Genomic DNA, 114056 nt, shown 5'->3' on the forward strand with positions numbered 1-114056 from the left:
CCCGGTGCTGCTCCACGTGGAGCAGCACCGGGCGCCGACGTTTCCGGACCGGGCCCTCCTACACCGAGACCGAGCCCAGCGCGGCGAAGGCGCGGCGCACCAGCACCTCCGGGTCCGCGGGCTTTCCGGCGTCGACCAGCTCGGTGTAGGTGTGGGCGGCCGCGCCGGCGGCGGCACCGGCGGCCCCGATGAACACGCGGGCCTCGAGCTCCGGCAGGTCCGGGTCGCGCTCGGCGACGAGTGCCAGCAGCGGCTGCTCGAACTCCTCGCGCACGCGCACGCGCGCGTCCGCCGGCAGGGCGAAGTTGAGCACGTCGCTGACGCGCACGATCACGGACAGCGGCCCGGGCGCGCCCTCGCGGGCGGTCAGGCCGCACACGGTCGCTTCCTCCAGGGCCGCCAGCAGCGGCTGGTCCTTGGGCGCGGCGCGCAGCTCGTCGATGAGCAGGGTGACCTGGCCGACGACGTACTCGAGCAGCGCGTCCTCCCGGGAGGAGAAGTAGTTGTGGAAGGTGCGCGGTGAGACGCCCGCTTCCTCAGCGATCGCCGCGACGGTCAGTGCCTCGGTGCCGCGCTCGAACAGGATGCGCGCGGCCGAGTCGATGATCGCGGCGCGCGTCGCGGCCTTCTTGGTGTCCCACAGTCCGGCCATGCCGGTTCTCCTCCTCCGGTCCGCCACCGGGCCTTTTCGTGGCCCTCGATTCTACGCTGCCCGGAACTACATCAGTGCGACCCGGCACCCGCGGAGACCGCGGTGCTGCCGCCGCCGACCCCGCCGGCCCCGCCGGACTCCTCGGCGCCCTCGGACGCCGCGGCCGGGGCCTCGAGGTCCTTGAGTCCCTCGCCCTCGATGTCGACGTTGGGCAGGATGCGGTCGATCCACTTCGGCAGCCACCAGGCCTGGTCGCCGAGCAGGAACATCGTGGCCGGGATGATCATCATGCGCACCACGAAGGCGTCGAAGACGATGGCCGCCGCCAGGGCGAAGCCCATGGTCTTGATGAAGGGCATGTCCTGCAGGGCGAAGGCCGCGAAGACGCTGGTCATGATCAGCGCGGCCGCCGTGACCACGCGGGCGCCGTGCTTGAATCCGTTGGCGGTGGCGTTACCGGCGGTCTTGCCGTGGTGGTAGCCCTCGCGCATGCGGGTGACCAGGAAGACCTCGTAGTCCATGGCCAGGCCGAAGACCAGTCCGATGAGCATGATCGGCAGGAAGCTCAGCAGCGGCTGCGGGTCCTCGACGATGCCGCCCCAGCCCTCCTGGAAGAGGGCCACGGTCACGCCGAAGGTCGCGGCCACCGACAGCCCGAAGCCGAGCGCGGCGATCAGCGGCACCCAGATCGAGCGGAAGACGAGCATGAGCACCAGGAAGGCGAGCACCAGCACGATGGCGATGTACGGCAGGAGCACGTCGGCCAGACGCTCGGACATGTCGTCGAAGATCGGGGTGGCGCCGGTGACGCCGTAGCTGGCGCCGGTCTCCTCGTGGAAGTCCGTTTCGTGGGCGCGCAGGTCCACCAGCGTCTGCGAGGTCACCGCGTCGGTGGCCCCGCCGGTCGGGGTGATCAGCACCTGGGCGGCGTCGCCGGCCTCGGAGACGCCGACGATCTGGGCGTTCTCCACGCCGTCGATGGCGGAGAAGTCCTCGACGGCCTGGCCGTAGACGGCCATGTTCTTCTGGGCGGCCATCTGCGCGGCCTGCTGCGGGTCGGCGCCCGCGGCGGCCTCCGCAGCGTCGGCGTCCTCGGGAGCCTCGATCAGCGCGATCATCGGGGCGTTGCGCCCGTCGCCGAAGGCCTCGGCGGTCGTCTCGTAGGCGGTGCGCTGCGGCGAGCCCAGCGTCGCCGAGCCGTCGGTGGGCATCGCCAGGCGCATGTTGGCCGCCGGGATGGCCAGCAGGCCGAGCACGATCACGCCCGCACCGAGGACCAGCCACGGGTGGGCGCGGACCTTGCGCACCCACAGCAGGCCCATGGTCGGCTTCTCGTCCTCGGGGTCCGGGACCTTGGGCCCGGGCACGCGGCCGGCGAAGGCGCGGGTGCCCAGCAGCCCCAGCAGGGCGGGCAGGAAGGTCACGGCGACGAGCACGGCGATGGCCACCGTCACCGCGGCGGACAGGGCCATCCACGTCAGGAACGGGATGTTGATGATGGACAGCGCCCCCAGGGCGATGAGCACGGTGGTGCCGGCGAAGACCACGGAGGTGCCGGCGGTGCCCGTGGCCACGCCCATCGTGTGCGCGCGCTGCTCACGGCTGAGCCCGCGCAGCAGCTCGGCCACGCCCTTGGGGTCGGTGTCGTAGGCGCCGGCCGCCGCGATGAGCTCGTTGCGGAAGCGCGAGGTGATGAACAGCGCGTAGTCGATGCCGACGGCCAGGCCGATCATGGAGGCCAGCACCGGAGTCATCTGGTTGATGTCGTCGGAGAAGACGGTGCACAGGCGCACGCCCAGCACGCCGAGGGCCACGCCGACCACGGCGGTGATCAGCGGCATACCGGCGGCGACCATGGAGCCGAAGGTGACCAGGAGGACCACGGCGGCGACGGCCAGGCCGATCAGCTCGGAGGTCATGCCGATCTCGTCGGCGCCGTTGAAGGCGTTGCCGTTGTAGGAGACCTCGAGGCCGTCCTGCCCGTCATGCTCATCGAGCACCCCGGTCACGGCGTCGAGGTCACCCTCGGGAATGTCCATCGCGGTCTCGGCGTCGAAGGTGACCTGGATTGTGCCGGTGGTCTTGTCCCCGCTCAGCGGGCTGACCGCTGCGATGTCCTTCTCGATCTTGTCCTCCGGCACGCCCTGGGCGGCCAGCTGCTGCGTCATCTGCTGGCGCATGCCGGCGGCGGGCATGACCGGGCTGACCAGAGGCTGCTCCCCGGTCTCCTCGAGCGCACCGGTCCCGCGCAGGTCCTCGATCAGCGCGTCGACGGCTTGGGCGTTCCCGGGGTCGGCGAGCGTGCCGTCCTCGGCCTTGACCACGACCGAGCCGCTGGGCTCGCCGATCGCGTCGCCGGCCTCGGGGAAGTACTCCTGCATCTTCTCCTGGGTCTCGACGGCCTCGAGCCCCGGGATGTTGAAGTTCGTCGACGGTGCCTTGGCGAATGCTCCGGCCAGGCCGCCGACGGCGACCAGGAGTATCAGCCACACGGCCAGAAACGGCCATTTCATCCGGTAGGCCGTGCGGCCCACCTTGTAGAGGAATTTCGACATATGTGTCCTTCTCGGGAAAGTCGGTTACCCGGTTCCCCCTCCCGCGCGACTGCCCCGTGCAGCCGATGGGAGGGTTTGCACAATGAGCGCAAACCCTTCGCGGGAAGGGCCGCCTCACCTGTGCCGCCCCGCCCCGAAACCCCGGATGCTGTCCGCGGCCGGGTGCGGGGGTACTCTGGTTCACCGCGAATGAGTCGGCCCACGGGAGCCGCGGCGCAGCGAACCGGCCGGTTCAACCGGTCAGGCGCACACGTCGAGGAAAGTCCGGACTCCGCAGAGCACGGTGGTTGCTAACGGCAACCCGGGGCGACCCGAGGGCACAGTGCAACAGAGAGCAGACCGCCGCGCCGGTTCGCCGGCGCGGTAAGGGTGAAAGGGTGCGGTAAGAGCGCACCGGCGGGTCAGGTGACTGGCCCGGCCAGGTAAACCCCACCGGGAGCAAGGCACCGAGGTCCCACCTCCGGGCGGGCCGGGAGCGGACGTTCGAGGGCTGCTCGCCCGAGTCCGCAGGTAGCTGCTTGAGGCGGCCGGCGACGGTCGACCCAGATGGATGGTTCCCGCGGCCCCCGCCGAAAGGTGGGGGACGACAGAATCCGGCTTACCGGCCGGCTCATTCGCCCCACTTCTTTCTCAATTTCCGACGTCGCGCCGCACCCGGGGGGCGGGTGCGCGGGACGTCGCTGCCGCGCGGCGTCGTCAATTGCCGACGCCGCGCGCCACTCAGCGCGGCAGGCCGCCGGTGACGTTGACGGCGCGCACCGTCCCGGCGCCGTCGGTGAACTCGACCACGGAGACGCCTGCGAGGTCCAGGAAGACGTTGCCGAAGGTGTGCGCGTCACCGCCGAGCGCGTTGGCCAGCACGGACTTGATCGGGTTGACGTGCGAGACCGCGAGCACGGTCTTGCCGGCGTACTTCTCGAGCACGCCGTCGAGCCAGCGCGAGACGCGCTTGTGCAGGTCGGCGAGCGACTCGCCGTTGGGCGGGGCGATCGTGGGGTCGGCCAGCCAGTCGGTGTGGGCCTCGCCCGCGCGCTCGTGGGCCTGGGTGTAGGTGAGCCCCTCGAAGTCGCCGAAGTCGACCTCGATGAGGCCCTCGTCGACGTCCACCGCGAGCGAGAGGGCGTCGGCGCAGAACTGCGCGGTCTCCCGTGCCCGCTTCAGCGGCGAGCAGACGATGGCGTCGATGCCGCCGCGGGCGCGGATGAGCGCGGCGGCCGCGGCGGCCTGGTCACGGCCGGTCTCGGTCAGGGCCGGGTTGGCGTGCCCGGAGTAGTAGCCGGCCGCCGAGTAGGCGGTCTGGCCGTGGCGCAGCAGGATCAGCCGGGTGGTCGTCCCGCCCGGCGCGCGCCACCGCTCGGGCCCGCTCGCGGCGGGCGCGGACTTGGCGGGCTTCTCCCCCGCCTCGGACTCGGTGCCCGTGGAGCCGGCACCGGTGGACTCGGCGGCGATCTCGCCGACGGGGTGGCCGGCCTTGGCGGCGTCCATGGCCTTGTTGGCCAGCTCGTCGGCCTCGGCGTTCTCCTTGCGCGGCACCCAGGTGTAGCTGACCGAGTCGAAGCCGGCGGCGATGCGATTCGCCTCCATGGCCAGCTTCTTCATGCCGGGGTGCTTGATCTTCCAGCGCCCGGACATCTGCTCGACGACGAGCTTGGAGTCCATGCGCACTTCGACGGCACGCGCGCCCAGCTCGGCGGCGGCGGTCAGCCCGTTGATCAGGCCCTGGTACTCGGCGACGTTGTTGCTGGCCTTCGTGCCCACCACCCAGGCGATGCGGCGCAGCACCTCGCCGGTGGCGGGGTCGGAGACGATCGAGCCGCAGCCGGCCACCCCGGGGTTGCCCCGGGAGCCGCCGTCGGCCTGGACCCGCAGCAGGTCCGCCGCCATCAGGCGACGCCCCGCACGAGGTAGGTGCCGCAGTTGGGGCACTCGGGAAGCTCATCGGCCGGGGCCGCGGCGATGCGCGAGCGGTCGGCGGCCGGCAGCACCATGTAGCAGCCGGAGCAGGAGCGGCCGTTGAAGCGGGCCACCCCGACGTTGTTCTCGGCGCGCCGCGAGTCGTAGGCGGCCAGCACCTCGGCGTCGAGGTCCGCGCGCAGCTCGTCGACGCGGGCCGCGGGGTCCTCCGGGACAGGCGCCGCACCGGCGGCGACCTCGGCCTCGGCGACCTTCTTGTCCAGTTCTTCGAGGTCCTGGACCTGGCGGTCGTAGTTGCCGCGCAGGGCGTGGACCTCGTTGTGGCACTCCATGAGCTCGCTCATCAGGTCCGCGATGCGCGACTTGGCCGCGTACCGGTCGTGCTCGAGGTCGCGGCGCTTCTCCTTGTCGGTCTCGGCGGTCAGCTGACGCTTGTCGTCACGCTCCCGGGCGCGCAGGCGACGCTCGTCCTCCTGGATGCGCAGGATCTCCGCCTCCATGTCGGTGACGGCCAGCTTGGCCGAGGCGACGGAGCGCTGGGCGCGCTTGCGGCGCTCGGTGAGCTTGGCCAGCTCCTTGTCCTCCTCGGTCTGCTGCGGGGCGTCGCCGCCGGCGGCGATGCGGCGCTCGAGATCGGCCAGCTGGAGCAGACGCTGCTGGGCGGCGGGGTCGAGTTTCACGGTCAGTGTGGTCCTTTTCTGCGGGTTGTGGGTTTCTCGGTTACTCGGGATTACTCCGGTCACTTGCCGGCCGGGTGCGCCGACAGGGTCCAGGGGTCGGTGCGCAGACCGATGATCTCGGTGTCCACCCCGGTGCGCCCGGCGATCAGCTCCGCGGCCTGGCCCGTCCAGGGGAACTCGCTGGCCCAGTGGGCGGTGTCCACCACGGCCGGTCCCGCGGCGCGCAGGTACTCGTCGACGGGGTGGTGGCGCAGGTCGGAGGTGACGTAGACGTCCACGTCGAGCCCGCGCACGGCGTCGAGGAAGCTGTCGCCGGCGCCGGAAGAGACGGCCACCCGGCGCACGATCCGCTCGGGGTCGCCGGCGGCGCGCACGCCCCCGACGGTCTCGGGCAGGCGGTCGGCCACGCGCTGGACGAACTCCTTCAGCGGCATCGGCCGGTCGAGCTCGCCGACGCGCCCCAGGCCGGGCAGGGTCTCCGGGTCGCCGGTGGGGGCCATCTCCACGATGTCGAAGGCCGGCTCCTCGTAGGGGTGCGCGGCGCGCAGCGCGGTGATCAGCTGGCGCCGGCGCGCCCGCGGGGCGGTGAAGACCACGCGGGTCTCGGTGGCGGAGTAGAGCTCGCCGACTTCGCCCTCGGTGGGGTCGGCGCCCTCGTCCGGGCGGAACTGTCCGGTGCCCTCGTAAGCGAAGGCGCAGTGGGAGTAGTCTCCGATCTCGCCGGCGCCGGCGGCGAAGAGCGCGTCGGTGACCTTCTTCAGGTCGGCCGGCGGCACGTGCACGCCCCAGTGGTCCAGCAGCGCGGCGCCGCCGGCGTCCTCGGCCGCGACGATCGGCGCGCCCGGGTGGACCCCGAGCAGCTCGGCGAGGCGGTCGTTGACGCCGGGGCGGGCGGCGTCGGCGTTGGTGTGGGCCGCAAACAGCGCGACCCCGCCGCGGATCAGGGTGTGCAGCACCTTGCCCTTCGGGGTGTCGGCTGCGACGGTGCTCGTCCCGCGCAGCAGCAGCGGGTGGTGGACCACCAGCATGTCCGCGCCGATTTCCACCGCGCGCTCGGCGACCTGCTGGGTGCACTCGAGGGCGAAGGCGACCTTGTCCACCTTCGCCTCGGGGTCGCCGCAGATCAGGCCGACCCGGTCCCAGCTCTCGGCGAGCCGGGGCGGGTAGGCCGTGTCGAGGACCGAGCGGATCGTCTCGACGGTTGCCGTGGTCGCCATGGTCTGCGTCCTCCCTGTCTGTGTCCTCGGCCGCCCCGGTCTCACGGGGCGGCCCTCCGGATTCCGTGGCCAGTCTAGCGGTGCCCCGCGACCGCCCCGCACGACGCCGCCGCGGGGTTTCTGCCATGCTGGACTCCCGTGAGACGCGTGAGCCATCTGCTGCTGGACCTCGACGGCACCCTGGTCGACACCTTCCCCGGGGTGCGCGCCGGTCTGCTGCACGCCCTGGACACCCTGGGCCACCCGCACCCGGACGAGGCCTTCCTCGCCGGCATCGCCGGTCCCCCGATGGAGGAGACACTCACCGCCGCCGGGGTGCCCGCCGAGCAGGTGCCCGCGGGGCTGAAGGCCTACCTCGACTACGCCGCCGGCGGCGGGTGGCTTCAGGCCAGCCCCTTCCCCGGGGTGGCGGAGCTGCTGGCCGGCTGGCACGACGAGGGCCTGGTGCTGGCCACCGCGACCTCCAAGGGCGAACACTTCGCCCGCATCACCCTCGAGCACTTCGGTCTGCTCGACTACATCGACTTCCTCGGCGCCGCCCAGGAGGACGGCCCGCGGCGCACCAAGACCGCGGTGCTCGAGCACACGCTCACCAACCTGGGGCTGAAGGGCCCGAAACCGCCGGCGCTGATGATCGGCGACCGCATCCACGACTTCGACGGCGCGCGGGCCTTCGGCATCGACTCGGTGGCCGTGGCCTGGGGCTACGGCACCGACGCCGAGCGCGCCCACGCGATCGCCGTCGCCGCCGACCCCGCTGAACTGGAGAGGATCGTCCATGACCGCACCCGCTGACAAGCCCCTGCACATCTCCTTCGTGTGCACCGGCAACATCTGCCGCTCCCCCATGGCGGAGATCATCACCCGCGACGCGCTCGCCGAGGCCGGGCTGGCCGACCAGGTGCGCGTCGACTCCTGCGGCATCGGCGGCTGGCACGTCGGCCAGCACGCAGACGACCGCGCCCGCGCCGAGCTTGCCGCCCACGGCCACGACTCCGGGGACTTCCGCGCCCACCAGTTCGGCCCCGCGGACGCCGAGGCCGACCTCATCGTCGCCCTGGCCGCCAACCACCGCGCCGAGCTCAAGGCCCGCGGCGCGGAGCCCGACAAGATCCGCCTGCTGCGCTCCTTCGACCCCGCCGCCGAGGAGAACGCGTCCGTCGACGACCCCTACTACGGCGGGCCCGAGGGCTTTTCCGTCACCTACGAGGAGATCACCGCGGCCGTGCCCGGCATCCTCGACTGGGCCCGCGCCCGCCTCGGCAACTGAGCAGCCTCGGAGTCGGAGCGCGCGCCCGCCCCGGGTAGGCTCGGGGACCGTGAGCAGCACGACGAGTGACCGAACGACGCCGCGGGGACGCCGCCGCGGCTCCGCCCTCTCGGCCTTCCTCAAGCCCGGGTGGTTCCTGGCCGTCGTGCTCATCATCGCCTTCTCCTACTTCGCCTTCACCTTCCTGGCGCCCTGGCAGCTGGGCAAGAACGAGGCGATCGGTGAGCGCAACGAGCGCATCGAGACCGCCTTCCACACCGACCCGGTGTCCTACGACGAGATTTTCGACGCCCGCGGCGCCGTCGCCGAAGACGACGAATGGCGCCGTGTGACGGTGACCGGGCACTACGTGCCTGAGGCCGAGACCGTGCTGCGCATGCGCCCGGTCGAGGGCACCCCCTCCGTGCAGGTGCTCACCCCGTTGAAGATGGACGACGGCCGCCTCGTGCTGGTCAACCGCGGCTGGCAGCAGGCCCGCGGCGCGGAGGTCCCCGACTTCGACGCGGCCCCCGACGGCGAGGTGACCGTCACCGCGGTGGCCCGGCGCAACGAGTCCACCCCGGACCGCGAGCCGATGGAGGGGGAGGGCCACCTGCAGGTCTACGGCATCGACACCGGCCAGATCTCGCAGGCCACCGGCGTGGAGCTGGGGCAAGACTTCGTGCAGCTCTCCGACGAGGACCAGCCCGGCGTGCTCAACCCGATGCCGATCCCGAAGCTGGACCGCGGCTCGCACCTGTCCTACGGCCTGCAGTGGATCGCCTTCGGCATCATGGCCCCGGCCGGCCTCGGCTACTTCATCTGGGCCGAGCTCAAGGAGCGCCGCCGCGTCGACGACGAGGAGTCCGAAATGGCCGGCGCCGCAGGCGCAGGCCCCGACGCCGACGGTGCGGGGAGCGGCGACGACGAGGGGCGCGACGTCGGCAAGCGGACGCGGCGCGGGGCACGCGCGCGGTTCAACGACATGCTCTGGGACGACGACGATCTCTCGGAGCCGCCGGCCGACGCGAAGACGCACGAGCACTCGCGCAGCGTGGCGGACCGCTACGGCGGGGCGCGCCACGACGACTACGCGAAGTTCGCCCGCCGCGACGAGGAACGGTTCTAGGCGTTCACATGGTGCGCCCCGACGGACTCGAACCGCCGACCGCTCGGGTGTAAACCGAGTGCTCTCCCAACTGAGCTAGGGGCGCCTGAAAGGACCCGTCGAGATTAACACGGGCCTTTCCCGCTCTACTTGCGGGTCGAGCCGCGCTGGACGAGGCAGGAGCCCTGCCAGTCGCCGAGGCGCTCCGAGGCGGTCTGGACCAGGCCAGCCAGCTGCGCGGACTCGGCGATCACGCCGGTCTCGATCGCGCCGGGGCGCCCGGTGGCCGGGGTCATCAGCCAGACACGGCCGGACTCGTCGAGGGGCCGCACGGCGTCGACCAGGCCGTCGACCAGGTCGCCGTCCTCGTCGCGGAACCACATCAGGACCACGTCGCAGATCTCGTCGGTGTCGTCCTCGAGCAGGTTCTCCCCCAGCACGTGCTCGATCGACTCTGAGATGGAGCTGTCGCAGTCCTCGTCCCAGCCCACCTCCTGCACGACCTGCCCGCGGGTGATGTCGAGCTGGCGGGCGTACTCGTCGGCCACCGTTGAAGATCCTTCCTTTGTGGTTGAGCCCACACCGCGGACGTGCCGGGCGCGGGCGGAATGTCTTTTCTCGCAGGATACAGGCTGAACCCCGGCTCGGCAGAGTCCGCAACACCACACGCCCGGTGCGCCCCACCCGCGCCACCCCCGGAGCTCGCGCCCGCGCCCGCGCACGAGGAATCGCTAGGCTCGGGGCGAATAGGTTGTACCAACCCGAAAGAGGAAAACCCATGGCCGACAGCCCCCTCGGCGGCTCCCGCGCCGACGACACGAACTTCGCCATCATCCGCGACGGCGTCGCCTCCTACCTCAGCGACTCCGACCCGGAGGAGACCCGCGAGTGGATGGACTCGCTCGACGGCCTGCTCGAGCACGCCACCCCCGAACGCGCGCGCTTCCTGATGCTGCGCCTGCTCGAGCGGGCCTCGGCCAAGCGCGTGCCGCTGCCGCCGATGCTGTCGACCGACTTCGTCAACACCATCCCCACCTCCTCCGAGCCCGAGTTCCCCGGCGACGAGGAGGTGGAGAAGCGCTACCGCCGCTGGATCCGCTGGAACGCCGCGATCATGGTGCACCGCGCCCAGCGCCCCGAGATCGGGGTCGGCGGCCACATCTCCACCTACGCCGGCGCCGCGCCGCTCTACGAGGTCGGCTTCAACCACTTCTTCCGCGGCAAGGACCACCCGGGCGGCGGCGACCAGATCTTCTTCCAGGGCCACGCCTCGCCGGGCATGTACGCCCGCGCCTTCCTCGAGGGCCGCCTGACCGAGGACGACCTCGACGGCTTCCGCCAGGAGGTCTCCCGACCCCAGGGCGGGCTGCCCAGCTACCCGCACCCACACGGCATGCCGGGCTTCTGGGAGTTCCCCACCGTGTCCATGGGCCTGGGCCCGCTGGACGCCATCTACCAGGCGCGCTTCAACCGCTACCTGCACAACCGCGGCCTGAAGGACACCTCGCAGCAGCACGTGTGGGCCTTCCTCGGCGACGGCGAGATGGACGAGCCCGAGTCGCGCGGCGCGATCCACCAGGCCGCCCTGAACAACCTGGACAACCTGACCTTCGTGGTCAACTGCAACCTGCAGCGCCTCGACGGCCCGGTGCGCGGCAACACCCAGATCATCCAGGAGCTGGAGAGCTTCTTCCGCGGCGCCGGCTGGTCCGTGATCAAGGTGATCTGGGGCCGGGAGTGGGACGAGCTGCTGGACAAGGACAAGGACGGCGCCCTGGTGGAGATCATGAACTCCACCCCGGACGGCGACTACCAGACCTTCAAGGCCAACGATGGCGCCTACGTGCGCGAGCACTTCTTCGGCCGCGACCCGCGCACCCTCAAGCTGGTCGAGGACATGACCGACGAGGAGATCTGGGCGCTGCGCCGCGGCGGCCACGACTACCGCAAGATCTACGCCGCCTACAAGCGCGCCATGGAGACCAAGGACCGCCCGACGGTCATCCTCGCCCACACCATCAAGGGCTACGGCCTGGGCCACAACTTCGAGGGCCGCAACGCGACCCACCAGATGAAGAAGCTGACCCTCGACGACCTCAAGCTCTTCCGCGACAAGCAGGACATCCCGATCTCCGACGCGGACCTGGAGAAGGACCCGACCCTGCCGCCGTACTTCCACCCCGGCGAGGACGACGAGGTCATCCGCTACATGAAGGAGCGCCGCAAGGAGCTCGGCGGCTACCTGCCCGAGCGCCGCACCGACTACGAGCCGCTCGAGGTCCCGCCGCTGGACAAGCTCAAGAGCGCGCGCAAGGGCTCCGGCAAGCAGGAGGTGGCCACCACCATGGCCACCGTGCGCACCTTCAAGGACCTGATGCGCGACAAGAAGCTCAAGGAGCGCCTGGTGCCGATCATCCCGGACGAGGCGCGCACCTTCGGCATGGACTCCTGGTTCCCGACGCTGAAGATCTACAACCCGCACGGCCAGAACTACGTGCCGGTCGACCACGACCTGATGCTGTCCTACCGCGAGGCCACCGACGGCCAGATCCTGCACGAGGGCATCAGCGAGGCTGGCTCCGTGGCCAGCTTCATCGCCGCGGGCACCAGCTACGCCACCGAGGGGCTGGCGATGATCCCGATCTACGTCTTCTACTCGATGTTCGGGTTCCAGCGCACCGGTGACTCGATCTGGGCGGCCGGCGACCAGATGGCCCGCGGCTTCCTGCTGGGCGCGACCGCCGGGCGCACCACGCTGACCGGCGAGGGCCTGCAGCACATGGACGGCCACTCGCAGATCCTGGCCTCGACCAACCCGGCCGTGGTCTCCTACGACCCGGCCTTCGCCTTCGAGATCGCCCACCTGGTCCACCGCGGCATCGACCGCATGTACGGCCCGGACGGCGGCGAGAGCGTCATCTACTACCTGACGATCTACAACGAGCCGACCCACCAGCCGGCCGAGCCGGAGGACCTCGACGTCGAGGGCCTGCACCGCGGCATCTACCGCTACTCGGACGGCTCCGAGATCGAGGGCGCGGACGGCGCCGAGCACGAGGCCTCCATCCTGGCCTCCGGCATCGGCATGCAGGCCGCCCTGGAGGCGCAGAGGATCCTGGCCGCCGAGTACTCGGTGCGCGCCAACATCTTCTCGGTGACCTCCTGGGTCGAGCTGGCCCGCGAGGGCGCGCGCATCAACAAGCACGCCCTGCAGCACCCGGCGGAGAAGGCCCCGGAGCCCTTCGCCACCAGCCAGCTGAAGAAGGCCGCCGGCCCCTACGTGGCGGTCTCCGACTTCGCCACAGACCTGCAGGAGCAGATCCGCGCCTTCGTGCCCGGCGACTACACGGTGCTGGGCACCGACGGCTTCGGATTCTCCGACACCCGCCCGGCCGCGCGCCGCTTCTTCAACACCGACGCGCCCAGCGTGGTCGTCGCCGTGCTCGCCGGCCTGGCCCGTGCGGGCGAGATCGACGTGCACGTGGCCGCCGACGCCGCCGAGAAGTTCCACCTGGACGATCCGACCCAGGCCTAGGTTCCAGTGACCTTGGTCCTGGGCCCCAGGTCCCAGGTCCCGGGCCCGGAAAGGTAAGCCCCGCCGGTTCCCGGCGGGGCTTTCTGCTGCGTGGGGTCGGTGCAGGCGCGGCGCCGGACGGGCGCTAGCCGACGGCCCGGGCTACTCCCCCTGTTTCTCCGGCTGCGCCTGCTCCTCCGGCAGGGCGTCGATGAGCACGTCGAGCGCCTTGTTCACCACGGCCGGCGCCTCGAGGATGATCATGTGCCCGGAGCCGAAGGCGTCGATGCGCTTGGCTTCGGGCCAGACCTCCTGGATGCGGTCGGCCTGCTCGCCCGGGGTGACCACGTCGCCGGTGCCGGTGATCACGAATCCGGGAACGCCGGCCAGCGCCGGGCCGGCCTCGAGCTCGTCGTGGCTCTGCAGGGAGTCGAAGAAGCCGACGAAGGTCTCCAGCGGGGTCTCGTGGATCATCGCGGCGTGGAACTCGATGAGCTCGTAGTTCGTCGGCCGGCGGAAGACGCCCACGGCCAGGCCCGGGGCGATCATCTTGGTGACCTCCTCGCGCAGCCACTCGGCCTCCTTCGGGCTGGCCTCGACGGCCTCGTAGACCGCGTCGGCGGCCGGCGAGGCCAGGAGCTGCGGCACGCCCTGGTCCGAGAGCGCCTCGATGGAGGTGGCCACGACCACCACGCCGGCGACGCGGCGGCGGATCTCCTCGGGCGCGCGGCGCAGGAAGTTGAACACGGCCAGCCCGCCGAGCGAGTGGCCGACCAGGATCAGCGGGGCGTCGGTGTGGTCGGCGTCGGTGAGCGCCGCCAGGGCATCCTCGGCGAGCCCGTCGACGGTGCACAGGTCGGGGTCGGTGGGGCCGGTGCGGCCGTGACCGCGCATGTCCGGGCACACGCAGCGCACGTCCGGGTGGCTGTCGCGCAGGTGCTCGGCCTGCAGGTAGAAGGAGTCGCCGGCCAGGGTGAAGCCGTGCAGGAAGAGCACGGTGGCGCGCGCCGGCTCGTCGGCGGCGGGCCCGGTGGTCTCCCAGCGCACCATGATCCCGTCGGAGGAGGCGGCGAAGCCGGAGTCGGTGACTTCGGTGAGGCCCGGGCGGCGGTCTTTGGAGTGCAGCGCGCCCTGTTCGAGGGCGATGCGGCGCCGCCCGCCGGGGGTCAGGCGCAGCGCCCAGGAGCGGGTCAGCGCGATCGTCTTGTCTAGCAGTTGCATCACCGGAGATCCTACCTGCGCAGCCGCCGTGGCCCGCAGCCGGCAAAATGTGGACCAGGTTTCCGCCCGGCCGGATCTGCCCTGGGGAAACGCGGAGGCGCGGCGAACTTGGTCCACATTTTGTCGGCGCAGCTGACCGAACCCGCCCCAACCCGACCGGACCCGGCCCCAACCCGACCGGACCCGCCCGCGCCCCGCGCCTCCCACCCGCCCGCGCCCCGTACAGTGGGATGCGACGCGCGGGAGACCCCGCGCCCGGGCGGATCCCGCCCGGAACATCCCGGGACCTACCGGGAACTACCGGGACAACCCGACACAGACCGAGGAGGACGCACCGCGATGGGAGATCTGGCGGCGCAGCTGGCCGCGAAGTTCAACACGGAGGTGCCCCTCGACGCCGACGAGCACGCGGCGGCCGAGGCCGAGGGCGCGGCGGCCACCTCGACCGGCGGCACGGAGAAGTCGACGAAGGCGCAGGCCAAGGCCGACCCGCGCGCGGGCGCGGATCCCCTGCTGGCCGAGTTCGCCGCGCTGGTCGAGGACGTCGCCGGCGTCGAGGCCGGCGAGGTCACCCGACAGTCCCGCCTGCGCGAGGACCTGGGCGTGGACTCGCTGAGCCTGATCGAGCTTACCGTGCGTGCCGAGGAGACCTTCGGGGTGCGCCTGGAGGACACGACGGTCGCGGCCTTCGGCAACGTCGGCGAGGGCCTGGACTACCTGGCCGAGCACCGCTCCCCCGCCGAGTAGCCCGCCCGCGCCCGCCGCACCCGCGCGAACCGCCCCGAAACCCGACCCCCGTGGTACTACCCACCGGCCACACCCCGCGGTACGCCACGCACCCCTGCCGCGCGCCCTGCCCGCCCCCCCGAACCGGGCACGTGGCGCGCGAGCGGCCCCCGAGCCTGCGTGAGCGCGCTCACTTCCTCGTCCCCCTACGATTTTCGTTCACGACACCGGCATATACTCCCTGGTAAGACGCGGTTGTCTGACATCGAGCGCCGCGTCGGAGCGACAAGACGCGAACGCAAGGAGAACGCATGCGCATCGGAATCCCGCGGGAGCCCGATCCCGATCAGCCGCTGGTGTCCGCCACCCCGGACACCGTGCGAAAGCTGGTGAAGCTCGGATTCGAGGTCGACGTCGAACGCGGCGCCGGCTCCCGGGCCGCCTACACCGACGCCGCCTATGAGGCGGCGGGCGCCCGACTTACCGGCGAGGACGTCTGGTCCGCCGACATCGTCACGTGCCTGGACACCCCGCCGGCCGAGTACCGCTCCCGGATGCGTCCGGGCGCCACGCTCATCGCCCGGATGGCCCCGCGCCGCAACGCCGAGCTCATCGACCAGCTGGCCGCGGAGGACCTGACCGCCCTGGCCATGGACGCCGTGCCGCGCATCTCGCGCGCGCAGTCGATGGACGTGCTCTCCTCCATGGCGAACATCGCGGGCTACCGCGCCGTGATCGAGGCCGCCGCGAACTTCGGCCGCCTGTTCACCGGCCAGGTCACCGCCGCCGGCAAGGTCGACCCGGCCACCGTCTACGTCATCGGCGCCGGGGTCGCGGGCCTGGCCGCCATCGGCACGGCGAACTCGATGGGCGCAGTGGTCAAAGCCACCGACCTGCGCCCCGAGGTCGCCGAGCAGGTCGAGTCGATGGGCGCCGAGTTCGTCGCCATCCCCGCGGCTGCCGAGAAGTCCGAGGACGGCTACGCCAAGGAGATGACCGCCGACCAGGCGGCCGCCGCGGCGAAGCTCTACGCGGAGCAGTCGGCCGCCGCCGACATCGTGATCACCACCGCGAACATCCCGGGCCGCAAGTCCCCGGTGCTGCTCACGGCCGCGGACGTCGCGGCGATGAAGCCCGGCTCCGTGATCGTGGACATGGCCGCCGCCAACGGCGGCAACTGCGAGCTGACCGTGCCCGGCGAGGTGACCGTCACCGACGGTGGCGTGACCGTCATCGGCTACACGGATCTGGCCGGCCGGCTGCCGGGCCAGGCCTCGCAGCTCTACGGCCAGAACGTGGTCAACCTGTTCAAGCTGATCACCCCGCACAAGGACGGAAAGGCCACCCTGGACCTCGGCGACGAGATCGTCCGCCAGATCACCCTGACCGCCTCCTCCCGCGGCCCCGAGGTGACCTCGAGCAAGGAAGAGATTGACGACGCCGCGCAGGGCGCCGTCGCAGCGTACGCCGCGGCCGACGGCGACGGCGCCTCCGGCGCCGGCGCCCCGGTGGCCACCACGCTCTTCCCCGCGCCCCCGGTGAAGGTCTCCGCCGCCCCGAAGCCCGCCCCGGCCGCCGACGCCGCAGGTGCCGGCGACGGTGCGGCCGACGAAGCGTCGGGAAGCAAGCCGCACCGCTGGTGGGCCTGGCTCGGCGGCCTGCTGGGCGTGGCACTCATCCTGGCCAGCCCGGCGGAGGTCTCCGCGGACTACCTGGTGCTCATGCTGGCCGTCGTCGTCGGCTTCTACGTGATCACCGCCGTGACCCACTCCCTGCACACCCCGCTGATGAGCGAGACGAACGCCGTCTCCGGCATCATCCTCGTCGGCGCGGTGCTCCAGGTCGGCTCGGCCAATCTCGCGGTCTCGGTCCTCGCGTTCATCGCGATCGTGATCGCCAGCATCAACATCTTCGGCGGCTTCACGGTGACCCACCGCATGCTCGCCATGTTCCGGCAGGAGGCCTGAGATGACCCACGTCCTCTACGCACTCGGCGCCACGTCGTCCGAGACCACCACCGCGCTGTCCGACTGGACGGGGCGGATCACCACCCTGGCCTACCTGGTCGCCGCCGTGCTGTTCATCCTGGCGCTGGCGGGCCTGTCCAAGAACGAGACCGCCCAGCGCGGCAACACCCTCGGCGCGACCGGCATGACCGTCGCGCTGGTGGCCACCGTGGCCAAGGCCCTGGTGCAGTCGCACGAGAACCCGGGCGAGTACCGCTCGGCGATGACCACGCTGCTGCTCATCGCGGTGGCCATGCTCGTCGGCGCGCTGATCGGCGTGCCGATGGCCAAGAAGGTCGAGATGACCGGCATGCCGCAGCTGATCGCGCTGCTGCACTCCTTCGTGGGCCTGGCCGCCGTGCTCATCGGCTTCAACTCCTGGCTGCACCCGCAGGACGTCTCCGAGGAGATGGAGTCCTTCCACCTCGGCGAGGTCTACCTGGGTATCTTCATCGGTGCGGTGACCTTCACCGGCTCGATCATCGCCTACCTGAAGCTCTCCGGGAAGATCAAGGGCGCCCCGCTGACCCTGCCCGGGCGCAACCTGCTCAACCTGACCGTCATCGTGTTCAGCCTCGTCGGCATGGGCCTGTTCATCGCCGGTAAGGGCGAGTCGACGCTCGCGGTGGCCAGCCTCGCGGTGATGACCGTACTGGCCCTGCTGCTGGGCCTGCACCTGGTCGCAGCCATCGGCGGCGGCGACATGCCCGTGGTGGTCTCGATGCTCAACTCCTACTCGGGCTGGGCCGCCGCGGCCGCCGGCTTCATGCTGGCCAACCCGCTGCTGATCATCACCGGCGCGCTGGTGGGTTCCTCGGGCGCCTACCTGTCCTACATCATGTGCCAGGCGATGAACCGCTCCTTCGCCGCCGTGATCCTGGGCGGCTTCGGCACCGGCTCGGCCACGGCCGCCGAGCACGACTACGGCACGCACACGGAGACCACCGTGGCCGAGACCGCGCAGGCGCTGCTGGCGGCCAAGAAGGTCGTCATCACCCCGGGTTACGGCATGGCCGTCGCCCAGGCGCAGTACCCGGTCGCCCAGCTGACCGACACGCTGCGCAAGGCCGGCGTGGACGTCACCTTCGCGATCCACCCGGTCGCCGGCCGCCTGCCGGGCCACATGAACGTGCTGCTGGCCGAGGCCAAGGTGCCCTACCCGATCGTCCACGAGATGGACGAGGTCAACGACGACTTCGGCGAGGTCGACGTGGTGCTGGTCATCGGCGCCAACGACACGGTCAACCCGGTCGCCTACGAGCCCGGCTCCCCCATCGAGGGCATGCCGGTGCTCAAGGTCTGGGACGCGGAGAAGGTCATCGTGTTCAAGCGCTCGATGGGCTCCGGCTACGCCGGCGTGCAGAACCCGCTGTTCTTCCACGAGAACACGGACATGCTGCTCGGCGACGCGAAGGCCTCCGTCGACGCGATCAACTCCGAGCTGGCCAAGCTCGCCCCCGCCAAGTAACGCAGACCGGGCCGGGTCCGGTCCGTGATTTCCGACGCCGCGCGTGCCCCACGGGTGCGCGCGGCGTCGGCGTTCGGGGCACAATGGTCACATGACATCTCACATCTCGTATCTGAGCGACATGGACGGCGTGCTGATCAAGGAGGGGGAGATGATCCCCGGCGCCGACCGGTTCCTCAAGGCGCTGGTGGACAACGACGTCAACTTCATGGTGCTGACGAACAACTCCATCCAGACCCCGCGCGACCTCTCCGCGCGCCTGCTGGCCCAGGGCCTGGACGTGCCCCCGGAGCGCATCTGGACCTCGGCGACGGCGACCTCCGACTTCCTGCGCCGCCAGGCCGAGCGCGGCACCGCCTACGTCGTCGGCGAGGCGGGCCTGACCACCGGCGTGCACGAGGCCGGCTGGATCCTCACCGATGTAAACCCCGAGTTCGTGGTGCTCGGCGAGACGCGCACCTACTCCTTCGAGGCGATCACCACCGCGATCAACCTGATCCGTGCCGGCGCGCGCTTCATCTGCACCAACCCGGACGTCACCGGCCCGGCCCCGCAGGGCGTGCTGCCGGCCACCGGCGCCGTGGCCGCGCTGATCACCGCGGCGACGGGCCGCGAGCCGTACTACATCGGCAAGCCCAACCCGATCATGATGCGCTCGGCGCTCAACACCATCGGCGCGCACTCGGAGCGCACGGTGATGATCGGCGACCGCATGGACACCGACGTCAAGTCCGGCCTGGAGGCCGGCATGCGCACGATCCTGGTGCGCTCGGGCATCTCCGACGACGCCGAGGTCGGCCGCTACCCCTACCGGCCGACCGCCATGATCGACTCGATCGCCGAGCTCGCCGAGCGCTGGGACGACCCGTTCGGCGACGGCTCCTTCCACGAGCCGTTCCCGACGGACGATTAAATTCAGCTGGCCGCCGGCCACGGCGGCCCGTCAGCGGGCGCGGGTCAGCGTCGCATCGAAGGACGCGGTCTCGGCCAGCTCGCGCAGGGCGCGGCCGAAGGCGCGCAGCTCAGCGGCGGGCGCGGTGAGCACCTGACGGCAGCCGGTGCACCCGGCGCCCTCGCGGCGCCAGTCGGTGCACCAGTCGGCCTCGAGCGGGTCGGTGCCGGGTGCCACCCACGATCCTTCGGTGGGCAGGTGCTTGACCATGAGCGCCTCGACGTCGCGGCGCAGGCGTACGGGCATGCCCGCGATGTGTAGCACGGCGTGGACGAGCGACACCGGGGCGTCGGCCGGGCGGTGCCGGCACGTCGACGGTGCGGTCATCATCATTGTCACGGGGATGTCCCCTCACATGTCCGGTGGAACGCCGCGTGTGCGGCGCAAGACGAGGTTCGTCTTCCCCAACGATCTCGTGTACCGGTTGTGTGCCCCGATTGTCCGGGGCGTCCCCGTGGTGCGGCAACAGTCAAGTGGCACTTGATCCCCCGTTTACTCAAGTGCACCTTGAGACTCGCATGAACGCTGGTGTACTCCTGTGGGCTCCGGTGCGCGACTCACACGCGGGGCCCCGGTGGCTCAACGCCGGCGCTGCAGCTCCTGCCAGATAAATTCGTTGGTGCGCTCCCACAGTGGTTTGACCCAGTCCTGGAAGCGGCGGTCGGTCAGCGCGACCATCGCTGTGCCGGCGCAAGGCAGGTCCGCAAAGCGCCCGACGGCGGGCACGGCCCACAGGTAGGTGCCGGACATGCCGAAGTGCCCGACGGTCTCGCGGGGCATGTCCGGGCCGGTCCAGTGCGGCGACTTGTGGTCGGCAATCTCGAAGCCGAGCCCCCACAGGCACGGCTTGTGGAAGCCGTAGCCGGGCACCATGCCGTTGAGTTCGGGGAACTGGGGACTGAACGCCTCCTCGAGGGTCTCGGGCGCGAGCAGCCTCGGATGGGCGAGCTCCTCAGCGAAGGCGACGAGGTCGGCGACGGTGGAGACCGCGCCGTGGCCGGCCGAGCCGCGCAGCTCGGTGGCGGACATGCCCAGCGGCTCGAAGACTCCCTCGGCCAGGTAGTCGGGGAAGTCAATGCCCGTCTCCTCGCCGACGCGGTCGGCGAGGATCTCGAAGCCGGCCGAGGAGTAGAGGCGCCGCTCCCCCACCGCCCGCTCGGGCTCGGGGTCGCGGAAGCCGACGCCGGAGGCGTGGGCCAGCAGGTGGCGCACGGTCGAGCCCTCCGGCCCGCAGGGGGTGTCAAGCTCAAAGACGCCCTCCTCGACGGCCATGAGCACCCCGTAGGCGGACAGCAGCTTGGTCACGCTGGCCAGCTCGAAGACGCGGTCGGTGTCGCCCGTCTCGGCGAGCACCGTCTCGCCGTCGGTGACGGCGGCGGCGAGGTTGTCCACGGGCCAGTTCTCCAACGGGTGCAGCAGGCTCATGGTCACCATCGTAGCGGCGCGTGTCCCCGCTCACGGGCGAGCGGCGGCGTCGAAACTGTACCGAACGTTTGTTACAGTTACTCGCCGTCAACACATCAACTCGACTCAGAAGGTGAAGTCTCAGGAGAAGGAAATGACGACCATGAACACCGCGCCGGACGCGAAGAACGCGACTGCCCCGATGACGACCACGAAGCGCACCACGCCCGCCCAGACGACGGCCCCGGCCCAGCGCTGGGGCTTCCTCGCCGTGATCAGCCTGGGGCTCTTCCTCGTCGGCGCCGACAACTCGATCCTCTACACCGCCCTGCCCGTCCTCCGCGACGAGCTGCACACCACGGAGCTGCAGGGCCTGTGGATCATCAACGCCTACCCGCTGGTGCTCTCCGGGCTGTTGCTCGGCACCGGCACGCTGGGCGACAAGATCGGCCACCGGCTGATCTTCCTCATCGGCATCTCGCTGTTCACGGTCGGCTCGCTGGCCGCGGCGTTCTCCCCCTCGGCGTGGTTCCTCATCGCCGCCCGCGCGGTGCTGGGCCTGGGCGCGGCCGCGATGCTGCCGGCCACCCTGGCGCTGGTGCGCGTGACCTTCCCGGACCCCCGCGAGCGCAACACCGCCATCGGCATCTGGGGCGCGGTCTCCGTCGTCGGCGCCGCCGCTGGCCCCGTCCTCGGCGGGCTGCTGCTCGAGATGTTCTGGTGGGGCTCGGTCTTCCTGATCAACGTGCCCGTGGCGATCGTGATCATCGTGGCGACGATGCTCATCGGCCCGCCGAACATGCCGCGCCCGGAGAAGCGCTGGGACGCCGTCTCCTCGGCCTTCGCCCTGGTGGCCATGGTCGGCCTGGTCATGACGATCAAGGAGTCCGCCAACCCGGCGCGCTCCGGCTGGCTGATCGCCGCCGCGGTGGTCTGCGCCCTCGTCGGCGGCGTCGCCTTCGCCGTGCGTCAGCGTGCGCTGCGTGCGGCCGGCCGTGAGCCGCTGCTGGAGGTCTCGATCTTCCGCAACCGCATGTTCTCCGGCGGCGCGGTGGCCGCGGTGGGCGCGATGTTCGCGCTCTCCGGCGCGGAGCTGCTGACCACCCAGCGCTTCCAGATCTCGGCGGACTTCTCCCCGCTGGACGCGGGCCTGCTGGTGGCCACCGCCGCGGTCGCGGCGATCCCGGCGTCCGTCATCGGCGGCTCGGTGCTGCACCGCGTGGGCTTCCGCACGCTGATCACCGGCGGCTTCCTGCTGATGGTCGCGGGTGTCACCGGCTCCGTGCTCTCGATGGGCAACGCGCCGCTGTGGGTCTTCGCCTGCTGCCTGGCGATGACCGGCTTCGGTTCCGGCAGTGTCATGAGCGTGTCCTCGACGGCCATCGTCGGCTCCGCGCCGTTCTCCCGGGCGGGCATGGCCTCCTCGGTCGAGGCGGTCTCCTACGAGTTCGGCAGCCTGCTGTCGGTGTCGATCCTCGGCTCGCTGATGCCGGCGGTCTACGCGCTGCGCGCGCCGGCCGAGGTCGCCCACGACGTCAACCACGGCGTGGACCACCCCGTCTTCGCCGAGGCCGCCACCGCCGCCTACGATTCCTCGTACCTGACCGTCCTGAGCCTGTCCGCGGTGATCGCGCTCGTCGCGGCCGCCGTGACGGCCTGGTGCTTCGCCGGAAACCCGAAGGAGGTCGAGGCCCGTGAGGCCGAGTAAGCGCGAGCAGATCCTGGAGACCGCCGTCGAGATGATCGACGCCGACGGCCTCGAGGCGGTCACCTGCGACTCGCTCTCCCAGGCCACCGGGGTGAGCAAGTCGGGGTTGATCTACCACTTCCCGTCGCGCCACGAGCTGATGCTCGGCGTGCACCACCACCTCGCCGACGAGTGGGAGAGAGAGCTTGTCGACGCCGCGGGCGCCCCCGCGGCGGACCTCTCCCCCACCGCGCGGCTGCGCGCGCTGGTGCTCTCCCTGTCGGGCTCGGCGACGCGGGCGGATCTGCTGGTGCAGCTCGACGCAGCGAGCCACCCCGACTTCGAGAACGTCTGGCGCGAGGTGGACCGGCGCTGGTCGCCGGCGCCCGAGGAGGTCGGCTCCTCCCCGGAGGTCGACGCGGCGTATCTGGTGCTGCTGGCCGCCGAGGGGCTGTGGCTGCACGACCACGCGCACCTCTACTCCCTCACCCCGGAGCAGCGGGAGTCGCTGACGGACGCGATCATCGCGATGATTCCGGTGGAGGATTCCTGACCCGAGGGCCCTCCCCTCCCGCGCGCGGAACCGCCGCACACAAACTCGCGCATGCAAAACCGCCCGCAGACTCGGGGAGCCTGCGGGCGGCGAGAACCGGCGATCCCGGTCGGTGACTAGCGGACGTAGTCCGCGGTGATCTGAGCGATCGCCTCGTTGCCGTTGGCGGAGGGGTGGAACATCATCTGGTGGATCTGGTTGTCGATCAGACCGTGCACCCAGCGGTTGCCGGAGGGCTCGCAGGTGCCGGTGCCGGGGCGACGGGTCTCCACGTACTCGTAGCCCAGCTCGCCGGCGGCGTCGCGGGCGATGTTGTCCAGCTTGTTGACGAAGCCGGTGGCGTTGGTCGGCACAGGCGCGGCGATGTTCGGGGTGCCCAGCTCCGGCGGGACGTCCGCGTTCATCAGGCAGACCTCGCCGCGGTCGTTGCCCACGGCCGGGTAACCGACGAAGAGGATGCGCGCGTTCGGCGCGTGGTGGCGGATCGTGTTCAGCGGCCCGCGCATGCGGTTGACGAACTCCTGGTAGTTCAGGAAGTCGCCGCCGTTGATGACGCCGAAGTCGCGGCGGTCGGGCATCGCCAAGTTCCAGCCCTCGGCGCCGCCGACGGTGATGGTGACCAGCCGGGTGTTGTCGCCGAGCTGGCCGCGGGCGGCGGCACGGTCGGCGGTGAAGCCCAGGCCGGGGCCAGCCATGCCGTTGATGGTCACGCCGTTGCAGGACGCGTTGGCGTAGCTCATGCCGAGTTTCTTGCCGAGGCGCACCGGGTAGGCGTCCGCACCCTGGCCGCAGCGGTCGGGCTGCGTGAAGCCGGCGAGCTGCTCGGCGACGGTCGGGTTCGCCGAGTAGGAGTCGCCGAAGGCGACGTAGCCCACCCCGCTCGGAGCCGCGGAGGCGGTCGGCGCGGCCGCCAGGGCCCCGGCGGCCGCCATCAGGCCCGCCGCGGTCGCGGCGAGCACGCGGCGCATGCCGCCACGGCGCTTCTTCTGGTCAACGGTCTTTCGCATCTGCCACCTCGTCGTCTCGTGCTGGTGACCGCTCCCCCGCGCCCACCTGGGCGCCGGCTGGAGCGGACATGGGTCACGCCTCTACTTCGGCTGAGACGATCCCAACGTTAACACGCGCCACGCGAAGATCACAGAGGAAAACAATTTCCCCGTTATGGGCGGAAGCGCAATTGGTGGGGCCAGCGGGGCTCGAACCCGCGACCGACAGATTATGAGTCTGATGCTCTGACCGACTGAGCTATAGCCCCGCGGGCAGTATATCGGCGCCGCCCCACGGCCTTAAAAACGACCGGCACCTGAAACTCCGGTGAATCCTCGCCCAACTTCCGCCGCCCCGGTTGCGGCCCCTGAAGGCCGGGGCGACGGTGTGCAGACGTGAGCCACGCACCGCGCCCGCTGCCCCGCCGCCGCTTCCTGCAGTCGGCGGCGATCGCGGGCACCGGTGTCGCCTGTGCGCTGGGCGCCGGGAAGATGGCCGTCGAGGCCGACGCCGTACGTGGCGGTGCGAGCCCCCGCCCGCTCGAGGTCGACATCCCCGCCGACCTCCCCTTCGCCCACGGCGTCGCCTCGGGCGACCCGCTGGCGGACTCGGTCATCCTCTGGACGAGGGTCACCCCGTCCGTCGAGGCCCTGCCCGGCTCCGGGGTCGGTGCCCCGGTCGCCGTCAGCTGGCAGGTCTCCGAGGACGAGGACTTCACCCGCGTCGTCGCCTCCGGGACCGCGCACACCTCGGCCGCCGTCGACCACACCGTCCACGTCGACGCGCGCGGCCTGGCCCCGGCGCGCGTGTACTACTACCGCTTCGTCATTGACGACGGCACGTTCGCCGGCGCGGTCAGCCCCACGGGACGTACGTGGACCGCACCGTCCCCCGGCACCCCGCTCAACTCGTTGCGGCTGGGCGTTGCATCGTGCGCGAACTGGGAGTCCGGCTTCTTCAGCGCCTACCGAGACATGGCCGAGCGGGCGCGTGAGGGCGAGATCGACGTGGTGGTCTTCCTCGGCGACTACATCTACGAATTCGCCCGCGGCGCCTACCCGGGCAAGACGGGCGTGACCCGGCACCACGAGCCGGCCGAGGAGCTCACTAACCTGACCGCCTACCGCATCCGGCACGGTCACTACCGCACGGACCCGGACCTGCGCGCCGCGCACGCGGCCTGCCCGTGGGTGGTGGTCTGGGACGACCACGAGCTAGCCAACGACGCCTGGCGCGAGGGCGCCGACGCGCACCACGAGGGCGCCCACGGACCGTGGCCCGAGCGGCGCGACGCCGCCATGCAGGCGTACTTCGAGTGGCTGCCGATCCGGGCGACCAGCCCCTCGCAGGAGGGTCACCTCTACCGCAGCCTGACCTTCGGCGACCTGGTCGAGCTGACGATGATGGACCTGCGCACCTACCGAGACCAGGCGCCCGGGTACCGGGGGCTCGCGGCCGCCCGCGAGGAGGCCACGATGCTCGGCGCCGAGCAGTTCGACTGGGTGCGCGGGGTGCTGGAGCGCTCGCACACCCGCTGGAACGTCATGGGCAACTCGGTGATGATCGCCCCGCTCGAATTGGCCGAGGTGCGCCGCGACGACGCGACCGCCGTGGTCGCCGAGTTCCTCGGGGCCCGCTCGGCGGCCGGCGTGCCGATGAACCTGGACCAGTGGGACGGCTACGCCGCCGAGCGGGACCGGCTGCTGCGCGAGCTGGCCGAGGACCACACGCCGGTGCTCTTCCTGACCGGGGACATCCACTCCGAGTGGGCGAACTCGATCACCTGCGAGGGCCGTGAGATCGGCGCCGAGCTGGTCTGCTCGTCGATCTCCGCGCCCAACGTGGACGACAAGCTACGCATGCCGGCGCACTCGCCGTTCTCCCGCGCGGCCGAGGCCCGGCTGCGCGCGGCGAACCCGGACGTGCGCCACGTCGACCTCGACTCCCACGGTTACGCGCTCGCTGAGATCACGCCGACCGCCGTGGAGATGACCTGGCTGCGCGTCGACAACGTGGAGGCCCCGGGCTCACCGGTCAACCCGGGGATGTCGCTGACGTGGCGGCCGGACCTCGGTTTCCTGCCCGGAATGACACTGCCGTGAAATCCCGGTGAATTTTCTCTGCACCTATTCCGCCCCGGTTGAGGGGTGTACCCGGTGGGCTCACGATGAGCTCCATGTCGCAGTATTCCCGTCGCAAATTCCTGTCCGCCTCCGCCGTCGCCGCAGGTGTCGGCGTCGTCGGCCAGGCCACCTCCGCCCACGCCCAAAGCTCCGGCAGCTCCGTCGACGAGTTCTTCGGTTCATCCCAGAAGCTCGAGCCCACGAGCAACCCCGGCGTCGAGATCCCGTTCGGTCACGGTGTCGCCTCCGGCGACCCGACCGACTCCGCCGTCATCCTCTGGACGCGCGTCACCCCGACCCCGGAGGCCCTGCCCGGCTCCGGCGTGGGCGACCCCGTCACCGTCGAGTGGACCGTCGCCCGCGACGAGGCGCTCGCCGACGTCGTTGCCAGCGGCACCGCGGAGACCTCGGCGGCCATCGACCACACCGTCCACGTCGACGCCACCGGCCTGGAGCCGAACACGGTCTACTTCTACGGCTTCCGCGTCGCCGACGGCGAGCACGCCGGCAAGACCAGCCCCGTCGGACGCACCTGGACCGCCCCGGCCGCCGGTGCGAAGACCGAGCATCTCAACGCCGTGGTCGCCTCCTGCGCGAACTGGGAGTCCGGTTTCTTCAGCGCCTACCGCGACATCTCCGCCCGTGCGCGCGCCGGCGAGATCGACCTGGTCATCTTCCTGGGCGACTACATCTACGAGTACGGGCGCGGCGAGTACGTGGGCAAGCGCGGTGCGGTGCGCAACCATGAGCCGGCCCACGAGATCCTCGACCTGACCGACTACCGCGTCCGCTACGGCACGTACCGCACCGACGCCCACCTCCAGGCCGCGCACGGCGCGTGCCCGTGGGTCGTCGTCTGGGACGACCACGAGGTGGCCAACAACGCCTGGCGCGACGGTGCGGAGAACCACACCGAGGGCGCCGAGGGCCGCTGGGTCGCGCGCCGGCAGGCGGCGATGCAGGCCTACTACGAGTGGCTGCCGATCCGCGCGACGAGCCCCTCGGTCGGCGGCAAGCTCTACCGCAAGCTCGCCTTCGGCGACCTGGTGGACCTGACGATGATGGATCTGCGCACCTACCGCGACGAGGAGCAGAGCTTCGGCGACTGGGTCTCCGGCAACCTCAACGAGACGATGATGGGCTCCGAGCAGTTCGGCTGGGTCGCCGAGCAGGCCCGCAACTCGAAGGCGCGCTGGCTGGTGCTGGGCAACTCCATCATGTTCAGCCCGATGACGCTGCTGGGACTGCGCCAGAACCCGGACACCTCCTCGGTGGCGGACTTCCTGTCGGGCCGCACCGGCGACGGCCTGCCGCTCAACGGCGACCAGTGGGACGGCTACTCCGCCGAGCGTGACCGGCTGCTCGACGTGCTCGACGGCATCGACCCCAACATTCTCTTCGTCACCGGCGACATCCACTCCGAGTGGGCCCACTCGGTGCGCCACGACGGCCACGAGATCGGCGCGGAGCTGATCTGCTCGTCGATCTCGGCGCCCAACGTCGACGAGATCCTCAAGCTGCCCGTGGACAACGCTCTCTCGCAGGCGGCCGAGTCCGTGCTGCGCCACGAGAACCCACACATCCAGCACGTCGATCTTGACGCGCACGGCTACGCGCTGGCGGAGATCACCCCGGACCACGTCGACATGTCCTGGATGCGCGTGGCCGACCTCAACTCCCCCGACTCCGCCGTCAACGAGGCGCTGCGCATGCGCTTCACCCCCGGCCACGGCTGGTCCTGACGGCCCCCAAATAAGGTCTCTGCCTGCCGATTTGCCCGCCTTCCGAGCCAACGTCTATAGTGACTCTCCGTTGCCGAGAGCAACGCGATCCCCTATAGCTCAGCTGGCAGAGCGTTCGACTGTTAATCGAAAGGTCACTGGTTCGAGCCCAGTTGGGGGAGCTTCGATAACACCCCCGCCCACCTGCATTGATGCAGGTGGGCGGGGGTGTTACGTTAGCGATCACCGGGGGCCGACGCGGGCGTGCCGCCTCTGCAAGCGCCTCCTCAAGGCTGGCCAGATCCACCGTCGGCTCAGATGGCTGATGGCCTGCCTCGATCCATGTGCGCAGCGCTCGCAGCATCGTCACCGCGGCCTCCAAGGCACGAGCCAGACGCGTCGACCGGCGACGCTCTTCACTGAGATCCTTGTTGACCCGGTTGAGGCGTTCCTCCAGCGAATCTGTGCGCACCTTCAGCGTCGAAATCCTGCTTCCCTGCGCCGTCAACAGCGCCTGGGTCTGCTCTACGGCGATCTCCTCCTTCTTTCCGAGGTAGATGAACAGGGCGGCCCCAGCCAGTGCATCCGCAGCACGCTCGGCCAGCACCTCGATCATTGACCGCGTCGTCTCATCCGCGCCTGAGCCGCCTCAACACACGCCGCCAGCGTCGCCGAGGCCACCCTCAGGCACCACCAGGGGCACCACCTCGCTTGGCGCGCCGCCATACGTCAGCACCTGCGCGGCAGGTCCCGGAAGGCTATCGAAGACGATTCGACCTCCATCAACCGCGACCGTATGGTTTTCTACCGTCACCAGACCATCAGAATGCGGGCGCGCCGACCGTGCACGCACCCACACCGAGACCACCAACGACGGCGACGCCGTCACGTCAACCACATCACCAGAGACCGATGTCATAGCATTCTCCTCTTGTCCTGAAAATTTCCGACCACTCCATCACTGCTCGACTCAGCCAACGCGCATCGCAGCGGACTTGAACGACTGCGACCACGACGCGCACTGCGTCGCGGCCACTGACGCAGTCAGCACATCCCCCGCCACCATGTGCTGGGAGTGTGCCGGGACGGTGCCTGCCAGGACTTGTTTGACCAGTGCGTCGGTGGTCGCCGCGACCGTCGGGGTGGCAGGTTCACCCCAGCGGGTGCCGACGGGGTCAACACTGTCGGCCTTCTGCCGGTTTGTCCGGCGCGGACCAGCCGGCCGACCTGCGACCAGGAACGCCCGAAGGTCTTCTGGCGGCGCTCGGCCCGTTTGCCTAGGCGAGCTTCCATGGCGCGGATTGCGTCGAGTGGTGGCGGGGGCGGGAGAGGCCGGGGCGGGCGGCGGATTTGTCGCCGCGTGAGCCGGGTCCGGGTGATGACGGCTTCCACGATGGACCGTGAATCGTTTGCCCTGTTCACAGGCCCGACCATGTAACAGTGCGTGTGATATTATCGCATTTGTGTGAAAATATCACACGCACTGTTACACTCGAGAGGTGCCCGATGGCCAGAAAACGAGACGAGAACGCTCTCCTGATGCGACGCGTTCTGCGCAACCTCGAGAAGGACTACGACAAGCTGCGCGAAGCAATCGGGCTCGCGCAGACCTATCGCGAGAAACTCCCCTACAAGCACTACCTGGAGAAGTGCCCGAGCCTGGATCGCGATTCCATGGTCGTCGCCATCCATGAACTGTTCTCAGAGACCGGCCTCGGCGGACTTCACCTCTCCGCGAGCGCTTCGTTTCCGATGTGCCTCTGGTTCGAAGACGACGACATCGTCCTGATGTGGAGGCGAAGCAGCGGTTTCCGCGCCAGCCAACCCGTCTCCCGTGGCCAGGCCCCACTCATCGAGGCCAAAGCGCGCATCGTGTTGTTCTGGGAATTCCCCCAGCCCGGCGCGGATGCGCTCAGTGCCCTGTCGCTGCAGATGTTCGACAACGAAGACGCCCTCGAACACGCCCGGGCACTCTCGCAGCGGGTACCGTTAAGCACCAACGCAGACGAGATCACCGCAGAGAAGTTCTCCCCCACCGAGGCCGACCAAGAAGGGTTCAACTTCGGCAGCTAGAAAGCACGGCGCCACATGTCCACCACAGCCACCAACCTCAAGCACGTCAGGATCCTGCTCGGCTACACACAAAAAGCGTTTGCCGCCCGACTCGGTGTCGCCCAGTCCACACTCAGCGGCGTCGAACGCCAGAACCGCGCGCTTTCCGACAAGCTGCTGACCACCACCCAGTTCGTCACCGGCATGACGCGCGACTTCTTCGACGAGGACATCGACTACTATGGGCAGAACGACCTTCTGTTTCGGACTGCACGGCTCGGTCGGCCCGACGCCGAGAAGATCGCGACGGCGTTCTCCATCACCGAGCACTACCTGAATCACCGCTACCCGGACCTCGTCAGCGACGTGCCTGCCCTTGACGTGCCCGACGGGCCACTCGACGCGCCCGTCCTGGAGGCGGCAGCCGCGCGCGCCCGAGAGCACTTCGAGCTAGAGCCGGATACGGCAATCGGGAACATCACCGCGGTCCTCCACCTCCACAACATTCTCGTGACAGAACTGCCCGAGAGCGTCATCAGCGGCACCAACTTCGACGGCGTATCCACCCCAAGCGCAGCACCCCTGCGCGTCATCGCACTAAATAGGCAGCGCAGCGGTGACCGATACCGTTTCAGCCTCGCCCACGAACTCGCCCACCTCATCCTGCACGCCTCCACGAGCCGATCAGACCTTACCGCGATGGAAACCGAAGCGAACATGTTCGCCGCAAGCTTCCTCATGCCCCGCCGCCTCATGACGCCTGCCATCACCCCCGAGAGCACGCTGGCTGACTACGCGGCACTCAAGTCACAGTGGGGCTACTCCATCCAGGCGATCGTACGTCGAGCACACGAGCTCGAGCTCATCGACTACCAGCGCTACCGCAGCCTACGCATGCAGATCTCCGGACGCGGCTGGAGAGTCCACGAACCAGTCGACGTTCTGCTCGAAAACAGCTACATCGATCCTGTCACCGTGACGCGCCCTGACCGCCAGGACACCGACACTGCCAACGACGAACTCGCCAGTGTGACGCCACTTGCAACACCGAGACATGAATAGCCCACCGCCCCAACGATGTCCCAACAGCGTGGACCACAAGAGGACGACCCCATGACCACACCAGACCAGATCGCGATTTATACCACCGAGGACGGCAAAGCCCACGTTCGCCTTCAGCTCCAAGAAGGAAGCGCATGGCTTAGCACGCGCCAAATGGGAGACCTCTTCGCGATCGGACAACATGCGGTCAACCATCACATCAGAGAGATTCTCCGTGGCGGAGAGCTGGACGAGACCAACTGTAAAAAGCTTTTACAACAGCCAGGCCACGACCGGTCCGTCAACCACTACAACCTCGATATGATTCTTGCCGTCGGCTACCGGGTGCGTGGGCCACGCGGCGCGCAGTTCCGCAAGTGGGCTACCGAAGTACTCAGCGAGTACCTCGTCAAAGGCTTCGCCATGGACGACCAACGCCTCAAGAACGACGGCGTGGACACCCACTTCGACGAGTTGCTGGAGCGCATCCGGGACATCCGCGCGAGCGAGCGCCAGTTCTTCCGCAAGATCTGTGATGTCATCGCCGCGACAAGTGCCGACTACGAAGAACGCAAGTCCTTCCAGGAGGTACGCAACTTCTTCGCCAGTATCCAGAACAGGCTTCACTTCGCCACCCACGGCATGACTGCGGCAGAGCTCATCTGGGAGCGCGCGGACCGAACCAAGCCGAACGCCGGGTTGACAAACTGGTCAGGGGAACAACCACGGCGCTCAGACCTAGCGGTAGCAAAGAACTACCTCGACCGCGATGAGCTCACGCGCATGAATCGCCTCACCTCGATGTTCCTCGATTACGCAGAAGACCAAGCGTCCTTGGGCAATACCATTCTTCTCGACGAGTGGATGCAGAAGGCTGACAAGTGGCTTGTCTTCAACGACCGCGACGTGCTGTCAGGATTTGGCAAGCGGCAGAGGAAGCAAGCCGCGGTGAAGGCACACGCTGAGTGGGACGCCCACCTTGCCACACAGGATGCCCGTGTCAATGAGAAGGACATGGCCGAGCTCGCCGAAGAGGTCAAGGCCCTGAAATCAGGACACAGTGGCGCATAGCTACTACGACCTGCTCGACATGGCCACCGAGCAGGACGCGTTCGTGGACTACGACGACATGGGGTGGCTCGAAGGCGCCAAGGGCGGCTGGTTCCCGGAATACTACCTGATCCTGCTCCGAGACGACCTGACCCACGTCAAGCAGGTGTGCACGCTCGCACACGAACTCGGCCACGCCGTTCTCGGACACCGGGCCGACGTCGCCGGCTGGTGGTCGGCCCGCCAAGAGCGCCAGGCGGACCGGTGGGCAGCAGAGCTTCTGATCTCGCCGGAGGACTACGCGACCGCCGAGGCCCTTTACGGGCCGCACGCCGGGGCCCTAGCCGCGGAGTTCGGCGTCACGGTGCACATGATCCAAACCTGGCGATCGCACCGGAATTAGATCATTACACGAGTTGCATCGTACTGGTGACTACCATGACGGGGCGTGATTCAGGTTTACTTCCCGATCCCGCGGAAGTAGCATGAGAAGCGACATGATACCCCCATGTCACCGCTAATGGCGAAGCCCTCCACCCGCCGCTAAGCAAAGTGAAGGGCTTCGTGAGACTAGTTAGCTAACCAGACAGCCAACTCGCGAACCGCATCCGCGAGCACACTGGCAGCTAACGCTCCCAGGGCCTGGGCGACGATCTCACCAATCGTCGCCCAGGCCTTCCTCTTTTCCGGCTGTTCGCCGTACTCAGTATCAGGCATTCGTCTCACCTCCCTCCTAACGAGAGTCGGTGACCCTGCCGCCGATGGCCTCCGGGCTCCGCTCGCATGACGATGGAGACCGAGTCGCATCGACAGGAGGGGAACTACACACGTGTAGTTCAACGATTGATAATACCGCACTATGCGGCGGTTCCCATCCCTCCGCCGCTGAGGCCCCGATTAGGCCATACGCCGGGACCCTGGCCGCGGAGTTGGGCGTCACGGCGAACATGATCCGAGTCTGGCGATCGCGCCAAAACTAGCATGTTCCCCCACTTGCCATATACCGCACGTCTACGTTGCTACGAGGATAGTTCCGCAAGGGACGTCAAGAAAACTCAACAGAGAAAGGAGGCGATGTGGAACACATCTCCTGGTGGATAGCCGGACTCTACGCAGCATGGAGAGCCGCAAACGAGACACTCCGAATCATCCTGGACTACAAGACCAAGATGAAAGAGTTGGACTCACCACCCGAAGAAGAGTGGACCCCGGGGACCTACTCCAACTAGGCCCCCGGGGGACACCCTAAGCATAACGCAGGAAAGGACCCTTCATGAGACACATGACCGACATCGGAATCATCGCCCTATTCGTCCTCGCAGCCCTCAAAGCTCCTACCTGGATAATCTGCGCGCTTGCCGCGCTGTTGACCATCCCCCTCGCCCGCCAAACAGCGCGCATCATCACCAGCTACAGGAAGCTCCGCTCATGACCCCCATCATCATCGACAAAGACACCGGCAACGAGCTGTGGCGCACCGCCGAATGCGCAGACCACTGCAACATCACGCCACGCACCTGGGCCAACTACTACGCCAACGGCCGCACCCCACAACCGGTGGCCATGCTCGACAAACGAAGCCCCCTCTGGGACGCCGAAGAAGTCTGCGACTGGCAGGCACACCGCCCCGGCTCCCCCGTCCCCGGCGCGCCGACGAGCGGGCGCCGGCACGCCTGATGGCGTCGATCAAGCGGTACAAGACGAAGAGCGGGGCGCGGGGCTTCCTGTGGCGGGTGCAGTACCGCTCCCCTGACGGGCGGAGTCGCACCAAGCAGGGCTTCGCCACGAAGGACGCCGCGCAGGCGTGGGCGGAAAAGAACGCCACCGAGGTGCGCACGGGCGAGTGGCTGGACCCGAGCTCGGGGAAGACCACCGTCTCCGAGCTCCTGCCGGCGTGGGAGGCGACGATGACGCGTCTCAAGCCGAAGACGAAACACGAGGCGATGGCGAAGTGGCGTCGTGCGGTCGAGCCGGAGTGGGGCCTGCGGCAGGTGTCCACGATCCGGCTGTCCGAGGTGCAGGCCTGGGTGGCGTCCATGCGACAGGGGGCGTCGTACGTTCGGCAGGCGCACGCCGTGCTCGCCCAGATTCTCGACGTCGCTGTCGGTGACCGGGCGCTCAAACTCAACCCGGCGCGCGGGGTGCGCCTGCCCCGAAAGGAGCGCTCGGTGAAGGTGTATCTGACGGCCGGACAGTTGGCCGATTTCGCGGCGGAGCAGCGCACCCGGAGATCATCTGGCTACTGGGCACCGTGGGCCTGCGGTGGGGCGAGATGGCTGTGCTGCGGCCGCAGGACGTCGACGTGCTGCGCCGCCGGATACGGGTGGACCGAGCGTCGGTCACCGTCGGCGGTGAGGTCGTCATCGGCACGCCGAAGACCCACGAGCGGCGCACGGTGATGGACATGCTGGTGCCGGTGATGGACGGGCGCGCCCCTGACGAGCTGATCTGGCCGTCGAGGTCCGGGGAGCCGAAGCGGCCGCCGACGCACGGGTCCTGGTACCACGGCGCGCTGGCACGTATGCGGGAGCGTGATCCGGAGTTTCCGTGGGTGACCCCGCATGGTCTGCGTCATGTGGCCGCGGGGCTGATGGTCTCCGAGCACGCTAACGTCCTTGCGGTCAGCCGGCAGCTCGGGCACGCCAGCCCGATGATCACGCTGACGACCTACGCGGAGCTTTTCACCGAGGACCTCGAGGCGTTCGGCAAGCGCATGGATGAGGTCGTGCGCGTCGCGCCAAGGGTAACGAGGCGTGCACACATGTCGTGGAAATGTCGTGGGATTAACCCCTGAAACCGTCGTGACCTGCGATATTAAGCCATAATCAGACTGGTTCGACCCCAGTTGGGGAAGCAGAGAAAGGCCCCGGCACCGATTTAATTCGGTGCCGGTGCCTCCTTATCGTCTATCCACCAACCGAAGCCCGGGGCGTCGCACCGAACAGTAGTGTCAGCCGCATGGACTGGTCCCTCGTCATCTCCGCCCTGTCGTTGAGCTTCGCACCGATCACGTTATGGCTCGGTTGGCTTGAGCTGAACCACCAGCTACGCCGGGAAAGAGCCACTCAGCTGAAACTGGAATTCGGGCGTACCGGCAACACAGCCAACATCGGGGACGGCCCGACATACAACTCCTACAGCGTCAGCGTCCGCAACAGTGGACTCCAGAGCTATCAGCAGTTGAAGTGCAGAATGGTGGGCCCCCAGGGCGCCTACGCCTCCATCGGGAGCCCGACGAACCTGGCAAGCGGCGAAGAACTGGAACCCACGCGTGTGTGGCTTACTGATGAGGAAGCCGAGACGGTGTACCTCCACGTCTCCTGGACCGTTCCCCGCCAGTATCAGCCAGGAATCGACTACCGCGCCGTCCGGGTGCATGCACAGGGTCAGGTGGAGATCTGGCGACCGTACCGGTTCCGCGCCCTGCGGCGGTGGATGAAGAAAGACATCGGTGGTTGGCGAGGATTCAAGTCGCATCCCATTCCTATCGAGCTCGCCCCGGGCTGGCCCCGCGGCAAGCCCACCACCCACCTCGACTGGGGCTCGCGCCCTTCCCGCCCCGAGCCGTTAGACTTGCGGTCGCACCCCACCGTCGACCATCAGCGAGGAACCGCCACCACATGATCCAGTTCGTCATCGGCGCCGCCGCGGGATACGTCTTCGGCACCAAGGCCGGCCGCAAGCGTTTCGACCAGATCAAGCGCGGCTACCAGATCGCCGTCAACTCCCCGGTCACCCGCTCCGCCGTCAACTCCGCGCGCAAGGCCATCGCGAACCGGCTCGACCCGAATCCGCGCATGCGAGAGGTCAAGAACCTCCGCCGCGACGACGGTTCCACCGTCCTCGAACCCGACGAGGACTAGGCCCTACCGGGCCGGCCGGCCCCGACCCCTCACCGGTCGAACGGCCCGGTGGTGCGGAACGCCCGGTCGTTGAGGTCCCGGCGCGCCTGCTCCAGGGCCACCAGGTCCGCGAACATCGAGTTGTAGGTGACCTCGTCGTCGCTGGGCCGCATCCGCTGCAGCTCCCCCTTCAGCTGCGCGATCTCGTTGCCCACGCGCACCTCCTGAAGGCGCGAGAGCACCGCGTCCGCGTAGTTGGCCAGCTCCTCCGGGTCGACGTGGATGTCCTCCACCGCCAGCTCGGAGACCAGCGAGCGCCCGCCCAGATCCGTCATGCGGTCGGCCACCGTCGCGATCCAGTCCACCCCGGCCGCGCCGTGCTCGCAGCCGCCGGCCTCGCGCACGGCCTCGCGCACCATCTTGTAGGCCGGGTGGCGGAAGGTCTCCGGGTCCAGCCCGTCGAAGTAGGCGCCCGCCAGCTCCGGGTACTGCAGCGCCAGCTTCAGCGACTCGCGCTCCGGCCACAGCACCGGGTCCCGCGGGTTCGGCGCCGGTACCTCCGGCACCTGCGGGACGGCCTGTGGCTCCTGGTTCTCGAAGCGCCGCGCGCGGTGCGGCTGCTCCTGCTGCTTCGGGCGGCGCGCTTCGGCGCGCACCTGGGCGAGCACGTCGTCGGTGTCGGACCAGCCGACCCAGCCGGCCAGCTGCCGGGCGTACTCCGTCTGCAGCGCGCGGTCGCGGATGCCCGCGACCACCGGCACCGTACGCCGCAGCGCCTGCAGGCGGCCCTCGACGGTGTCCAGCGAGTACTGGGAGAGCAGCGAGCGCACCACGAACTCGAACATGGGCACCCGGTCCGCGATCAGGTCGCGCACCGCCGAGTTGCCCTTGACCAGGCGCAGGTCGCACGGGTCCATCCCGTCCGGGGCGACGGCCACGAAGGACTGCCCGGTGAACTTCTGGTCCCCGGCGAAGGCACGCATCGCGGCCTTCTGCCCGGCCTCGTCGCCGTCGAAGGTGTAGATCAGCTCGCCGCGGAAGTAGCTGTCGTCCAGCATCAGCCGGCGCAGGATGCGCAGGTGCTCCTCGCCGAAGGCGGTGCCGCAGGCGGCCACGGCCGTGGTCACCCCGGCGGCGTGCATGGCCATGACATCCGTGTAGCCCTCCACCACCACCGCCTGGTGGCCGGCGGCGATGGCCTTCTTGGCCTGGTCCAGCCCGAAGAGCACCTTCGACTTGTCGTAGAGCAGCGTGTTCTGGGTGTTCATGTACTTGCCCATGCGGTCGTCGTCGAAGAGCTTGCGCGCCCCGAAGCCGATGACGTCGCCGGACATGTTCTTGATCGGCCACAGCAGCCGGCGTGAGAACGCGTCGATCGGCCCGCGCCGGCCCATCTTGGAAAGCCCTGCCACCTCGAGCGTCTTGTAGTCGAAGCCGCGGCGCAGCAGCTCCTTGGTCAGCGTGTCCCAGCCGCCCGGGGCGTAGCCACACTCGAAGCCGTAGATGTGCTCGCGGGAGAAGCCGCGGTTCAGCAGGAACTCCCGGCCCGGTGCGGCCTCCGGGGTCTCCAGGCGCTCCCGGTAGAACTGGTGGGCCGCCTTGTTGGCGGCGATGAGGCGCTGGCGGGTTCCGGGCTCCTCGCGGCGGCCGGGCGAGCCGCCCTCGTAGTTGATCTGGTAGCCGATCTTCTCCGCGCACACCTCGACCGCCTCGGGGAAGGTCAGGTGCTCCATCTCCATCAGGAAGGAGAAGACGTCGCCGCCCTTGCCCGTGGAGAAGCAGTGGTAGTAGCCGCGGTTGGGACGCACGTGGAAGGACGGGGTGCGCTCGTCCTTGAAGGGGCTAAGCCCCTTCAACGAATCGGTGCCCCCCGGCTTGAGCTGCACGTACTCCCCCACGATCTCTTCGATGGGGGTACGCTCCCGGATCGCCTGGATGTCGCGCTCCGGTATCCGTCCCTTACCCATGGCACCCGAGGATACCCGGGCGCGCGCCCACCCGGCGCGCGGGCCGGATGCCGGAACCGCGGGGCGGGTGTGTAAAGATATCGCCATGTCTCGACGCTCCTCGACCGGCTGGCTGGCCGGAGCCGCCGGCCTCGCCGTCGCCGTCGCGGCCGCATGGTTCGGCATCGACTTAGGCTCCGGCGACGGCGCACAGCCCGCCGACGCCACCGCGGCCGACTCCACCGCAACCAGCGCGGTCGGCAGCACCGCCACCACCGCCGCCGGCCACGGCGGCGGCGCAGCCACGGCGACGGAACGTGCGACGGGGACCGACGGGACGTCGGCAATTGAGACCTGCCCGCTGGACACCCTGCCTGAGGAGGCCGCGGACACCGTCGCGGACGTGCGCGCCGGCGGGCCGTTTGAGCACCCGGACAACGACGGGACGCGCTTCGGCAACTACGAGGGGCGACTTCCGGATCAGGCCCGCGACCACTACCGTGAGTACACCGTGGACACGCCGGGGCTCGACCACCGGGGCGCGCGCCGGATCGTCACCGGCGGCGAACCGCCCGAGGACCCCGAGACCTGGTACTACACCGCCGACCACTACGAATCCTTCTGCGAGATCCCGGACGCCTGAACCTGCCATGACCCAGACCCACACCCGCTTCATGCGTAACCCGATCATCATCACCACGCCCGTGCGCGAGCCGCGCGACCTCTACGACGCGCTCGCACGTGCCACTTACCGCGCCGGGCGGCCCGCGCCGCGCAACCTCGACGGCATGGCGGACCTGATCAAGGAGTACGGCGTCTCGCGCGTTCTGTGCGCCCACTGGCGGCTGCCCGACTCCGACGACGCCCGCGTGCGCGCCGTCCTCGCCGACCTCGGCGTCGAGCTGCAGCTCTAGCCCATGAACACGGAGAGGTCCGCGGACTCGCGGGCCATGCGCTCCAGGCGCGACTCTGTCAGCGAGGCGATCTGGTCGACGACCACGCGCTGACGGCCGGCCTCCGAGTCGGCCTGGCGCCACCAGTCGGCGAACATCGGGTCGAGTGCCCCCGGCGCGCCCGCGCTCAGGTAGTCGAAGACGCGGAAGATGCGCTCGCGCTGCCGGTCCTGACGGGCGATGTGGGAGCGCTGGTCCATCACGTAGAGCACGGCGATGGTCTTGAGCAGCGTTACCTCCGCGCGCGCCTGCGCAGGCACGACCAGCCGGCCGTGGTGGCGGCCCAGCTTCCCGGCCTCCGCGTCGGCCTCGTCGAGGCTGGCCTGCACCGTGGCGCCGACGTAGCGGCCCACCAGCTCGCTGGTCATCTTCTTCAGGCGGGCGAAGGAACGCAGGTTGCCGGTGAATTCGGCGGCGTCGTTGACCACGTCGAGCTGGCGCAGGTGGTCGGCGGCGGCGACGAGCTCCTCGGGGGCGCCGCCGAAGGCGCGCGCACCGGCCTCCGCGAGCTCGGCGAGCTCGACGAGGTCCCACAGCACCGCCAGCGAGATGCGCCCGGAGACGATGCCGTCCTCGACGTCGTGGACGGAGTAGGCGATGTCGTCGGCCCAGTCCATCGCCTGCGCCTCGAGCGACTTGTCCGTGCCCGGGTTGCCCTCGCGGATCCAGGCCAGGACCGCGGCGTCCTCGTCGTAGCAGCCGTACTTGCGGCGGTGGCTGCCGTCGGCGGCGGTGCGGGTGTACGGGTACTTGCACGCGGCGTCGAGGGCGGCGCGGGTGAGGTTGAGCCCGTAGCTGGTCTCCCCGTCGACGGCCTTGGGCTCGAGGCGGGTGAGGATGCGCAGCGTCTGCGCGTTGCCCTCGAAGCCGCCGCATTCCGCGGCGACCTCGTCGAGGGCGCGCTCGCCGTTGTGGCCGTAGGGCGGGTGCCCGATGTCGTGGGTCAGCCCCGCCAGCTCCGAGAGGTCCGGGTCCATGCCCAGCCCCGAGCCGATGCCGCGGGCGATCTGGGCGACCTCCAGCGAGTGCGTCAGGCGCGTGCGCGGCGTGTCGCCGTCGCGGGGGCCGACGACCTGGGTCTTGTCGGCCAGCCGGCGCAGCGCGGCAGAGTGCAGCACGCGCGCGCGGTCGCGGGAGAAGGCGCTGCGGTGGTCGGTCTCGGTCGCGGCGATCCAGCTGCCCTTCGGCCCCTCGGCCAGGCGACGTTCGGTGTCGGCGGACGAGTAGGTGTACACGCAGGCGATACTAACCGCCGATGGTGCGGAAATGGCTGCGACGTGCCGGTTTCACCGCCTCCACTATTGTTGGCCCCATGACGAAACCGCGCGTGATCCTCGCCGCCCTCGGCGCCGCCGCCATTGTCCCGCTTGCCGACGCCGCGCTGCTCCCCGTCGCGTTCGCCGCGACCGATGCGTCGGTCGCCGTCTCCCAGGGGCCGCAGTCCTACAGCCAGAGCGTGGTCGACGAGGCCGGGGTGCTCAGCGACGACCAGGTCGCGGACCTGAACAAGCAGATCGCCCAGTACCAGGTCGACCACCAGCGCTCGCTGATGGTCGTCTTCGTGCCGGACTTCGGCGGCCTGGGCCCCGAGGAGTACGCCCGCGACACCGTGCAGGCCAACGGCGGCAACAACCTGGCCGTCATGGTGGTCGCCCCGGAGCTGCGCCAGTACTTCGTGCAGGGCGGGGTGGACTGGTCGCAGTCCGAGATCGACGACCTGGACAAGGCCGTGCGTCCCCACCTCTCCGACGGCGACTGGAACGGCGCCGCGCAGGCCTTCATCGACGCCGCCGTGAGCTCCGGGCAGATCTCCGGCGAGTCCGTCGCCTGGCTGGGCGGGGCGGCGGTGGCCGCCGCGGGTGCGGGCGGTGGCCTGTGGGCCTGGTCGCGGCGCAAGCGCAACCGCGACGAGGCCGAGCAGCTCGAGAGCGCGCGGCGCATCGACCCGACCGACACCGACTCGCTGGCGCGCCTGCCGCTGGAGACCCTCGAGCAGCTGGCCCACGAGGCCGTGGTGGCCACCGACGAGTCGCTGCGCCGGGCCGAGGAGGAGCTGCGCCTGGCCCGCGCCGAGTTCGGCGAGCAGCGCGCCCGCCCCTTCGCCGAGGCCGCCGCGCACGCCCGCCGGGCGATGGACTCCGCCTACGCCACCCAGGACCGCCTGGACGCGGCCGCGGGCTCGGACGCCGAGCGCCGCCAGCTGCTGGCCGGGGTGATCACGGACTGCTCGAAGGCGCAGGCCGCCCTCGATTCGCAGGCCAAGGACTTCGCGGACAACCGCGAGATGCTGCTGACCGCCGAGAACCACATCGCGGAGCTGATGCGGCGCACCGTCGACGTGCGCGCCCGCATCCCGGAGGCCCGCCGCCGCCTCGAGGCGCTGCGCGCGAACCACTCCGAGGAGGCGCTCAGCTCGGTGGCCGACAACCCGGAGCTGGCCGAGGCCGGCGTCGACGAGGCCGAGAAGCGCCTCGACCAGGCCCGCGAGCTGGCCGACCGGCCCGCCGGCCAGCAGGGCGGCGTGGTGGCCGCGATCCGCGACTCCGAGCACGCCGTGGAGGTCGCCGAGCGGATGCTCGACGCCGTCGAACACGCCGAGGACAACCTGGCCACCGCGCGCACCCAGCTGCCGGACCTCTACGCCGAGATCGACGGCGAAATCGCCCAGGCCCGCGAGCTGGCCGCCCGCGGCCGGGCCAGTGGTGCCCAGGGCGACTGGGCCGGCCTCGAGGCGCTGGCCGACGAGGCGACCTCGGCGCTGGCCGCCGGGCGCGAGCGTGGGACGGCCGATCCCCTGGGCGCCTTCACCGACCTGACCGAGCTCGACGGGCGCCTCGACGACGCCCTGGAGCAGGCCGGCGAGGCCACCGCCGGGCAAGAGCGGCTGCTGCGCGTCTACCGCCAGCAGCTCGACGCCGCGCGCGCCGCGGTGCAGTCGGCCGACGACCTGATCGCCTCGCGCGGGCCGATCGTGGGCTCCCGGGCCCGCGGCGAGCTGGCCGCGGCCGCCCAGCTGCTGCAGCGCGCCGAGGCCGCCGGCGACCCGCGCCAGGGCGCGGACCTGGCCGGGCAGGCCGCCCGGCGTGCCCAGCAGGCCGCCCGGCTGGCCAAGAACGACTACGACGACTACCAGCGCCGCCAGCGGCGCAACCAGTCCGGCGGCAACGGCGGGGCGTTCCTGGCCGGCATGCTCGTCAACGGGATCCTCTCCTCCGGCGGCCGCGGCGGGTTCGGCGGCGGCTTCGGCGGCGGAGGCGGATTCGGGGGCGGCGGCTTCGGCGGCGGGGGCGGCGGTTTCGGCGGCGGCGCCGGCGGGCGGTTCTAGCCGCTAGGTGCGCGTCTTGCGCACCGGGGAGTCGACCATCACGCACGCCCAGGACAAGAACACCGCGTCGGCGGCGGGCATGGGCGACATCTCCTCGGGGTCGTCGACGATCTCGACGGCGCCAGAGATACGCGGGCGCACCAGCGCGACGGGCCCCGAGTTGGCCCGGATCACGCGCTCCTTGCGCCACAGCGAGGTGCGGTTCATCTCGTAGTCGCGCCCCTCGCACGAGCCGTGCAGGTGCTGGACCGTCAGCCCCCTCTGGGCGGCGGTGTAGACCGCGCCGCCGGCGGTGGTGGCCCGCAGGCGGAAACGCCCGCCCGGGCTGTACTCGAGGAGCATGCGCTCCCCGGCGTGGAAGAGGACGTCGGAGCGCACGGAGGCGACCTGGTGGCCGAGGCCGTCGAAGAGCTCGTTGCCCCGCCACACCCAGGTGCCCGTATCCGCCCCGCCGAACAGCCCCGTCGCGTCCGTCATGGCGTCGACCCTAGATCAGGAAGGTCAGCACGGCCAGGATGGTGGCCGCCACCAGGGTCACGATGACCATCCCCGAGGTCCGCGAGAGCTTCGCCTCCAGGATCGTGCGGGTGAAGAAGCTCAGCGCCACGACCTCGTCGCGGGTCAGCGCGTCGATGGCGGCGCGGGCCTTCTCCGGCTCCTCCTCGTCGGCGGAGAACTCCAGGATGCTGCGGCGCACCCCGTTGTTGGTGCCGGAGAACTGCGCGATCTTCACGCCGTCGGGGTCGAGGACGACCCAGTTGGAGCTGTTCTCGTTGACCAGGGTGAGCTTCTTGCCAGCCAGGTCCACGGCGACCTGCTTCTTCGGGCCGGCCGCCCCGTCGGCGCGGAACTCGCGGCCGTCGCCGGTGCGCACCAGCACGCCCTTGGCCCCGTCGGCCTTGAGCTGCCAGGTCTCGCCGCCGACCTCGGCCTTCTCCACGCCGAAGCTGCCCAGCTCCTCCGGGCCCTTGCCCACCAGCAGCACGGCGTTCTCGCCGGCGTGGCGCGGGCCCCACGAGGTGTAGTGGATGTCAGTCACACAAATCTCCTCCCTAGTCCGCGTGTCAGCAGCCGATGAGGCGGGCGGCCAGGTAGCCCTCCAGCTCGTCGAGGGCGACGCGCTCCTGCTCCATGGTGTCGCGGTCGCGAACGGTCACCGCGGCGTCGTCAAGCGTGTCGAAGTCGACGGTGACGCAGAACGGGGTGCCGATCTCGTCCTGGCGGCGGTAGCGGCGACCGATCGCGCCGGAGGTGTCGAAGTCGACGTTCCAGTGCTTGCGCAGGGTCTCGGCGACCTCGCGGGCCTTGCCGGCCAGCGGCTCCTTCTTGGACAGCGGCAGCACGGCGACCTTGACCGGCGAGAGGCGGTAGTCGAGCTTGAGCACGACGCGCTTGTCCACGCCGCCCTTGGCGTTGGGGGCCTCGTCCTCGTGGTAGGCGTCCACCAGGAAAGCCATCATCGCGCGGCCCAGGCCGGCGGCCGGCTCGATGGTGTAGGGGATCCAGCGCTCCTCGTTGTTCTGGTCGTAGAAGCTGAGGTCCTCACCGGAGGACTCGGAGTGCACGCGCAGGTCGTAGTCGGTGCGGTTGGCCACACCCTCGAGCTCGCCCCACTTCGAGCCGGTGAAGCCGAAGGCGTACTCGACGTCGACGGTGCGCTTCGAGTAGTGCGACAGCTTCTCCTTCGGGTGCTCGTAGAGGCGCAGGTTCTCCGGGTCAATGCCCAGGTCGATGTACCACTGCAGGCGGTCGTCGATCCAGTACTGGTGCCACTGCTCGTCCTCGCCGGGCTTGACGAAGAACTCCATCTCCATCTGCTCGAACTCGCGGGTGCGGAAGATGAAGTTGCCGGGCGTGATCTCGTTGCGGAAGGACTTGCCGATGTTGGCGATGCCGAACGGCGGCTTCATGCGCGCCGAGTTCATCACGTTCTTGAAGTTGATGAAGATGCCCTGGGCGGTCTCCGGGCGCAGGTAGTGCAGGCCCTCCTCGTCGTCGACGGGGCCCAGGAAGGTCTTGAGCAGGCCGGAGAAGGCGCGCGGCTCGGTCCAGTTGCCGGGCTGGCCGGTCTCCGGGTCGTTGATGTCGGCCAGGCCATTCTCCGGGGCGTGCCCGTGCTTCTCCTCGTAGGCCTCGATGAGGTGGTCGGCGCGGTAGCGCTTGTGGGTGTGCAGCGACTCGACCAGCGGGTCGGTGAAGACCTCGACGTGGCCGGAGGCGACCCACACCTGGCGCGGCTGGATGATCGAGGTGTCCACGCCGACGACGTCGCCGCGCGAGGTGACCATGTGGCGCCACCACTGGCGCTTGATGTTCTCCTTGAGCTCCACGCCGAGCGGGCCGTAGTCCCAGGCGGAGCGCGTACCGCCGTAGATCTCGCCGGCCGGGTAGACCAGACCGCGCCGCTTGCACAGGTTGACGACGGTGTCGATGACGGATTGCTGCGCCATGGGAGAGAGGGCTCCTCGTTGTGGTTGATGGGTGGGACTGTCTGGACACACCGTACAAAAGTTGGAGCACGGTGGCACACGTGCGCTCCATTCTAACCGTCCGCCCGACCCGCTCCCCCGACGCCCCCGGGGCCGCGTCGCGGCGGGCACGGGCCTGCGCGGACCCATGCGCGCGGCGACGTATGCGTTACGAACTCACAAACGAAGCTAAATCACCGACATAACACGTCTGTTGTATGATTCTTCACATCAAGGAACTTGCTCCGTGAATGCATTTCACCTAATGGTCCTGGTAGCGGGCCTGCCGGGCGGTTGCGGCAGGCGAAGCGCTGGCCACACGCCTGCGGTGACTTCTTGGACCGAGTAGACGGCGTCGATAGAATGCGGGCCCGGAGGCACCGAACAAGATTGGTAAGACTCTCATGACGACGAAAAACTTGATAGGGAACAGCGACGACCGGCCCGAAGAGGTCACTGACGCCGCCCGGGTGCTCAGCACCCTGGACTCGGTGCTCCGTTTGAAGATCGTGAAGCTCCTGCAGCAGCACGACCACTTCGTCCACGAGCTGGTCAAGGAGCTCGGCAAGTCCCAGCCCCTCAGCTCACAGCATCTGAAGGTGCTCAAGATGTCCGGACTCGTCGAGTCCGAGCGTCGCGGCCGCGAGGTCATGTACCGCCTGACCACCCCGGAGGTGGGCGACCTGATCGACCAGGCGGCCCGGCTCGCCGCCATCGTGCGCGGCAGCGCCCCGCAGATGAGCCACCAGGCCTGAGCGCGGCCGCTGTTTCCCTAAAGCACATCACGCTCCTCACACAACCGACCGGCCGGGCCGGTGACGACACGCGACGTAGTCACCGGCCCGGCCGACGCGTCTGTTCACCCGGTCGCGCCTCGCCGCACCCGGCGACGCACCCGCGGGTCACCTGCGCCGATGCACGGCCCGTGCGCCCGGCTGCAACTACAATGAGTTCCAACAACAACTGGTTTCCCGCCGTCTGAAGGAGTGTCGCACCATGGGCACGGTCAGTTCCGCCATACCGAAGCTGGGCACGCGCAGCACCCGCCAGCGCTCGGCGATCGTGTCCGTCCTGCTGGAGCTGGACAACTTCGCCTCGGCCAAGAAGATCCACTCCGAGCTCAAGGAGCGCGGCGAGAAGGTCGGCCTGACCACGGTCTACCGCACCCTGCAGTCGCTCACCGAGATCCACGCGGTCGACGCGCTGCACATGGCCAGCGGCGAGACGCTCTACCGCCACTGCATGACCGAGAAGCACCACCACCACCTGGTGTGCACCGAGTGCGGGCGCACCGAGGAGATCGACGGCGGGCCGGTGGAGAAGTGGGCCTCCCAGGTCGCCTCGAGCCACGGCTTCGAGCTGACCGGCCACGACGCCGAGGTCTACGGGCTGTGCCCCGAGTGCCGGGAGAAGAAGGCCCGCGCGGAGAACGACGGCGCGGGGAAGGACGGCGCCAAGTAGCGCCCCTCCCCCGCCGGCGCTGACCTCTCAGCCGGCTCAGCCGAGCACGACGCCGAAGATGGAGCCCAGCGCCCAGGTCACCCCTGCCGCGCCCAGGCCGATGAGCAGCTGGCGCACGGCGCGCCACAGCGGCGGGCGGCCCGAGAGCACGCCGGTGACCCCGCCGGTGAACAGCAGCGCCATCGAGACCAGGACGATCGCGATGACCGCGCCGACGGCGATGCTCGCGCCGAAGATGAACGGCAGCACCGGGATCAGCGCGCCGAGGCCGAAGCAGCAGAACGACGACAGCGCCGCCGCCCAGGCGCCGTCCACGCCGGACTCCTTGGCCGACGGGGCGGCACCCGCCGGCACCTGGCTGTTGAGCTCGGCCTGGCGGAACTGCTCGAGGGCCTCGCGGGCGCGCTCCTGCGCCTCGTCCTCCTCGAGCCCGCGGGCCCGGTAGACCAGGGCCAGCTCGTTGGCGTTGACGTCGAGCTCCGGAATGACCCGGCCGATCTCGTCGTTGGGGCGGGTCGCCTCGATCAGCTCGGCCTGCGAGCGCACCGAGATGAACTCGCCGGCGGCCATCGACAGCGCGCCGGCCAGAAGCCCCGAGATGCCGGTGATCAGCACGATGGTGGGGCTGACCCCGGAGCCGAGGATGCCGAGCACCAGGGCGAGGTTGGAGACCAGGCCGTCGTTGGCGCCGAAGACGGCCGCGCGGAAGCCGCCGGAGATGCGCTGGCGGGACTGCTCGGCCAGGCCGCGCACGACCTCGGAGTGCACGCGCTCATCGGCGGCGATCTGGTCCGGGGCGTCCGCGTCGTCGATGTAGGGGGTGCGCGCCTCGGCGGACTGCATCAGGGCGAGCACGAAGACGGAGCCGAGGTTCTTGGCCAGAAAGCCCATGAAGCGGGTGTGCAGGCCCGGCTGCTGGGGCATGCCGACGTACTCGCCGAGCTTGGCGCGCCAGTACTCCTCGTGGCGGGATTCGGAGTCGGCCAGGCGCAGCAGGATGTCGCGCTCGGCGCCCTCCTTGCGGTGTGCCAGCTCCCGGTAGACGGCGGCCTCGGCGCGCTCGTTGGCCAGGTAGCGCCGCCAGCGCTTGATCTGGCGGGCGGTCGGCGGCTCCTCGACGGGCCGCACGTCCGCGCCGTTGTCCTCGCTCACCTGGTCTCCTCCTTCCGCCGGAACCCATAGCAGCGTACCCGCACGGGCGGGCGGAGGGAAGACAGGTCGGCGGCCGGGAAAAGTTCGCTCAGGCCCCGCCGGTCACTTCACCCCGCCGAACCGGCGGTCGCGCTTGGCGTACTCGAGCACGGCGTCGAAGAGGTCCTGTTTGGTGTAGTCCGGGAAGAGCTTGTCCTGGTAGACCATCTCCGCGTAGGCCGACTCCCACAGCAGGAAGTTCGAGGTGCGCCGCTCGCCGGAGGGGCGCAGGAAGAGGTCCACGTCCGGCATCTCCGGGTCGTAAAGGTAGTCGACGAAGGAGTCCTCGGTGACCTGACCGGGGCGCAGCTCGCCGGCGGCGGCGCGGGCGACCAGCTTCCGGGCGGCGTCGACGATCTCGGCGCGCCCGCCGTAGTTGACGCACATCACCAGCGTCATCGCGGTGTTGTCGCGGGTCAGCTCCTCGGCGGCCTCGAGCTCGCGGATCACCGAGCGCCACAGGCGCGGGCGGCGCCCGGCCCACTTGATGCGCACGTTCTTCTCGTTGAGGATGTCGCGCTCGCGGCGCAGCACGTCGCGGGAGAAGCCCATCAGGAAGCGGACCTCCTCGTGGCTGCGCCGCCAGTTCTCCGTGGAGAACGCGTAGGCGGACAGGTAGTCCACGCCCATCTCGAGGCAGGCGTCGACGGCCTCCATGAGCACCGCCTCCCCGCGGCGGTGGCCCTCGGTGCGCTTCATCCCGCGTTGGCGGGCCCAGCGGCCGTTGCCGTCCATGACCAGTGCGATGTGTCGCGGGACCAGCTCGGCCGGGACACCCGTCGCCGCGAACGTGCCGGCGACCCCTGCGGAATTCTGCTCAGTCACAGGTCCAATTGTGCCAAAGCGCCCGCCGCCGCGGCGGCTCACCCCTCGTCGAGCACCGCCAGGGCGGCCACCCGCCCCTCGACCTGCCACTGCAGGTGGGCGCGGGTCAACCGGTGGGCCACGGCGGCCAGCTCGGCGCCGCCCTCCCCGGCGACGACGGCCACGGCCTGCTCGACGCGGTCGTGGGCGAGCAGCCACATCAGGTGCAGCGCCTCGGTGGGCACGTCCGCCGAGCCGCTGGGCCGGCAGTGCAGGCACACCGCTCCCCCGGCGCCCGGGTGGAAGGCGTGGTGCGGGCCCGGCGCCGAGCACTGCGCGCAGTCGAAGAGGCTGAGCGCCCAGCCGGCGTGCGCGGTCACCTGCAGGATGAAGGCGTCCAGGGCGAGGACGGGGCGGGCGGCGCGCTGGATGCGCCCCAGGGTGACCAGCGCGGCGTCGTAAAGAAACGAGTCGGAGCCGTCCTCGGCGACGGCCAGGCGCTCGGCGCACTCGAGGGCCGCGCAGGCGGCGGCGTAGCGCTCGTAGTCGTCGATGATGCCGGAGCCGAAGAAGGCGACGGTGTCCGCGCCCATGATCGTGGCGAGGTTGCGGCCCGGGTAGAGCTGGACGTCGAGGTCGACGAAGAGCTGCAGGCGCGAGCCGAAGCGCGACTTCGCCCGGCGCACCCCCTTGGCCACCGAGCGCACGATGCCGTGGCCGCGGGTCAAGAGAACGATGACGCGGTCGGCCTCGGCGAAGTCGTAGGTGCGCAGCACCAGCGCCCGGTCGCGGAAACTCTCCCTGCGCACGACCCTCCTAGAAGCCCAGCCGGCCGAGCGCCTTCGGGTCGGACTGCCAGTTCTTCAGCACCTTGAAGCGCAGGTCCAGGTAGACGTTCTGGCCGAGCAGGTCGATGATGCCGCGCCGGGAGGTCGAGATGATCCGGCCCATGCGGCGGCCCTGCTGGCCCTCGATGATGCGGCGCTGGCCGGGGCGCTCGATGAAGATGACGGCGTGCACGTCGAGCACGCCCTCGCGCTCCTCGTTCGGGAGGATCTCGTCGACCTGGACGGCCACCGAGTGCGGCAGCTCGTCGCGCAGGCCGGACAGGGCGGCCTCGCGGATCAGCTCCGCGATGCGGGTCTCGGTGTCGTCGTCGGTGACGTGGTCGTCCGGGTAGAGCTTCGGGCCCTCCGGCAGCAGGCCGGTGATCACGTCGAGCAGCACGTCGAGCTGCACGCCGTCCTTCGCGGAGACGGGCACGACCTCGCTCTCGCCGCCGAGCAGCTCGTGCAGGGCGAGCAGCTGGGCTCCGACGGCGTCGCGGGAGACCTTGTCGGTCTTGGTTACCACGCCGACGACCGGGGTGCGCGGCGCGGCGGCACGCACGTTGTCCAGGATCCAGCGGTCGCCGGGACCGATCTTCTCGTCGGCCGGGATCGTCAGCGCGATGACGTCGACGTCGGAATAGGTCTCCTGGACCTGCGCGTTGAGGCGCTCGCCGAGCAGGGTGCGCGGGCGGTGCAGGCCCGGGGTGTCGACGAGGATGATCTGGGCGTCCGGGCGGTGGACGAGCCCGCGGATGGGGTGGCGGGTCGTCTCGGGCTGGTCGGCGGTGATGGCGATCTTCTCGCCGACCAGGGCGTTGGTCAGCGTCGACTTGCCGGTGTTCGGCCGGCCAACGAAGCTTAAGAAACCGGAGCGGAAGCCCTCGGGGGTGTCGGTGAAACTCACGCGGGCCAGTCTAACCGCCCCGGCCCCCGCACTAGACCTCGCGGACCTCGAACTGCCCGCGCGGGTTGGCGAAGAAGTCCTGCGCGGCGACCAGCTCGAGCTCGCGGCTGTCGCGCTCGAAGGTCAGCTTGAACAGGTCGAAGACGCTCGAGGCGGTCTTGGCCAGGGCGCCGGCCGCGTCCCGGGTGGGCAGGTAGTGGCCGGTGAACAGCGCGGCGGTGACGTCGCCGGAGCCGTTGCGCTTGAACGGCAGGTAGGGCGTCTGCGCCAGGTAGCGCCCGGAGTCGTCGACGACGAGGATCTCGACGGTGCCCTCGGGGCGGTCGGGGCGCTCGACGGAGGTGACCAGCACGGTCTTCGGGCCCATTGCGCGGGCGGCCTCGACGGCGTCCAGGGTGGACTCGAGGTCGGTGGCCTCGCGGCCGGTCAGGTAGCCCAACTCGAACTGGTTGGGGGTGATCACGTCGGCCACCGGCACGACCTTGTCGCGCAGCAGCGGCGGGATGGCGTCGTCGACGTGGCAGCCGGACTTGGCGTTGCCCATGACCGGGTCGCAGACGTAGAGCGCCTCGGGGTTGGCGGCGCGCACCTGCGCGGCGGCGTCGATGATGACGTCGGCGATGTCGGAGCCGCCCTGGTAGCCGGAGAGCACGGCGTCGACGTTGGCGAGCTCGCCGCGCTCGGCCACACCCTTGACGACGGCGGCGACGTCGGCGGCGGGCAGCGCCGGGCCGCGCCACGCGCCGTAGCCGGTGTGGTTGGAGAAGTTGACGGTGTTGACGGGCCAGACCTCGTGGCCGAGGCGTTGGAGGGGGAAGACGGCCGCGGAGTTGCCCACGTGGCCGTAGGCGACGGCGGACTGGATGGAGAGCACGTTCATGGCTTATATCGTGCCGTGCCGCCTTCCGCGCCGGTCACTCGGGGTCGGTTGCGTCCCCCGGGGCGTCGGGAAGCTCGACGAGGACGTGGCGCACGCGCACGCGCCCGCGGCGGTCGTGGCCGCCCTCGGCGGTCAGCTTCATCCCGTCAACGGTGACGTGGCTGCCGGGCAGGGGCACGCGCCCGAGCTCAAAGGTGATCACGCCGGCGACGGTGTCGACCTCGTCGGTGATCTCGTCGTCGAACTCGCGGCGCTCGCCGGTCGCGTCGCGCAGGCCGGAGGCCAGCTCCTCCAGCGACATGTGGGCGACCACGCGGAAGGTCCGGTCGTCGACGCGCTCGAAGGGGTCGTCGTCGGCGGCGTCGTACTCGTCGGCGATCTCGCCGACGATCTCCTCGAGGATGTCCTCCATGGAGACCATGCCGGCGATCACGCCGTACTCGTCGACGAGCATCGCCAGGTGGTTCTGGTCGCGCTGCATCTGGTGCAGCAGGGCGTCGAGCGGGGTGGAGTCGGGCACGAACTGGGCGGGGCGCACCACGTCGCGCACGAGCACGGAGCGCCCGCCGTCGGTCATGTGGTACGTGCGCGCCACGAGGTCCTTGAGGTAGACCACGCCGACGATCTCGTCGATGCTCTCGCCGATGACGGGGATGCGCGAGTGGCCGGAGCGCACGCACAGGCTGGTCGCCTGGCCGGCGGTCTTCGTGTCCTCGATCCAGATCATCTCCGGGCGCGGCACCATGATCTGGCGGGCGATGGTGCCGGCCAGGTCGAAGACGTTCTGGATCATCCGGTGTTCCTCGACCTCGACGATCCCGTGCTCCTGGGCGATGTCGACCATCTCGCGCAGCTCGACCTCGGTGGCGTACGGCCCGTCGCGGAAGCCGCGGCCCGGGGCCAGCAGGTTGCCCAGGCGGATCAGCAGGCGGGAGAAGGGTCCCAGGATCTTGTGCACGGCGCTGAGCACCACGGCGGTGCGCAGGCAGACCGAGTAGGGGTTCTTGCGCCCGACGGTGCGGGAGAAGACGCCGACGACGACGAAGCTGATCAGCGAGACCGCGAGGATCGCCGTGGTCAGCGCCCAGCCGGCCGAGTCGATCACGCCGAGCGCGAGCGCTGCGGCGAAGACGGCGGCGGTGGCGTCCAGGACGGTGCCCAGAAGCACCAGGATGTTGATGTGCTCGGCGCGGCGGTCGAGCACGCGCAGCAGCTTGTACGCGCCGGGGCGCTCGTCCTCGACGAGCTGCTCGACGCGGGCGCGCGAGATGCTCTCCAGCGCCGACTCGGTGGTGCCCAGCAGGCCGGAGAGCAGCAGCGCCAGGACGGTGACGGCCGCGGAGATGAGCAGGCTCACCGGCTAGGCCTCCCCGTCCGCCCCGTCGTCGCAGGGGCGCGGCTCGGCGATCGGCGGCACGCCGCCGCCGGGGACCTTGCGGTCGAGCTCCTCGCGGTCGGCCGCACTCGGGAAGGCGGCCGCGCCGGTCGGCTTGGGCGGGAACTTCGCCCCGCGGCGCTCGGCGTCGTCGTACCAGTCGGCCAGAAGCTCGTTCTGGAGGGCGAACATCTCGCGCTCCTCGTCGGCGGTGGCGTGGTCGTAGCCGAGCAGGTGCAGGCAGCCGTGGACGGTCAAGAGCGCCAGCTCGTGGTCGAGGCCGTGGCCTGCGACGTCGGCCTGGCGCTTGGCGAACTCGGGGCACAGCACGATGTCGCCGAGCATGGTCGGCCCGGGCGCGTCCGCGTCCGGCCGCCCGCCGACGGCACCCGGGGTGGGCCCGTCCATGGGGAAGCTCATCACGTCGGTGGGCCCCTCCAGGTCGAGCCAGCGCACGTGCAGGTCCGCGATGGTGTCCTGGTCGACGAGGTAGATGCTCGCCTCGGCCTCCGGGTGGACGTCGAGCTCGCCGAGCGCGAAGGAGATCACGTCGATGAGCATCTCCTCGTTGACGCCGGGGTAGCCGGACTCGTTGAAGACCTCGATGGCCATTGGTCAGTTCTCCTTCCGCCCCGCGCCGCGTGCCGGGCGCTCCTGGCGGTCCTGGTCGAATCGGTCGTAGGCGTCGACGATGCGCCCGACAAGGGCGTGGCGCACGACGTCGTCGGCGGACAGCTCCGCGAAGTGGATGTCCGGCACCCCGCGCAGGATGCGGCGGACCTGGCGCAGGCCGGAGGCCTTGCCGCCGGGCAGGTCGACCTGCGTGATGTCGCCGGTGACCACCATCTTGGAGCCGAAGCCGAGGCGGGTGAGGAACATCTTCATCTGCTCGGCGGTGGTGTTCTGCGCCTCGTCGAGGATGACGAAGGCGTCGTTGAGGGTGCGCCCGCGCATGTAGGCCAGCGGGGCGACCTCGACCACGCCGGACTCCATGAGCTTGGGGATGGACTCCGGGTCCACCATGTCGCGCAGGGCGTCGTGCAGCGGGCGCAGGTACGGGTCGATCTTCTCGCCGAGGGTGCCGGGCAGAAAGCCCAGCTTCTCGCCGGCCTCGACGGCCGGGCGGGTCAGGATGATGCGGGAGACCTGGCGGGCCTTGAGCGCCTGGACGGCCTTGGCCATGGCCAGGTAGGTCTTGCCGGTGCCGGCCGGACCGATGCCGAAGACCACCGTATTCTCGTCGATGGCGTCGACGTAGTCCTTCTGGCCCATGGTCTTGGGCCGGATGGTCTTGCCGCGCCGGGAGACGATGTCCGAGCCGACCATCGCGGCGACGGACTCCGGGGACTCGGCGGTGACCAGGCGGACGGTGTGGCGCACGGTGTCGGGCGTGACGGCCTGCCCGCGCCCGGCGTGCGAGGCCAGCTCCGCGATGGCGCGCTTGGCCCGTTGCACCTCGTGGCCGGGGCCGGTCAGGGCGACCTCGCCGCCGCGGGCGAAGACGTCGCAGTCGATGAGGTTGGCCAGCACACGCAGGTTCGCGTCCCCCGGGCCGACGACCTGCGCGGCGACCGCCTCGTCGAGGCGGACGGTGCCGGTGACCACCGGCGTGCGGGCGGGCTTGGGTTTCTGCGGGTTATCAGGTGCTGTCACACGGGCTGATGTTACCAGCGGCCGGTCAGCGCCCCGACGGCCGCGAGGGCCAGGGCCCCGGCCGAGGACGCGCGCGCCACCTCCGGGCCCAGGCGCACCGGCTGCGCGCCGGCCTGGCGCAGCCTGTCCAGCTCGTCGTCGCCGATGCCGCCCTCGGGGCCCACCACCAGCACCACGCGCGCCGCGCTCGCAAGCGGAAGATCCCGCAACGGGCGGGTGGCGGACTCGTGCAGCACGGCCACGACGGTGCCCTCCCCCACCTCAGAGAGATTGCCGACGAGTGCGTGCGTGTCCACCGGTCCGGTGATGTGCGGCAGGCGCGCGCGACGCGCCTGCTTGCCCGCCTCCCGGGCGCGGTCGGTCCACTTGGCCAGGGCCTTCTCGGCCTTGCCTGGCTTGCCTCCCCAGCGCGCCACGCAGCGGTCGGCCTCCCAGGCGACGATCCGGTCGGCGCCGGCCTGGGTGAGCAGGTCGACGGCGAGGTCGGCGTGCGGGGACTTCGGGATCGCCTGTACCACCGTGACCTCGGGGGCGGGCACCGGGTCGACGCCGGCCTCCTCGACGTCGCAGACCAGCCGGTCTTTGCCGTGCACGGCGGTGACGAGCGCGCGCAGCCGGACCCCCGCGCCGTCGACGAGCTCGACGTGCTCGCCGGGGGTGATGCGCTTGACCGTGACGGCGTGGCGGCCCTCGGGGCCGGTCAGCTCGACGGTGCGCGGCGGCTCGCCGGGAATCGGGGCGTCGAGGAGGAAGACGGGCAGCGACACGGGCGGTCTCCTAGCGGCGGAAGCGGCTGCGCAGGCGGTCGAAGAAGGACTCCTCGCCGTCGCCCTCCTGGGTCACGCGCGCGGATTCGCGCAGGCGGCCGCGGACCTGCTCGAGCAGGTCGCGGGTCTGGTCGTCGACCTCGGTGGGCACGACGACGTCGATGTGGGCGAGCATTTCGCCGTGGCCGTCGCTGCGCAGCCGCGGCATGCCGCGGCCCTCGACGCGCACGCGCTCGCCGGGCTGGGTGCCGGCGGCTACGTCGATGGCGACGTCATCGCCGTCCAGGCCGGTGACGGTGACCGAGCAGCCCAGGGCGGCGTCGACCATGGGCACGCGCACGGTGAAGTCCAGGTCGTCGCCGTCGCGGGTGAAGACAGGGTGGCGCTTGGTGGCGACCTCGACGTAGAGGTCGCCGGCCGGGCCGCCGCCGTGGCCGACCTCGCCGGCGCCGGCCATGCGGATGCGCATGCCGTCGGCGATGCCGGCCGGGATGTTGACGGTGATGTCGCGGCGTGCCCGCACACGCCCGCCGCCGTCGCACTTCGGGCAGGGGTCCTCGATGACCTCGCCGAAGCCGGAGCACTTCGGGCAGGGCCGGGAGGTCATCACGTTGCCCAGGAAGGAGCGCTGCATCTCCTGGATCTCGCCGGCGCCGCCGCACTGGTCACAGGTGACGGGCTTGGCCTTGGAGACCGAGCCGGTGCCCTCGCAACGGTTGCAGAGCACGGCGGTGTCGACGGTGACCTCCTTGCGCAGGCCGGAGTAGGCCTCCTCGAGGGTGATCACGGTGCGCAGCAGGGCGTCGTTGCCCGGCTGGACGCGCGAGCGCGGGCCGCGGGTGCCGCCCTGGCCGAAGAAGGCCTCGAAGATGTCGCCGAGGCCGCCCCCGGCGCCGAAGCCGCCGAAGCCGCCCCCGGCGCCCGCCTGGCCCTGCTCCATGGGGTCGCCGCCCATGTCGACGATGCGGCGCTTGTCCGGGTCCGTGAGCACCTCGTGCGCCACGGAGATCTCGCGGAACTTCTCCGCGGCCTCCTCGGAGGGGTTCACGTCCGGGTGGTACTTGCGGGCGAGCCTCCGGTAGGCCTTCTTGATCTCTTTGTCCGAGGCGGACTTGTCCACCCCCAGAATGGCGTAGTAATCGCGGGCCACAGTTGCAACAGATCCTTTACGAGAAACGGGTACAAACGTGCCGGTGTGACTGCACCGGTCGATCAGACTGGCAAGTGTACTAGCAAGCCGGGCTCACTCACCGGTGAGGACGCGCGAGACGTAGCGCGCGACCGCGGCCACCCGGGCGATGGTGCCCGTGTAGTCCATGTAGGTCGGGCCCACCACGCCGAGCCCGCCGAGGGTCGCGCCCTCCGCGCCGTAGCCGGCGGTGACCACGGAGGCGCCGCGCAGCTCCTCGTTCTCGATCTCGTCGCCGATGAGCACGCTGACGTTGCCCAGGTCGGGCACGTTGGCCAGCAGCCGCAGGATGACCACCTGTTCCTCGAGGGCGTCGAGGACCACGGGCAGCGTGTTGGAGACGGCCCCGGCCATGCGCGAGAGGTTCGCGGTGCCGGCGAGGATGATGCGGTCGTTGGGCTGCTCGACGAGGGTCTCGATGAGCACCGTGGAGGCGCGGATGACGGCCTGGCGCACGTCGGCCGGCGCCTCGGCGGCCAGGTGGCCGAGCCGCGCGGAGGCCTCGGTGAGGGTGTAGCCGACGAGGGCGGAGTTGAGCAGGTCGCGGAGCCTGGCGACGTCCTCGTCGTCGACGGGGGCGTCGAGCTCGACGTTGCGCTGGTCGACGCGCCCGGTGTCCGTGATGAGCACGAGCAGCAGGCGCACCTGGCTGAGTGCGACGACCTCGCAGTGCTTGACGCGCGAGACGGTCAGGGTGGGCAGCTGGACCATCGCGGCCTGGCGGGTCAGCTGGCTGAGCAGCTGCACCGAGCGGCGCAGCACGTCCTCGAGATCCACGCCCTGCTCCAGGAAGGAGGAGATGGCCTTGCGCTCGGGTCCGGACAGCGGCTTGACGTTGTGCAGCTGGTCGACGAACTGGCGGTAGCCCTTCTCGGTGGGGATGCGCCCGGAGCTGGCGTGCTGCTGCTGGATGTAGCCCTCAGACTCGAGGACGGCCATGTCGTTTCGGATCGTGGCCGAGGAGACGTCCAGCTTGTGGCGTTCCAGCAGCGTCTTGGAGCCGACGGGCTCCTGCGAGGCGATGTAGTCGGCCACGACGGCGCGCAGCACCTCGCGGCGGCGGTCGTCGGTGGATCGGGCCATCCCTGCCGCGCCTCCTCTCGCTCTACGTCTCTTGCTCTCGTTGACGGCCTGCGCCGTCCTTTCGCACCCCGGAGTCTACCCGCCCGGTTCAGTCCTCCTCGGCGATGAGCAGGTCGGTGACGATGCCGTCGGCGAGCAGGCGCCCGGCGTCGGTGACGCGCAGGCGTCCGTCGACGGTCTCGAGGAGCCCGCGGGCGGTGAAGTCGGCGACGGCGACGTCGGCGCGCCCCGAGAGCCACTCGCGCGGGATGCCCCGGGCCAGGCGCAGGCCGAGCATGATGCGCTCGGTGTGGCGGTCTTGCCTGGTCAGCATTTCCCCGCCGGCCAGCGGCAGGCCGCCTTCGGCCACCGCACGGGCGTAGGTGGCCGGGTGCTTGACGTTGTGGAAGCGGGTGTCCGCCACGTGCGAGTGCGCCCCGGGGCCCGCGCCCCACCAGTTGCCGTCGACCCAGTAGATCTCGTTGTGCCGGCACTCCCCGCCCGGGCGGGCCCAGTTGGACACCTCGTACCAGTGCAGGCCGGCCTCCCGCAGGCGGGCGTCGATGAGCTCGTAGCGGGCGGCGAGCACGTCCTCGTCCGGGGCGGGCAGCTCGCCGCGGCGCACCTTGCGCGCCATGGCGGTGCCCTCCTCGACGATCAGGGAGTAGGCGGAGACGTGGTCGACCCCGGCGTCGAGGACGGCGTCGAGGGTGGCGCGCACGTCGTCGTCGGTCTCGGTAGGCGTGCCGTAGATCATGTCGAGGTTGACGTGCTCGAAGCCGGCCGCGCGCGCCTCGCGGGCGGCGGCGACCGGCCGGCCCGGGGTGTGGCGGCGCTGCAGGACCTGAAGGACGTGGCCGGCGGCCGACTGCATGCCCAGCGACACGCGGGTGAAGCCTGCTGCACGCACCCCGGCGAAGAACTCCGGGGAGGTCGACTCCGGGTTGGACTCGGTGGTCACCTCGGCGTCGGGGGCCAGGCCGAAGGAGCCGCGCACGGCGTCGATAAGCCGGGTCAGCCCCGCGGCCCCGAGCATGCTGGGGGTGCCTCCGCCGACGAAGACGGTGTCGGCGGCGCGCAGCTGACCGCGGCGCTCCATCAGCTCGGCGGCGCGCTCGAGTTCGACGGCCAGGGCGTCGAGGTAGCTGCCCGGAGAGGCCGAGGTGCCCAGTTCACCGGGGGTGTAGGTGTTGAAGTCGCAGTAGCCGCAGCGCGTGGCGCAGAACGGCACGTGGACGTAGACGCCGAAGGGTACGGCGGCGAACTCCGCGCGCGCCTCGGGCGTGGCGGTCTCGGGCAGGGTGAAGGTCTCGGCGGGTGACTGGCGCATGGCCCGGCCAGTCTATCCGGCCGCTCCCCCGGTGCCGGAGGCGGCGCGACGGCGGGCGGCCACGCGGGCGACCACGGCGTCGATGCGGGCGCGCTCGGCCAGGAAGGCCGCCGGGTGGCTGCCGCGGCGGGCGCGGGCGTAGGCCGGGTAGGCCTCGGCGACGGTGGCGCACCAGCCCTCGACGGCGGCGTGCACGTCGGCGGCCAGGCGGGCCAAAAAGTGCGGGTAGCTGAAGGAGTCGAGGTCGCGGGCGACGGTGTCAGTGCGCTCCAGCAGGTGCTCGACGAGGGCGGCCAGGTGGTCGGTGGTCGCGGTGGTGCGCCCGTCCAGGGCGGCGGCCAGCTCGGCGACGACCACGGGGCCGGTCAGCGGGTGGCCGGCGAGCAGGTCGGCGGCGGTGAGCTGGCCGGGGCCGTCCGCGGCCGGCGCGGCGGCCGGGCGGTTGAAGACGCTCAGGGTCCCGGAGCGCACCCCGGAGGTCAGCGCCTGGCGCAGGCCGACCAGTTCGCCGAGGACGACGCGGGAGTCCGCGCGGCCCTCGCCGGCGATGATGTCGAACTCGGCGAGGCAGTCGTGGACGAGCTCCACGTCGAAGTCCGCCACGGCCTCGGCGAGGTTCTCGATGTAGGAGGCGACCTCGTCACCGATGTCGTAGAGCTCCTGGGTGAGCTCGCGGTGGCGCAGCTCCGCCGCGAAACGCTGCATGACTACCTCGGTGCTCCTTTCCGACGGGATCCCCCGCCGTCCCCGCGTGGGAACTCTAACCTTGAAGTTCTCCTTGAGACTTCTGCCGACAGCCATAGACTCTATGGCAGTCCGCGGGGAAATTCCGGACGGCGCGCCGGGCGCGCGGCGGGCGCCGCGCGGCTCACGCCGCGGCGCGAGGCTGACGCCTCGCCCCAGAGTTAGCGGCGGTAGATCTTGTCGATCGCGTCCGCGTAGCGCTCGGTGACCACGTTGCGCTTGACCTTCAGCGTCGGGGTCAGCTCGTTCTGCTCCTCGGTCAGGTCACGGTCGAGGATGTGGAACTTCTTGATGCCCTCCGCGTGGGAGACGGTCAGGTTCGCCTGGTTGATGGCGTCCTGGATCTCCGCGCGCAGGCCCGGGTCGGTGGCCACCTCGCGCACCGAGCGGTGCTCGGGGATGTTGTGGTCCATCTTCCAGCGGCCCAGCTCCTCGTCGTCGAGGGTGAGCAGCACGCCGATGAAGGGCTTGCCGTCGCCGACCACGAGCGCCTGGCTGATCAGCGGGTGGGAGCGCAGCATGTCCTCGAGCGGCCCCGGGGAGACGTTCTTGCCCCCGGCGGTGACGATGAGGTCCTTCTTGCGGCCGGTGATGAAGATGTAGCCGTCCTCGTCGATCTCGCCGAGGTCGCCGGTGTTGTACCAGCCGTCCTCGAAGGACTTCTCGGTCGCCTCCGGGTTCTTCCAGTACTCCTTGAAGACCCAGGGGCCCTTGAAGAGGATCTCGCCGATGTCGTTGATCTTCACCGAGCCGCCGCCGAGCGGGCGGCCCACGGAGCCGATCTTCTGGTCCTCGAAGTCGACGGAGGCGGCCGCGCAGGTCTCGGTCAGGCCGTAGCCCTCGAAGACGCCGAGGCCGATGCCGCGGTAGAAGTGCAGCAGCTCGCTGCCCATCGGCGAGCCGCCGGTGATGCAGTACTCCACGCGGCCGCCGACGGCCTCGTGGATCTTCTTGTAGACGAGCTTGTGGTACAGGCGGTGCTGGGCCTCCTGGTAGCGGTTGGGGCCGCCCGGGGTGTCCATGGCCTTGGAGTACTCGATGGCGGCCTGCTCGGCGCGGGCGAAGATCGCGCGGCCGACGGGGCCCTTCTCCGCGGCCTGGGAGGCGGCGGCGTTGCGCACCTTCTCGAAGACGCGCGGCACACCGAGCAGCAGGTTCGGCCGGAAGCGGGCCAGCTGCACCTGCAGGGTGCGGGTGTCCGGCCAGTGCGACTGCAGGCAGCCGACGACCACGCAGGCCAGCGAGACCGCGCGCGCGAGCACGTGGGCCAGCGGCAGGTAGGTCAGCACGGACTTACCCGGGGCCACGGCGTTGGCGGCGATCGGGTTGGTCAGCAGCGCGCGAACCTGGGACAGCCAGTTGTAGTGGGTCTGCACGCAGCCCTTGGGCCGGCCGGTGGTGCCGGAGGTGTAGACGATCGAGGCCACGTCCGAGGAGCGGGTGTTCTCGATGCGCTCCCAGACCACGGCGTCGTCGAGGCCGCGGCCCTCGAACTTGAGGGTGTCCACGCCGGAGGAGTTGATCTCCACGATGCGGCGCAGCTGGGTCGGCGAGCCGACCAGGCGCGGGTTGCCCTCGGAGTCGAGGACGAGGTTGCGCATCATGTCGGTGTGCTCGCCGGTCTCGGTGACGGCGAAGACGGCGCCGGAGTCCTCGACGATCCACTGGATCTGGGCGGCCGAGGAGGACGGGTAGATCGGCACGAGCACCGCGCCGGCGGCCGAGATGGCGAAGTCCATGAGCGACCACTCGTAGCGGGTGGCCGCCAGCAGGATCACGCGGTCGCCGGGCTCGACGCCGTTGGCGATGAGCCCCTTGGCCACCTCGAAGATCTCCTCGAGGAACTCCTCGGAGGTGACGTTGACCCACTCGTAGTTGTGCGGCCGCAGGAAGCTGATGCCGTAGGGACGGTCGCGCACCTGGTCGATGAAGGCGGTCAGGACGGTCTCGTTCGGCCCGACCTCGAATTCGGCCGGGGTGGAGAACTCACGCCCCGCGGACGCCGCGGGCGCGGCGTCGGGGTTGTGGTCGTCCCGGGTGGTCGGCTGGTCGGCCTCGGTCACAGTGGTGCTCACTTTCCTCGCTCCATCGCTCTGGGGTGCATGTACGGGGTACCCCCGCGACGGCGAAACAGGACGGAAACATGAAGGTTCCCTCACAATGTACCGCATCGCGGGGAGGCGCTTTCTGCGGCTTGTTCCCCGAACATACGTGAGCCGCGGCACACATGTGCGAAATTCAGTGCATCAGTTCACACCATTCGCGCCCCCCCCCGCAGCTCCCCCACGCCGGGACAGGTGACACATCTGCATGTCAGAATGGGCGTCGTGACTTCCCGGGACCTCTTGCACGAGCTGGCCGACTCCTACGGCATCGCCACCACCTACGAGGGCAGCGGCGGCGAGCACGTCGTCGCCGGGGAGGCGACACTGACCGACCTCCTCGCCGCGATGGGCGTGGACACGGCGGACCCGGCTGCCGCCCTGGAGCGCCGCCGCGACGAGCTGGCCTCCCGCCCGTTGCCGCCGACGGTCGTGGCCACCGAGGGCTACCCCTACGTCTTCCCCGTGCACGTGCCCGACGGCTGGCCGGCCGAGGTCACCGTCGAGCTCGGGGACGGCTCACGGCGCCCCGCCGCTCAGCGGGACAACTGGACCCCGCCGCGCGAGGTCGACGGCACCGTCTGGGGCGAGGCCAGCTTCGAGGTCCCCGCCGACCTGCCGCAGGGCTGGCACCGCCTGCACCTGACCGCCGGCGGGCAGGGCGAGCTGACCGCCGAGGCCACCCTCGTGGTCACCCCGGAGCGCCTGACCGGCGCGACCGAGCTGGTCGAGCACCCGCGCGCCGGCGTGATGGCGCAGCTGTACTCGGTGCGCTCGCGGCGGTCCTGGGGCATCGGCGACTTCGCCGACCTCGGGGCGCTGGCCGAGACAGTCGCCGCCGAGGGCTTCGACTACCTGCTGGTCAACCCGCTGCACGCGGCCGAGCCCGTGCCGCCGGTCGAGAACTCGCCCTACCTGCCGACCACCCGCCGTTACGTCAACCCGATCTACCTACGCGTCGAGGACGTCCCCGAGTTCGAGCAGCTCGACGCCGAGCTGCGTGCCGACGTCGAGGAGATCGCCGAGGAGTTCCAGGCCGCCGACACCACCGCCGACATCCTCGAGCGCAACCCCGTCTACGAGGCCAAGCTCGCCGTCTTGCGCGAGCTGCATGCCCTGGAGCCCACCGCCGAGCGCGGCGCGGCCTTCCGCGACTTCGTCGCCCGCGAGGGAGAGGGCTTGGTCGACTTCGCCCGCTGGTGCGCCGACCGCGAGTTCGATCCCGCGCGGGCCGACGCGCGCGGTGCGCACGCGATGGACGAGCCCGGCGAGGAGGAGTACCGCGACACCGTCGACTTCCACATGTGGCTGCAGTTCCTCTGCGACGAGCAGCTGGCCGCCGCCCAGGCCCGCGCCAAGGCCGCGGGCATGTCCGTCGGCGTGGTCGCCGACCTCGCCGTGGGCACGCACCCCGGGGGTGCCGACGCCGCGGTGCTCGCCGACGTGCTGGCGCCCGCGGCCTCCGTGGGCGCTCCCCCGGACGGCTACAACCAGCAGGGCCAGGACTGGTCCCAGCCGCCGTGGCACCCCGAGCGCCTCGCCGAGGCCGGCTACGCGCCCTGGCGCGACATGCTGCGCACCGTGCTGCGCCACGCTGGCGGCATCCGCGTCGACCACGTGCTCGGCCTGTTCCGCCTGTTCTGGATCCCGCGCGGCAAGCGCCCGGCCGACGGCACCTACGTCCGCTACGACTTCGAGGCCATGCTCGGCATTCTCGCACTCGAGGCCGAGCGCGCCGACGCCGTGGTCATCGGCGAGGACCTGGGCACCTTCGAGCGCTGGGTCCAGGAGGCCCTGGCCTACCGCGGCGTGCTGGGCACCTCGGTGCTCTGGTTCGAGGGCGAGCCCGAGGGCGGCGGCCCCCTGGCCCGCGAGCACTACCGGCGCCTGGCGCTGGCCTCGGTGGGCACCCACGACCTGCCGCCGACGGCGGCCTACCTCGAGGGCGTGCACATCGACCTGCGCGACGAGCTGGGCCTGCTGCTGCGCCCCGCCGAGGCCGAGCACGCCGAGGACCTCGCCTGGCAGAACCGGGTGCTCGACGCGGTGCGCGAGGCCGGCTGCTTCGAGGGCGACCCCGGCGAGTTCGCCGGGCGGCTGCGCGACGAGCGCGGCGACGCGGCGGCGCTGATCGAGGCGCTGACCCGCTTCATCGCGGGCACTGCCTCGGCGCTGACCTGCACCCAGCTCGTCGACATGGTGGGCGACCGGCGCACCCAGAACCAGCCGGGCACCACCGGCGACCTCTACCCCAACTGGCGCCTGCCGCTGTGCGACGGCGCGGGCGACCCCGTCCTCATCGAGGATCTGCCCGCGAACCCCATGTTCCGCCGCATCGCCGCCGCGGCGGCGCGAAGCTGACGCGGTGCGGCGCTGACGCGGTGCGGCGCTGACGCGCCGCACTCTTAGAAGAGGGAGAACAGCCAGGCCACGACGACGATCACGAGCAGCAGCACCAGCGCCTTGGTCACCAGGGACTGCGGGTAGCGGCGCTTACCGCGCGGCCGCGCCTGGTCCTCCTTGCGCAGCTGTTCGGGGTTGCCGTCCACCATCACTCACGTCCTTCCTCGTCGCGCCCGGGGGCACCCGTCCCCGTGGAACCACCGCGGCGTCGGAAACCGACGGCCGCGACGTCGATCGCGCGCAAAAGCACGATCGCCGCCACCGCACACGCGGGCAGCACCACCACCAGCAGCGCGAACAGCTGCACGGCGATGGGCGCGGAGACCAGGGTCTGCGCGAGCCAGTCATACACGGCGGTCACACCGCGACAGTCTAGCCGCCCCCGGTTCGCGGATCTGTGACACGACCCCGGCCGTGCTTCTACCCTGGTGCCCATGAGCAACCGCCCCACTGAGGACATCGATCCCGGATACGTCGGCCGATTCACCCCCGGCCCCGACGCCGAACGCCCCGCCACCACCGTGGCCGGGGCCGTCGCCGAGGGCTCCCCCGCCCCCGCCGCGTCGGCCGCCCGCCCGCCGGTGGACGACGAGGGCTACCTCGTCGAGCACGAGTCCCGCGACTACGACACCCCGGCGCCGGCGCCCGGTGAGGCGCCCTGGGAGCGCAAGGACCCCGAGTGGTACAAGACCGCCGTCTTCTACGAGGTGCTCGTGCGCGCGTTCTACGACCCGGAGGGCACCGGCTCCGGCACGCTCAAGGGCATGACCGCCAAGCTGGACTACATCAAGTGGCTCGGCGTGGACTGCATCTGGCTGCCGCCCTTCTACGACTCCCCGCTGCGCGACGGCGGCTACGACATCCGCAACTACCGCGAGATCCTGCCCGAGTTCGGCACCGTCGACGACTTCGTCGAGCTCGTCGACGCCGCCCACCAGCGCGGCATCCGCGTGATCACGGACCTGGCGGTCAACCACACCAGCGACACCCACGCCTGGTTCCAGGAGTCGCGCGCCAACCCGGACGGCCCCTACGGCGACTTCTACGTCTGGTCCGACGACCCGGAGCGCTACCCGGACGCGCGCATCATCTTCATCGACACCGAGGAGTCCAACTGGACCTGGGACCCGGTGCGCGGGCAGTACTTCTGGCACCGCTTCTTCTCCCACCAGCCGGACCTCAACTACGACAACCCCGAGGTCCAGGAGGCGATGCTCGACGTCATGCGCTTCTGGCTGGACCTCGGCCTCGACGGCTTCCGCCTGGACGCGGTGCCCTACCTCTTCGAGCGCGAGGGCACCAACGGCGAGAACCTGCCGGAGACCCACGCCTTCCTCAAGCGCGTGCGCGCCATGGTCGACGCCGAGTATCCCGGCCGGGTGCTGCTGGCCGAAGCCAACCAGATGCCCGAGGACGTCGTCGAGTACTTCGGCGACGGCCCGGAGGGCGACGAGTTCCACATGGCCTTCCACTTCCCGGTCATGCCGCGCATCTTCATGGCCGTGCGCCAGGCCAAGGCCGCCCCCATCAAGGACATCCTCGCCGAGACCCCGGCGATTCCCAGCTCCGCGCAGTGGGGCATCTTCCTGCGCAACCACGACGAGCTGACCCTCGAGATGGTCACCGAGGAGGAGCGCGCCTACATGTACGGCGAGTACGCGCGCGACCCGCGGATGAAGTCCAACGTGGGTATCCGCCGCCGGCTGGCCCCGCTGCTCGAGGGCGACCGCAACCAGCTCGAGCTGCTGCACGCGCTGCTGCTCTCCCTGCCGGGCTCGCCGGTGCTCTACTACGGCGATGAGATCGGCATGGGCGACAACATCTGGCTGGCCGACCGCGACGGCGTGCGCACGCCGATGCAGTGGTCCTCGGACCGCAACGGCGGCTTCTCCACCGCCGAGCCCGAGCGGCTCTACCTGCCGGTGGTCCAGAACGACCAGTACGGTTACGCCACGGTCAACGTGGACAACCAGATGAAGAAGTCGAACTCCCTGCTGCAGTGGGTGCGCAGCTACGTGCACATCCGCCAACAGTACCCGGCCTTCGGCCTCGGCGACTTCCGAGCCCTGGAGACCACCAACGAGGCCGTGCTCAGCTTCGTGCGCCGCTACCACGACGAGACGCTGCTGTGCGTCAACAACCTCTCCGCGGTCCCGCAGGCCGTCGAGCTGGACCTGAGCGAGTTCGCCGGGCGCGTGCCCCGCGAGCTCTCCGGCGGCGCGGACTTCCCGCGCATCACCGACCACCCGTTCACGGTCACGCTCGCCCCGCACGGCTTCTTCTGGTTCGAGCTCGAGGAGCGCGCATGAGCTTCGAGTCCGAGCTGGCCGCGGGGCTGGCCGCCGAGCGCTTCTACGGCGCCAAGACCGCGGGTGTCGACGCCGCGCGCGTCGAGCACGCCGCCGACTTCGACGGCGTGCGTGCCGCGGTGGTCGTCGCCCGGCACGGTGAGGTGACCGAACGCTACCAGATGCTTGTCGACGCCGCGGGCCACGACGTCCTGGGCGAGCACGCCGATGCGTTGGGCGCCGCCCTGGCGGGCGGCCGCGCGCCGCTGGGCCAGTTGCACGGCGACGCCTCGGTGCTTTCCGGCCTGCACGGCCGCGCGCTCGGCCAGGAGCAGTCCAACTCGACGCTGGTCTACTCCGATGAGACCGGCCCGAAGGTGGCGGTGAAGTTCTTCCGCAAGCTCGCCCCCGGGCTCAACCCGGAGATCGAGCTGCTCTCCGGCATCGGCGAAGTGCCGGCCGTGCCGCGCCTGCACGCCTGGGTCGACGCCGTCATCGACGGCGAGACCCACGCGCTGGCCGTGGTCCAGGAGTTCATCGCGGGCTCGCGCGACGGCTGGCTCGACGCCGTCGACGTCGCCGGCGCGGGAGACTCCTTCACCGGGCGCGCCCGGCTGCTGGGCGCGGCCACCCGCGAGGTCCACGAGGCGCTCGCCGGGGCCTTCGGCACCACCGATCTTGACGGCGACGAGCTGGCCGGGCGCCTGAACGCCCGCCTGGACTCGCTGGTCGACCAGGCCCCCGAACTCGCCGAGGTCGCCGAGGAGGCCCGCCGGCGCTACTCGCGGCTTTCCGGCACCACCGGTGTCGCCCAGCGCGTGCACGGCGACCTGCACCTGGGCCAGGTGCTCTTCACCCGCGAGCGCTACGTGCTGCTCGACTTCGAGGGCGAGCCGGCCCGCCCGCTGGCCGAGCGCCGCCTGCCGGACAGCCCGGCGCGCGATCTGGCCGGGCTGATCCGCTCGATCGACTACGCCGCGCACTTCAACGCCTACTCGGGCCGGCCCGGCCCCGCCGACCCGGCCCGCTGGGCCGCCGAGGCCACCGAGGCACTCCTCGAGGGCTACGGCCCGCTCGACGCGCAAAAGGTGCCCGCCGGCTGGCTGGACGCCTACGTACTGGACAAGGCCCTCTACGAGGTCGCCTACGAGGCCAACAACCGGCCCGGCTGGGCCGGCATCCCGCGGGCCGCCGTCACCGGGATCCTCGGGTAGCGCCGTGGACACCACCATCAAGAGCCCCCGGGCCCGCTACACCGGCACAGTGGAGGACGGCGCGCGCGTCTTCCACTCGGTGCCCTACTGCCGCTTCCCCGAGCCCTTCGGCCCGGCCGAGGAGCTGCCCAAGGCGCCCGAGCAGCCCGCCGAGGTCGACGCGCGCCGGCCGCGTCCCGAGGCCGTCGCGCTGACCCTGGCCGCCCCCGAGAGCGCGCACTACGGCTCGGACCTGCCGGTGGTCGTCTTCATCCACGGCGGGGCCTACCACGAGGGCTCCCACGAGGACTTCGACATGGGCATCCTCGCCCGCCGCGGGATCATCGGGGTCTCGGTCGACTACCGCCTCGACGCGCAGGGCTTCGTGCGCTTCCACGACGACGAGCCGAACCGCTACCGCGGCATCGACGACTGCCTGACCGCCCTGAAGTGGCTGGCGCGCGAGATCGAGCACTTCGGCGGCGACCCGGGCAACATCACGCTGGCCGGGCACTCCGCAGGCGCCGGCATCTGCCTGTGGCTGACGCGCACCGACCACTACCAGGGCCTATTCCAGCGCGTCTGGGCGCTCTCCCCGGCCTTCCCGCGGGTGCCCTTCGACAAGCGCAAGGGCACACTGCGCCGCATCCAGGGCACCCCGGTGACCCGGCGCCACTTCACCCGGCGCCTCGAGCGGCACCCGCGCGCGCTGGCCCGCGGCATGCGCCGGTTCCGCTCGCGCTACTTCCATGACCTCGCACTGGGCCCCGCCCCCTTCGACGCCCACGAGCTGGCGGAGGTGCCTGTGCTGGTCAGCTGCACCCGCGACGAGCTCTACAACGAGTCCACCACCGCGCGGATCGACCGGGCGGGCCTGGGCGGGTTCGCGGTGCGCGTGGCCCACGCGCTCTTCGGCCTGCAGGTCCCGGCGGGCAGCTACCTCGACGCCGTCGCCGAGACCGACCCCGATCGCCCGCTGTCCCGGCTGGCCGGCGACGCGATGATCCGGCGCTGGGTCGCTGAGACCGCCGAGCACGCCGCAGGCCCCGTCTGGGTGATGGAGCTGACGGGCACGAAGGAGCAGCCGGCGGTGCACTGCGACGACCTGCCGCTGATCTTCGGGCCGGGCACCGGACCGCAGGGCGGGCCCGAGGCCCACGGCGATCACCTGCTGGGCCTTCTGCTCGACTTTGCGCGCACCGGCGAGCCGGGCTGGCCGGCCCAGCGGCGCCCCGAGCGCAAAGCGGTGCGCATCTACCGGGACTCGGGGCGGCGCACCGAGGTCAGCGACCCGCTGCGCGCGGTGCGCCTGGCCTTCCAGCGCCCGCGCTGGCTCTGAGTCCCACAGGCGCCCACCCCCGGGCGCCGGGTGTCACGCACCCAGGGCGCGGCGCAGGCGGGCGTCGGAAAGCTCGTCGACCATCCACTCGGAGAAGGCCATCGGCGCGGCCTCGGCCGCGCGTACGACGTCGCCGGCGGAAAGCCACGCCATGGAGTCGACCTCCTCGGGGCGCGGGGCGGGGGCCGCGGCGTCGTCGACGGTGAGGGTGAAGACCGGGCAGATCTCGTTTTCCACCAGGCCCGAGGAGTCGACGGCGCGGTAGCGGAAGTCCGGCAGCACCAGCTGCGGGGCGCCCAGGCGCTCTGGCGAGAGGCCGAGCTCCTCTGATGCGCGGCGCAGCACCGCGTCGGCGGTCTCCTCCCCGGGGCCGGGGTGGCCGCAGAAGCTGTTGGTCCACACGCCCGGCCAGGTCTTCTTGCTCAACGCGCGCCGGGTCAGCAGCACGCAGCCGTCCGGGTCGAGCAGCCAGGCGGAGAACGCGAAGTGCAGCGGGGTGTCGGTCGTGTGCACCTCGGACTTCAGCGCCGTGCCTGCGGGGTTGCCCGCCGCGTCGGCGAGGACGACGAGCTCCTCGCTCACAGCTGCCCCTCGAAGACGACGTTGCCCAGGGTGAACGTCGCCGAGGAGAGGCTGCCCGGCGAGACGTTGAACGGGTAGCGCAGGTTGGTCGTCGCCCCGGCGCCCAGCGGGCGGTCGAGGCCGTCCTGGCCGGCCACGCCGGCGGCCTCGGCGTCCATCAGGTCGGCCGTGGAGCCGTCCGAGAGCTCGAGGGCGGGCTTGGCCAGCGCGTCCGGGGGCACGGGCACGTCGTTGAGGTTTTCCACCTCGACGGTGATGATCGAGCCGCCGGCCTGGCCGGAGACGGTGCCCTGCAGCGTGTAGCGCAGGTGCAGGCCGGGGTCCTCGACGTTGTCCTCGGTGGCGTCGACCCGCTTCTGGGCCGCCTCCTCGGGCACGAAGTCCGGGGTCTGGCTGGTGGTGACCTCCAGGCCCTCCTTCTGCGCGGTGTCCTCCTCGCCGCAGGCCGCCAGGCCCGTGCCGACGAGCACCACCACCGCGGCTGCCGCCGCCCTGCGCAGTGTGCCCGCGATCGTCTGGTTCGCCACGGTCTCGCTACCTTCCTGCCTGGTGTCCGGGATCTCAGCCGATTCTAGCGGGCCGCGGGATTAGGACGGCGCGCCGGTGCGTTGCACCCTGGGTATGTCTGTATCCGTGGGCATTCACCCCCGACCCGTCCGTCCCCAGGGAGGCACCGAGCAACCGTGCACGCACTGACCCGCATCATCCGCAGCACCGGCGCGCTGTGGCCGTTCTACCTCGGGGTCTTCATCACCTCGGTGGTCACCGCCGCGCTCTCGCTGGTCTCGCCGTTCCTGCTGCGCGAGGCCACCGACACCATCGTCGGCGCGCTCTCCGACGACGGCGACGTCACGCGCACCGTCGTGACCACCATCGTCTGGCTGGCCGTCGCGCTCTTCGGCGTGGACCTGGCGCGCACCCTGGCCACCAACGTCGGCGGCTACATCGGCGACGTGATGGCCGCCCGCATGCGCCAGGTGCTCTCCACCCGGTACTTCGCCAAGCTGCTGACCCTGCCGCAGCGCTACTTCGACACCCAGCGCACCGGCACCGTCATTGCCCGGCTGGACCGCTCGATCGCCTCGGTGACGCAGTTCCTGCAGTCCTTCGCCAACAACTTCTTCCCCACCCTGATCACCGTGGCCGCGGTGCTGACCGTCTCGGCGGTCTACTACTGGCCACTGGCGCTCATGCTCGCCGCGCTGTTCCCCGTCTACATGTGGCTGACGGCCCTGACCAGCCGCCGCTGGCAGCGCATCGAGGCCGACAAGAACCACGAGATCGACGTCGCCGGCGGCCGCTTCGCAGAGGTCGTCGGCCAGGTCAAGGTGACCAAGTCCTTCGACGCCGAGCCCCGCGAGCTGCGCTCCTTCGCCGAGCGCTTCGACCGCACCGTCAAGCTCACCCGCACGCAGTCGTCCTTCTGGCACCGCATGGACTCGCTGCGCGGGGCGGCGATGAACGTGATCTTCCTGGGCATCTACCTGACGCTGTTCCTGCGCACCCTGCACGGGCACTTCTCGCTGGGCGACATGGTCATGCTGCTGCAGATGGTCAACATGGCCAAGCAGCCGGTGTTCATGATGAGCTGGATCGTCGACGCCGCCCAGCGCGCCGTCGCCGGCTCCCGCGACTACTTCAACGTCATGTCCGAGCCCGTCGAGCCCACCGCCGAGCGCCAGCTCGTCGCGGCGGCCTCCGCCTCCGGGGTACCGCTTCTCGACGTCGCGCCCACCGCCGCCCCGGCCCCGGCCGACGGCGCGGCCGTCGGCTTCGAGGACGTGTGGTTCTCCTACGAGGAGGGCTCCCCCGTGCTGCGGGACGTGACCTTCTGCGCCGCCCCGGGCGAGCGCATCGGCCTGGTCGGCGCCTCCGGCGGCGGCAAGTCGACCATCGTGAACCTTCTGCTGGGCCTCTACCGCGCGGACTCGGGACGGGTCACCGTCGGCGGCCACGACGTCTCCGGGCTCTCCGCGGCCGAGCTGCGCGCCTCGGTGGGCGTGGTCTTCCAGGAGCCGAACCTGTTCTCCGGGACCATCCGGGAGAACATCGCCTACGGCCGGCCGGACGCCTCCGACGCCGAGATCGAGGCGGTGGCCCGGCGCGCGCACGCCCACGGCTTCATCACCGCCTTCGACGACGGCTACGACACCGTCATCGGCGAGCGCGGCCTGCGTCTTTCCGGCGGGCAGAAGCAGCGCATCGCCATCGCCCGCGCGATGCTCAAGGACGCGCCGGTCCTCGTCCTCGACGAGGCAACCTCCGCGCTGGACAACGCCTCCGAGCGCGCCGTGCAGGCCGGCCTCGAGGAGCTCATGCACGAGCGCACCACGCTGGTCATCGCCCACCGCCTGTCCACGATCGCCGGGGTGGACACCCTGGTCACCCTCGACGAGGGCCGCGTCGACGAGGTCGGCTCCCCGGCCGGGCTCGCCCGCTCCGGCGGCATCTACGCCCAGCTGCTGGCGATGACCGCCTCCGACTCCGCCGCCGACCGCGCCCGCCTGCGCGAGTTCGGCATCGGCACCGGCCGCCACGACGAGGAGGACGAGGACGCCGGGGAGGCCGGAAAAACCGGCGAGGCCGCGGAGTACGACGGGGAGACCGACTAGGCCGCCGCCTCTCCCCGGGGCCGCGGACACCGGTCACCGGAACGCGGTTAGACTGCCAGGCATGCATGTTCCCGAGATCGGCGAGCTGCGCGCCCGCCAGACCCGCAAGTGGACCCAGTATCCCGACGACGTGCTGCCGGCGTGGATCGCGGAGTCCGACTTCGCCACCTGCGAGCCGGTCAAGCGGGTCATCCGCGAACGCGTCGAGGCGGAGTCCCTCGGCTACACCCCCGCCCACCACCGCCTCGGCGAAGCGCTGGCGGACTTCTACGACTGGCGCTTCGGCTGGCGCCCGGACCCCGGGCACGTGGTGCCGGTGGCCGACGTGGTGCGCGGCCTGCTGCTGGCCGTCGAGTACATGACCCGGCCCGGCTCCGCGGTCGTGGTGCCCGTGCCGGCCTACCCGCCCTTCCTGCAGATCCCGGTCACCGCCGGGCGCGAGAAGGTCGAGGTCGGCGCCTACGGCGGCATCGACCTGGCCGACGTCGAGGAGGCCTTCCGCAACGGCGCCGGCTCCATGCTGGTCTGCGCGCCGAACAACCCGCTGGGCTACACCCTCTCCGAGGAGTTCCTCACCGAGCTGGTCGCCCTGGCCGACCGCTACGACGCCCGCCTGCTCGTCGACGAGATCCACGCCCCGCTGGTCTACGACGGTGAGCACGTCGTCGCCGCCGGACTGTCCGAGACCGCCGCGAAGGTCTGCGTGACCGTCACCGCCACGAGCAAGGCGTGGAACATCGCGGGCCTGAAGTGCGCCCAGATGATCCTGACCAACCCGGCCGACCGGCACGCCTGGCACACCATGACCGGCGTGGCCAAGGACGGCGTGGGCACCCTGGGTATCTTCGCCGCCGAGGCCTGTTACGACGCCGGGCGCGACTTCCTCGACGAGGAGGTCGCCCACCTGCGCGAGCAGCGCGACTGGCTGGTCGAGGCCCTGCCCGAGGCCGTGCCGGGGCTGAAGGTCCACCGCCCGCAGGCGACCTACCTGATGTGGCTGGACTTCCGCGACACCCCGATCTCCCAGGACCCGGCGGGCCTGCTCGTGCGCCACGGCAAGGTCGCGCTCAACGACGGCCGCGCCTTCGGCACCGGCGGGCCGGGCCACGCGCGGCTGAACTTCGCGACGTCCCGCGCGAACCTCGAAGAGGCCGTCGAGCGCATCGCCCGCGGCGTCGCCGCCTGCTCCTAGGCCCTACTCGCCCGGCCCGGGCCCCTGGGCCCAGGCCCTAGAAGAACCCGAGGACGTCGTCCTCGTCGTCCTCGCTCTCCGGGTCCCAGTGCTCGTTGGGCAGCTCCCGGATGTAGAACGCCGTCTCCTGCTCGGGGTGACCGCCGGCTTTGGAGAGCACCGCGGCCGCGCCCGGGTTGTCGCGGCTGATGCGCCCGATGTGCAGCTGGTCGTAGCCGCCCTCGCGCAGCGAGGCGTAGAGCTCCCGGGTGACCAGGTTGAGCGCGCCGCCCAGCTGCGCGTCCGGGTGGGTCGCCTGCGCGATGAGCACCGCGTCGCGGGCCTCCCCGCGCAGCTTGGCGCGCACCAGTCGGGCCGTCGAGCGGTGGTCGATGCGCCCGTCGGAGGCGCGCAGCAGCACCGAGGGGTCCGGCATGGCCAGGCTGAAGCTGACGGTGCGCCCGTCGAAGGCGTCGTCGGCCATCACCAGCAGGTTCGGGTCGAGCAGCGGCTCGAGACCCGCCAGCTTCTCGCCGAGGTACTCCCGGGAGAGCTTGGTGAAGTACGGCAGGTGGCCGTAGGAGTCGTTGAGCACCCACAGCAGGTCCAGCGTCTCGGCGCGCACGCGGAAGCGGCCGGGCCGGCGAAGGCGCAGGCCCTTGGCGCGCCAGTCGGACTCGGTGGGGCGCACGGCGCGCTCGGCGGGGATCTTCGAGACGTCGATACGCCAGGTGTCGGTGACGTGCCAGGCGTTGTAGCCCTCCTCCTCGAGGACCTGCGGCAGCCAGTCCGGGTTCCACGCGCCGGTCAGGAACGCCGGGCGGTCGAAGCCGGAGCGCAGCACGCCGCCGCCCATGTTGGGCAGCAGGGTGCACGGCCCAAAGACGTGGGTCGCGCCGACGCCGTGGGCCATCCGGGTGACCTGGCGGATCAGGGCGCGGGCCACCACCTGGTCGGCGGCGACGAAGGCGCCGAAGAGCTGGGCGCGCACGTGCTCGCCGAGGGCCTCGGGCCCGCGCGAGAGCCGCCCGTTGAGCAGCGCCGACTGGTGGGTGACCATGCGCCCGACGGCGGCGCCGGTGCGGTCGCGGGCCAGCCACAGGCGCACGCCCGGCAGCACCGAGCGGCCCCGGTACCACTTGGTGATCTCGTCGGCGCGCACGGGAACGTCGTACGTGGACCAGCCCTCCAGGCGGCCGGGCAGCGCGATGAATTCCCGCAGCTCCGCACGCGAGTTAACCAGATGGACGGTCGGGCGGGTGCCGCGGGCGCCCGCAGCGGTCCCCTTCGAGTCAGCAGCCATGACCCCGATGGTAATGGACCACCCCGCCGGGGGTGCGAAAGGAATTATCAGTGGGCGAAGTTATGTTGTCGCCCGGGTCACGTCGTATTGTAGGTCCCTATTCGACAGGAAAACCCCCATAGAAAGCACAGGGACCGCACATGAGCAACACTGCCCCGGCCCTCAAGGGCACGGCGAAGGGCATGACCTTCGGCGTGTTCATCGCGACGTCGTTCATGCTCTTCTCGATGTACTTCGGCGCCGGCAACCTGATCTTCCCGCCGATGCTCGGCCTCCAGGCCGGCGAGAGCTTCGCACCCGCCATGATCGGCTTCCTCATCGCCGGCGTGGCCCTGCCCGTCCTCGCGATCATCGCCATCGCCATCTCGGGCGCGAACATGCGCGACCTCGCCTCGCGCGGCGGCTACATCTTCGGCCTCGTCTTCCCGGTCCTGGCTTACCTGTCCATCGGCGCCTTCTACGCGCTGCCCCGTACCGGCGCGGTGAGCTTCTCCACCGCCATCCAGCCGCTGACCGGCTGGGACTCGACGCTGGCCTCGGGCGTGTTCAACTTCATCTTCTTCGGCATCGCGCTGGCGCTGGCCTACAACCCGACCTCCATCGTCAACAAGCTGGGCAAGTTCCTCACCCCGGCGCTGCTGATCCTGCTGGTCGTGCTCATCGTCATCGCCGTGACCAAGTTCGACGGCACCCCGGGCGCGCCCGCCGAGGACTACGCCGAGAACCCGATGGCCGCCGGCCTGCTGCAGGGCTACCTGACGATGGACTCCATCGCCGGCCTGGCCTTCGGCATCGTCGTCATCTCCGCGCTGCGCTACAGCGACATCCCCGAGGGTGCCTCCCGCGTGCGCGGCACCATCTGGTGCGGCATCGGCGCCGGCGTCCTGCTCGCCCTGATCTACCTGGGCCTGGGCTTCATCGGCACCATCATCCCGGACGGCGAGAAGTACGCCGACGGCGCCGAGCTACTCGCCGGTGCCTCCAACCTGACCATGGGCATGGCCGGCCAGATCATCTTCGGCCTGATCGTCCTGCTGGCCTGCATGACCACCGCCGTCGGCCTGATCGCCGCCACCAGCGAGTTCTTCGCCCTGCTGCTGCCGGGCGTGACCTACAAGGTCTGGGCCGTCCTCTTCGCCGTGATGTCCTTCGGCATGGCCACCATGGGCCTGGAGACCGTGCTGGCCATCGCCGCCCCGGTCGTCTCCTTCATCTACCCGCCGGCGATCACCCTGATCCTGATCACCCTGATCGAACCGCTGGTGCGCAAGAAGACCTCCTTCTACTGGACCTTCCGCCTGGCCCTGTGGGTCGCCGTGATCTGGTCCGCGGTCACCGTCGCCATCGAGCTGGGGGTCACCTCGTTCTCCCCGGTCGTCGACTGGGCCCCGATGCAGGACCTGACCCTGGGCTGGGTCCTGCCCGTGGCCGTCGCCTTCCTCGTCGGCGTGATCCTGGACTTCACCACCGACCACCCGCAGCCCAAGTCCGCCCTGGTCCAGGCCATGGAGGAAGAGGAGCAGGCCGAGGAGGCCGGCGTCGCGGCGAAGTAACGCGCGCTGACGCGCCACGCCGCCACGCACGCGGCGTCGGAAATCGAATGGCGGCCGGGACTAATCCCGGCCGCTTTCGCGTTGCACGGGCCAGAGACTCCTGTCACCCGTGAGCGAAAGGTTCCCATGAACGTCCCGCTGTCCCTCATCGACTTCTGCACCATCCACGACGGCGAGCGCCCCGGCGAGTCCATCGCCCGCTCGGTGCGGCTGGCCCAGGAGGCCGAGAGGCTGGGCTACTCGCGCATCTGGTACGCCGAGCACCACAACATGAGCACCATCAGCTCCTCGGCGCCCGCGGTGCTCATCGCGCACGTCGGCGCGCAGACGGAGAAGATCCGCCTCGGCGCCGGCGGCGTGATGCTGCCCAACCACTCCCCCTACGTCGTCGCCGAGCAGTTCGGCATGCTCGCCGAGATGTACCCCGACCGCATCGACCTGGGGCTGGGCCGGGCCCCGGGCACCGACCAGAACACGCTGGGCCGCGCCCTGCGCCGCGACCCGCGCGCCGCGGAGCACTTCCCCGACGACGTCGCGGAGCTGGCCGCCTACCTCTCCGGCGACTCGTTGATCCCGGGCGTGCAGGCGATGCCGGGCGCTGGCACGAACGTGCCGCTCTACATCCTGGGCTCGTCGATGTTCGGCGCGACGCTGGCGGCGAAGATGGGCCTGCCTTACTCCTTCGCCTCGCACTTCGCGCCGCGCCACCTCACACAGGCGACCAGCTACTACCGGCAGAACTACCAGCCCTCCGAGCGCTACCCCGAGCCCTACGTCATCGCCGCGGTCAACGTCACCGCCGCCGACACCGTCGACGAGGCGCGCGCCGACTTCGAGCAGGTCGCCCGCGCCCGCGTGCGCACCATGGCCACCCGCGGGCCCGCCGGGCGCCACATCAGCGAGGAGAACCTCGATGCTCTGGTCAACTCGCCGTCCGGCCAGCAGATCATCTCGATGCTGCAGTTCACCGCCGTCGGCGACGGCGCGGAGGTGCGCCGCTACCTCGGCGAGTTCACCGAGCTCGCGCAGGCCGACGAGCTGATGATCTCCCTGCAGTCGCCGACCGGCGAGAAGACCGACCGGGCCATGGAGATCCTCGCCGGGGCCTGGGAGCTCTAGCCCCGGGGACTAGTCGTCCCACTCCTCGGCCGAGCGCGGGCGGGACTGCTCGATGAGGCGGTAGTCCTCGCCCGTCTCGAAGTCCTCGTCCTCGGCGGCGCCGAAGACCTCGCCGTCGACGAGGTAGTGGCCCTCCTCGTCGCGCTCAAGGACGGGCCGCTCCAGGGCGTTGCCCTCCTCGTCATAGCCGGGCGCCGGGCGCGCCTCGTGCTCCTCGAGCTTCTCGGCGCTGTCGGTGACCTCCCACCGGCGGGTGCGCACGCGCCGCACCGACGCGGCGTCGTCGATCATGCCCTTGACCAAGGCGTACATCATCACGAAGTCGGTCAGGAAGAACGGCAGGGCCACGATGATGGCGACCTCCTGCACCGCCTCGATGCCGGACTCCGGGGAGATGACCAGCAGCGCGGCGGCCACCGCGCCGATCAGCGCGCCCCACATCACCCGGTACCAGGTGGGGGTCTTGTCCTCGGCGCCGCTGGCGATCATGTCGTTGACCATCGCCGCCGAGTCGATCGAGGTGATGAAGAAGACCGCGATGATCGCCACGGCGAACGCGCTGACCACACCGGTCAGCGGGTAGGCGTCGAGCAGGTTGAACAGCGCGGCGGGCACGTTGCCCTCCTCGACGACCGGCTGGGTGAGCACGCCCGGGTCGCTGTTCTCCAGCTCGATGCCGGCGCGGCCGAAGATGCCGAACCAGATCACGGAGAACAGCGAGGGCACGGCCAGCGCGCCGAAGATGTACTCGCGCACCGTGCGACCGCGGGAGATGCGGGCGATGAACATGCCGGCGAAGGGCGACCAGCAGATCGTCCAGGCCCAGTAGAAGACCGTCCACTTGCCCTGCCAGCCGGGGTTGTCGTTGAAGGAGTCGGTCCAGAACATGACCTCCGGAAGCCCGGTGACGTACAGGCCGAAGGACTCGACGAGGAACTTGATCAGGGTCAGCGTCGGCCCGGCCAGCAGCACGAAGGCCATCAGCGCCATCGCGGCGCCGATGTTGACGTTGCTGAGGATCTTGACGCCGCGCTCCAGGCCGGTGGCCACGGACACGCAGCCGATCGCTGTGATGGTCACGACGATGAGCAGCTGCATCCAGGAGATCTCCGGCACGCCCCACAGCTGGTGCATGCCTGAGTTGATCTGCAGGGTGCCCAGGCCGACGGAGACGGCGATGCCGAAGGTGGTGCCCACGATGGCGAGCACGTCGATGAGCTTGCCAGGCAGGCCGTAGATCTTGCCGCCCAGCAGCGGGGAGAACACCGAGGACAGGCGCGGGGGCAGCTTGCGCTTGTAGATGAAGTAGCCCAGCGCCAGGCCCGGCAGCACGAAGATGACCCACATGTGCAGGGCGAAGTGGTAGTAGGTGAACACGAACGCCTCGCGGATGGCGTCCTCGCTCATCGACTCGGCGTCCGCCATCGGCACGTTGTAGGCGTGGTTGAGCGGCTCGGCCACACCCCAGAACATCAGCACCGCGCCGAGGCCGGCAGCGAAGAGCATGGAGAACCACACCGGGAAGCTGTGCTCGGGCTCGTCCTCGTCGTCGCCGAGCTTGACGCGCCCGTAGCGCGAGAGCGCGATGCAGACCAGGAAGATGAACGCGGCGGAGATGCCGCCGATGTACATCCAGCCGAGGTTCTCCAGCAGCCAGTCGGAGGCCACGGAGAAGACGTCGCGGGCGGAGTCGCCGGCGATGATGGTCACCGCCACGAAGGCGACGACGAATCCGACGGCGCCGAGGAAGACGACCGGGTCGGACTGCAGCCGAGCCAGCGGGCGGGAGGATGCGGCGGCGCGTTCACGGGCGCGCCCCGACTGCTCGTCTCGTTGCCGCGAGTGTTCAGTGTCGGGGGTGGGAGGCATGTGTCAGCTTCCGTTCGACGGGCCCGTGCGGGCTCACATTAGCGTTGTCGAGCATAGCCGTCGCCGCCCCAGCGAGAAGTTTTCGGTCCGACGGCACGTTTCCGCACGCTCCCGGGCGCCGTGTTCGGCGCGCCGCCCTCAGGCAAGCAGCACGCCGGCGAGCATGATCACGGGCACGGCCAGCGCGGTCGAGACCACCCCGGTGTCGCGCGCGAAGTCCTCGCCGACGCGGAAGCGCAGCGCGTAGGTGTAGACGTTCTGCGCGGTCGGCAGCGCCCCGAGCAGCACCGCGGTCTGCAGGGCCGACCCGGTCATGCCGAAGACCAGCGCGCCGATCAGCCCGGCGACCACGGGCTGGATGACGGTCTTGGCCACCGCCGCGCAGACCACGGGTGCGCCCGGGCGCGGCCAGTGGCCGTAGAGCGACATGCCGAAGACGACCAGCGCGAGCGGCACCGAGGCCCCGGCGAGCATGCCGACGGGCTCCTCGATCAGGGTGGGCACCGGCAGGCCACCGGCGGCGAAGACGATGCCGACGACCGCGGCGAGCAGCATCGGGTTCTTGAAGGCCACGACGACGTTGCGCCACCACTTCGCGCCGGGCTCGTGCATCAGGTCGATGGCCGTCAGCGTGACCGGGGCGTAGAAGGCGATCTGGAAGAGCATCACGGGCACCACCGCGGCGGCGTCGCCGAGCACGTAGGCGGCCAGCGGCACGCCGAGGTTGCCGGCGTTGGCGTAGGAGGAGCCGAGCCCGGCGATGACGGCCTCGTCGCGGCGGAAGCCGAAGACCCAGCGGGCGAAGAGCCCGAAGCAGGCGCCCACGGCCAGCGCGGAGATCGCGGCGACGGCGAGGTGGGTGGAGAAGACCTCGGCGGGGTCGGTGTGGATGAGCTTGTCGAAGAGCAGCGCGGGGGTCGCGATCGCGTAGACGAAGGCGGCCAGCGCCCGCTGTCCCTGCGGCCCCAGCGTCCCGGTGCGCGCGAGCACCCAGCCCAACGCCATGACGACGAGGACGACGCCGAAGCCGGTCAGGACACTTGTCATCCGCGCTCCCTCGCCAAGCCGGCCTGCCCGAGGATCTCGAGGAGCACCTCGGCGATGTGCCGGGCGCGCACCCCGGTGCCCTGCTCGATCTGGGTGCGGCAGGAGAAGCCGTCGGCGATGACGGTGGTGTCCGCCGCGGCGGCCTCGCGCACGCGGGGGAAGAGCTCGCGCTCGCCGAGGGCCATGGACAGCTCGCCGTGGCCCTTCTCGAAGCCCCAGTTGCCGGCGAGCCCGCAGCAGCCGGTCGAGATCGTCTCCTGCTCGACGCCGAGCGCGGCGAGCACGTCGGCGGTCTCCTGCGGGTCGCCCAGGGAGCGCTCGTGGCAGTGCACCTGCGTCAGGGCGCTCACGGCCGGCAGCCCGGAGACGTCGAGCGTGCCGTCGGCGACGAGCTCACGGATGCGCGGGGCGACGGTCTGGGCGAAGGATCGGGTCTGCCGCGCCAGCCGCGCGATCTGCGGCGAGGCCGACAGCTCGGTGGACTCGTGCTCGAGCATGACCGTGCAGGACGGCTCCACGCCGACGACGGTCAGGCCCCGGTCCAGGTAGGGCTCGAGGGCTTCGGCGCTGTGCTCGAGGACCTTCTTGGCCATGGTCAGCTGCCCGGTCGAGTGCCAGGTCAGCCCACAGCACACGAAGCCGTCGGGGACGATGACGTTGAAGCCGAGCGCCTCGAGCACGCGCACCGCCGCCTGCGCCGGCACGGTACCGAGCTGGTTGTTGAAGGAGTCCGGCCACAGCACCACCGTCTCGCGCTCTTCGCTTGACGACGCCGCGTCCGCCCGCCGTCGCTGCCACCGTTGCAGGTTTTCGTGGGCGAAGTGGATCAGCGGGCGGGTGGTGTCCAGGCCGCTGGCGCGCGCCATGAGCTTGGAGACGACCGGGGCGTGCATGGCCCAGTCGACCACGCGCGGCACCAGGGGGATGCGGTGGGCCACCGCGCCGAGCACCGGCAGCCAGCCCATCAGGTAGTGGGCCATGGGCCGGATGCGGTGGCGGTAGTGGTGGTGGAGGAACTCGGCCTTGTAGGTGGCCATGTCAACGTTGACGGGGCACTCGGAGGCGCACGCCTTGCAGGACAGGCACAGGTCAAGCGCCTCCTCGACCTCCTTGGAGCGCACGCCGTCGGGCAGGGCCTCGCCGCGGTACATCTCGGCGAGCAGGCGCGCACGCCCGCGGGTCGAGTGGACCTCGTCGCCCGTGATCTGGAAGGACGGGCACATCGCGTCGTCCTCGGATCGGCAGGCGGACACACCGACGCAGCGGTTGATCGCGGAGAGGAAGTCGCCCTTGTCGGAGGTGAAGCGGTGCACCGGGGTGATGTCGAGGTTGCGCTGGGCGGGGTCCATGCGCAGCCCGTCGGTGACCTCGTCGGGGTCGACAAGCACGCCGGGGTTGCACACGCTCTCGGGGTCGAAGATCGCCTTGAACTCGGCGAAGAGGTCGAGCATCTCCTGCGAGTACATCTCCGGCAGCAGGCTGGAGCGTGCACGGCCGTCGCCGTGCTCGCCGGAGAGCGAGCCACCGAAGGAGGAGACCAGCTGCGCGGCCTCGCGCATGAAGTCGCGGAAGGCGGCGACTCCCGCGGGGGTGGTGAAGTCGAAGCCGATGCGCACGTGGACGCAGCCCTCGCCGAAGTGGCCGAAGGGGATGCCACGCAGGTGGTAGCGGTCCATCAGGGCGTAGAGGCCGCGCAGGTACTCGGCGAGGTTCTCCGGCGGCACCGCGGAGTCCTCCCAGTTGGGCCAGGCCTCGCCTCCGTCGGGAAGCCTGGTGACGGTGCCGGCCGAGGACTCGCGGATGCGCCACAGCCTGCGCATCTCGGTCGGGTCGCTGACGACGACGTGGTCGATGGTGGCCACGCTGCCGGCGACCTTCTCGGCGGCGGCGACGGCCTCCTCGACGGTCTCACCGCCGGTCTCGCAGTAGAGCCACCCGCCGGCGGCCAGGCCCTTGCGCTCGCCGGGCAGGTTCTCGCCGGCGTGGGCCTGGCCCTGCTTGGAGCGCAGCGCGGCCAGCAGGTCGCCGCCCATGCCCTCGATGGTGGCCACGCCGGGCTGGCGCAGCACGGGGGCGGCGGCCGCGGCGTCGTAGACGGTCTCGAAGGCCAGCACGGCCAGCGCGCGGACCTTCGGCACCGGCACGAGCCGGACCTTCATCTTCGTGATCACGCCGAGGGTGCCCTCGGAGCCGGCGATCGCGCGGGCGGGGTTCTCGGCGAGGTGGTGCAGCCCGTAGCCGGAGACCTGGCGCGGGAAGCGACCCAGCTCGGTGTCGATCAACTCGGCGTTGTCGGCGTAGAGGGCCCGCAGCCTGGCGTCGATGGTCTCGTCGGAGCAGCCCTCGGGCCCGACGGTGACGGTGCGGCCGTCGGCGAGCATCAGCTCCAGGGAGATGAGGTTGTCGGCGGCGGTGCCCCACGCCACCGAGTGGGAGCCGCAGGCGTTGTTGGCCACCATGCCGCCGATGGTGCAGCGCGAGTGGGTCGAGGGGTCGGGCCCGTAGGTCAAGCCGTGGGGCGCGGCGGCGCGGCGCAGGGCGTCGCAGACCACGCCCGGCTCGACGACGGCGGTGCGCGCCTCCGCGTCGAGCTCGAGGATGCGGTTGAAGTGCGCCGAAGTGTCGACGACGACGCCCTCGCCGATCGCGTTGGCCGCGACCGAGGAGCCGCCGCCGCGGCCGGTCACCGACCAGCCGCGCTCGCGGGCCACGGCCAGCACGTCGCGCAGGTCCTCGACGCCGTGCGGCTCGGCGACGGCGGCGGGGATGCGGCGGAAGAGCCCGGCGTCCGAGGAGTAGGCCACGCGGGTGGTCATGTCGGTGCGCAGCCCCGTGCGCGGACCCGCGCCGTAGACGGCGGGGTCGACGCGGTGGAACCGCAGGGTTTCTCCGGGCGTGGTCTTCGGGGTGGTCTGGTGCGGCATGAATCCCTTCCTCTGGCGCCTGCCTCGGATGCTCCGTTCCGGCAACATGTTACACGCTACCGCCCATACCCCGTGCATAATGGGGTCATGCAGACGCCGAGCACCCTGACCGAACAGGTGATGGACACCGTCCGCGACAAGATCGTCGACGGGTCGATGTCCCCGGACACCTGGTACAGCGTCTACCAGCTCTCCGCCGAACTCGGGGTCTCCCGCTCCCCCGTCCGCGACGCCCTGCTGCGGCTCGCGGAGGCCGGGCTGGTGAAGTTCACCCGCAACCGCGGCTTCCGTGTGGTGGAGACCCGCCCCGAGGACGTCGCGGAGATCTTCGGGCTGCGCCTGGGCATCGAGCCCTTCGCCGCCTACCGGGCCGCGCTCTCGCGCACCCCCGAGCAGCTGGCCGAGGCCGATGACCTGGTCGCCCACATGGCCGCGCTCGCGGCGGCGGACGAGGCCGGCAAGGCGGAGGACCCCGGCACACTCGAGGACGAGTTCTTCGCCGAGGACCGCAAGCTGCACGCCCTGATCATGGACATGGGCGGCTCGCACCGCGGCGGTGCGCTGGTGGAGACGCTACGCACCCACACCAGGATCCTCGGTTCGAGCACGGCCGGCTCCTCGCGCACGCTCGCCGACATCCTCGACGAGCACCGCCCCGTCCTCGACGCGATCCGCGACGGCGACGCGGAGGCCGCGCGGGCGACGATGCGCGAGCACCTGACCACCACCGGCAAGCTCCTGCTCCACCAGGCGCTGGGCGATGACACGACGCGCGCGACCGAGATCTGGTCGCGCTACGCCGCGGGCCTCTGATCCCCGGGACCCCCACCCCGGGCGGTTCTAGCCCTCCGGGTCGACGTCGCCCGGGCTGCGCAGGCGGCGGTGCTCCGGCTGGTACTTCAGGCCGAAGGCGCACAGCGCACACAGGGTCGAGGCCGCGAAAGCCCAGGGGCCGAGTCCCTCGGAGAGCCCGACGACCACGGACCCGGAGCCGAAGAACACCCCGACGAGCTGACCGAGCACGATCACGGCGCCCAGCAGCAGGAAGGCCGCGAGGAAGAAGAAGAACAGGGTCTTCACGCCGAGAAACAACTTGCTCACGATGCAGTCCTCTCAGATTCTCTCTGTCTCTGGTTTCTGTGTCTGTCTCTGTTTCCCGGGCCGCGCCGCCGGAGCACCGCGGCCTCCCGGTCAACCCCGTCAGCCGGGGATGTAGACCGGCAGCCAGCCCATGCCGGCGATCCAGGCCAGCAGGAGCATCGGCACCACGAAGTAGACGATGAGCGGGACGAACATCTTCGTCGGGTTCGCCTCCGCGATGGCCGCCGAGAGGTAGATCGGCGCGCCGACGGGCGGAGAGGCGCCCTCGGTGGAGGTGCACAGCAGCACGACGATGATCGCCAGCGTCGGGTCGGCGCCGACGGCGGTCAGCGCGGCCACCGCGGGCGCGCCGATCGCGGCGGCCGTCGCCGTCGAGGACAGCGGGGTGGCCACGACGATGACCAGGGCGCAGACCAGGGCGACCATGAGCGCGCGCGGCAGGTCCAGCGAGTCCAGCCAGCCGGAGAGCTGCGGGCCCACGTCGAGCGACTCCATCACCTTGGCCGCGGCCAGGGCGGAGAACAGCGAGATACCCACGGTGGCGAACTGCGGGGCGTCGCGAAGCAGCTGGACACGGAAGTGGGCGTTGTTCTGCCGGATGCGGTTGGCGCCCTCGAGCAGCGCGATGATGGTGATCAGGATCGGCACCCACACGATGATGGAGATGGCCTTCACGCCGTCGCCGCCGATGCGGGCGTCAGACTTGAGCCACTCGGCCAGCGGGCCGATGGTCAGCACGACCGGGATGATGATGCCGATGAAGATCAGCGGCGAGCGCCACCCGGCGCGCATGGCGTCGGCGAAGGAGGAGCGGTCGGACTTCGGGGTGGCAGGCACCTTGTCCATGCGCGTCCACGCGAAGACCAGCAGCATGCGGTAGAGAACGGCCCAGCCGCCGGCACAGGCCAGGGCGACATACGTCGACGAGGCGGTCGCCCCGGCCGCGGCGGGCAGGGCGAGGATGATGAACATCGTGGAGTTCGGCGGCAGCGCCACCCCCAGTCCGGAGTTGCCGGCCAGCAGCGTGGCCGCGCGTTCCTTGGACCAGCCGGTCTGCTTCATCCAGGGGATGGTCACCGAGCCGACGGTGGCGGCGTTGCCCGCGGTGTTGCCGGCGATCAGGCCGATCATCGCGGAGCCGAGCGTCGAGACGTAGGCCGCACCGCCGCGCAGGCGGCCGAAGATCGAGTTGAGGATGGAGATCAGCCGGTCGATCAGTCCCGTGGACTGGACGATGATCCCCATGAAGACGAAGGCCATACCGGCGAAGGTGACCTCGGACTGGGCGGCCTCGACCACGCTGTCCCACAGCAGGCGGGGTGCGTCAGTGCCGCCGAATAACGAGATGGCCAACAGGGCGGCGAGCAGTGACTCGGCGATGTCGCGTTTGAAGCCGACATTGAGCACCACCGTGACCGCGATGAAGACCAAAAGGGCGAGGATACCCATCGTTGCTCCTCATGTTCGTCTGAAAACGTGGTGCCGGTCACGTTAGCATGTTACGTGCTACATCTACTACGCGGCGTCCCTACGACCACCCCTGTCACGGGGTTTTTGCCCCCGCCCACCGCCGGGGCGAGAATGTCCAGGTAACTGCCAGACAACCGTGAGCGCCTCGCGCCCACGCCCCAGGCCAGGAGAACTGAAACCCCCGTGACCACCGCGACCGACACCCCAGTGCACCCCGTCGACCGGGTGCCCACCCCGCCCAAGCTCGCGGCCCTGGGCCTGCAGCACGTCCTCGCCTTCTACGCCGGCGCCGTGATCGTGCCGCTGCTCATCGCGTCCTCGCTGAAGCTGGACACGGCCACCACCGTCCACCTGATCAACGCGGACCTTTTGACCTGCGGCCTGGCGACGATCATCCAGTCGGTGGGCGTCGGCAGGCACGTCGGCGTGCGCCTGCCCATCGTCCAGGGCGTGACCACCACGGCCGTCGCCCCGATCATCGCGGTCGGCCTCGGCGCCACGGACGGCGCGGGCGGCACCGCCGCGCTGCCGACCATCTACGGCGCCGTCATCGTCGCCGGCGTCTTCACCTTCCTGGTCACCCCGGTCTTCGCCCGGCTGCTCAAGTACTTCCCGCCCGTGGTCACCGGCACCGTGCTGCTGGTGATGGGCACCTCGCTGCTGGCCGTCTCGACCAACGACTTCGTCAACTACGCCGAGGGCACCCCCGCCGGCCGCGACCTGGCCTACGCCTTCGGCACCCTGCTGATCATCGTGCTCGCCCAGCGCTTCCTGCGCGGCTTCCTGGGCACCCTGTCCATCCTCATCGGCCTGGTCACCGGCACCGTCGTCGCCCTGATCCTCGGCGACGCGAACCTGGACGCCGTCGGCGACGCGAGCGTCTTCGGCATCACCACCCCGTTCTACTTCGGTGTCCCCCGCTTCGACCTGATGGCCTGCCTGGCCCTGATCATCGTCATGATCATCACCATGGTGGAGACCACCGGCGACGTCTTCGCCACCGGCGAGATCGTCGGCCGGCGCACCCGGCGCGAGGACGTCGCCCGCGCCATCCGCGCCGACGGCATCTCCACCACCCTCGGCGGCGTGCTCAACTCCTTCCCGTACACCTGCTTCGCGCAGAACGTCGGCCTGGTACGCATCACCGGCGTGAAGTCGCGCTGGGTGGCCGCCGCCGCGGCCGGCTTCATGATCGTCCTCGGCCTGCTGCCCAAGGCCGGAGCCGTGGTCGCCTCGATCCCCGCCCCGGTGCTCGGCGCGGCGTCGCTGATGCTCTTCGCCAACGTCGCCTGGGTCGGCATGCAGACCATCGGCAAGGCCGACATGTCGGACAACCGCAACTCGGTGATCGTGACCACCGCCCTCGGCCTGGCCATGCTCATCACCTTCCGCCCGGACGTCGCCGAGGTCCTGCCCGCCTGGGCGCAGACCTTCTTCTCCTCGGGCATGTCCACCGGCGCGATCACCGCGATCCTGCTCAACCTGCTCTTCTTCCACGTCGGCAACCAGTCCGGCGGCGAGGTCGCCCGCGGCCACTCGCTCGCGGAGGTCAACGAGTTCAGCCGCGAGGAGTTCGTCGAGGCCTTCAAGCCGCTGTTCAACAACCGCGTCTGGCCACTCGAAGTCACCTGGGAGTCGCGCCCCTTCGAGTCCGTGGACACGCTGCGCGAGGCCGTCCAGGTCGCCGTGCTCTCCGCCGACCCGGCCCGCCGCGAGGAGCTCATCCACGACTACCCGGACATGGCCGAGCTGCTGCTCGTGGACGACGACGAGGCCGCGCAGATCTCCCGCGACCGCGGCTCGCTGGCCCTGGGCGACATCGACGACGTCGACGCCGAGCGCCTGCGCCGCATCTCCGCCGAGTACCGCGAGCGCTTCCACATGCCCTTCGTCGCGCTCCTGGACACCACCGACAGCGTCGACGACGTCGTGCGCGACGGCGTGCGCCGCCTGGCCAACTCCGACGAGCAGGAGCACCGCGTCGCACTCAGCCAGATCGTCGAGATCGCCGGCGACCGCTTCGACATGCTGCTCGCCGACGCCAACCCGGTGCGCTCCTCCTGGGACCGTAAGTTCACCGAGCTGGACTGAACCCCGTACGCCTGAACCCCGTACTACCTGGCCCGGCGGGCGGGCCCGCGCTCTATAATTCCGTGACATGCACGGTATTGATGCTCGACGGGTGCGCACCCGCCATCTCGCCCAGGCCAAGGCCCAGGGCACCAAGATCACGGCCCTGACCAGTTATGACGCCCTGACGGCCGCCATCTTCGACGAGGCGGGCATCGACCTGCTCCTCGTCGGGGACTCGGCGGCCAACGTCGTGCTCGGCCAGGACTCCACGCTGGGGATCACGCTCGAGGAGATGATCACCATGGCGCGCGCCGTCGCCGGCGCCGCGAAGCGCGCATTCGTCGTCTGCGACCTGCCCTTCGGCAGCTACGAGGAGTCCGACGCCCAGGCGGTCGCCTCCTCGGTGCGCCTGATGAAGGAGACCGGCGTCGCCGCCGTCAAGATCGAGGGCGGCGTCGAGATGGCCCCGACCATCCGCCGCATCGTCGACGCCGGCATCCCCGTCGTCGCCCACATCGGCTACACCCCGCAGTCCGAGCACGCCCTCGGTGGCCACGTCGTGCAGGGGCGCGGCGACGCTGCCGAGCGTCTGCTTGCCGACGCCGCGGCGGTCACCGAGGCGGGTGCGTGCGCCGTGGTGCTGGAGATGGTGCCCGCCGAGCTCGCCGCCCGGGTGACCGCCGAGGTGGCCATCCCGACCATCGGCATCGGCGCCGGCGCCGGCTGCGACGGCCAGATCCTGGTCTGGACCGACGCCTTCGGCCTGGGGCGCGGGCGCGCCCCGCGCTTCGTGCGCCGCTTCGCGCAGCTCGGCGAGGACCTCCTCGCCGCCGCACGCACCTACGCCGACGAGGTGGAGGCCGGCACCTTCCCGGCCGCCGCCGAGAGCTTCGAGGATTCCAAGGAGCAGAACAAGTGAGCCCCGTCGTCACCCGTACCCCCGAGGAGCTGCACGCCGCGCTCGCCGAGCTGGACGGCACCGTGGGCCTGGTGCCCACCATGGGTGCCCTGCACTCGGGCCACGCCTCGCTCGTGGCGAAGGCCGCCGAGGAGAACGACCACGTCGTCGTCAGCATCTTCGTCAACCCGCTGCAGTTCACCGACCTCGGCGACTGCGACGACTACCGCAACTACCCGCACGACGTCGACAAGGACGCCGCCTTCCTCTCCGACAAGGGCGTCGACGTCATCTTCGCCCCCGAGCCGGAGGCGATGTACCCGCAGGGCGTGCCCGAGGTGTGGGTGCGCACCGGCCGGATGGGCGAGGTGCTCGAGGGCGCCTGGCGTCCGGGCCACTTCGACGGCGTGGCCACCGTGGTGACCAAGCTGATCAGCCTGGTGCGGCCGACGCGCGCCTACTTCGGCCAGAAGGACGCCCAGCAGCTGATGATCGTGCGCCGCATGGTCGCCGACCTGAACCTGGGCCCGGAGGTCCGCGCGGTGCCGATCGTGCGCGCCGCCGACGGCCTGGCCGAGTCCAGCCGCAACCAGCACCTCTCCCCTGAGGCCCGCTCCCGGGCGCTGGCCCTGCCGCGCGCCCTCGAGGCGATCGCGGAGGGCACCGACCTGGAGACCGCGCGCGCCGAGCTGGCCGCCGCCGAGGGCGTGGAGCTGGACTACCTCGAGGTCGTCGACCCGGCGACCTTCACCGCCGACCCCGAGGGCCCCCTCGCCCTCGGCGCGGTCCGCGTGGGCGGCACCCGCCTGATCGACAACCGCATCCTCGGGTAGGTCATCGGCCGGGACGGCTGACCGCGCGCCGGTCGCGCTCGTGCCATATCGTGGTGGGGTAATCATCGCCCGCGCGCCGCGGGTGACCCCGAAACGGAAAGGTGGTCGCACCGTGGCCGGCGGACTCGCAGCCCTCCTCGACGACATCTCCGTCATCGCGCGCAACGCCGCGGCCCAGGCCGACGACGTCGCCGCGGCGGCGGGCAAGACCAGTTCCCGCGCGGCGGCCGTCGTCGTCGACGACACCGCGGTGACCCCGGGCTACCTCAAGGGCGCCTCGCCGGCGCGCGAGCTGCCGATGATCTGGCGGATCACCAAGGGCTCCCTGGTCAACAAGATCGTCATCATCCTGCCGATCGCCCTCCTGCTCAGCTGGATCGCGCCCTGGGCGCTGACCCCGATCCTGATGTGCGGCGGCACCTACCTCGCCTTCGAGGGCGCGGAGAAGATCTGGGAGTACCTGCTGGGCAAGGGCCACGGCGCGGCCAGCCACCACGACGAGGGCGGCCGCAGCGAGGACGACGTGGTCAAGGCGGCCATCCGCACCGACCTGATCCTGTCCGCGGAGATCATGGTCATCTCCCTCAACGAGGTCGCCGACGAGCCGCTGTGGATGCGCGCGGCCGTGCTCATCGTCGTCGCACTGCTGGTCACCGGCGGCGTCTACGGCGTCGTGGCGCTGCTGGTCAAGATGGACGACGTCGGCGCGCACCTCGACCGCGAGTCCGACGGCGCGCTCGCCGCTCTCGGCCGCGGCATGGTCCACGCGATGCCGAAGATCATGACCGTGCTCTCCGTGGTGGGCACCTTCGCGATGCTCTGGGTCGGCGGGCACATCCTCGTCGTCGGCGTGGCCGAGTTCGGCTGGCACGCCCCGCACGAGCTGGCCGTCCACCTCGCCGGGCTCACCGACATCGGCGCGCTGAGCTGGCTGATCGACACCGCCTGCTCCGCCGTCGCCGGCTTCATCGTCGGCTCGGCGGTGGCCGGGATCGTCTGGGGAATCCAGCGCGCCCGCGGCCGCGGCCACAGCCCGGGAGCGGAGGCGCACGCCCACGCCTGAGGCCCCGCACCGGCGCTAGGCTGGTTCGCAACGGACCCCTACGAAGGAGCATCCATGAGCAAGATCGTCGTCGTCGGATCGATCAACGCGGACCTCAACACCCGCGTCGCCCGCCACCCGCAGCCCGGCGAGACGCTGATGGCCACCGGCGGCGGGATCACCGCCGGCGGCAAGGGCGCCAACCAGGCCGTCGCCGCCGCCCGCCTCGGCGCCGAGGTCGCGATGGTCGGCGCCGTCGGCCGCGACGCCTACGCCGGCCCGGCCACCGAGCTGCTGCGCGACGCCGGGGTGGACCTCGCCGCCGTCGCCGAGACCGACGAGACGACCGGCCTGGCCGTCATCACCGTCGACGCCGCCGGCGAGAACACGATCCTCGTCGTCGCCGGCGCAAACGGCACCGTCGACGCCGCCGCGGTCGAGAAGGCCCGCGACCTGATCGCCGGCGCCGAGGTCGTGCTGCTGCAGGGCGAGATCCCCGCCGAGGGCTTCGCCGCGGCCGTCGCCGTCGCCCGGGAAGCGGGCGTGCGCGTGGTGGTCAACCTGGCCCCGGTCATCGAGGTCGACCGCGGCGCGCTGCTGGCCGCCGACCCCCTGATGGCCAACGAGCACGAGGCCGGCCTCATCCTCGACCAGCTGGGCGCGGGCATCGACTCCGAGGACCCGGAGCACCTGGCCGCCGCGCTGCTCGAGGTGGGCTTCAACTCCGTGGTGCTCACGCTCGGTGCGGCCGGCGCGATGGTCGCCGACGCCGAGGGCACCACGGCGATCCCCACCCCGAAGATCGAGGCGGTGGACACCGTCGGCGCCGGTGACGCCTTCGCGGGCGCCTACGTCGCCCGCCTGGTGGCCGGCGACACGATTCGCGACGCCGCGCGCTACGCGGCCCGGGTGGGTGCCTTCGCCGCCACCGGGCGCGGCGCGCAGGCCTCCTACCCGCGCGTCGGCGACGCCCTGCCGGAGGTCTAGAGCGGCGCACCCCTGACCGGCGCGGTTATCGGGGCGGGACACCCGCTCGCTAGCATTGTCACGGTCGACACACCCGGGCTGGGATGTCGGCCCACGCACTGTCCCCGTCCCGAGGCCCTCCATGACCGCTGCCACCCCCACCCACACCCGGCGGATCGACGCCAGCTGGGCGATCTCCCTGTTCGGCACCGCCGTCGGCGCCGGCATCCTCTTCCTGCCGATCAACGCCGGCGCGTCCGGCGTGTGGCCGCTGATCATCGCGACCCTCCTGATCGGGCCGATGACCTACTTCTCGCACCGCGCGCTCGCGCGCATGGTCTGCGTCTCCCCGCGCAAGGGCGAGGACATCACCGTCGTCGCCAGCGACTACTTCGGCAACACCGCCGGCTGGGTGGTCAGCGTCCTGTACTTCGCGGCGATCTACCCGATCGTGCTCATCTACGGGGTGAGCATCACCAACACCGTCGACAGCCTGATCGTCAACCAGCTCGGCGGTCCGCAGATCAACCGCGTGCTGCTTTCCGGCCTGCTCGTCGGCTCGATGACCCTGGTGATGGTCTTCGGCCAGAAGCTCATGCTCGCCGTGACCCAGGTGCTGGTCTACCCGCTGATCTTCCTGCTCGGCGCGATCTCGCTGTACCTGGTGCCCTCCTGGAACCTCGAGGGCTTCTTCGGCGCGCCCTCGCCCTGGGTGTGGGCCACCGTCGGCGCGATCTGGCTGGTCATCCCGGTGCTGGTCTTCTCCTTCAACCACTCGCCGGCCATCTCGCAGTTCTCGCTGGCCATGCAGCGCACCCACGGCGGGAACGCCGCCCGGCGCGCCAGCGTCGTGCTCGCGGTCACCGCCACCCTGCTGACCGTCTTCACGATGTTCTTCGTGTGGTCCTGCTCGCTCGCGCTCGGCGCCGACGGGCTGGCCGACGCCCGCGAGGCGAACCTGCCGGTGCTCTCGCACCTGGCCAACGTCTTCGACAACCCCGTGCTGACCCACCTGGCGCCGGTCATCGCGATCGCCGCGATCGTCTCCTCGTACTTCGGCCACGTGCTCGGCGCAAGTGAGGGCGCGGCGAGCATCGTGCGCGGCGTCGTCAATCGTCCCCTGCCCGAGCGCGGGCTGCAGCTGGGCGTCTACGCGTTCATCTTCCTGACCACGTGGCTGGCGGCGGTGCTCAATCCGGGCGTGCTCGACCTGATCGAGACGCTCTCCGGGCCCGTCATCGCCGCGCTGCTCTACCTGATGCCGATGTACGCGATCCGCAAGGTGCCCGCGCTGGCGCCCTACCGCAGGCACGCCTCCAACGTCTTCGTCGTGGTGGCGGGCCTGGTGGCCATCAGCGCGGTCATCTACGCGATGTTCTAGATCCTCAGAGCGCCTTGACCGCGTCGACGACGAGGTCCCAGAAGCGCCCGTGGTCGAGCTTGACCGCCGCGGAGGTGTGGCAGTCGGCCGGCGCCGGCGCGCGCAGATCCGCGACCGTCATGCCGACGGTCAGCTCGCCGCGCAGCTCGACGTCGATGGGCATCTTCTGCGTCTGGACGATGCTCGGGTCGATCAGGTACGCCACGGTGCACGGGTCGTGGACCGGCGGGTCGTCGAAGCCCTGCGCCTCCCTGTAGGACTCTCGGAAGAAGCCGAAGAGGCCGACGACGAAGTCGCCGACGTCGGTGCCCAGCTCCCGGAAGCGATTTTCGACGTCGCGCGTGGCCAGCGCCTGGTGCGTCAGGTCCAGACCGACCATGACCACCGGCCACGGCTCGTTGAAGACCACGTGCGCAGCCTCCGGGTCGACCTTGATGTTGAACTCGGCGGTCGCCGACCAGTTTCCGGTGTGGTAGCCGCCGCCCATGAGCACGACCTCGCGCACGCGCTCGACGATGCGCGGCTCGAGGCGGGCGGCCAGGGCGATGTTGGTCAGCGGGCCGGTGGGCACCAGGGTCACGGTGCCGGGCTCCTCGGACATGATCGTGTCGATGATGTAGTTCACGGCGTGGCCGTCGGCGACCTCGATCTGCGGCTCGGGCAGCTCGAAGCCGTGGATCTCCATGCCGGTCTCGCCGTGGATGTCCCCGGCGACCTCGACCTCGTGGACGAGGGGGCGGGTCGCGCCGGCGTGCAGCGGCACGTCGGTGATCCCGGCGACGGTCATGACCTGGCGGGCGTTGTAGGTGACCTTCTGCAGGGTCTGGTTGCCGCCGACGGTGGTCACGCCGAGCAGCTCGATCTCCGGGTTGCCGGCGGCCAGGAGAATGGCCACCGCGTCGTCGTGGCCGGGGTCGCAGTCGAGGATGATCTTGCGGGTCATGGTCTTTTCCCTTTCTGTTTCGGTTCCGGTTCAGGCGGGGGTCAGTCGAGTTCCGCGGCGGCCGCGTTGTCGGTCAGCGACTCCGGCCGCGGGATGAGGAAGGAGGTCAGCAGCGCGGCGACCAGGATCACCGCGCCGGTGAGGATGCCGCCGGAGTAGCCGGCCGCCGTGGCGGCGGTGGTGCCGTCGGCGCCGGTCTCCGAGAGCGCCGTGAGCACGGCGAAGAGGACAGCGAAGGACAGGCCCGCGCCGAGGTTGAAGGCCGCGGCGTTCATGCCCGGCAGGTAGCCCGGGTTGTCCGCGGGGCTGAGCACGATGCCCAGGCCGTTGAGCATGATGTTGGAGATGCCGGCGTACGTCACGCCGACGAACACGGAGACCAGCAGCAGCGTCCAGGGGGCGGTGACCCCGACGACCCACACCCCGAGGAAGAGGCCGGCGACGGTGCCGACCAGGCCGACCTGGAGGATGAGGCGGTAGCCGAACTTCGCGGCCAGCGCGCCGGCGACCGGCCCGAAGACCAGGCCCGCGATCGCGTAGGGGGTCAGCGTCACCCAGGACACGGAGTCGGCGTCCATGCCGGCGCCGACGTTGGCGTCCTGGCCCAGGTTCGGGATCAGGCCGTTCATCACGGCGAAGACACCGGTCATGGTCAGCAGCGTGGTGGTCAAGAGCGCCCAGGTGCGCCGCTGGCGCAGGTAGTGCACGGGCACCAGCGGGTGGGCGACCTTCTTCTCCACGTTCCAGAAGACCACGGCGCCGGCCGCGCCGACGATGACGAGCACCGCGACGAGGAACCAGTTGGCCGCGGCCAGCTTGCCCGCCTCGTTGAAGGCGGTCAGCAGGGCGGCCAGCGCGATGACGGCGGGCAGCACGCCCGCCCAGTCCATCGGCGGGGTCTCGATCGCGGTGGACTCGCGGGTGCGCAGCCGCACGGCGATCGCGCCGGCGGCGGCGAAGGCGGCCATCACCCAGAAGATCGAGCGGAAGCCGAGGTGGGAGGCCAACCAGCCGCCGGCGAGGGCGTCGACGCCGGCGATGCCGCCGTTGACGGAGGTGATGATGGCCATCAGCAAGGCGTACTGGCCTTCCTCGGGCACCTGGACGCGCAGCATGATCAGCGCCATCGGCACCGTCGGGCCCGCCACGCCCTGGATGACGCGGGCGATGAAGAGGACCGTGACGTTCGGGGCGAGCGCGGCGAGCACGCAGCCGACCAGCATCACGGCCATCATCCCGACCAGCACGCGGCGCCGGCCGATGAGGTCCGCCCAGCGGGGCAGGAAGAGGGAGAACAGCGCGGCCGCGGTGAAGAACGCGGTCTGGGTCAGGCCGATCTGGGCGGCGGTGGCGTTGAGCTCCGTCTCCATCGTCGCCAGCGCCGGCGAGAGCATGGAGGCGTTGAGCTGGAAGGCGAAGACGGCGGTCATCAGCACCGCCACCAGCACGGCGGCCTGGCCTGCCGGCACCTTCGCCGGGGTGGACATCTCCGGGGTGGTCATCTGGGATCCCTTCTCCGGGGCCGTCCCGTGGACACCGCGCGCCGGGCCGGGACGGCAGGGCCCCGCGCGCCGGCGCCGGTCAGCCCGCGTACCAGCGGGGCAGCTCGGCGAAGTCGAGCACGTGCTCCTCGGGCACCTCGAAGGTCTCCTCGAGTGCGTCCAGGTCCTCGTCGTGCGCGGAGTCCGGCTCAGCTCCGAGCCGGTGCGCACCGTGGTTCCGGTGGTGCTCCATGCCTCCGGATCTTAGGCCTCCGGCAGGGGGCGGCGCCGCATGAACGCCGCGTAGATCGCGCCGGTGATGTTGTGCAGCACCGCCGCGACCGCGCCGGGCAGCGCGGCCTCGGACGCGAAGAACCGGGCGGACATGCCCGAGGCCAGGCCGGCCGACTGGGTGCCGATCTCGGCGGCCAGGGTGCGGTTGACCGTCTCCGGCAGGCGGAAGACCTTGCCGGTCAGGTAGCCCAGCAGGTAGCCCAGCGCGTTGTGGAGCAGCACAGCGATGAAGACGCCGGCGCCGATGCTGGCCAGCCGCTCCGCGTTCGCGCCGACGGTGCCGAAGACGACGCCGCCGATGAAGACGATGGAGACCACCGGCAGGACCGGCAGGATGCGGTCGACCAGGTCGTTGGCCACGGCGCGCACGATCAGGCCGCCGACGACGGGTGCGAGCACGGTCTCGACCAGGCTGAGCGCCATCGCGCCCGGGTCGACGTCGGTGCGGGTGCCGGAGAGCAGCAGCATCAGGATCGGGGTCATGACCGGCGAGACCAGCGTGGAGACACTGGTCATGGCCACGGAGACGGCCACGTCGCCCTTCGCCAGGTAGGCGATGACGTTCGAGGAGGTGCCGCCGGGCACCGAGCCCAGCATCAGCAGGCCGACCGCGATGCCCGGGTCGAGGCGCAGCACCTTGGCCACGCCGACGGCCAGCAGCGGCATGATCGCGAACTGGGCGACCACGCCGATGAACACGGGCGCCGGACGGGTGACCACGACCTTGAAGTCGGGCAGCGTCAGCGTCAGGCCCATCGAGAACATGATCACGATCAGGAACGCGGTGATGTGGTCGGTCAGCGGAATGAAGGGCTTGGGGAAGAAGAAGGCGATGGCGGTACCGAGGAGAATGAAAATCGGGAAGCCGGTCACAACAATTCGTGCACTGCGGTTGTCGGTCGCGCGGGTGTCCAGGTTCGTCTGGGTCACGGTATTCGCCTTCCTTCCGATGTATCAAGATGTGAGAACGTCTTCCCACTGTATGGATCACACTAGCCCTCGACACCCGCGCGAAGGACTGGCACGACGCCCTGCGCCAGGCCGGGGACCTCCTCGGCGCCGCCGGCGTCGCCGAGCCCGCCTACACCGACGCCATGATCGCCGGCCTCGAGGAACACGGCCCCTACATCGTCATCTCCCCCGGCTTCGCCTTCGCCCACGCCCGCCCCTCCGCGGCCGTCCACCGCACCGGCATCGCCTGGCTGAGCCTGGCCGAGCCCGTCGAGTTCGGCCACGCCAAGAACGACCCCGTGGGCCTCGTCGTGGCGCTCGCCGCCACCGACGACAAGGCGCACACCACCGCCATGGCCCAGTTGGCGAAGTTGCTGGGCAATTCCCGACGCCGCGCGGCGCTCGACGCCGCGCGCACCCCCGCCGAGCTGCGCGAGGCGCTCGACGCCGCGGCAGGCGCGGCGTCGTCAAGCAAACAGGAGCACAACACCCACAACAAGATCCTCACCGTCTGCGGCAACGGGCTGGGTACCTCGCTCTTCCTGAAGAACACCCTCGAGGACGTGCTCGACCGCTGGGGCTGGGCGCCCTTTATCACCGTCGAGGCCACCGACACCATCTCCGCGAAGGGCAAGGCCAAGGAGGCCGACCTCGTGCTGACCTCCGGCGAGATCGCCCGCACCCTCGGCGACGTGGGCATACCCGTCCACGTCATCGAGGACTTCACCTCCACCACCGAGATCGACGCCGCGCTGCGCGAGCTCTACGACATCTAGGCAAGGAGCCTGCACATGGACTGGCTGATCGCCATCCCCCAATTCCTCGTCAACGAGATCCTCTCGGTGCCGGCGTTCCTCATCGGCATCATCACCGCCGTCGGCCTGGCGGCCATGCGCCGCTCCGTCGGCCAGGTCATCGGCGGGGCCATCAAGGCCACGCTCGGCTTCCTGCTCATCGGCGCCGGCGCCACGCTCGTCTCCGCCACCCTCGAGCCGCTCGGCGTGATGATCCAGGGCGCGCTCGGCGCCCAGGGCGTGGTGCCCACCAACGAGGCCATCGCCGGCATCGCCCAGCAGCAGTACGGCTCCCAGGTCGCCTGGGTGATGATCCTCGGCTTCGCCGTCTCCCTGCTGCTCGCCCGCTTCACCCCGCTCAGCTACGTCTTCCTGACCGGCCACCACGTGCTGTTCATGGCGACGATACTCGCGATCATCCTGATCACCGCCGGCTACGACGACTGGCTGGTCATCGCCCTCGGCGCCGTGCTGCTGGGCGTCCTGATGGTCTCGCTGCCCGCCATCGCCCACCCGTGGACCCGGCGCATCGCCGGCGACGACTCGGTGGCCATCGGCCACTTCGGCACCGCCGGCTACCTGCTCTCCGGCTCCGTGGGCAAGCTCGTCGGCGGGCGCGGCAGGCACGAGAGCCGCTCCACCGAGGAGCTCGAGCTTCCCGACGGCCTGCGCTTCCTGCGCGACTCGATGGTCGCCACCGCCCTGTCGATGTCGCTGATGTACATCGTGCTGGCATTCCTGTCCATGGCCCGCCAGGGCACCGAGGCCGCCTACGCCGCCTTCCCCGACGGGGCGAGCGGCCCGGGCAACTTCATCATGCAGTCCTTCACCGAGGGCCTGCAGTTCGGCGTGGCCGTCGCCGTGATCCTCTTCGGCGTGCGCACCATCCTCGGCGAGCTAGTGCCCGCCTTCCAGGGCATCGCCGCCAAGGTCGTGCCCGGTGCGATCCCGGCGCTCGACGCCCCGATCGTCTTCCCCTACGCGCAGAACGCCGTGCTCATCGGCTTCATCTCCTCCTTCCTCGGCGGCCTGGTCGGCCTCGCGGTGCTCTCCCTGTGGCTCAACCCGGCCTTCGGCGCCGCGCTGATCCTGCCCGGCCTCGTGCCGCACTTCTTCACCGGCGGCGCGGCCGGCGTCTACGGCAACGCCACCGGCGGGCGCCGCGGTGCCGCCGCCGGCGCCTTCGCCAACGGCCTGCTGATCACCTTCCTGCCGGCCTTCCTGCTCGGCGTGCTCGGCGCCTTCGGCTCCGAGAACACCACCTTCGGCGACGCCGACTTCGGCTGGTTCGGCATCCTGATCGGCTCCGCCGGCAACGTCGGCGGCGTGGCCGGCCTGGTGCTCATCGTGCTGGTCGGCGCGGCCGTCTTCGGCCTCGGCCTGTTCAGCCAGAAGAAGCTGGTAGAGGGCGACTGGGATCCGACGCCCTGGCGCGAGAAGCCGGGCTCGGCGGCCCCCGCCGCGGCCTCCTCGGGCGCCGACGCCGACGGTGCGGCTGCCGGTACCTCGGCGAACTACCCCAAGATCGCGCCGCCGGCCGGCGCGCCCACCCCGCCCCCGGCGCCGGTGGACTGACCCGCCGCTGCCGTGAGTTCGGCTGGGCGGGGCCGGTTAGGCTGGGTCGCATGACCCAGCCCTTCCCCCGCCCCGAGATCCCCGGGGCCGCCGACGCCCAGGTCGCCGGCCCCGTCACCTTCACCGACCACGGCGCGCACCTGCTGTCCGCCGACTCGGCCACCGGCGAGCTGTTCTTCCTCTCCGCCGACGCCGACTACTCCCCCGGCTCCTCGATCCGCGGCGGCGTGCCCGTCATCGCCCCGTGGTTCAACGACCTGATCGCAGGCCGCGAGCCCGCCCACGGCTGGGCCCGGCGCCGTCAGTGGGACCACGAGCTGCACGAGGACGGCTACGACGCCTGGGTGACCTGGCGCGGCCTGCGCCTCGTGCTCACCGTGCGCGCCGCCGCCGACTCGCTGAGTGTGGGCCTCGACGTGCTCAACCGCGGTTATCACCACCCAGCCGGTCCAGCTGGCGCTGCACCCCTACTTCGCGGTCTCCGACGTCACGCAGGTCCTGGTCGCCCGCGCCGACGGGCGCACCTACGAGTTCGACGGCACGCTGGTCGACTCCCGCGAGCCGCACGCCGCCGTCGGCGGCCCGACCCGCATCATCGACCGGGCGGGCGGCCGCGAGATCGCCGTCTTCGACCAGGGCGCGGACCACACCGTGGTGTGGAACCCCGGCGAGGCCGACGCCCCCGGCGACCTGGACGCCGACGGCTGGCGCCGCTTCGTCTGCGTCGAGCCGGCCCGCCTGGGCACCCGCCTGCGCGGCTTCGCCCTGGCCCCGGGCCAGTCGGCGACCATCGGCATGCGCGTGGAGACCCGGGAGCTCTAGCCGCAGGTCCCGGGCCCGCGCGCCCTAGCGCACGTAGTCCGGGAACGCCTCGGGCTCCTCGATGGGCTGGCCGGCCGGGTTCATGTCGACGCCGAGGTCCTTGGCGAAGACGAGCCGGGTGCCCGTGTAGACCCCGTCGGCGTTCTCGTCGAGGTCGAAGACGCGCGCCCCGCGCATGGTGTGCATCGCCCAGGTGCCGTCCATCAGCCCGTAGGTGCCGAACCCGGTGCCCGGGCAGTAGCCCAGCTCCACGCCGAAGAAATTGCCCCGGAACGAGTTGATGTGGTCGTGCCCGCAGTAGATGCCGCGCACGTCCCCGCGCTCCACGACGGCCGAGTAGATGCCGGAGTTGAAGGAGCCGTGGTAGACGTCCTCCTTCTTGACGCCCTCGATGCCGTGGCGGCGCTCGGCACGCCCGTGGGCGACCAGCCCGTCCTTGCCCGGCCCGCCGAACCACATGTCGCGGTGCTCGAAGGTCGGGATGTGGAAGAACATCAGCGAGTCGACCCGATGCCCGCAGGCCCGCTCGGTACGCAGCGACTCCCCGCGGTACCACTCGATCTGCTGCGGGCGGATGTAGTCGTAGCCCGGCAGGTCCTCCTTGGACTGGCCGGCGACCTCGTCGGGCAGGTAGGAGCCCGAGTCCAGCAGCCACAGCGCGAAGCGCGGGTCGCCGGCGGCCGAGTCACCGATGACGAGGTGGACGTTCGAGTTGCCGTAGCCGCCGGTCTCGGCCGGCGAGTTGAGGTTGTGCCGGTAGCGGCGCACGAAGTCGACCATGTCCGGCTTGCTCACGTTGACCCCGGGCTCCTCGTTGGGGTCCTCGTCATGGTTGCCGAAGGTGATCGCCCACGGCACCGAGCGGTCCTCCATCGGGCGCACCACGTTGTTGAGCGCCTGGTAGACCTGCTCGTCCGTGGTCGGCCCGGAGGCGATCACGTCGCCGTTGATCAGCGCGAAGTCGGGCCGCTCACGGTCGAGGACGAGCCCCATGAACTCGATGGTGCGCCGGTCGGTCAGGTGGGAGTCCTGGGTGTCGTTGAACTGCACCACGCGGAACTTGCCGTCCGGGCGGAAGCGCAGGTCCGCCGCCACCGGCGCGCCCTCAGTCCCCGAGGACCCGGACGAGCCGGTCTCCCGTCCGGACGAGGACTGGGCGTGGGCGGTGCCCATCCCCAGTCCGGCGGCCAGGATCCCGGCGCCGGTGAGAAACCCCCGGCGATTTAGTGCGGACACGGTGCATGCTCCTTGTGATTGACGACGTCGCGCATGCACTGTAGGAAGCCGACGTTGCGGTGGCGTGAACCCCGGGTGAACGCTACTTCCGGATCGTGATCTGCCAGCCCGCGTCGCCCTTGGCGCGGAAGTCGGTGACCTCGTGGCCGTTCTCGGCGGCCCATCGCGGGATCGTCTCCGTGCCCTGGGTGCAGTCGAAGTCGATGACCAGCTCCTCGCCGGCGTCCAGCGAGTCGAGCGCGTCCTTGGTCTCGATCAGGGGGAACGGGCACACCGCCCCCATCTGGTCGAGAAAGTAGCGGCCCCGCCCGATCGCGCGGGCCTTGGCCTTCTTCTCGCCGGCCACCGTGACCAGCCCGGTGGCGACCTGGAAGTTGCCGGCGACGGCCGTGCCGTCGCCCGCGCCGGCAACGCGCCGCGGCGCGCCGACGGTGAGGGACTCGGCGACGCCGTGCGGCGGGGCTTCGTCAAGCACCTCGTCCTCGGCGGAGGTGGGTGCCGCTGCGGGCTTGAGCCACAGCTTGGCGGCCACGCCCACGCCGAGCGCGATGAACAGCAGCGCGACCCAGCCCTGGTAGCTGAACAGGGAGGTCTGGACCATGCCGTTGCCCACGGTGCAGCCGCCGGCCAGCGAGGCGCCCACGCCCATGCCGGCGCCGCCGACCACGGAGCGCACCGCCTGGGTGGCGTCGGGCAGGCGGACGCGGAACTCGCCGGTCGCGCGCGCCGCGAGGTAGGAGCCGACGAGGATGCCGAGCACCAGCATCACGCCCCAGTCCATGCGCTGCGGGTTTCCGGTGACCGTCCAGTTGGCCAGGTTGGCGCTCGGGGTGGTGATGCCGAGGCCGTCGTTGCGGCCGGTGGCCGCGGAGAGCGGCCAGGCGATCACGCCGAGCACGCCGACGGCCACCGCGGCGGCGTAGACGTGCAGCGGACGCCTCCAGCGCGGCCCGCCGAGGCTGGCGACCTTCGGCGCGGCGGCCTCCCGCTGCAGGAAGCGGTTGGCGGCCCAGCCGGTGAACAGGGCGAACGGGACGGCGAACCACCACAGCGAGACGCCGAAGGTGCTCGGCAGGTCGGTCCAGCCGGTGTCCCAGGAGCGCAGGAACTCGTTGAGGCCGCTCAGCGCGCCGGTCTTCATCGCGGCGGCGGACAGGCAGTACATGACCAGCGCGATCCACGAGCCGACCAGGCCCTCGCCCGAGCGGTACCAGGTGCCCGAGGCGCAGCCGCCGGCGAGCACGATGGCCATCCCGAAGATGAAGCCGCCGATGATCACCGCGGCGGGCTTGAAGGTGGTCGCCTCAGGCGCGATGACGCCGGCGCTGGTCAGCGCGGCGATGCCGACGGCGTGGACGGCGATGACGATGAACAGCGCGACGAGCGTGCGCCAGGAGCGCTGCAGGAAGAGGTCACGCAGCATGCCGGTGACGCAGAAGCGCCCGCGCTGCATGACGATGCCGAGCACGGCGCCGAGCGCCAGGCCGGTGACGATCATGGGTTCTCCTCTGGGGATCTTGCTCGCGGCTCCGGGTCGGGGCCGCGTTCAGGGAACGTCCGGGATCCTAGCCCGGTGCGGACGTCTTTGTCTAGTGATTCCAGACAATGCAGTCTATGCTCCACATAACATCCGGGGCGGAAGTCCGCGGACGGCGAGAAGGTTTGCCGGTTCGAACACAACCGAAGAATGAAGGAGGAGACCGTCCGTGGCCGCCGGTCCCGCGCCCCCGTCTCACCCGAGCCCGAACCCCCGGAGCCGATGCCCGCCCGCCCCGATCCGTGGACGCTGCTGACCTCCTCCTCCACCCCGGGCCCGCGCTGGCCCGGCGCGCTGCGCGCCGCCCTCGCCCTGCCGGGCGCGGCGGCGTTGCTGCTCGGCTTGGACAACGAGATGCTGCTCATCGCCGCCGGCGGCTTCACCGTCATCTACGGCGAGGGCCACCCCTACCGCACGCGCTGGCGCGTCATGGCCGTCGCCGGCGGGCTGATCGCGCTGGCCTCGGTCTCCGGCGCGTTCGTCGGCTCCGTGGCCTTCAGCCACCTCTCCGCCGGTGCGACGCACTGGTGGCTCGCGCTGCCGGCGATCTTCACCGCGCTGATCGCCACGATCGGCGCCTTCGTGCAGAACGCGCTGCGCCTGCCGCCGCCGGGCTCCTTCTTCATCGTCATGGTCGGCGGCGGCGCGACGATGGTCGCCCGCCTCGGCCTCAACCCCGTCGAGGTCGGCGCGTGGTCCCTGGTCGGCGCCTGCTCCGCCATGGTCATCGGCATGGCCCCGGCGCTCATCCACCGCCACCGCCCGGAGAGCCAGGCCGTGGAGACCCTCGAGCGCACCGTCGCCGAGTTCGCGAAGGCCCCGCGCCCGGCGGTGGCCAAGAAGCACCAGGCCGAGTCCGCCCTGCAGACCGCCTGGGTCAGCCTCTCCGACGCCGGTGTGGTCCGCGGCGGCCACGTCATCGACCCCGCCCGCTCCGAGCTGGCGCGCCGCACCGTCGCCGCGAACCGCCGCCTGGCGGGTCTCGACTCCCGCTTCGCCGGCACCGAGCAGTCCGAGGAGATGGAGGACTCCCCGGTCTACGTCGACCTCGAGCGCACCGCGATCCCGCACGCGCGCCCGACGGTCGCCTACCGCATCTACCGCTCGATCCACCCCTACTCGCACGCGACGATGACGGCGACGAAGGTCGCGCTCGCCTCGCTGCTGGCCGGTGCGATCGGCCTGGCCCTGCAGCTGGACCGCCCGGACTGGGCCGTGGTCAGCGTGCTGCTGACCCTGCAGTGGGGTCGCTCGCGCGTGCCGGGCACGATCCGCGGCGTGCAGCGCCTCGTCGGCTCCGTGGCGGGCATCGCCTTCTTCGCCCTGCTGCAGGCGACCGGCGTGGCGGGCTGGTCGCTGCTGGCGGTGCTGGCGGTCTGTCAGTTCTTCGCGGAGATCTTCGTGGTGCGCAACTACGCCTTCTGCGTCATCTTCACCACCCCGCTGGCGCTGCTCATGGACGGCGCGGGCACGGCGGCGCTGGGATCGGTGGTCGTCTCGCGCACCACGGAGGTCGCCCTCGCGGTGACCTTCGCGCTGCTGATGCTGTGGTTCTGGCTTCCCGACACCGAGCCGCGCCACCACGCCCGCCTGGTCGGGCGCTGCCACAAGGCGATGGGCTCGCTGCTCGGCGCGCTGCTGACCACCGAGCCTGCCGGGGCGCTGGCCGAGCGCCGCGACCTGCAGTACGAGCTGCCCTCCGAGCGCCGCGCCGCGCAGACCCTGGTCAACGACACCCCCGAGGCCGTCGAGAAGGAGTAGTCGCGCCACGTGGCCATCCAGCAGGCCGGCTACGCGCTGCTCGACCACTGCACGCGCAACGACGCCCGCGAGCTCACCCTCGACGAGATCACCGAGCTCTCCCGCCGCGTGCACGCCAGCGGCGACTGACCCCCTTCAATTGACGACGTCCCGCCGGTCGCCGGCGCGCGCATACGTGGGAGGTCTGGCACATGGGGCGTCCGGCGCGTGAGCGGGGCGGCACAGCCGCCCCGGGACGGGGACCCGACGGACGGGGAGGGACGCAGCCCGGGCGGGGCGCGGGGGCGTCGCCAATTGAGGGGGACTGACCCGGCGAAGTACTTTGCTGTTTCGCGGGACCGCGCCCAGGGTTGACGGGTTCCACGGTTGGCACACGCAGCGGTGCAGCAGTTTACTTCCCCCTCCCCTGCCCCTTATTCGTACACGTGAACCCGTCCTGTCGCGCCCCTCCTATACACTGCTCAGCGTAACCGGAAAGTCCAGCATCACCGCAGTTCAACGCCATTTCTCGGGGAGTGGAGAACGACCATGACCGGACGCAGAGACGCTCAGGAAAAGCCCGCACAAGACCCAAACACCAGTTCCACCGCACGTGTGAGAGACGCCACCGCGCCACCGCCGCCGAAGCTGATCGTGGACGGCCACGTGCCGCCGGCGGACGGCTCGAACCCGGCCTTCTTCTACTCGCACACGGACGTCACCGACCCGATCGCCCTGGCCGGTCGCGAGGCCCGCCGTGCCGTGTGGCGGATATGGATGGACAACCTGCCGGGCCCGGACGAGCAGCTGGAGAACTACGCCGCCCGGATGTCCGCGGCCACCGGCGAGAGCCACTTCACCATCAAGGACTCCTACATCCCCGGCCTGGGCAGCCTCAGGGAGAAGCTGCCGAGGCTCGTCGCGCTGCAGGAGATGCTCGCGCACGTCTCGATGGTCAGCCTGCGCAAGATCGGCGAGCGCGTGAGCATCATCGACTCCCCCGAGGCGCTCGCACGGATCGACGCGGGCATCACGGACTTCCTGACGCCCACCGCGCCCCGGCAGTCGATCCCGACGACCAGGCAGATCACCAAGAAGATCAACGAGCTGATCAACCTGTTCGACCCCGAGGTCTTCCTCGACGACGACACCATGGTCGACGAGGACCCGGTGGCCCCCGGCGCCTTCGGCATCGACGACCGCAAGCCCGGGGTCACGGAGTTCTACCTGACGCTGCCCAAGGACATGGGCCAGCTGCTGATGAAGAAGGTGGACGCCTACGCCTTCCATTACGACTGCTCGCGGGCGACCGCGTTCCACGAGCTGCTCGCCAAGTCGGGCAAGGTCAGCGTGGCGATGAACCTCTACACGGCCAAGGACATCGAGAACGCCCCGGTGTGGATGCCGGGTGCCGGCTGGCTCAACGAGGACGCCGACAAGCGCTGGCGGTCCATGATCACCACCTACCGCGACCTGGACGAGGGCCGGCTCGAGGAGACCCAGGCCCACGACGCGACGGCCGGGCTGAAGGCCTGGACGGCCGGGGTGCACGACAGCTGCGCCGCGCCGAGCTCGACCACCGAGACCGAGGGCACCCAGATCGAGCACCGCGTCCCGCACGAGACAGGCGGGCCGACGGCGCTGGACAACCTCTCGCGGCTCTCCCAGCGCTGGCACAATCTCAAGACCGAGGGACACGTGCGCTACCTGGCGGACCCGTCGACCGGGATCACCGTGTGGTGGACCGACGAGGGACACTGGACGGTCAGCGTGCCGGAGGGCCCGCTCAGCCCGAAGGGCGCGCGCTTCGCCCGCTCGGTCGGCGAGTACCGCGCCGAGAAGGCCACCCGCCGGCGCGCGGCGGCCGAGGCCGCCCGGCACCGCCGCAACGCGGGGCTGGGCTACGACCCCCTGGCTCCCCCGCCGTTCTGATGGGCGGCGTCATCGTTGCCGTCGCTCCCCCACGTTCGGGGGCCGTGATGTGTGCGACATTCGGGCCCACCGCCGCGGGCAGGCATAATCAGCCGGGTACCTGTACTCCACCGCCCGCGCAGCGCACCGCGTCTTTTCCCCGCAGCACCGCACGACCGCACGCAGACGCGCCGACGGCGCGGCGCGCGGGCGTCGTCAAGCGGGGGCGACGCCGGGGCCCCGGGGGCGAGGAAGGGACCGTCCCCGGTGCCCGAACAACCCCGCAAGAGCCGGCCCGAGGTGCACGAGCGCAAGCTCGTCCACCGGCTGCTCTCCCAGACCCGCTCGACCTCCGTCGGCATCTACCCGCACGACATCCACCCCGGGCTGGTGCCCGGCATCAGCGTCGACGACCAGCGCAACAGCTTCGGCGTGGACCGCTTCGTCTTCAGCGTGACCGCCGCGCTGATCGTCGCGTTCATCGCCTGGGGCATCATCAGCCCCGACAGCGTGGCCGCCACGGCCGACACCGCCTTCTCCTGGGCGATGGTCAACGCGTCCTGGCTGCTCAACGTCGTGATGATGGTCGGCATCGGCGCGACGGTCTACCTCGCCTGCTCGCGCTTCGGGCGCATCCGGCTGGGCACCGACGACGAGGAACCCGAGTTCAGCCGCTTCTCCTGGGTGGCCATGATGTTCGGCGCCGGCATCGGCGTGGGCATCTTCTTCTTCGGCCCCTCCGAGCCGCTGTCCTACTACCTGACCCCGCCGCCGCACACCGTCGACCCGGAGACCCCCGAGGCGCTGCACCAGGCGATGGCGCAGTCGCACTTCCACTGGGCCGTGGCCGCCTGGGCGCTCTACGCGCTGGTCGGCGGCGCGCTGGCCTACTCCTCCTACCGGCGCGGGCGCCCGGCCCTGCTCTCCTCGGCGTTCCGCTCGCTGCTGGGCCCGCGCGCCAACGGGGTGCTGGGGCGCGTCATCGACATGCTCGCGATCTTCGCGACCGTCTTCGGCACGGCCGCCACGCTGGGGCTCTCCGCGATCCAGATCGGCCAGGGCGTCGAGATCGTCTCCGGCGCCGGCCCCCTGGGAAACAACGCGCTGATCGCGATTATCACGGTGCTGACCTGCGGGTTCATCCTCTCAGCGGTCTCGGGCGTCTCGCGCGGCATCCGCTACCTGTCCAACACGAACATCACGCTGACCCTCGCGCTGGTCGCCTTCGTCTTCCTCGCGGGCCCGACGCTCTTCCTGCTCAACCTCATCCCCTCGGGCATCCTGACCTACTTCCAGGAGCTGCCCGCCATGCTGGGCAAGTCGCTGTCCTGGGGCGAGGAGACCATCGACTTCCAGTCCGGCTGGACCTCCTTCTACTGGGCCTGGTGGATCGCCTGGACGCCGTTCGTCGGCATGTTCATCGCGCGCATCTCCCGCGGGCGCACGCTGCGCGAGTTCGCCGTGGTCACCCTCGCGGTGCCCAGCCTGATCCTGGCGCTGGCCTTCACCGTCTTCGGCGGCGCAGCGATCACGCTCTCCCGCGAGGGAGTGGCCGGCTTCGACGGCTCGGCGACCCCGGAGCAGGTGCTCTTCGCGCTCTTCGACACCCTGCCGCTGGCGCAGCTGACCCCGTTCATGCTCATCTTCGTCCTCGCGGTCTTCTTCATCACCTCCGCGGACTCGGCGTCGGTGGTCATGGGCACGCTCTCCTCGCAGGGCGACACGGCCCCGAAGAAGCTGGTCGTGGTCTTCTGGGGCCTGGCGATGATGGGCATCGCCGTGGTCATGCTGCTCACCGGCGGCGAGGACGCCCTGTCCGGCCTGCAGTCGCTGACCATCCTCATCGCGCTGCCGTTCTCGGTGGTGCTGCTGGCGCTCGTGGTCGCCTTCATCAAGGATCTCTCGACCGACCCGGCGGCGCTGCGCCGCAGCTACGGCGCCGCGGCGGTCAAGAACGCGGTCTACCGCGGCCTCGCCGAGTACGGCGACGACTTCGAGCTCGCCGTGCGCCGCTCCGAGAAGGGCATGGGCGCCGGCGCGGCCTTCGACTCCACCTCGGAGGACTACACGCAGTGGTACCGCCGCACCGACGAGGAGGGCCGCGACGTCGGCTACGACTACACCTCGGGCGAGTGGGGCGACGGCTCCCCCGACGCCGAGCACCCCTCGGCCTACCCGGAGGGCGACGAACGCCGCGAGTGAGCGGCACTCATGCGCCCCAGGCCGTAAGCTCAAAGGCATGATCGAGAAGACCCCGCGGCGCCGCGCGACCGACGCCGAACGGCAGCGCACCTCCGATCTCCTCGCCGAGGCCATGAGCCGCGGCCAGCTGACCGTCGAGGAGTTCGAGGAGCGCTCCGCCGCCGCCTTCAACGCCCGCTTCGCCGACGAGCTGGACGGCCTGCTTGACGACGTCGCGCCCGAGGCGCCCGTGGCGCGTGCCCGACGTGACGAGCCCGACCGGGTGCACGACGCCGTCGCGCATGCGCGCGACCAGGTCGGGCACTCGGTGCAGAACGCCAGCGGGTTCTCGCTGGGTATCCTCGGCGGCACCGAGATGAAGCGCTGGACCTGCGGGGAGGCCCACCTCTCGCTGGCGATCCTGGGCGGCACCGAGCTCGACCTGAGCGACGCGCGCCTGGAGAGCCACTCGACCACGATCACGGCCATCGCGATCTGCGGCGGCATCGACGTCTTCGTGCCCGAGGGCGTGCGCGTGGTCTGCGACGGCGCGGGCGTGCTCGGCGGCTTCGAGGTCTCCACCGACCGGCGGGTGCGGGTGCACCAGTGGGAGCTGCCCGACGACGCCCCGGTGGTGCGCGTGACCGGCCTGGCGCTCATGGGCGGGGTCGAGGTGAAGATCGTGCCTGCGGGAGGGCTCCCGTGAGCCGACCCCGTCTGACCGGGCTGGACCTGGCCCGCGGGCTGGCGGTGCTCGGCATGATGGTCGCGCACCTGGGGCCCAAGGGCGGCTGGATCGAGACGGCCACCGACGGCTTCCCCTCGGCGATGTTCGCTGTGCTGGCCGGCTGCTCGCTGTCCCTGATGAACACGCGCGCCGACGCGGAGGGCGGGCCGGCCGTCGCCCGGGCCCGCTTCCGGGCGCTGGTGCGCGGCCTGCTGCTGATGGCCGCCGGCGTGGTGCTCGGCTTCTTGCCGACGACGATCCTCATCGTGCTGGTGCCCGTGGGCGCGATCTACGTGCTGCTGGGCCCGCTGACCCGCTGGCGCACCTGGGCGCTCGCGCTGACCTTCGTGGGGCTGACGCTCTTCAGCGGGCTGGCGGCCGTGGTCACGGGCTTTTCCGGTGGCTACCCGCCGCTGGCCTGGCTGGCCTACGGGGTCTTCGGCATGCTGCTGCACCGGGTGTTCTTCGCCGCGCGTGAGTGGGCGGTGGGCACCGCGCTACTGGGTGCCGCACTCGGGGTGGCCGGGCTGGTGCACCGGCACCTGGTGGGCCCAGGAGAGCTCGGGGTGAGCACGGGCGTGGTGGAGGCGTACCTCTCCCCGGTCGGTCACTCCGGCGGGGTGCTCGACGTGCTCTACTCGTGCGGCGTGGCGGCCGCGCTGACGGGGCTGTGCCTGTGGATCTGCCGCGCGCCTGCGCCGCGCCGGGCGGTCTTCCCGCTGCGCGCGGTGGGTGCGATGGCGCTGACGGTCTACGTGCTTCACGTGGTGACCGCGACCGTCCCACTGAGCGGGATCTTCGACCGGCCCGAGGTCGCCGACGCGGTCCCCTACTCCTCCGAGCCTTACTCCCCCTACGGCGGCAAGGACTTCGACGAGTTCCGCGAGGAGGTCTCCCGGCTGGACGACTGGGAGGACTGGAGCGCCTACGAGTCGCGGCTCTTCGAGGAGGCCTACACCGAGCAGACCGGGCAGGCCCCCGGCGAGATCGCGGTGCCCGCGCAGAACGGTCACCCCTTGTGGCTGGCCGGATCGGTGCTGGTCGCGGTGGTGGGCTGCCCGCTGTGGCGGCGCCGCTTCGAACGCGGCCCGCTGGAGGCGCTGATGCGGCGGACGATCGACCGGATCGCCGCAGAGGACCTGCCGGCGCGGCCGGGGAGGCGCATCTCGGACGCGCGCTGACCCCTACTTCTCGTCGCCGGTGGACAGCGCGGCGACGAAGGCCTCCTGCGGCACGGTCACCGAGCCGATGGCCTTCATGCGCTTCTTGCCGGCCTTCTGCTTCTCGAGCAGCTTGCGCTTACGCGAGATGTCGCCGCCGTAGCACTTGGAGAGCACGTCCTTGCGCACCGCGCGGATGTTCTCGCGCGCGATGATCTTCGAGCCGATGGCGGCCTGGACGGGCACCTCGAACTGCTGGCGCGGGATGAGCTCCTTGAGCTTCTTGGTCATCTTGTTGCCGTACCACTGGGCGGCGTCGCGGTGCACGATCGCGCTGAACGCGTCGACCGGGTCGCCCTGCAGCAGGATGTCGACCTTGACCAGGTCGGCCTCCTGCTCGCCAGCCTCCTCGTAGTTGAGGGAGGCGTAGCCGCGGGTGCGGGACTTGAGCATGTCGAAGAAGTCGAAGATGATCTCGCCGAGCGGCATGATGTAGCGCAGCTCGACGCGGTCCTCGGACAGGTAGGACATGTTCTTCATGTCGCCGCGGCGCGACTGGCACAGCTCCATGGTCGGGCCGACGAAGTCACTGGGCACGATGATCGTCATGTCGACGATCGGCTCGTAGACCTCGCGCAGCTTGCCGCCGGGCCAGTCGGAGGGGTTGTGCACGACGTGCTCGGCGCCGGCCTCGTCGACGACGCGGTAGGTCACGCTCGGGGCGGTGGAGATCAGGTCCAGGTCGAACTCGCGCTCCAGGCGGGCACGAGTGATCTCCATGTGCAGCAGGCCGAGGAAGCCGACGCGGAAGCCGAAGCCCAGCGCCACGGAGGTCTCGGGCTCGTAGATGAGCGAGGCGTCGTTGAGCTGCAACTTCTCCAGCGCATCACGCAGGGCCGGGAAGTCCTCCTGGGAGATCGGGAAGAGCCCGGAGTAGACCATCGGTGAGGGGTCCTGGTAGCCCTGCAGCGGCTCCTCGGCGCCCTTGGCGGCCCAGGTGACGGTGTCGCCGACCTTGGTCTCACGGACGTCCTTGGCGCCGGTGATCAGGTAGCCCACCTCGCCGGGGCCGAGCCCCTTGCAGGCCTTCGGCGTCGGCGAGACGATGCCGATCTCGAGCAGCTCGTGGTCGGCGCCGGTGGCCATCATGCGCGCCTTCTGGCGCGGCTTGAGGGTGCCGTCGATCATGCGCACGTAGGTGACCACGCCCCGGTAGGTGTCGTAGACGGAGTCGAAGATCATCGCGCGCGCCGGGGCGTCAGCGGGCGCGTCGGTGTGCGGCGCGGGGACGTGCTCGCACACGGCGTCGAGAAGCTCGGCCACGCCCTCGCCGGTCTTGCCGGAGACGCGCAGCACGTCCTCGGGCTCGCAGCCGATGATGCCGGCGATCTCGAGGGCGTACTTGTCCGGCTCGGCGGCCGGCAGGTCGATCTTGTTGAGGACCGGGATGATCTCCAGGTCCTTCTCCATGGCCATGTAGAGGTTGGCCAGGGTCTGCGCCTCGATGCCCTGCGCGGCGTCGACCAGCAGGATCGCACCCTCACAGGCGGCGAGCGCGCGGGAGACCTCGTAGGTGAAGTCGACGTGGCCGGGGGTGTCGATCATCTGCAGGACGATCTGCTCGCTCTTCTCCGGCCCGCTGCGCGGCACCCATGGCAGGCGCACGTTCTGCGCCTTGATGGTGATGCCACGTTCGCGCTCGATGTCCATGTTGTCGAGGTACTGGTCGCGCATGTCGCGGGCGGCGACGATGCCGGACAGCTGAAGGATGCGGTCGGCCAGCGTCGACTTGCCGTGGTCGATGTGCGCGATGATGCAGAAGTTCCGGATCCGGGACAGGTCCGTGAACGTCTCCTCGGCGAAATTCGTGGACATGTGCGCTTCGGTCACCTTTCTTCGCTGAACCTGCCCCACTCTACCCAACATGCGGGTATAAGCTAAGCGGTGACGTCGACCGATGTGACGGCGAGTACGCCCAGGTCGTCGACAGAACCAGCCCCGGAACGCACGCGAAGAACCGCCGATGCCCAAACCACCAGCCCGCACCCGCCTCGGGCGGCTGCTGCGCCGCGTACTTCCCGACGCCCCGCCCATCGAGGCCGGGCTGGCCCGCATCAACGCCCGCCTGGGACGCGGCACCCGCGAGGACTACCGCGACCGCGCGCAGGAGGCCGTGCGCGTGCACACCACCGACTCCGTGGCCCGGGCCCTCTACTACGCGCCCGGCATGGACGGGCAGGCCGAGCCGGGCGAGGTCGTCTTCATCTGGGCGCCCTCCGACGGCGCAGACGCCCCGCTGCGCGAGCGGGCGATCCTGGTCGTCGGCCACAACCGCAACACGGTACTGGGGCTTCTCATCTCCCCGAACCCCGAGCACGCCGAGGACGACCGCTGGCTGGGCATCGGCACCGGCGACTTCGACCCCTCCGGGCGCTCCTGCTGGGTGCGCCTGGACCGGGTCCTCGAGGTCTCCGAGCTGGGCATCCGCCGCCAGGGCATCTTCCTGCCGCGTGGGCGCTTCGACCGCATCGCCGCGAAGCTGCGCTCCCGCTACGGCTGGAGCTGAGCCGGCAGGGGCCCGCGTTTTGGGGATCTGCCCCGCGCGCTGCTAGCATTCCCCAGGTTGACCGCGCCACGGGTGCGGTTGCGCCGACCGGATGAGGTGTTCAGGACCTTGGGTTCGCCCGAACGGCCGGTGCCCGGAGCGGACACGCTCCCGGAACGCGTCCAGAACCATTTCGACGTCAAAGAGGTAGTCCCATGGCGAACATCAAGCAGCAGAAGAAGCGCGTCCTGACGAACGAGAAGCGTCGTCAGCGCAACAAGGCGGTCCGCTCCGCGGCCCGCACCGAGATCCGCAAGTTCCGCGAGGCCGTCGAGGCCGGCGACAAGTCCGCCGCCGAGGCCCAGCTGCGCGTCGCGTCGCGCACCCTGGACAAGGCCGTGACCAAGGGCGTCTTCCACCGCAACAACGCGGCGAACAAGAAGTCCAACATGGCCCGCGCCCTGAACAAGCTGGCCTAACGCTCGCCAGAGCCGCAAGAGACCGCCGACGTAACGTCGGCGGTTTTTTCGTGCCTGCACCCGGGTCGGCTCCCGGCCCCTCCCCCGCGGCTAGAAGAGCGCGACTGCACCACGCCAGGCGAGGACGGCGCCGATGAGCAGGAAGATCACGCCGGCGCCGATGTCGATCCACGCGCCCGCGCCGAGCAGCCGGCGGCGCACCGCCTCGGTGGAGACGACGGTGGCCAACAGCCAGAAGTAGGCGATCGAGGGCAGCCAGAGGGCCAGCACGAGCAGCGCGGCCTCGCCGAGGGAGGGATCCGGCGGCAGCAGCGGGCCGACGATCGCGGCGAGGAAGAGCACGATCTTCGGGTTCGACAGGTTGGTCGCCAGCCCGGTGCGCCAGGCCGACCAGGGTGTGCCCAGGGCGGCCGCGGCGGCCTCGGCGTCCGCCGGCGGCTCGCGGCGCTGGCGCGGCCCGGAGGCAGCCATGCCGCGGCCCATGAGCACCAGGAAGACGCCGCCGACGAGCTCGATGACGCCGACGGCGGCCGGGTAGGCGCTGAAGAGCGCGGCGGCGCCGAGGACGGTGGCCGTGATCCAGATCAGCGCACCGGTCTGCACGCCGGCGACGGCGCGGTAGGCGTGGGCGCGCGAGCGGGTGGCCAGCCGCGTGGTCAGCAGGATGTCCGGACCCGGCGAGGCGACGCCGAGCAGGTTGAGCAGCATCGCCGAGGCGAACTGGGCCCAGGTCACCTCAATCGGTCCAGGAGGTCCTCGCGGCCGAACATGCGCGCGGTGTCGACGGGGCTGGGAGTGCCCGCGGTGGCCGACGCACCGGCGTCGAGGAGTGCGTCGACGACGTCGTCCTCCTTCTTGAAGATGGCGCCGGCCAGCGGCGCCTGGCCGCGGTCGTTGAGCTTGTCGACGTCCGCGCCGCGTTCCACGAGCGCGCGCACGAGTGCGACCTGGCCCGCGTAGGCGGCGAGCATGAGGAAGGTGTTGCCGTCCTGGTTGGCCAGGTCGACGGGCACGCCCTTGTCGACGTAAACCAGGAGCGTCTCGTCGCCCTCGCGGGCCATGTCGAACAGGCGGCCGGCCAGTTCCTGGACGTCTTCGGGGAGCTCGGGGTTGGTCATGGCAGACACTTTAACCGGCCAGCCGGGCGACGCGGCGCACGGCGTTCTCCACGGCGTACTCGGCCTGGCCGCCCTGACCCTTGACCTCCGCGTCGAGCTCGGCCATGAGGATCACGGCGCGCGAGACGGCCTTTCCGGACCAGCGGCGGGCCACGGGCAGCGTCTTCTTGATCACGAAGGGGTGGGCGCCGAGCTCGCGGGCCAGGGCGGTCTCGTCGGCCCGGCCCCGCGTGGAGTACAGGCGGGCGATCATGCCGACCTTGTTGCTCAGCGCCGAGGCGATGGTCACGGGGTTCTCGCCGAGCTGGAGGGCGCGGCGCACGGCCGCCACGGCGCGGGAGGTCTGGCCGGAGACGGCCCAGTCGGCGATGTCGAAGTTGGAGACCTCGGCGACCCCGGCGTAGTAGGCGCGCACCACGGCGGTGGTCACGGGCCCGTCGGCGTCCTCGACGAGCTGCTCGACGGCGATGGCCAGCTCGCGCGGGTCGGAGCCCACACCCTCGAGGACGGCGCGCACGACGTCGGGGGCGACCTGGGCGTCGTGCTCGCGGAACTCGCGGTTAACCCAGCTGTGCAGATCGCGCTGCTTGATCTCGTCGGCGGGCCAGACGTGGGCGATCTTGGCGAGCTTCTGGGCCATCTTCTTCGTGCGGCCCTTGCCGGTGTGCTCGACGACGAGGTAGATGCCG

Annotated in this window: 103 protein-coding genes, 3 tRNA genes and 1 other RNA gene (1 of these 107 running past the window's edge); 54 read left to right on the plus strand and 53 right to left on the minus strand. The window is 70.7% G+C overall.

Translation table 11 applies throughout. From position 1 onward, the window contains the following. Positions 1 to 58 precede the first annotated feature (58 nt). Both QP119_RS02115 and QP119_RS02120 read right to left on the minus strand, forming a co-directional pair. On the minus strand, positions 59 to 652 hold the full coding sequence (locus QP119_RS02115; protein WP_284773372.1) for a TetR/AcrR family transcriptional regulator: 594 nt from the start codon (positions 650 to 652) through the stop codon (positions 59 to 61). Between the two features lie 71 nt (positions 653 to 723). Next, entirely contained in the window at positions 724 to 3207 is a 2484-nt protein-coding gene (locus QP119_RS02120; RefSeq protein WP_284773374.1) for an MMPL family transporter, read from the minus strand. 190 nt (positions 3208 to 3397) lie between these two features. On the opposite strand from QP119_RS02120, the gene rnpB reads away from it, so the two are divergent. Beyond that, an RNA gene (gene rnpB, locus QP119_RS02125) (RNase P RNA component class A) lies at positions 3398 to 3824 on the plus strand. 103 nt (positions 3825 to 3927) lie between these two features. On the opposite strand, the gene QP119_RS02130 is transcribed toward rnpB, so the two are convergent. The 3 genes from QP119_RS02130 to QP119_RS02140 are packed head-to-tail and all read right to left on the minus strand — an operon-like array spanning position 3928 to position 7018. Next, positions 3928 to 5091, minus strand: coding sequence for a bifunctional RNase H/acid phosphatase (locus QP119_RS02130; protein WP_284773375.1), 1164 nt, complete (start codon positions 5089 to 5091; stop codon positions 3928 to 3930). Further along, positions 5091 to 5801, minus strand: a complete 711-nt coding sequence (locus QP119_RS02135; protein ID WP_284773377.1) for a zinc ribbon domain-containing protein — start codon at positions 5799 to 5801, stop codon at positions 5091 to 5093. The genes QP119_RS02130 and QP119_RS02135 overlap by 1 nt, the downstream gene beginning before the upstream one ends. 59 nt (positions 5802 to 5860) lie before the next feature. Next, positions 5861 to 7018, minus strand: coding sequence for a Nif3-like dinuclear metal center hexameric protein (locus QP119_RS02140; RefSeq protein WP_284773379.1), 1158 nt, complete (start codon positions 7016 to 7018; stop codon positions 5861 to 5863). Positions 7019 to 7165: 147 nt separating this feature from the next. On the opposite strand from QP119_RS02140, the gene QP119_RS02145 reads away from it, so the two are divergent. The 3 genes from QP119_RS02145 to QP119_RS02155 are packed head-to-tail and all read left to right on the plus strand — an operon-like array spanning position 7166 to position 9396. Continuing rightward, a complete protein-coding gene (locus tag QP119_RS02145) occupies positions 7166 to 7813 on the plus strand; it encodes an HAD hydrolase-like protein (protein ID WP_284773381.1) in 648 nt (215 codons plus the stop codon). Beyond that, the gene (locus tag QP119_RS02150; RefSeq protein WP_284773383.1) at positions 7797 to 8288 is read left to right on the plus strand and encodes a low molecular weight protein-tyrosine-phosphatase; all 492 of its coding nucleotides are present in this window, start codon (positions 7797 to 7799) and stop codon (positions 8286 to 8288) included. Before QP119_RS02145 ends, QP119_RS02150 begins: the two co-directional genes overlap by 17 nt. A 49-nt stretch (positions 8289 to 8337) precedes the next feature. Beyond that, positions 8338 to 9396 (plus strand): SURF1 family protein, encoded by a 1059-nt coding sequence (locus QP119_RS02155; protein WP_284773386.1) that lies wholly within the window; start codon positions 8338 to 8340, stop codon positions 9394 to 9396. A 9-nt stretch (positions 9397 to 9405) separates the two neighbouring features. Here the strand turns inward: QP119_RS02155 and QP119_RS02160 are convergent. Both QP119_RS02160 and QP119_RS02165 read right to left on the minus strand, forming a co-directional pair. Next, positions 9406 to 9481 (minus strand) — tRNA-Val (locus tag QP119_RS02160). A gap of 40 nt (positions 9482 to 9521) precedes the next feature. After that, positions 9522 to 9956 (minus strand): DUF3052 domain-containing protein, encoded by a 435-nt coding sequence (locus tag QP119_RS02165; RefSeq protein ID WP_423777741.1) that lies wholly within the window; start codon positions 9954 to 9956, stop codon positions 9522 to 9524. Between the two features lie 197 nt (positions 9957 to 10153). On the opposite strand from QP119_RS02165, the gene aceE reads away from it, so the two are divergent. Further along, positions 10154 to 12910, plus strand: a complete 2757-nt coding sequence (aceE, locus tag QP119_RS02170; RefSeq protein ID WP_284773388.1) for a pyruvate dehydrogenase (acetyl-transferring), homodimeric type — start codon at positions 10154 to 10156, stop codon at positions 12908 to 12910. A 141-nt stretch (positions 12911 to 13051) separates the two neighbouring features. On the opposite strand, the gene QP119_RS02175 is transcribed toward aceE, so the two are convergent. Then, a complete protein-coding gene (locus tag QP119_RS02175; protein WP_284773389.1) occupies positions 13052 to 14110 on the minus strand; it encodes an alpha/beta fold hydrolase in 1059 nt (352 codons plus the stop codon). A gap of 339 nt (positions 14111 to 14449) precedes the next feature. On the opposite strand from QP119_RS02175, the gene QP119_RS02180 reads away from it, so the two are divergent. From QP119_RS02180 to QP119_RS02195, 4 genes are all read left to right on the plus strand, one after another. Beyond that, positions 14450 to 14857 carry an acyl carrier protein gene (locus QP119_RS02180; RefSeq protein WP_284773390.1) on the plus strand — a complete coding sequence of 136 codons (408 nt, stop codon included), beginning with the start codon at positions 14450 to 14452 and terminating at the stop codon, positions 14855 to 14857. 290 nt (positions 14858 to 15147) lie between these two features. Beyond that, positions 15148 to 16803, plus strand: a complete 1656-nt coding sequence (locus QP119_RS02185; RefSeq protein WP_284773391.1) for a Re/Si-specific NAD(P)(+) transhydrogenase subunit alpha — start codon at positions 15148 to 15150, stop codon at positions 16801 to 16803. A gap of 1 nt (position 16804) precedes the next feature. Next, a complete protein-coding gene (locus QP119_RS02190) occupies positions 16805 to 18310 on the plus strand; it encodes an NAD(P)(+) transhydrogenase (Re/Si-specific) subunit beta (RefSeq protein WP_284773392.1) in 1506 nt (501 codons plus the stop codon). Positions 18311 to 18401: 91 nt separating this feature from the next. After that, positions 18402 to 19223 (plus strand): HAD-IIA family hydrolase, encoded by an 822-nt coding sequence (locus tag QP119_RS02195; protein WP_284773394.1) that lies wholly within the window; start codon positions 18402 to 18404, stop codon positions 19221 to 19223. A 30-nt stretch (positions 19224 to 19253) separates the two neighbouring features. Here QP119_RS02195 and QP119_RS02200 read toward each other — a convergent pair whose 3' ends face one another. After that, positions 19254 to 19601: a hypothetical protein gene (locus tag QP119_RS02200; protein WP_284773395.1), complete on the minus strand. Its 348-nt coding sequence runs from the start codon at positions 19599 to 19601 to the stop codon at positions 19254 to 19256. Positions 19602 to 19841: 240 nt separating this feature from the next. Continuing rightward, complete coding sequence (locus QP119_RS02205; RefSeq protein WP_284773396.1) at positions 19842 to 20687, minus strand: serine hydrolase domain-containing protein; 846 nt, start codon at positions 20685 to 20687, stop codon at positions 19842 to 19844. A gap of 181 nt (positions 20688 to 20868) precedes the next feature. Here QP119_RS02205 and QP119_RS02210 point away from each other — a divergent pair, with 181 nt between their 5' ends. Then, a complete protein-coding gene (locus tag QP119_RS02210; RefSeq protein ID WP_284773601.1) occupies positions 20869 to 22374 on the plus strand; it encodes an MFS transporter in 1506 nt (501 codons plus the stop codon). Further along, entirely contained in the window at positions 22361 to 22906 is a 546-nt protein-coding gene (locus QP119_RS02215) for a TetR/AcrR family transcriptional regulator (RefSeq protein ID WP_284773397.1), read from the plus strand. Before QP119_RS02210 ends, QP119_RS02215 begins: the two co-directional genes overlap by 14 nt. Before the next feature lie 116 nt (positions 22907 to 23022). Here QP119_RS02215 and QP119_RS02220 read toward each other — a convergent pair whose 3' ends face one another. Further along, positions 23023 to 23913: an SGNH/GDSL hydrolase family protein gene (locus QP119_RS02220; RefSeq protein ID WP_284773398.1), complete on the minus strand. Its 891-nt coding sequence runs from the start codon at positions 23911 to 23913 to the stop codon at positions 23023 to 23025. A gap of 171 nt (positions 23914 to 24084) precedes the next feature. Beyond that, positions 24085 to 24161, minus strand: a tRNA-Ile gene (locus QP119_RS02225). 127 nt (positions 24162 to 24288) lie between these two features. Here QP119_RS02225 and QP119_RS02230 point away from each other — a divergent pair. The 3 genes from QP119_RS02230 (at position 24289) to QP119_RS02240 (ending at position 27919) form a co-directional block, all read left to right on the plus strand. Continuing rightward, positions 24289 to 25995, plus strand: a complete 1707-nt coding sequence (locus QP119_RS02230) for an alkaline phosphatase D family protein (protein ID WP_284773400.1) — start codon at positions 24289 to 24291, stop codon at positions 25993 to 25995. Positions 25996 to 26069: 74 nt separating this feature from the next. Continuing rightward, entirely contained in the window at positions 26070 to 27758 is a 1689-nt protein-coding gene (locus QP119_RS02235) for an alkaline phosphatase D family protein (protein WP_284773401.1), read from the plus strand. 88 nt (positions 27759 to 27846) lie between these two features. Beyond that, positions 27847 to 27919 (plus strand) — tRNA-Asn (locus QP119_RS02240). Positions 27920 to 28386: 467 nt separating this feature from the next. On the opposite strand, the gene QP119_RS02245 is transcribed toward QP119_RS02240, so the two are convergent. After that, on the minus strand, positions 28387 to 28656 hold the full coding sequence (locus QP119_RS02245) for a hypothetical protein (protein WP_284773402.1): 270 nt from the start codon (positions 28654 to 28656) through the stop codon (positions 28387 to 28389). Between the two features lie 587 nt (positions 28657 to 29243). On the opposite strand from QP119_RS02245, the gene QP119_RS02250 reads away from it, so the two are divergent. From QP119_RS02250 to QP119_RS02265, 4 genes are read left to right on the plus strand one after another with little or no spacing between them, the layout of a single operon-like run. After that, complete coding sequence (locus tag QP119_RS02250; protein ID WP_284773403.1) at positions 29244 to 29810, plus strand: hypothetical protein; 567 nt, start codon at positions 29244 to 29246, stop codon at positions 29808 to 29810. Between the two features lie 15 nt (positions 29811 to 29825). Then, the gene (locus QP119_RS02255; protein ID WP_284773406.1) at positions 29826 to 30851 is read left to right on the plus strand and encodes a helix-turn-helix domain-containing protein; all 1026 of its coding nucleotides are present in this window, start codon (positions 29826 to 29828) and stop codon (positions 30849 to 30851) included. 51 nt (positions 30852 to 30902) lie between these two features. Continuing rightward, a complete protein-coding gene (rhuM, locus tag QP119_RS02260) occupies positions 30903 to 31901 on the plus strand; it encodes a RhuM family protein (RefSeq protein WP_284773407.1) in 999 nt (332 codons plus the stop codon). Then, on the plus strand, positions 31891 to 32283 hold the full coding sequence (locus QP119_RS02265; protein WP_284773408.1) for an ImmA/IrrE family metallo-endopeptidase: 393 nt from the start codon (positions 31891 to 31893) through the stop codon (positions 32281 to 32283). Before rhuM ends, QP119_RS02265 begins: the two co-directional genes overlap by 11 nt. 167 nt (positions 32284 to 32450) lie before the next feature. Here the strand turns inward: QP119_RS02265 and QP119_RS02270 are convergent, their stop codons facing one another. Next, a complete protein-coding gene (locus QP119_RS02270; protein WP_284773410.1) occupies positions 32451 to 32597 on the minus strand; it encodes a hypothetical protein in 147 nt (48 codons plus the stop codon). A gap of 565 nt (positions 32598 to 33162) precedes the next feature. Here QP119_RS02270 and QP119_RS02275 point away from each other — a divergent pair. From QP119_RS02275 to QP119_RS02300, 6 genes are all read left to right on the plus strand, one after another. Beyond that, positions 33163 to 33312 (plus strand): hypothetical protein, encoded by a 150-nt coding sequence (locus tag QP119_RS02275; protein WP_284773411.1) that lies wholly within the window; start codon positions 33163 to 33165, stop codon positions 33310 to 33312. After that, positions 33309 to 33557, plus strand: coding sequence for a helix-turn-helix transcriptional regulator (locus QP119_RS02280; protein WP_284773412.1), 249 nt, complete (start codon positions 33309 to 33311; stop codon positions 33555 to 33557). The genes QP119_RS02275 and QP119_RS02280 overlap by 4 nt, the downstream gene beginning before the upstream one ends. Further along, the gene (locus QP119_RS02285) at positions 33557 to 34279 is read left to right on the plus strand and encodes a hypothetical protein (RefSeq protein WP_284773612.1); all 723 of its coding nucleotides are present in this window, start codon (positions 33557 to 33559) and stop codon (positions 34277 to 34279) included. Before QP119_RS02280 ends, QP119_RS02285 begins: the two co-directional genes overlap by 1 nt. Beyond that, on the plus strand, positions 34162 to 34674 hold the full coding sequence (locus tag QP119_RS02290) for a tyrosine-type recombinase/integrase (RefSeq protein ID WP_284773602.1): 513 nt from the start codon (positions 34162 to 34164) through the stop codon (positions 34672 to 34674). The genes QP119_RS02285 and QP119_RS02290 overlap by 118 nt, the downstream gene beginning before the upstream one ends. Positions 34675 to 34838: 164 nt before the next feature. Beyond that, complete coding sequence (locus tag QP119_RS02295; protein WP_284773413.1) at positions 34839 to 35504, plus strand: hypothetical protein; 666 nt, start codon at positions 34839 to 34841, stop codon at positions 35502 to 35504. After that, positions 35501 to 35743 (plus strand): hypothetical protein, encoded by a 243-nt coding sequence (locus QP119_RS02300; RefSeq protein ID WP_284773414.1) that lies wholly within the window; start codon positions 35501 to 35503, stop codon positions 35741 to 35743. Before QP119_RS02295 ends, QP119_RS02300 begins: the two co-directional genes overlap by 4 nt. 29 nt (positions 35744 to 35772) lie before the next feature. Here QP119_RS02300 and dnaG read toward each other — a convergent pair whose 3' ends face one another. Next, positions 35773 to 37689 (minus strand): DNA primase, encoded by a 1917-nt coding sequence (gene dnaG, locus QP119_RS02305; protein ID WP_284773416.1) that lies wholly within the window; start codon positions 37687 to 37689, stop codon positions 35773 to 35775. An 85-nt stretch (positions 37690 to 37774) separates the two neighbouring features. Here dnaG and QP119_RS02310 point away from each other — a divergent pair, with 85 nt between their 5' ends. Together QP119_RS02310 and QP119_RS02315 are read left to right on the plus strand one after the other, a co-directional pair. Further along, positions 37775 to 38311 (plus strand): ribonuclease domain-containing protein, encoded by a 537-nt coding sequence (locus QP119_RS02310; RefSeq protein ID WP_284773417.1) that lies wholly within the window; start codon positions 37775 to 37777, stop codon positions 38309 to 38311. Positions 38312 to 38318: 7 nt separating this feature from the next. Next, positions 38319 to 38582, plus strand: a complete 264-nt coding sequence (locus tag QP119_RS02315) for a hypothetical protein (protein WP_284773418.1) — start codon at positions 38319 to 38321, stop codon at positions 38580 to 38582. Here the strand turns inward: QP119_RS02315 and QP119_RS02320 are convergent. Then, on the minus strand, positions 38579 to 39856 hold the full coding sequence (locus QP119_RS02320) for a deoxyguanosinetriphosphate triphosphohydrolase (protein WP_284773419.1): 1278 nt from the start codon (positions 39854 to 39856) through the stop codon (positions 38579 to 38581). The two genes, QP119_RS02315 and QP119_RS02320, sit on opposite strands and share 4 nt — an antisense overlap. Before the next feature lie 77 nt (positions 39857 to 39933). On the opposite strand from QP119_RS02320, the gene QP119_RS02325 reads away from it, so the two are divergent. Next, positions 39934 to 41946 (plus strand): TPM domain-containing protein, encoded by a 2013-nt coding sequence (locus QP119_RS02325; protein WP_284773421.1) that lies wholly within the window; start codon positions 39934 to 39936, stop codon positions 41944 to 41946. A gap of 3 nt (positions 41947 to 41949) precedes the next feature. Here QP119_RS02325 and QP119_RS02330 read toward each other — a convergent pair whose 3' ends face one another. Genes QP119_RS02330 through QP119_RS02340 form a run of 3 tightly spaced genes read right to left on the minus strand, consistent with a single transcriptional unit; the run spans position 41950 to position 44396 of the window. Further along, positions 41950 to 42423, minus strand: coding sequence for a hypothetical protein (locus QP119_RS02330; RefSeq protein ID WP_284773422.1), 474 nt, complete (start codon positions 42421 to 42423; stop codon positions 41950 to 41952). Between the two features lie 10 nt (positions 42424 to 42433). Next, complete coding sequence (locus QP119_RS02335; protein ID WP_284773424.1) at positions 42434 to 42985, minus strand: hypothetical protein; 552 nt, start codon at positions 42983 to 42985, stop codon at positions 42434 to 42436. 25 nt (positions 42986 to 43010) lie between these two features. Continuing rightward, on the minus strand, positions 43011 to 44396 hold the full coding sequence (locus QP119_RS02340) for a glycine--tRNA ligase (RefSeq protein WP_284773426.1): 1386 nt from the start codon (positions 44394 to 44396) through the stop codon (positions 43011 to 43013). A 422-nt stretch (positions 44397 to 44818) separates the two neighbouring features. Here QP119_RS02340 and QP119_RS02345 point away from each other — a divergent pair, with 422 nt between their 5' ends. Then, positions 44819 to 45169 (plus strand): ArsR/SmtB family transcription factor, encoded by a 351-nt coding sequence (locus QP119_RS02345; protein ID WP_284773427.1) that lies wholly within the window; start codon positions 44819 to 44821, stop codon positions 45167 to 45169. Between the two features lie 241 nt (positions 45170 to 45410). Beyond that, positions 45411 to 45875, plus strand: coding sequence for a Fur family transcriptional regulator (locus QP119_RS02350; RefSeq protein WP_284773428.1), 465 nt, complete (start codon positions 45411 to 45413; stop codon positions 45873 to 45875). 36 nt (positions 45876 to 45911) lie between these two features. Here the strand turns inward: QP119_RS02350 and QP119_RS02355 are convergent, their stop codons facing one another. The 14 genes from QP119_RS02355 to QP119_RS02420 form a co-directional block, all read right to left on the minus strand. Next, positions 45912 to 47027, minus strand: a complete 1116-nt coding sequence (locus QP119_RS02355; RefSeq protein ID WP_284773430.1) for a VIT1/CCC1 transporter family protein — start codon at positions 47025 to 47027, stop codon at positions 45912 to 45914. Between the two features lie 102 nt (positions 47028 to 47129). After that, positions 47130 to 47891, minus strand: a complete 762-nt coding sequence (locus tag QP119_RS02360; protein ID WP_284773431.1) for an isoprenyl transferase — start codon at positions 47889 to 47891, stop codon at positions 47130 to 47132. 38 nt (positions 47892 to 47929) lie between these two features. Continuing rightward, positions 47930 to 48679 carry a DNA repair protein RecO gene (gene recO, locus QP119_RS02365; protein ID WP_284773432.1) on the minus strand — a complete coding sequence of 250 codons (750 nt, stop codon included), beginning with the start codon at positions 48677 to 48679 and terminating at the stop codon, positions 47930 to 47932. A 7-nt stretch (positions 48680 to 48686) separates the two neighbouring features. Continuing rightward, positions 48687 to 49604, minus strand: a complete 918-nt coding sequence (gene era / locus QP119_RS02370; protein WP_284773433.1) for a GTPase Era — start codon at positions 49602 to 49604, stop codon at positions 48687 to 48689. Positions 49605 to 49635: 31 nt separating this feature from the next. Further along, positions 49636 to 50484, minus strand: a complete 849-nt coding sequence (pdxY, locus tag QP119_RS02375; RefSeq protein WP_284773435.1) for a pyridoxal kinase PdxY — start codon at positions 50482 to 50484, stop codon at positions 49636 to 49638. A 34-nt stretch (positions 50485 to 50518) separates the two neighbouring features. Continuing rightward, entirely contained in the window at positions 50519 to 51841 is a 1323-nt protein-coding gene (locus QP119_RS02380; RefSeq protein ID WP_284773436.1) for a hemolysin family protein, read from the minus strand. Between the two features lie 3 nt (positions 51842 to 51844). Then, positions 51845 to 52471, minus strand: coding sequence for an rRNA maturation RNase YbeY (gene ybeY, locus QP119_RS02385; RefSeq protein ID WP_284773438.1), 627 nt, complete (start codon positions 52469 to 52471; stop codon positions 51845 to 51847). A 3-nt stretch (positions 52472 to 52474) separates the two neighbouring features. After that, entirely contained in the window at positions 52475 to 53512 is a 1038-nt protein-coding gene (locus QP119_RS02390; protein WP_284773440.1) for a PhoH family protein, read from the minus strand. 11 nt (positions 53513 to 53523) lie between these two features. Further along, positions 53524 to 54279: a 16S rRNA (uracil(1498)-N(3))-methyltransferase gene (locus tag QP119_RS02395; protein ID WP_284773441.1), complete on the minus strand. Its 756-nt coding sequence runs from the start codon at positions 54277 to 54279 to the stop codon at positions 53524 to 53526. Between the two features lie 10 nt (positions 54280 to 54289). Continuing rightward, positions 54290 to 55429 carry a molecular chaperone DnaJ gene (gene dnaJ, locus QP119_RS02400; protein WP_284773442.1) on the minus strand — a complete coding sequence of 380 codons (1140 nt, stop codon included), beginning with the start codon at positions 55427 to 55429 and terminating at the stop codon, positions 54290 to 54292. A 93-nt stretch (positions 55430 to 55522) separates the two neighbouring features. Then, positions 55523 to 56551 carry a heat-inducible transcriptional repressor HrcA gene (hrcA, locus tag QP119_RS02405; protein WP_284773443.1) on the minus strand — a complete coding sequence of 343 codons (1029 nt, stop codon included), beginning with the start codon at positions 56549 to 56551 and terminating at the stop codon, positions 55523 to 55525. An 88-nt stretch (positions 56552 to 56639) separates the two neighbouring features. Further along, entirely contained in the window at positions 56640 to 57860 is a 1221-nt protein-coding gene (gene hemW, locus QP119_RS02410; protein ID WP_284773445.1) for a radical SAM family heme chaperone HemW, read from the minus strand. 12 nt (positions 57861 to 57872) lie between these two features. Then, positions 57873 to 58565 (minus strand): hypothetical protein, encoded by a 693-nt coding sequence (locus QP119_RS02415; RefSeq protein ID WP_284773446.1) that lies wholly within the window; start codon positions 58563 to 58565, stop codon positions 57873 to 57875. Between the two features lie 200 nt (positions 58566 to 58765). After that, the gene (locus QP119_RS02420; RefSeq protein ID WP_284773603.1) at positions 58766 to 60544 is read right to left on the minus strand and encodes an AMP-dependent synthetase/ligase; all 1779 of its coding nucleotides are present in this window, start codon (positions 60542 to 60544) and stop codon (positions 58766 to 58768) included. Positions 60545 to 60922: 378 nt separating this feature from the next. Here QP119_RS02420 and malQ point away from each other — a divergent pair, with 378 nt between their 5' ends. After that, a complete protein-coding gene (gene malQ, locus QP119_RS02425; RefSeq protein ID WP_423777742.1) occupies positions 60923 to 63067 on the plus strand; it encodes a 4-alpha-glucanotransferase in 2145 nt (714 codons plus the stop codon). Between the two features lie 44 nt (positions 63068 to 63111). On the opposite strand, the gene QP119_RS02430 is transcribed toward malQ, so the two are convergent. Together QP119_RS02430 and QP119_RS02435 are read right to left on the minus strand one after the other, a co-directional pair. Continuing rightward, positions 63112 to 63258: a hypothetical protein gene (locus QP119_RS02430; protein ID WP_284773448.1), complete on the minus strand. Its 147-nt coding sequence runs from the start codon at positions 63256 to 63258 to the stop codon at positions 63112 to 63114. After that, on the minus strand, positions 63258 to 63470 hold the full coding sequence (locus QP119_RS02435; RefSeq protein ID WP_284773449.1) for a hypothetical protein: 213 nt from the start codon (positions 63468 to 63470) through the stop codon (positions 63258 to 63260). Before QP119_RS02435 ends, QP119_RS02430 begins: the two co-directional genes overlap by 1 nt. Positions 63471 to 63543: 73 nt before the next feature. Here QP119_RS02435 and treS point away from each other — a divergent pair, with 73 nt between their 5' ends. Genes treS through QP119_RS02450 form a run of 3 tightly spaced genes read left to right on the plus strand, consistent with a single transcriptional unit; the run spans position 63544 to position 67929 of the window. Beyond that, positions 63544 to 65418 (plus strand): maltose alpha-D-glucosyltransferase, encoded by a 1875-nt coding sequence (gene treS, locus QP119_RS02440; RefSeq protein WP_284773450.1) that lies wholly within the window; start codon positions 63544 to 63546, stop codon positions 65416 to 65418. Further along, entirely contained in the window at positions 65415 to 66611 is a 1197-nt protein-coding gene (locus tag QP119_RS02445) for a phosphotransferase (RefSeq protein ID WP_284773451.1), read from the plus strand. The genes treS and QP119_RS02445 overlap by 4 nt, the downstream gene beginning before the upstream one ends. 4 nt (positions 66612 to 66615) lie before the next feature. Further along, a complete protein-coding gene (locus tag QP119_RS02450; RefSeq protein ID WP_284773453.1) occupies positions 66616 to 67929 on the plus strand; it encodes a carboxylesterase family protein in 1314 nt (437 codons plus the stop codon). A 33-nt stretch (positions 67930 to 67962) separates the two neighbouring features. On the opposite strand, the gene idi is transcribed toward QP119_RS02450, so the two are convergent. Then, a complete protein-coding gene (idi, locus tag QP119_RS02455; protein WP_284773455.1) occupies positions 67963 to 68511 on the minus strand; it encodes an isopentenyl-diphosphate Delta-isomerase in 549 nt (182 codons plus the stop codon). Next, positions 68508 to 69038, minus strand: a complete 531-nt coding sequence (locus QP119_RS02460; RefSeq protein ID WP_284773456.1) for a hypothetical protein — start codon at positions 69036 to 69038, stop codon at positions 68508 to 68510. Before QP119_RS02460 ends, idi begins: the two co-directional genes overlap by 4 nt. 156 nt (positions 69039 to 69194) lie before the next feature. Between QP119_RS02460 and QP119_RS02465 the strand changes: the two genes are divergently transcribed. Further along, positions 69195 to 71123, plus strand: coding sequence for an ABC transporter ATP-binding protein (locus QP119_RS02465; RefSeq protein ID WP_284773457.1), 1929 nt, complete (start codon positions 69195 to 69197; stop codon positions 71121 to 71123). Positions 71124 to 71184: 61 nt separating this feature from the next. Next, positions 71185 to 72315: a MalY/PatB family protein gene (locus tag QP119_RS02470; protein ID WP_284773458.1), complete on the plus strand. Its 1131-nt coding sequence runs from the start codon at positions 71185 to 71187 to the stop codon at positions 72313 to 72315. Positions 72316 to 72352: 37 nt separating this feature from the next. On the opposite strand, the gene QP119_RS02475 is transcribed toward QP119_RS02470, so the two are convergent. Next, positions 72353 to 73597 (minus strand): hypothetical protein, encoded by a 1245-nt coding sequence (locus QP119_RS02475; protein WP_284773460.1) that lies wholly within the window; start codon positions 73595 to 73597, stop codon positions 72353 to 72355. A gap of 140 nt (positions 73598 to 73737) precedes the next feature. Between QP119_RS02475 and brnQ the strand changes: the two genes are divergently transcribed. Beyond that, complete coding sequence (gene brnQ, locus QP119_RS02480) at positions 73738 to 75150, plus strand: branched-chain amino acid transport system II carrier protein (RefSeq protein ID WP_284773462.1); 1413 nt, start codon at positions 73738 to 73740, stop codon at positions 75148 to 75150. 126 nt (positions 75151 to 75276) lie between these two features. After that, complete coding sequence (locus tag QP119_RS02485; protein ID WP_284773464.1) at positions 75277 to 76269, plus strand: LLM class flavin-dependent oxidoreductase; 993 nt, start codon at positions 75277 to 75279, stop codon at positions 76267 to 76269. Positions 76270 to 76278: 9 nt separating this feature from the next. Here the strand turns inward: QP119_RS02485 and QP119_RS02490 are convergent, their stop codons facing one another. The 3 genes from QP119_RS02490 to QP119_RS02500 form a co-directional block, all read right to left on the minus strand. After that, positions 76279 to 78138, minus strand: a complete 1860-nt coding sequence (locus QP119_RS02490; protein ID WP_284773466.1) for a BCCT family transporter — start codon at positions 78136 to 78138, stop codon at positions 76279 to 76281. 138 nt (positions 78139 to 78276) lie between these two features. Further along, entirely contained in the window at positions 78277 to 79185 is a 909-nt protein-coding gene (locus QP119_RS02495) for an AEC family transporter (protein WP_284773468.1), read from the minus strand. After that, a complete protein-coding gene (locus QP119_RS02500) occupies positions 79182 to 82109 on the minus strand; it encodes an FAD-binding and (Fe-S)-binding domain-containing protein (protein ID WP_284773470.1) in 2928 nt (975 codons plus the stop codon). Before QP119_RS02500 ends, QP119_RS02495 begins: the two co-directional genes overlap by 4 nt. A gap of 87 nt (positions 82110 to 82196) precedes the next feature. Here QP119_RS02500 and QP119_RS02505 point away from each other — a divergent pair, with 87 nt between their 5' ends. Beyond that, complete coding sequence (locus QP119_RS02505) at positions 82197 to 82922, plus strand: GntR family transcriptional regulator (protein ID WP_284773472.1); 726 nt, start codon at positions 82197 to 82199, stop codon at positions 82920 to 82922. A 27-nt stretch (positions 82923 to 82949) separates the two neighbouring features. Here QP119_RS02505 and QP119_RS02510 read toward each other — a convergent pair whose 3' ends face one another. Both QP119_RS02510 and QP119_RS02515 read right to left on the minus strand, forming a co-directional pair. Beyond that, complete coding sequence (locus QP119_RS02510) at positions 82950 to 83210, minus strand: hypothetical protein (protein WP_284773473.1); 261 nt, start codon at positions 83208 to 83210, stop codon at positions 82950 to 82952. Positions 83211 to 83309: 99 nt separating this feature from the next. After that, positions 83310 to 84659, minus strand: coding sequence for a TRAP transporter large permease subunit (locus tag QP119_RS02515; protein WP_284773474.1), 1350 nt, complete (start codon positions 84657 to 84659; stop codon positions 83310 to 83312). A gap of 204 nt (positions 84660 to 84863) precedes the next feature. Between QP119_RS02515 and QP119_RS02520 the strand changes: the two genes are divergently transcribed. The 6 genes from QP119_RS02520 to QP119_RS02545 all read left to right on the plus strand — a co-directional run bounded on the left by QP119_RS02520 (position 84864) and on the right by QP119_RS02545 (position 91873). Further along, positions 84864 to 86771, plus strand: a complete 1908-nt coding sequence (locus tag QP119_RS02520; RefSeq protein WP_284773476.1) for a solute carrier family 23 protein — start codon at positions 84864 to 84866, stop codon at positions 86769 to 86771. Between the two features lie 67 nt (positions 86772 to 86838). Beyond that, entirely contained in the window at positions 86839 to 87672 is an 834-nt protein-coding gene (panB, locus tag QP119_RS02525; RefSeq protein ID WP_284773477.1) for a 3-methyl-2-oxobutanoate hydroxymethyltransferase, read from the plus strand. Next, positions 87669 to 88484 carry a pantoate--beta-alanine ligase gene (gene panC, locus QP119_RS02530; RefSeq protein ID WP_284773478.1) on the plus strand — a complete coding sequence of 272 codons (816 nt, stop codon included), beginning with the start codon at positions 87669 to 87671 and terminating at the stop codon, positions 88482 to 88484. Before panB ends, panC begins: the two co-directional genes overlap by 4 nt. A gap of 112 nt (positions 88485 to 88596) precedes the next feature. Next, entirely contained in the window at positions 88597 to 89547 is a 951-nt protein-coding gene (locus QP119_RS02535) for a DUF808 domain-containing protein (RefSeq protein WP_284773479.1), read from the plus strand. Between the two features lie 54 nt (positions 89548 to 89601). Then, positions 89602 to 90513 (plus strand): ribokinase, encoded by a 912-nt coding sequence (locus tag QP119_RS02540; RefSeq protein WP_284773481.1) that lies wholly within the window; start codon positions 89602 to 89604, stop codon positions 90511 to 90513. 121 nt (positions 90514 to 90634) lie between these two features. Then, positions 90635 to 91873 carry an amino acid permease gene (locus tag QP119_RS02545; protein ID WP_284773482.1) on the plus strand — a complete coding sequence of 413 codons (1239 nt, stop codon included), beginning with the start codon at positions 90635 to 90637 and terminating at the stop codon, positions 91871 to 91873. 4 nt (positions 91874 to 91877) lie between these two features. On the opposite strand, the gene QP119_RS02550 is transcribed toward QP119_RS02545, so the two are convergent. The 4 genes from QP119_RS02550 to QP119_RS02565 form a co-directional block, all read right to left on the minus strand. After that, positions 91878 to 92816, minus strand: a complete 939-nt coding sequence (locus QP119_RS02550) for a nucleoside hydrolase (RefSeq protein WP_284773484.1) — start codon at positions 92814 to 92816, stop codon at positions 91878 to 91880. Positions 92817 to 92857: 41 nt separating this feature from the next. Further along, the gene (locus QP119_RS02555; protein ID WP_423777743.1) at positions 92858 to 94318 is read right to left on the minus strand and encodes an MFS transporter; all 1461 of its coding nucleotides are present in this window, start codon (positions 94316 to 94318) and stop codon (positions 92858 to 92860) included. A gap of 79 nt (positions 94319 to 94397) precedes the next feature. Then, positions 94398 to 94550, minus strand: a complete 153-nt coding sequence (locus QP119_RS02560) for a hypothetical protein (RefSeq protein WP_284773486.1) — start codon at positions 94548 to 94550, stop codon at positions 94398 to 94400. A gap of 11 nt (positions 94551 to 94561) precedes the next feature. Then, positions 94562 to 95521: a bile acid:sodium symporter family protein gene (locus tag QP119_RS02565; protein ID WP_284773488.1), complete on the minus strand. Its 960-nt coding sequence runs from the start codon at positions 95519 to 95521 to the stop codon at positions 94562 to 94564. Positions 95522 to 95577: 56 nt separating this feature from the next. On the opposite strand from QP119_RS02565, the gene QP119_RS02570 reads away from it, so the two are divergent. From QP119_RS02570 to QP119_RS02585, 3 genes are all read left to right on the plus strand, one after another. Further along, complete coding sequence (locus tag QP119_RS02570; RefSeq protein ID WP_284773605.1) at positions 95578 to 96318, plus strand: PTS sugar transporter subunit IIA; 741 nt, start codon at positions 95578 to 95580, stop codon at positions 96316 to 96318. Positions 96319 to 96333: 15 nt separating this feature from the next. Beyond that, positions 96334 to 97911: a PTS ascorbate transporter subunit IIC gene (locus QP119_RS02575; protein WP_284773490.1), complete on the plus strand. Its 1578-nt coding sequence runs from the start codon at positions 96334 to 96336 to the stop codon at positions 97909 to 97911. Positions 97912 to 98313: 402 nt separating this feature from the next. Next, complete coding sequence (locus QP119_RS02585; RefSeq protein WP_284773492.1) at positions 98314 to 98733, plus strand: hypothetical protein; 420 nt, start codon at positions 98314 to 98316, stop codon at positions 98731 to 98733. Between the two features lie 24 nt (positions 98734 to 98757). Here the strand turns inward: QP119_RS02585 and QP119_RS02590 are convergent, their stop codons facing one another. Continuing rightward, a complete protein-coding gene (locus QP119_RS02590; protein WP_284773493.1) occupies positions 98758 to 99969 on the minus strand; it encodes a metallophosphoesterase family protein in 1212 nt (403 codons plus the stop codon). An 82-nt stretch (positions 99970 to 100051) separates the two neighbouring features. Next, positions 100052 to 101467 (minus strand): YeeE/YedE thiosulfate transporter family protein, encoded by a 1416-nt coding sequence (locus tag QP119_RS02595; protein WP_284773494.1) that lies wholly within the window; start codon positions 101465 to 101467, stop codon positions 100052 to 100054. A 189-nt stretch (positions 101468 to 101656) separates the two neighbouring features. Here QP119_RS02595 and QP119_RS02600 point away from each other — a divergent pair, with 189 nt between their 5' ends. The 5 genes from QP119_RS02600 (at position 101657) to QP119_RS02620 (ending at position 109246) form a co-directional block, all read left to right on the plus strand. Beyond that, on the plus strand, positions 101657 to 103267 hold the full coding sequence (locus QP119_RS02600) for an FUSC family protein (protein WP_336620397.1): 1611 nt from the start codon (positions 101657 to 101659) through the stop codon (positions 103265 to 103267). A gap of 594 nt (positions 103268 to 103861) precedes the next feature. Further along, a complete protein-coding gene (locus tag QP119_RS02605; RefSeq protein WP_284773495.1) occupies positions 103862 to 105178 on the plus strand; it encodes an HNH endonuclease signature motif containing protein in 1317 nt (438 codons plus the stop codon). Positions 105179 to 105484: 306 nt separating this feature from the next. Then, a complete protein-coding gene (locus tag QP119_RS02610) occupies positions 105485 to 107359 on the plus strand; it encodes a BCCT family transporter (protein WP_284773606.1) in 1875 nt (624 codons plus the stop codon). A gap of 37 nt (positions 107360 to 107396) precedes the next feature. Continuing rightward, positions 107397 to 108044: a DUF1707 SHOCT-like domain-containing protein gene (locus QP119_RS02615; protein ID WP_284773496.1), complete on the plus strand. Its 648-nt coding sequence runs from the start codon at positions 107397 to 107399 to the stop codon at positions 108042 to 108044. Next, the gene (locus QP119_RS02620) at positions 108041 to 109246 is read left to right on the plus strand and encodes a DUF418 domain-containing protein (protein WP_284773497.1); all 1206 of its coding nucleotides are present in this window, start codon (positions 108041 to 108043) and stop codon (positions 109244 to 109246) included. The genes QP119_RS02615 and QP119_RS02620 overlap by 4 nt, the downstream gene beginning before the upstream one ends. Positions 109247 to 109249: 3 nt before the next feature. On the opposite strand, the gene lepA is transcribed toward QP119_RS02620, so the two are convergent. After that, positions 109250 to 111100, minus strand: a complete 1851-nt coding sequence (gene lepA / locus QP119_RS02625; RefSeq protein WP_284773498.1) for a translation elongation factor 4 — start codon at positions 111098 to 111100, stop codon at positions 109250 to 109252. Positions 111101 to 111248: 148 nt separating this feature from the next. Between lepA and QP119_RS02630 the strand changes: the two genes are divergently transcribed. Both QP119_RS02630 and rpsT read left to right on the plus strand, forming a co-directional pair. Then, positions 111249 to 111791, plus strand: coding sequence for a hypothetical protein (locus QP119_RS02630; RefSeq protein WP_284773499.1), 543 nt, complete (start codon positions 111249 to 111251; stop codon positions 111789 to 111791). A 194-nt stretch (positions 111792 to 111985) separates the two neighbouring features. Next, positions 111986 to 112249 carry a 30S ribosomal protein S20 gene (rpsT, locus tag QP119_RS02635; protein WP_075664344.1) on the plus strand — a complete coding sequence of 88 codons (264 nt, stop codon included), beginning with the start codon at positions 111986 to 111988 and terminating at the stop codon, positions 112247 to 112249. A gap of 90 nt (positions 112250 to 112339) precedes the next feature. Here the strand turns inward: rpsT and QP119_RS02640 are convergent, their stop codons facing one another. The 3 genes in view from QP119_RS02640 to holA are tightly spaced (at most 10 nt apart) and all read right to left on the minus strand, a layout consistent with a single transcriptional unit that may run on beyond the window. Then, a complete protein-coding gene (locus QP119_RS02640) occupies positions 112340 to 112984 on the minus strand; it encodes a LysE family translocator (RefSeq protein ID WP_284773500.1) in 645 nt (214 codons plus the stop codon). Continuing rightward, complete coding sequence (locus tag QP119_RS02645; RefSeq protein WP_284773501.1) at positions 112981 to 113367, minus strand: ankyrin repeat domain-containing protein; 387 nt, start codon at positions 113365 to 113367, stop codon at positions 112981 to 112983. Before QP119_RS02645 ends, QP119_RS02640 begins: the two co-directional genes overlap by 4 nt. A gap of 10 nt (positions 113368 to 113377) precedes the next feature. Further along, positions 113378 to 114056 carry the 3' portion of a DNA polymerase III subunit delta gene (gene holA / locus QP119_RS02650; protein WP_284773502.1) on the minus strand. Its footprint extends 266 nt past the window's final position, so the window shows 679 of its 945 coding nt (coding positions 267-945); its start codon lies beyond the right edge, outside the window; its stop codon occupies positions 113378 to 113380.

It is taken from the genome of Corynebacterium frankenforstense, from assembly GCF_030211955.1.
Classification (GTDB): Bacteria; Actinomycetota; Actinomycetes; order Mycobacteriales; family Mycobacteriaceae; genus Corynebacterium; species Corynebacterium frankenforstense_A.

Bases quoted from the DNA above. Each gene is read 5' to 3' on its own strand.
- QP119_RS02115 (WP_284773372.1), bottom strand. From the start codon at position 652: ATGGCCGGACTGTGGGACACCAAGAAGGCCGCGACGCGCGCCGCGATC.
- QP119_RS02120 (WP_284773374.1), bottom strand. From the start codon at position 3,207: ATGTCGAAATTCCTCTACAAGGTGGGCCGCACGGCCTACCGGATGAAA.
- QP119_RS02130 (WP_284773375.1), bottom strand. From the start codon at position 5,091: ATGGCGGCGGACCTGCTGCGGGTCCAGGCCGACGGCGGCTCCCGGGGC.
- QP119_RS02140 (WP_284773379.1), bottom strand. From the start codon at position 7,018: ATGGCGACCACGGCAACCGTCGAGACGATCCGCTCGGTCCTCGACACG.
- QP119_RS02150 (WP_284773383.1), top strand. From the start codon at position 7,797: ATGACCGCACCCGCTGACAAGCCCCTGCACATCTCCTTCGTGTGCACC.
- aceE (WP_284773388.1), top strand. From the start codon at position 10,154: ATGGCCGACAGCCCCCTCGGCGGCTCCCGCGCCGACGACACGAACTTC.
- QP119_RS02175 (WP_284773389.1), bottom strand. From the start codon at position 14,110: ATGCAACTGCTAGACAAGACGATCGCGCTGACCCGCTCCTGGGCGCTG.
- QP119_RS02180 (WP_284773390.1), top strand. From the start codon at position 14,450: ATGGGAGATCTGGCGGCGCAGCTGGCCGCGAAGTTCAACACGGAGGTG.
- QP119_RS02185 (WP_284773391.1), top strand. From the start codon at position 15,148: ATGCGCATCGGAATCCCGCGGGAGCCCGATCCCGATCAGCCGCTGGTG.
- QP119_RS02190 (WP_284773392.1), top strand. From the start codon at position 16,805: ATGACCCACGTCCTCTACGCACTCGGCGCCACGTCGTCCGAGACCACC.
- QP119_RS02195 (WP_284773394.1), top strand. From the start codon at position 18,402: ATGACATCTCACATCTCGTATCTGAGCGACATGGACGGCGTGCTGATC.
- QP119_RS02205 (WP_284773396.1), bottom strand. From the start codon at position 20,687: ATGAGCCTGCTGCACCCGTTGGAGAACTGGCCCGTGGACAACCTCGCC.
- QP119_RS02210 (WP_284773601.1), top strand. From the start codon at position 20,869: ATGACGACCACGAAGCGCACCACGCCCGCCCAGACGACGGCCCCGGCC.
- QP119_RS02220 (WP_284773398.1), bottom strand. From the start codon at position 23,913: ATGCGAAAGACCGTTGACCAGAAGAAGCGCCGTGGCGGCATGCGCCGC.
- QP119_RS02235 (WP_284773401.1), top strand. From the start codon at position 26,070: ATGTCGCAGTATTCCCGTCGCAAATTCCTGTCCGCCTCCGCCGTCGCC.
- QP119_RS02245 (WP_284773402.1), bottom strand. From the start codon at position 28,656: ATGACATCGGTCTCTGGTGATGTGGTTGACGTGACGGCGTCGCCGTCG.
- QP119_RS02250 (WP_284773403.1), top strand. From the start codon at position 29,244: ATGGCCAGAAAACGAGACGAGAACGCTCTCCTGATGCGACGCGTTCTG.
- QP119_RS02255 (WP_284773406.1), top strand. From the start codon at position 29,826: ATGTCCACCACAGCCACCAACCTCAAGCACGTCAGGATCCTGCTCGGC.
- rhuM (WP_284773407.1), top strand. From the start codon at position 30,903: ATGACCACACCAGACCAGATCGCGATTTATACCACCGAGGACGGCAAA.
- QP119_RS02270 (WP_284773410.1), bottom strand. From the start codon at position 32,597: ATGCCTGATACTGAGTACGGCGAACAGCCGGAAAAGAGGAAGGCCTGG.
- QP119_RS02275 (WP_284773411.1), top strand. From the start codon at position 33,163: ATGACCGACATCGGAATCATCGCCCTATTCGTCCTCGCAGCCCTCAAA.
- QP119_RS02280 (WP_284773412.1), top strand. From the start codon at position 33,309: ATGACCCCCATCATCATCGACAAAGACACCGGCAACGAGCTGTGGCGC.
- QP119_RS02285 (WP_284773612.1), top strand. From the start codon at position 33,557: ATGGCGTCGATCAAGCGGTACAAGACGAAGAGCGGGGCGCGGGGCTTC.
- QP119_RS02295 (WP_284773413.1), top strand. From the start codon at position 34,839: ATGGACTGGTCCCTCGTCATCTCCGCCCTGTCGTTGAGCTTCGCACCG.
- QP119_RS02300 (WP_284773414.1), top strand. From the start codon at position 35,501: ATGATCCAGTTCGTCATCGGCGCCGCCGCGGGATACGTCTTCGGCACC.
- dnaG (WP_284773416.1), bottom strand. From the start codon at position 37,689: ATGGGTAAGGGACGGATACCGGAGCGCGACATCCAGGCGATCCGGGAG.
- QP119_RS02310 (WP_284773417.1), top strand. From the start codon at position 37,775: ATGTCTCGACGCTCCTCGACCGGCTGGCTGGCCGGAGCCGCCGGCCTC.
- QP119_RS02315 (WP_284773418.1), top strand. From the start codon at position 38,319: ATGACCCAGACCCACACCCGCTTCATGCGTAACCCGATCATCATCACC.
- QP119_RS02325 (WP_284773421.1), top strand. From the start codon at position 39,934: ATGACGAAACCGCGCGTGATCCTCGCCGCCCTCGGCGCCGCCGCCATT.
- QP119_RS02330 (WP_284773422.1), bottom strand. From the start codon at position 42,423: ATGACGGACGCGACGGGGCTGTTCGGCGGGGCGGATACGGGCACCTGG.
- QP119_RS02340 (WP_284773426.1), bottom strand. From the start codon at position 44,396: ATGGCGCAGCAATCCGTCATCGACACCGTCGTCAACCTGTGCAAGCGG.
- QP119_RS02345 (WP_284773427.1), top strand. From the start codon at position 44,819: ATGACGACGAAAAACTTGATAGGGAACAGCGACGACCGGCCCGAAGAG.
- QP119_RS02350 (WP_284773428.1), top strand. From the start codon at position 45,411: ATGGGCACGGTCAGTTCCGCCATACCGAAGCTGGGCACGCGCAGCACC.
- pdxY (WP_284773435.1), bottom strand. From the start codon at position 50,484: ATGAACGTGCTCTCCATCCAGTCCGCCGTCGCCTACGGCCACGTGGGC.
- ybeY (WP_284773438.1), bottom strand. From the start codon at position 52,471: ATGGCCATCGAGGTCTTCAACGAGTCCGGCTACCCCGGCGTCAACGAG.
- hrcA (WP_284773443.1), bottom strand. From the start codon at position 56,551: ATGGCCCGATCCACCGACGACCGCCGCCGCGAGGTGCTGCGCGCCGTC.
- hemW (WP_284773445.1), bottom strand. From the start codon at position 57,860: ATGCGCCAGTCACCCGCCGAGACCTTCACCCTGCCCGAGACCGCCACG.
- QP119_RS02415 (WP_284773446.1), bottom strand. From the start codon at position 58,565: ATGCAGCGTTTCGCGGCGGAGCTGCGCCACCGCGAGCTCACCCAGGAG.
- malQ (WP_423777742.1), top strand. From the start codon at position 60,923: ATGGGCGTCGTGACTTCCCGGGACCTCTTGCACGAGCTGGCCGACTCC.
- QP119_RS02430 (WP_284773448.1), bottom strand. From the start codon at position 63,258: ATGGTGGACGGCAACCCCGAACAGCTGCGCAAGGAGGACCAGGCGCGG.
- treS (WP_284773450.1), top strand. From the start codon at position 63,544: ATGAGCAACCGCCCCACTGAGGACATCGATCCCGGATACGTCGGCCGA.
- QP119_RS02445 (WP_284773451.1), top strand. From the start codon at position 65,415: ATGAGCTTCGAGTCCGAGCTGGCCGCGGGGCTGGCCGCCGAGCGCTTC.
- QP119_RS02470 (WP_284773458.1), top strand. From the start codon at position 71,185: ATGCATGTTCCCGAGATCGGCGAGCTGCGCGCCCGCCAGACCCGCAAG.
- QP119_RS02475 (WP_284773460.1), bottom strand. From the start codon at position 73,597: ATGGCTGCTGACTCGAAGGGGACCGCTGCGGGCGCCCGCGGCACCCGC.
- brnQ (WP_284773462.1), top strand. From the start codon at position 73,738: ATGAGCAACACTGCCCCGGCCCTCAAGGGCACGGCGAAGGGCATGACC.
- QP119_RS02485 (WP_284773464.1), top strand. From the start codon at position 75,277: ATGAACGTCCCGCTGTCCCTCATCGACTTCTGCACCATCCACGACGGC.
- QP119_RS02490 (WP_284773466.1), bottom strand. From the start codon at position 78,138: ATGCCTCCCACCCCCGACACTGAACACTCGCGGCAACGAGACGAGCAG.
- QP119_RS02495 (WP_284773468.1), bottom strand. From the start codon at position 79,185: ATGACAAGTGTCCTGACCGGCTTCGGCGTCGTCCTCGTCGTCATGGCG.
- QP119_RS02500 (WP_284773470.1), bottom strand. From the start codon at position 82,109: ATGCCGCACCAGACCACCCCGAAGACCACGCCCGGAGAAACCCTGCGG.
- QP119_RS02505 (WP_284773472.1), top strand. From the start codon at position 82,197: ATGCAGACGCCGAGCACCCTGACCGAACAGGTGATGGACACCGTCCGC.
- QP119_RS02515 (WP_284773474.1), bottom strand. From the start codon at position 84,659: ATGGGTATCCTCGCCCTTTTGGTCTTCATCGCGGTCACGGTGGTGCTC.
- panB (WP_284773477.1), top strand. From the start codon at position 86,839: ATGCACGGTATTGATGCTCGACGGGTGCGCACCCGCCATCTCGCCCAG.
- QP119_RS02540 (WP_284773481.1), top strand. From the start codon at position 89,602: ATGAGCAAGATCGTCGTCGTCGGATCGATCAACGCGGACCTCAACACC.
- QP119_RS02545 (WP_284773482.1), top strand. From the start codon at position 90,635: ATGACCGCTGCCACCCCCACCCACACCCGGCGGATCGACGCCAGCTGG.
- QP119_RS02550 (WP_284773484.1), bottom strand. From the start codon at position 92,816: ATGACCCGCAAGATCATCCTCGACTGCGACCCCGGCCACGACGACGCG.
- QP119_RS02555 (WP_423777743.1), bottom strand. From the start codon at position 94,318: ATGACCACCCCGGAGATGTCCACCCCGGCGAAGGTGCCGGCAGGCCAG.
- QP119_RS02560 (WP_284773486.1), bottom strand. From the start codon at position 94,550: ATGGAGCACCACCGGAACCACGGTGCGCACCGGCTCGGAGCTGAGCCG.
- QP119_RS02575 (WP_284773490.1), top strand. From the start codon at position 96,334: ATGGACTGGCTGATCGCCATCCCCCAATTCCTCGTCAACGAGATCCTC.
- QP119_RS02595 (WP_284773494.1), bottom strand. From the start codon at position 101,467: ATGATCGTCACCGGCCTGGCGCTCGGCGCCGTGCTCGGCATCGTCATG.
- QP119_RS02600 (WP_336620397.1), top strand. From the start codon at position 101,657: ATGAAGGAGGAGACCGTCCGTGGCCGCCGGTCCCGCGCCCCCGTCTCA.
- QP119_RS02615 (WP_284773496.1), top strand. From the start codon at position 107,397: ATGATCGAGAAGACCCCGCGGCGCCGCGCGACCGACGCCGAACGGCAG.
- lepA (WP_284773498.1), bottom strand. From the start codon at position 111,100: ATGTCCACGAATTTCGCCGAGGAGACGTTCACGGACCTGTCCCGGATC.
- QP119_RS02630 (WP_284773499.1), top strand. From the start codon at position 111,249: ATGCCCAAACCACCAGCCCGCACCCGCCTCGGGCGGCTGCTGCGCCGC.
- rpsT (WP_075664344.1), top strand. From the start codon at position 111,986: ATGGCGAACATCAAGCAGCAGAAGAAGCGCGTCCTGACGAACGAGAAG.
- QP119_RS02645 (WP_284773501.1), bottom strand. From the start codon at position 113,367: ATGACCAACCCCGAGCTCCCCGAAGACGTCCAGGAACTGGCCGGCCGC.